The 115,343-nt window shown below is 69.0% G+C and carries 97 protein-coding genes and 1 tRNA gene (2 of these 98 only partly in view); 34 read left to right on the forward strand and 64 right to left on the reverse strand.

From position 1 onward, the window contains the following. The 4 genes in view from ACGFIF_RS29060 to ddaH are tightly spaced (at most 45 nt apart) and all read right to left on the reverse strand, a layout consistent with a single transcriptional unit that may run on beyond the window. Positions 1 to 636: the 5' portion of a methylaspartate mutase gene (locus ACGFIF_RS29060; protein ID WP_393158808.1), read on the reverse strand. It extends 714 nt beyond the left edge of the window; only the first 636 of its 1,350 coding nucleotides appear in the window; its start codon is at positions 634 to 636; its stop codon lies off the left edge, out of view. After that, complete coding sequence (locus tag ACGFIF_RS29065; RefSeq protein ID WP_393158809.1) at positions 633 to 1,097, reverse strand: cobalamin B12-binding domain-containing protein; 465 nt, start codon at positions 1,095 to 1,097, stop codon at positions 633 to 635. The genes ACGFIF_RS29060 and ACGFIF_RS29065 overlap by 4 nt, the downstream gene beginning before the upstream one ends. A 45-nt stretch (positions 1,098 to 1,142) precedes the next feature. Beyond that, the gene (locus tag ACGFIF_RS29070) at positions 1,143 to 1,484 is read right to left on the reverse strand and encodes a hypothetical protein (protein ID WP_393158811.1); all 342 of its coding nucleotides are present in this window, start codon (positions 1,482 to 1,484) and stop codon (positions 1,143 to 1,145) included. Next, positions 1,484 to 2,362: a dimethylargininase gene (gene ddaH, locus ACGFIF_RS29075; RefSeq protein WP_393158812.1), complete on the reverse strand. Its 879-nt coding sequence runs from the start codon at positions 2,360 to 2,362 to the stop codon at positions 1,484 to 1,486. Before ddaH ends, ACGFIF_RS29070 begins: the two co-directional genes overlap by 1 nt. A gap of 139 nt (positions 2,363 to 2,501) precedes the next feature. Here ddaH and ACGFIF_RS29080 point away from each other — a divergent pair, with 139 nt between their 5' ends. Continuing rightward, on the forward strand, positions 2,502 to 3,905 hold the full coding sequence (locus tag ACGFIF_RS29080; protein ID WP_393158814.1) for a hypothetical protein: 1,404 nt from the start codon (positions 2,502 to 2,504) through the stop codon (positions 3,903 to 3,905). Between the two features lie 82 nt (positions 3,906 to 3,987). On the opposite strand, the gene ACGFIF_RS29085 is transcribed toward ACGFIF_RS29080, so the two are convergent. Beyond that, entirely contained in the window at positions 3,988 to 5,265 is a 1,278-nt protein-coding gene (locus ACGFIF_RS29085; RefSeq protein ID WP_393158816.1) for an MFS transporter, read from the reverse strand. Positions 5,266 to 5,496: 231 nt separating this feature from the next. On the opposite strand from ACGFIF_RS29085, the gene ACGFIF_RS29090 reads away from it, so the two are divergent. Continuing rightward, positions 5,497 to 6,741, forward strand: coding sequence for a cytochrome P450 (locus ACGFIF_RS29090; protein ID WP_393158817.1), 1,245 nt, complete (start codon positions 5,497 to 5,499; stop codon positions 6,739 to 6,741). 76 nt (positions 6,742 to 6,817) lie between these two features. On the opposite strand, the gene ACGFIF_RS29095 is transcribed toward ACGFIF_RS29090, so the two are convergent. Genes ACGFIF_RS29095 through ACGFIF_RS29125 form a run of 7 tightly spaced genes read right to left on the reverse strand, consistent with a single transcriptional unit; the run spans position 6,818 to position 16,149 of the window. Continuing rightward, the gene (locus ACGFIF_RS29095) at positions 6,818 to 8,608 is read right to left on the reverse strand and encodes an ABC transporter substrate-binding protein (RefSeq protein ID WP_393158819.1); all 1,791 of its coding nucleotides are present in this window, start codon (positions 8,606 to 8,608) and stop codon (positions 6,818 to 6,820) included. A gap of 24 nt (positions 8,609 to 8,632) precedes the next feature. Continuing rightward, the gene (locus ACGFIF_RS29100) at positions 8,633 to 9,931 is read right to left on the reverse strand and encodes an ATP-grasp domain-containing protein (RefSeq protein ID WP_393158821.1); all 1,299 of its coding nucleotides are present in this window, start codon (positions 9,929 to 9,931) and stop codon (positions 8,633 to 8,635) included. Positions 9,932 to 9,937: 6 nt separating this feature from the next. Beyond that, the gene (locus ACGFIF_RS29105; RefSeq protein WP_393158823.1) at positions 9,938 to 11,086 is read right to left on the reverse strand and encodes an NAD(P)/FAD-dependent oxidoreductase; all 1,149 of its coding nucleotides are present in this window, start codon (positions 11,084 to 11,086) and stop codon (positions 9,938 to 9,940) included. 6 nt (positions 11,087 to 11,092) lie between these two features. After that, the gene (locus ACGFIF_RS29110) at positions 11,093 to 12,751 is read right to left on the reverse strand and encodes a class I tRNA ligase family protein (RefSeq protein WP_393158824.1); all 1,659 of its coding nucleotides are present in this window, start codon (positions 12,749 to 12,751) and stop codon (positions 11,093 to 11,095) included. Next, a complete protein-coding gene (locus tag ACGFIF_RS29115; protein WP_393158826.1) occupies positions 12,748 to 13,215 on the reverse strand; it encodes a cupin domain-containing protein in 468 nt (155 codons plus the stop codon). Before ACGFIF_RS29115 ends, ACGFIF_RS29110 begins: the two co-directional genes overlap by 4 nt. Before the next feature lie 2 nt (positions 13,216 to 13,217). Further along, positions 13,218 to 14,744, reverse strand: coding sequence for a PqqD family protein (locus ACGFIF_RS29120; RefSeq protein WP_393158827.1), 1,527 nt, complete (start codon positions 14,742 to 14,744; stop codon positions 13,218 to 13,220). 37 nt (positions 14,745 to 14,781) lie between these two features. Continuing rightward, on the reverse strand, positions 14,782 to 16,149 hold the full coding sequence (locus ACGFIF_RS29125; protein WP_393158829.1) for a lysine N(6)-hydroxylase/L-ornithine N(5)-oxygenase family protein: 1,368 nt from the start codon (positions 16,147 to 16,149) through the stop codon (positions 14,782 to 14,784). A gap of 136 nt (positions 16,150 to 16,285) precedes the next feature. Between ACGFIF_RS29125 and ACGFIF_RS29130 the strand changes: the two genes are divergently transcribed. After that, positions 16,286 to 17,338, forward strand: coding sequence for a Gfo/Idh/MocA family protein (locus ACGFIF_RS29130; protein ID WP_393158831.1), 1,053 nt, complete (start codon positions 16,286 to 16,288; stop codon positions 17,336 to 17,338). Between the two features lie 63 nt (positions 17,339 to 17,401). Beyond that, positions 17,402 to 17,746, forward strand: coding sequence for a TraR/DksA family transcriptional regulator (locus tag ACGFIF_RS29135; protein WP_393158833.1), 345 nt, complete (start codon positions 17,402 to 17,404; stop codon positions 17,744 to 17,746). Positions 17,747 to 17,871: 125 nt separating this feature from the next. Here the strand turns inward: ACGFIF_RS29135 and ACGFIF_RS29140 are convergent, their stop codons facing one another. After that, complete coding sequence (locus ACGFIF_RS29140) at positions 17,872 to 18,444, reverse strand: RNA polymerase sigma factor (RefSeq protein WP_393158835.1); 573 nt, start codon at positions 18,442 to 18,444, stop codon at positions 17,872 to 17,874. Between the two features lie 21 nt (positions 18,445 to 18,465). Between ACGFIF_RS29140 and ACGFIF_RS29145 the strand changes: the two genes are divergently transcribed. Then, positions 18,466 to 19,833 (forward strand): serine/threonine-protein kinase, encoded by a 1,368-nt coding sequence (locus tag ACGFIF_RS29145; protein WP_393158836.1) that lies wholly within the window; start codon positions 18,466 to 18,468, stop codon positions 19,831 to 19,833. A 42-nt stretch (positions 19,834 to 19,875) separates the two neighbouring features. Here ACGFIF_RS29145 and ACGFIF_RS29150 read toward each other — a convergent pair whose 3' ends face one another. The 22 genes from ACGFIF_RS29150 to ACGFIF_RS29255 form a co-directional block, all read right to left on the reverse strand. Continuing rightward, complete coding sequence (locus tag ACGFIF_RS29150) at positions 19,876 to 21,048, reverse strand: hypothetical protein (RefSeq protein WP_393158838.1); 1,173 nt, start codon at positions 21,046 to 21,048, stop codon at positions 19,876 to 19,878. A gap of 273 nt (positions 21,049 to 21,321) precedes the next feature. Beyond that, positions 21,322 to 21,513: a hypothetical protein gene (locus tag ACGFIF_RS29155; RefSeq protein ID WP_393158839.1), complete on the reverse strand. Its 192-nt coding sequence runs from the start codon at positions 21,511 to 21,513 to the stop codon at positions 21,322 to 21,324. 77 nt (positions 21,514 to 21,590) lie between these two features. Then, positions 21,591 to 24,245: a M36 family metallopeptidase gene (locus ACGFIF_RS29160; RefSeq protein ID WP_393158841.1), complete on the reverse strand. Its 2,655-nt coding sequence runs from the start codon at positions 24,243 to 24,245 to the stop codon at positions 21,591 to 21,593. An 18-nt stretch (positions 24,246 to 24,263) separates the two neighbouring features. Next, positions 24,264 to 29,990, reverse strand: coding sequence for a hypothetical protein (locus tag ACGFIF_RS29165; RefSeq protein WP_393158843.1), 5,727 nt, complete (start codon positions 29,988 to 29,990; stop codon positions 24,264 to 24,266). Positions 29,991 to 30,012: 22 nt separating this feature from the next. Beyond that, on the reverse strand, positions 30,013 to 35,805 hold the full coding sequence (locus ACGFIF_RS29170; RefSeq protein WP_393158845.1) for a hypothetical protein: 5,793 nt from the start codon (positions 35,803 to 35,805) through the stop codon (positions 30,013 to 30,015). After that, positions 35,805 to 39,074: a hypothetical protein gene (locus tag ACGFIF_RS29175; RefSeq protein WP_393158846.1), complete on the reverse strand. Its 3,270-nt coding sequence runs from the start codon at positions 39,072 to 39,074 to the stop codon at positions 35,805 to 35,807. The genes ACGFIF_RS29170 and ACGFIF_RS29175 overlap by 1 nt, the downstream gene beginning before the upstream one ends. Positions 39,075 to 39,083: 9 nt before the next feature. Next, complete coding sequence (locus ACGFIF_RS29180; protein WP_393158848.1) at positions 39,084 to 40,373, reverse strand: hypothetical protein; 1,290 nt, start codon at positions 40,371 to 40,373, stop codon at positions 39,084 to 39,086. After that, positions 40,370 to 42,088 carry a hypothetical protein gene (locus tag ACGFIF_RS29185; protein ID WP_393158849.1) on the reverse strand — a complete coding sequence of 573 codons (1,719 nt, stop codon included), beginning with the start codon at positions 42,086 to 42,088 and terminating at the stop codon, positions 40,370 to 40,372. Before ACGFIF_RS29185 ends, ACGFIF_RS29180 begins: the two co-directional genes overlap by 4 nt. After that, on the reverse strand, positions 42,088 to 42,639 hold the full coding sequence (locus tag ACGFIF_RS29190) for a hypothetical protein (RefSeq protein WP_393158851.1): 552 nt from the start codon (positions 42,637 to 42,639) through the stop codon (positions 42,088 to 42,090). The genes ACGFIF_RS29185 and ACGFIF_RS29190 overlap by 1 nt, the downstream gene beginning before the upstream one ends. Positions 42,640 to 42,649: 10 nt before the next feature. Next, positions 42,650 to 43,405, reverse strand: coding sequence for a hypothetical protein (locus ACGFIF_RS29195; protein WP_393158852.1), 756 nt, complete (start codon positions 43,403 to 43,405; stop codon positions 42,650 to 42,652). Positions 43,406 to 43,415: 10 nt separating this feature from the next. Then, positions 43,416 to 44,948 (reverse strand): hypothetical protein, encoded by a 1,533-nt coding sequence (locus ACGFIF_RS29200; RefSeq protein WP_393158853.1) that lies wholly within the window; start codon positions 44,946 to 44,948, stop codon positions 43,416 to 43,418. Then, complete coding sequence (locus ACGFIF_RS29205) at positions 44,945 to 46,759, reverse strand: baseplate J/gp47 family protein (protein WP_393158855.1); 1,815 nt, start codon at positions 46,757 to 46,759, stop codon at positions 44,945 to 44,947. The genes ACGFIF_RS29200 and ACGFIF_RS29205 overlap by 4 nt, the downstream gene beginning before the upstream one ends. After that, positions 46,756 to 47,250 carry a GPW/gp25 family protein gene (locus ACGFIF_RS29210; protein ID WP_393158856.1) on the reverse strand — a complete coding sequence of 165 codons (495 nt, stop codon included), beginning with the start codon at positions 47,248 to 47,250 and terminating at the stop codon, positions 46,756 to 46,758. Before ACGFIF_RS29210 ends, ACGFIF_RS29205 begins: the two co-directional genes overlap by 4 nt. Beyond that, a complete protein-coding gene (locus tag ACGFIF_RS29215; RefSeq protein ID WP_393158858.1) occupies positions 47,247 to 47,582 on the reverse strand; it encodes a hypothetical protein in 336 nt (111 codons plus the stop codon). The genes ACGFIF_RS29210 and ACGFIF_RS29215 overlap by 4 nt, the downstream gene beginning before the upstream one ends. Before the next feature lie 3 nt (positions 47,583 to 47,585). Continuing rightward, positions 47,586 to 48,209 carry a hypothetical protein gene (locus tag ACGFIF_RS29220; RefSeq protein WP_393158860.1) on the reverse strand — a complete coding sequence of 208 codons (624 nt, stop codon included), beginning with the start codon at positions 48,207 to 48,209 and terminating at the stop codon, positions 47,586 to 47,588. 17 nt (positions 48,210 to 48,226) lie between these two features. Beyond that, on the reverse strand, positions 48,227 to 49,201 hold the full coding sequence (locus tag ACGFIF_RS29225; RefSeq protein WP_393158861.1) for a hypothetical protein: 975 nt from the start codon (positions 49,199 to 49,201) through the stop codon (positions 48,227 to 48,229). Between the two features lie 14 nt (positions 49,202 to 49,215). Further along, positions 49,216 to 49,383, reverse strand: a complete 168-nt coding sequence (locus ACGFIF_RS29230; protein WP_393158863.1) for a hypothetical protein — start codon at positions 49,381 to 49,383, stop codon at positions 49,216 to 49,218. 1,073 nt (positions 49,384 to 50,456) lie between these two features. Beyond that, positions 50,457 to 50,933, reverse strand: a complete 477-nt coding sequence (locus tag ACGFIF_RS29235; RefSeq protein WP_393158865.1) for a hypothetical protein — start codon at positions 50,931 to 50,933, stop codon at positions 50,457 to 50,459. A gap of 1 nt (position 50,934) precedes the next feature. Then, a complete protein-coding gene (locus ACGFIF_RS29240; protein ID WP_393158866.1) occupies positions 50,935 to 51,450 on the reverse strand; it encodes a hypothetical protein in 516 nt (171 codons plus the stop codon). A gap of 10 nt (positions 51,451 to 51,460) precedes the next feature. Continuing rightward, positions 51,461 to 52,912, reverse strand: coding sequence for a phage tail sheath C-terminal domain-containing protein (locus tag ACGFIF_RS29245; RefSeq protein WP_393158868.1), 1,452 nt, complete (start codon positions 52,910 to 52,912; stop codon positions 51,461 to 51,463). After that, positions 52,909 to 53,763, reverse strand: coding sequence for a hypothetical protein (locus tag ACGFIF_RS29250; protein WP_393158870.1), 855 nt, complete (start codon positions 53,761 to 53,763; stop codon positions 52,909 to 52,911). Before ACGFIF_RS29250 ends, ACGFIF_RS29245 begins: the two co-directional genes overlap by 4 nt. Further along, positions 53,760 to 54,359 (reverse strand): hypothetical protein, encoded by a 600-nt coding sequence (locus ACGFIF_RS29255; RefSeq protein ID WP_393158872.1) that lies wholly within the window; start codon positions 54,357 to 54,359, stop codon positions 53,760 to 53,762. The genes ACGFIF_RS29250 and ACGFIF_RS29255 overlap by 4 nt, the downstream gene beginning before the upstream one ends. Before the next feature lie 173 nt (positions 54,360 to 54,532). On the opposite strand from ACGFIF_RS29255, the gene ACGFIF_RS29260 reads away from it, so the two are divergent. Both ACGFIF_RS29260 and ACGFIF_RS29265 read left to right on the forward strand, forming a co-directional pair. Then, positions 54,533 to 54,784 carry a hypothetical protein gene (locus ACGFIF_RS29260; protein ID WP_393158874.1) on the forward strand — a complete coding sequence of 84 codons (252 nt, stop codon included), beginning with the start codon at positions 54,533 to 54,535 and terminating at the stop codon, positions 54,782 to 54,784. A gap of 72 nt (positions 54,785 to 54,856) precedes the next feature. Then, complete coding sequence (locus ACGFIF_RS29265; RefSeq protein ID WP_393158875.1) at positions 54,857 to 55,597, forward strand: BTAD domain-containing putative transcriptional regulator; 741 nt, start codon at positions 54,857 to 54,859, stop codon at positions 55,595 to 55,597. 103 nt (positions 55,598 to 55,700) lie between these two features. On the opposite strand, the gene ACGFIF_RS29270 is transcribed toward ACGFIF_RS29265, so the two are convergent. Continuing rightward, positions 55,701 to 56,417, reverse strand: coding sequence for a hypothetical protein (locus ACGFIF_RS29270; RefSeq protein WP_393158877.1), 717 nt, complete (start codon positions 56,415 to 56,417; stop codon positions 55,701 to 55,703). Positions 56,418 to 56,631: 214 nt separating this feature from the next. Here ACGFIF_RS29270 and ACGFIF_RS29275 point away from each other — a divergent pair, with 214 nt between their 5' ends. Both ACGFIF_RS29275 and ACGFIF_RS29280 read left to right on the forward strand, forming a co-directional pair. Next, positions 56,632 to 56,892 (forward strand): hypothetical protein, encoded by a 261-nt coding sequence (locus ACGFIF_RS29275; RefSeq protein WP_393158879.1) that lies wholly within the window; start codon positions 56,632 to 56,634, stop codon positions 56,890 to 56,892. Positions 56,893 to 57,875: 983 nt separating this feature from the next. Continuing rightward, entirely contained in the window at positions 57,876 to 58,652 is a 777-nt protein-coding gene (locus ACGFIF_RS29280) for a phytanoyl-CoA dioxygenase family protein (RefSeq protein ID WP_393158880.1), read from the forward strand. A gap of 1,398 nt (positions 58,653 to 60,050) precedes the next feature. Here ACGFIF_RS29280 and ACGFIF_RS29285 read toward each other — a convergent pair. Further along, positions 60,051 to 60,323, reverse strand: coding sequence for a GlsB/YeaQ/YmgE family stress response membrane protein (locus ACGFIF_RS29285; protein WP_393158881.1), 273 nt, complete (start codon positions 60,321 to 60,323; stop codon positions 60,051 to 60,053). Positions 60,324 to 60,611: 288 nt separating this feature from the next. Further along, positions 60,612 to 61,280: a hypothetical protein gene (locus tag ACGFIF_RS29290; protein ID WP_393158882.1), complete on the reverse strand. Its 669-nt coding sequence runs from the start codon at positions 61,278 to 61,280 to the stop codon at positions 60,612 to 60,614. Positions 61,281 to 61,464: 184 nt separating this feature from the next. Between ACGFIF_RS29290 and ACGFIF_RS29295 the strand changes: the two genes are divergently transcribed. The 3 genes from ACGFIF_RS29295 (at position 61,465) to ACGFIF_RS29305 (ending at position 65,443) form a co-directional block, all read left to right on the forward strand. Next, a complete protein-coding gene (locus ACGFIF_RS29295; RefSeq protein WP_393158884.1) occupies positions 61,465 to 61,701 on the forward strand; it encodes a hypothetical protein in 237 nt (78 codons plus the stop codon). 753 nt (positions 61,702 to 62,454) lie between these two features. Then, entirely contained in the window at positions 62,455 to 64,764 is a 2,310-nt protein-coding gene (locus ACGFIF_RS29300; protein ID WP_393158886.1) for a PQQ-dependent sugar dehydrogenase, read from the forward strand. A gap of 502 nt (positions 64,765 to 65,266) precedes the next feature. After that, on the forward strand, positions 65,267 to 65,443 hold the full coding sequence (locus ACGFIF_RS29305) for a hypothetical protein (RefSeq protein WP_393158888.1): 177 nt from the start codon (positions 65,267 to 65,269) through the stop codon (positions 65,441 to 65,443). 405 nt (positions 65,444 to 65,848) lie between these two features. On the opposite strand, the gene ACGFIF_RS29310 is transcribed toward ACGFIF_RS29305, so the two are convergent. Continuing rightward, the gene (locus ACGFIF_RS29310; RefSeq protein ID WP_393158889.1) at positions 65,849 to 67,447 is read right to left on the reverse strand and encodes a DHA2 family efflux MFS transporter permease subunit; all 1,599 of its coding nucleotides are present in this window, start codon (positions 67,445 to 67,447) and stop codon (positions 65,849 to 65,851) included. A 141-nt stretch (positions 67,448 to 67,588) separates the two neighbouring features. Beyond that, a complete protein-coding gene (gene leuS / locus ACGFIF_RS29315; protein ID WP_393158891.1) occupies positions 67,589 to 70,519 on the reverse strand; it encodes a leucine--tRNA ligase in 2,931 nt (976 codons plus the stop codon). Positions 70,520 to 71,237: 718 nt separating this feature from the next. Here leuS and ACGFIF_RS29320 point away from each other — a divergent pair. After that, on the forward strand, positions 71,238 to 71,756 hold the full coding sequence (locus ACGFIF_RS29320; protein ID WP_393158893.1) for a hypothetical protein: 519 nt from the start codon (positions 71,238 to 71,240) through the stop codon (positions 71,754 to 71,756). A gap of 222 nt (positions 71,757 to 71,978) precedes the next feature. Continuing rightward, on the forward strand, positions 71,979 to 73,247 hold the full coding sequence (locus ACGFIF_RS29325) for a wax ester/triacylglycerol synthase domain-containing protein (protein WP_393158895.1): 1,269 nt from the start codon (positions 71,979 to 71,981) through the stop codon (positions 73,245 to 73,247). Positions 73,248 to 73,321: 74 nt separating this feature from the next. On the opposite strand, the gene ACGFIF_RS29330 is transcribed toward ACGFIF_RS29325, so the two are convergent. The 5 genes from ACGFIF_RS29330 to ACGFIF_RS29350 all read right to left on the reverse strand — a co-directional run bounded on the left by ACGFIF_RS29330 (position 73,322) and on the right by ACGFIF_RS29350 (position 81,140). Further along, positions 73,322 to 76,063 carry an AAA family ATPase gene (locus tag ACGFIF_RS29330; RefSeq protein WP_393158897.1) on the reverse strand — a complete coding sequence of 914 codons (2,742 nt, stop codon included), beginning with the start codon at positions 76,061 to 76,063 and terminating at the stop codon, positions 73,322 to 73,324. Positions 76,064 to 76,134: 71 nt separating this feature from the next. Beyond that, positions 76,135 to 76,830: an alpha/beta fold hydrolase gene (locus ACGFIF_RS29335; protein ID WP_393158898.1), complete on the reverse strand. Its 696-nt coding sequence runs from the start codon at positions 76,828 to 76,830 to the stop codon at positions 76,135 to 76,137. A gap of 704 nt (positions 76,831 to 77,534) precedes the next feature. Then, the gene (locus ACGFIF_RS29340) at positions 77,535 to 78,137 is read right to left on the reverse strand and encodes a cryptochrome/photolyase family protein (RefSeq protein WP_393158899.1); all 603 of its coding nucleotides are present in this window, start codon (positions 78,135 to 78,137) and stop codon (positions 77,535 to 77,537) included. Positions 78,138 to 78,229: 92 nt separating this feature from the next. Beyond that, on the reverse strand, positions 78,230 to 79,885 hold the full coding sequence (locus ACGFIF_RS29345) for a cytochrome bc complex cytochrome b subunit (protein WP_393158900.1): 1,656 nt from the start codon (positions 79,883 to 79,885) through the stop codon (positions 78,230 to 78,232). A gap of 370 nt (positions 79,886 to 80,255) precedes the next feature. After that, positions 80,256 to 81,140 carry a MerR family transcriptional regulator gene (locus tag ACGFIF_RS29350; protein WP_393158901.1) on the reverse strand — a complete coding sequence of 295 codons (885 nt, stop codon included), beginning with the start codon at positions 81,138 to 81,140 and terminating at the stop codon, positions 80,256 to 80,258. 149 nt (positions 81,141 to 81,289) lie between these two features. Here ACGFIF_RS29350 and ACGFIF_RS29355 point away from each other — a divergent pair, with 149 nt between their 5' ends. The 3 genes from ACGFIF_RS29355 (at position 81,290) to ACGFIF_RS29365 (ending at position 82,383) form a co-directional block, all read left to right on the forward strand. Continuing rightward, positions 81,290 to 81,484: an FAD-binding protein gene (locus ACGFIF_RS29355; protein ID WP_393158902.1), complete on the forward strand. Its 195-nt coding sequence runs from the start codon at positions 81,290 to 81,292 to the stop codon at positions 81,482 to 81,484. Beyond that, positions 81,397 to 81,822 carry an FAD-dependent oxidoreductase gene (locus ACGFIF_RS29360; protein WP_393159017.1) on the forward strand — a complete coding sequence of 142 codons (426 nt, stop codon included), beginning with the start codon at positions 81,397 to 81,399 and terminating at the stop codon, positions 81,820 to 81,822. The genes ACGFIF_RS29355 and ACGFIF_RS29360 overlap by 88 nt, the downstream gene beginning before the upstream one ends. 351 nt (positions 81,823 to 82,173) lie before the next feature. Beyond that, entirely contained in the window at positions 82,174 to 82,383 is a 210-nt protein-coding gene (locus tag ACGFIF_RS29365; protein ID WP_393158904.1) for an FAD-dependent oxidoreductase, read from the forward strand. Here ACGFIF_RS29365 and ACGFIF_RS29370 read toward each other — a convergent pair. The 5 genes from ACGFIF_RS29370 to ACGFIF_RS29390 form a co-directional block, all read right to left on the reverse strand. Next, positions 82,369 to 82,731: an anti-sigma factor gene (locus ACGFIF_RS29370; RefSeq protein WP_393158906.1), complete on the reverse strand. Its 363-nt coding sequence runs from the start codon at positions 82,729 to 82,731 to the stop codon at positions 82,369 to 82,371. The two genes, ACGFIF_RS29365 and ACGFIF_RS29370, sit on opposite strands and share 15 nt — an antisense overlap. Positions 82,732 to 82,770: 39 nt before the next feature. After that, complete coding sequence (locus tag ACGFIF_RS29375; protein WP_393158907.1) at positions 82,771 to 83,436, reverse strand: fasciclin domain-containing protein; 666 nt, start codon at positions 83,434 to 83,436, stop codon at positions 82,771 to 82,773. 52 nt (positions 83,437 to 83,488) lie between these two features. Further along, on the reverse strand, positions 83,489 to 85,558 hold the full coding sequence (locus ACGFIF_RS29380; protein ID WP_393158909.1) for an MMPL family transporter: 2,070 nt from the start codon (positions 85,556 to 85,558) through the stop codon (positions 83,489 to 83,491). Between the two features lie 131 nt (positions 85,559 to 85,689). Further along, positions 85,690 to 86,355, reverse strand: a complete 666-nt coding sequence (locus ACGFIF_RS29385) for a class F sortase (protein ID WP_393158911.1) — start codon at positions 86,353 to 86,355, stop codon at positions 85,690 to 85,692. Further along, positions 86,352 to 87,182 carry a DUF4397 domain-containing protein gene (locus ACGFIF_RS29390; protein WP_393158912.1) on the reverse strand — a complete coding sequence of 277 codons (831 nt, stop codon included), beginning with the start codon at positions 87,180 to 87,182 and terminating at the stop codon, positions 86,352 to 86,354. Before ACGFIF_RS29390 ends, ACGFIF_RS29385 begins: the two co-directional genes overlap by 4 nt. Before the next feature lie 223 nt (positions 87,183 to 87,405). Here ACGFIF_RS29390 and ACGFIF_RS29395 point away from each other — a divergent pair, with 223 nt between their 5' ends. Both ACGFIF_RS29395 and ACGFIF_RS29400 read left to right on the forward strand, forming a co-directional pair. Beyond that, complete coding sequence (locus ACGFIF_RS29395) at positions 87,406 to 88,104, forward strand: hypothetical protein (protein ID WP_393158914.1); 699 nt, start codon at positions 87,406 to 87,408, stop codon at positions 88,102 to 88,104. Positions 88,105 to 88,584: 480 nt separating this feature from the next. Then, on the forward strand, positions 88,585 to 90,015 hold the full coding sequence (locus ACGFIF_RS29400) for an META domain-containing protein (protein ID WP_393158915.1): 1,431 nt from the start codon (positions 88,585 to 88,587) through the stop codon (positions 90,013 to 90,015). 128 nt (positions 90,016 to 90,143) lie between these two features. Here ACGFIF_RS29400 and ACGFIF_RS29405 read toward each other — a convergent pair whose 3' ends face one another. From ACGFIF_RS29405 to nadC, 5 genes are all read right to left on the reverse strand, one after another. Next, a complete protein-coding gene (locus tag ACGFIF_RS29405) occupies positions 90,144 to 90,821 on the reverse strand; it encodes an HAD family hydrolase (protein WP_393158917.1) in 678 nt (225 codons plus the stop codon). A 10-nt stretch (positions 90,822 to 90,831) separates the two neighbouring features. Further along, positions 90,832 to 91,206, reverse strand: coding sequence for an alpha-isopropylmalate synthase regulatory domain-containing protein (locus ACGFIF_RS29410; protein ID WP_393158918.1), 375 nt, complete (start codon positions 91,204 to 91,206; stop codon positions 90,832 to 90,834). Between the two features lie 233 nt (positions 91,207 to 91,439). Beyond that, positions 91,440 to 92,951, reverse strand: a complete 1,512-nt coding sequence (gene nadB, locus ACGFIF_RS29415) for an L-aspartate oxidase (RefSeq protein ID WP_393158920.1) — start codon at positions 92,949 to 92,951, stop codon at positions 91,440 to 91,442. Further along, a complete protein-coding gene (gene nadA, locus ACGFIF_RS29420) occupies positions 92,948 to 93,922 on the reverse strand; it encodes a quinolinate synthase NadA (protein WP_393158922.1) in 975 nt (324 codons plus the stop codon). The genes nadB and nadA overlap by 4 nt, the downstream gene beginning before the upstream one ends. A 79-nt stretch (positions 93,923 to 94,001) precedes the next feature. Continuing rightward, positions 94,002 to 94,874, reverse strand: coding sequence for a carboxylating nicotinate-nucleotide diphosphorylase (gene nadC, locus ACGFIF_RS29425; protein WP_393158923.1), 873 nt, complete (start codon positions 94,872 to 94,874; stop codon positions 94,002 to 94,004). Positions 94,875 to 94,944: 70 nt separating this feature from the next. On the opposite strand from nadC, the gene ACGFIF_RS29430 reads away from it, so the two are divergent. Both ACGFIF_RS29430 and hrpB read left to right on the forward strand, forming a co-directional pair. Beyond that, positions 94,945 to 95,649 (forward strand): NUDIX domain-containing protein, encoded by a 705-nt coding sequence (locus ACGFIF_RS29430; RefSeq protein ID WP_393158925.1) that lies wholly within the window; start codon positions 94,945 to 94,947, stop codon positions 95,647 to 95,649. A gap of 312 nt (positions 95,650 to 95,961) precedes the next feature. Further along, the gene (gene hrpB / locus ACGFIF_RS29435; protein ID WP_393158927.1) at positions 95,962 to 98,514 is read left to right on the forward strand and encodes an ATP-dependent helicase HrpB; all 2,553 of its coding nucleotides are present in this window, start codon (positions 95,962 to 95,964) and stop codon (positions 98,512 to 98,514) included. Positions 98,515 to 98,932: 418 nt separating this feature from the next. Here the strand turns inward: hrpB and ACGFIF_RS29440 are convergent. Next, a tRNA-Leu gene (locus tag ACGFIF_RS29440) sits at positions 98,933 to 99,021 on the reverse strand. A gap of 188 nt (positions 99,022 to 99,209) precedes the next feature. Here ACGFIF_RS29440 and ACGFIF_RS29445 point away from each other — a divergent pair. Both ACGFIF_RS29445 and ACGFIF_RS29450 read left to right on the forward strand, forming a co-directional pair. Continuing rightward, positions 99,210 to 100,013, forward strand: coding sequence for a maleylpyruvate isomerase family mycothiol-dependent enzyme (locus tag ACGFIF_RS29445; protein ID WP_393158928.1), 804 nt, complete (start codon positions 99,210 to 99,212; stop codon positions 100,011 to 100,013). Between the two features lie 11 nt (positions 100,014 to 100,024). Then, positions 100,025 to 100,513: a VOC family protein gene (locus ACGFIF_RS29450; protein WP_393158930.1), complete on the forward strand. Its 489-nt coding sequence runs from the start codon at positions 100,025 to 100,027 to the stop codon at positions 100,511 to 100,513. On the opposite strand, the gene ACGFIF_RS29455 is transcribed toward ACGFIF_RS29450, so the two are convergent. After that, positions 100,500 to 101,168, reverse strand: a complete 669-nt coding sequence (locus ACGFIF_RS29455) for an endonuclease V (RefSeq protein ID WP_393158932.1) — start codon at positions 101,166 to 101,168, stop codon at positions 100,500 to 100,502. The genes ACGFIF_RS29450 and ACGFIF_RS29455 overlap by 14 nt on opposite strands. A 27-nt stretch (positions 101,169 to 101,195) precedes the next feature. Then, positions 101,196 to 101,432, reverse strand: a complete 237-nt coding sequence (locus ACGFIF_RS29460) for a hypothetical protein (protein ID WP_393158934.1) — start codon at positions 101,430 to 101,432, stop codon at positions 101,196 to 101,198. Between the two features lie 56 nt (positions 101,433 to 101,488). Between ACGFIF_RS29460 and ACGFIF_RS29465 the strand changes: the two genes are divergently transcribed. Beyond that, complete coding sequence (locus tag ACGFIF_RS29465; protein WP_393158935.1) at positions 101,489 to 102,820, forward strand: M20/M25/M40 family metallo-hydrolase; 1,332 nt, start codon at positions 101,489 to 101,491, stop codon at positions 102,818 to 102,820. 44 nt (positions 102,821 to 102,864) lie between these two features. Here ACGFIF_RS29465 and ACGFIF_RS29470 read toward each other — a convergent pair whose 3' ends face one another. Both ACGFIF_RS29470 and ACGFIF_RS29475 read right to left on the reverse strand, forming a co-directional pair. After that, a complete protein-coding gene (locus ACGFIF_RS29470) occupies positions 102,865 to 103,134 on the reverse strand; it encodes a DUF1876 domain-containing protein (RefSeq protein WP_393158936.1) in 270 nt (89 codons plus the stop codon). Between the two features lie 57 nt (positions 103,135 to 103,191). Further along, positions 103,192 to 104,052 (reverse strand): LysR family transcriptional regulator, encoded by an 861-nt coding sequence (locus ACGFIF_RS29475; RefSeq protein WP_393158937.1) that lies wholly within the window; start codon positions 104,050 to 104,052, stop codon positions 103,192 to 103,194. A gap of 73 nt (positions 104,053 to 104,125) precedes the next feature. Between ACGFIF_RS29475 and ACGFIF_RS29480 the strand changes: the two genes are divergently transcribed. From ACGFIF_RS29480 to ACGFIF_RS29495, 4 genes are read left to right on the forward strand one after another with little or no spacing between them, the layout of a single operon-like run. Next, positions 104,126 to 105,346, forward strand: coding sequence for an MFS transporter (locus ACGFIF_RS29480; RefSeq protein WP_393158939.1), 1,221 nt, complete (start codon positions 104,126 to 104,128; stop codon positions 105,344 to 105,346). Further along, entirely contained in the window at positions 105,306 to 106,046 is a 741-nt protein-coding gene (locus tag ACGFIF_RS29485) for an N-acetyltransferase (protein ID WP_393158941.1), read from the forward strand. The genes ACGFIF_RS29480 and ACGFIF_RS29485 overlap by 41 nt, the downstream gene beginning before the upstream one ends. 54 nt (positions 106,047 to 106,100) lie before the next feature. Continuing rightward, positions 106,101 to 106,526: an ester cyclase gene (locus tag ACGFIF_RS29490; RefSeq protein ID WP_393158942.1), complete on the forward strand. Its 426-nt coding sequence runs from the start codon at positions 106,101 to 106,103 to the stop codon at positions 106,524 to 106,526. A 10-nt stretch (positions 106,527 to 106,536) separates the two neighbouring features. After that, positions 106,537 to 107,589, forward strand: a complete 1,053-nt coding sequence (locus ACGFIF_RS29495) for a LuxR C-terminal-related transcriptional regulator (RefSeq protein WP_393158944.1) — start codon at positions 106,537 to 106,539, stop codon at positions 107,587 to 107,589. Here the strand turns inward: ACGFIF_RS29495 and ACGFIF_RS29500 are convergent. Then, complete coding sequence (locus ACGFIF_RS29500; RefSeq protein ID WP_393158946.1) at positions 107,564 to 107,749, reverse strand: DUF5703 family protein; 186 nt, start codon at positions 107,747 to 107,749, stop codon at positions 107,564 to 107,566. The two genes, ACGFIF_RS29495 and ACGFIF_RS29500, sit on opposite strands and share 26 nt — an antisense overlap. Positions 107,750 to 107,768: 19 nt before the next feature. Then, positions 107,769 to 108,710: an aldo/keto reductase gene (locus tag ACGFIF_RS29505; RefSeq protein WP_393158947.1), complete on the reverse strand. Its 942-nt coding sequence runs from the start codon at positions 108,708 to 108,710 to the stop codon at positions 107,769 to 107,771. A gap of 51 nt (positions 108,711 to 108,761) precedes the next feature. Here ACGFIF_RS29505 and ACGFIF_RS29510 point away from each other — a divergent pair, with 51 nt between their 5' ends. After that, positions 108,762 to 109,838, forward strand: coding sequence for an LLM class F420-dependent oxidoreductase (locus ACGFIF_RS29510; protein ID WP_393158948.1), 1,077 nt, complete (start codon positions 108,762 to 108,764; stop codon positions 109,836 to 109,838). Continuing rightward, positions 109,839 to 110,666: an undecaprenyl-diphosphate phosphatase gene (locus ACGFIF_RS29515; RefSeq protein ID WP_393158949.1), complete on the forward strand. Its 828-nt coding sequence runs from the start codon at positions 109,839 to 109,841 to the stop codon at positions 110,664 to 110,666. It abuts the gene before it with no gap. Here ACGFIF_RS29515 and corA read toward each other — a convergent pair. After that, entirely contained in the window at positions 110,663 to 111,634 is a 972-nt protein-coding gene (gene corA / locus ACGFIF_RS29520; RefSeq protein ID WP_393158951.1) for a magnesium/cobalt transporter CorA, read from the reverse strand. The genes ACGFIF_RS29515 and corA overlap by 4 nt on opposite strands. A gap of 49 nt (positions 111,635 to 111,683) precedes the next feature. Here corA and ACGFIF_RS29525 point away from each other — a divergent pair, with 49 nt between their 5' ends. The 4 genes from ACGFIF_RS29525 (at position 111,684) to mshC (ending at position 115,058) form a co-directional block, all read left to right on the forward strand. Then, complete coding sequence (locus ACGFIF_RS29525) at positions 111,684 to 112,382, forward strand: histidine phosphatase family protein (RefSeq protein WP_393158953.1); 699 nt, start codon at positions 111,684 to 111,686, stop codon at positions 112,380 to 112,382. A gap of 12 nt (positions 112,383 to 112,394) precedes the next feature. After that, on the forward strand, positions 112,395 to 112,970 hold the full coding sequence (locus ACGFIF_RS29530) for a DUF3090 domain-containing protein (RefSeq protein WP_393158954.1): 576 nt from the start codon (positions 112,395 to 112,397) through the stop codon (positions 112,968 to 112,970). Next, positions 112,967 to 113,752, forward strand: coding sequence for an SCO1664 family protein (locus ACGFIF_RS29535; RefSeq protein WP_393158956.1), 786 nt, complete (start codon positions 112,967 to 112,969; stop codon positions 113,750 to 113,752). Before ACGFIF_RS29530 ends, ACGFIF_RS29535 begins: the two co-directional genes overlap by 4 nt. Positions 113,753 to 113,831: 79 nt before the next feature. After that, entirely contained in the window at positions 113,832 to 115,058 is a 1,227-nt protein-coding gene (gene mshC / locus ACGFIF_RS29540) for a cysteine--1-D-myo-inosityl 2-amino-2-deoxy-alpha-D-glucopyranoside ligase (protein ID WP_393158957.1), read from the forward strand. On the opposite strand, the gene ACGFIF_RS29545 is transcribed toward mshC, so the two are convergent. Further along, on the reverse strand, positions 115,016 to 115,343 hold the 3' end of the coding sequence (locus tag ACGFIF_RS29545; RefSeq protein WP_393158958.1) for a polysaccharide deacetylase family protein. It continues 542 nt past the right edge of the window; the window shows 328 of its 870 coding nt (coding positions 543–870); its start codon lies off the right edge, out of view; it ends in the stop codon at positions 115,016 to 115,018. The genes mshC and ACGFIF_RS29545 overlap by 43 nt on opposite strands.

A 115,343-nucleotide genomic window follows, 5' to 3' on the forward strand; every position in this document is an offset into this window, starting at 1 on the left:
GGCGTAGCTCAGAGAGACACTGCGAATGCCGTGCTGGCGGAAGAACAGGCACTCGAGCACGCTCAGCGCAACGAGAAGACCGGGCGGGCAGAGCTGGCCCATCATGCAGCCGCCGAAGCTTTCGACGTGCGGTTCGACCCCGGCTTTCCTCACCTCTGCCAGGAGATCGCAGCTGCGAGCCCAGTTCGGGATCGAGTCCGCCAGCGGCATCCGGCTGTAGGGCAGGCAGTACGAGACCGGCCCGCCCTCGGTTGCGTGCAGGCCGGCATCGATCAGTGCGCGGACGATCGGCTCGGGGCAGGGCGAACCGTGCCGGATCTGCACCGGAAAGTCGGGACCGGCCACACCGTCCAGCACGGTCCGGGTGGTGGCCACGTCGTGCGCGACGATGGGATAGCCGTTCAGCTCGACCCCGGCCGCGAGCGCCGCGCGGGCGTTCGCGTTGTCACCCATCCGGGTGTAGCTGTCGAGCGTGATCGTGCCGACCGCGGTCGCCGTCGCGTTCCTGGTGGCCACGAGTCCGGTGCGCATCGCGCCGGGATCGCTGACCCCCATCCGCGGTTGCACCACGAGTCGGCCGGCCCGATGAGCGCCCGCAACGAAGTCGCCGAACGAGCCGGTGCCCGGGACGCTCACGAAGCCTCGCCGGTCGTCAGCCGGCCGACGTACGACTGGAAGGCGGTCAGCCCGGTGCCGTCCTCGAAGACCGCGCCGTATCCCGCGGCCATCAGTTGGGCCCGGCTGCGGTCGCAGCCGGGGCCGGCGATCCCCAGCTTTCCGCCGATCACCATCGGCGTGCCGGCCAGCTCTGCCTGGCTCCGGACCTGACGGATCAGCCGCAGCCCGTCGTGAAAGCCGTGACCGTTGACACTGCTGACCACGATCAGGTCGGGCCGCAGTCGTAGGCACTCGGAGACCAGCAGTTCGTCCGGTACGCAGGCGCCGAGGTTGTGCACCCGGTGACCGAGCTCCTCGAGCAGCAGCTGCAGGACGACGAGGTTCCAGGTGTGTGAGTCCGACGACACGCTGGTCACCACAACGGTCAAGTCGCCGGCGCTGACGTCCCTGCCCGCGGCGACGGCGGCGGCGTGATCCATGACAAGCAGAGCGCCGATCCACCGTCCCCTGATACATGCGGCCGATCAACCCGGGGCGATCTCGTCCAGCTGGGAGACGCCGGTGGCGGCTCGTGGTCCGTACCGCTCCCAGCGTTCGTGCAACCGGATCCGGCCGTCGGGCAACAGCTCGGGTGTGCTTTCGCAGTGTCCCGCGATGAGTGAGCCGTCGGCCAGCACCATGGTGTAGCTGAACTCCAGCGTGTCGTCCGGACGGCAGACGCCGGTGAGTGATCCACGCCGGACCCGGCCGCCGCTGAAGTCCGCCCAGAGCAGGTCGCCGTGTTGCCGGTACGACGCGACCGGAACCTCACCGTCGCCCGGATCGTGCCCGGCGGGGGAGAACCTCCTGCCGTCGTAGTCGATCATCAGCCACCTGCCGGACCGTGCAGCTCCAGCGTGCAGCACTTCACCCCACCACCGGCCCGCAGCAGTTCCGAGACGTCGATGCTGATCGGCTCGAAGCCCGCCTCCCGCAACTTCGCGACCAGGTGGATCGCACCTGCCGGCATCAGCACATGGCGGCCGTCGGAGACGGCGTTCAGACCGAACGCACCGGCATCCTCGGCGGAGGCGATGATCGCCGCGGGGAAGAGCTCACGCAGGATCGCCTGGCTGCCCGGTGTGAAAGCGGCCGGGTAGTACATCACGGTCTGCTCGTCCAGCACGGCCAGCGCGGTGTCCAGGTGGTAGTACCGGGCGTCGACCAGGGTCAGGCCGATCACCGGGCGGCCGAAGTACTGCTCGCTCTCGACGTGGGCCCGGCGGTCGGTGCGGAACCCGTTGCCGGCGAGCAGCCAGGATCCGGCGGTCAGGTAGTCGCCCTCGCCCTCGTTGGCCGACGACGCCTGCCGGACGTGCAGACCGCGGCTGCTGAACCAGTCCAGGTAGGCCGCCGACTCCGCGTCCCGCTCGGCGTGCCGGAAGCGGGCCACCAGCGCCCGATCGCCCCAGACGGTCGCGCCGTTCGCGGCGAACACCATGTCCGGCAGCCCGGGCACCGGTGGGATGAGGTCCACGGTGTGGCCGAGCTCGACCAGCTGGTCGTGGATCCGCTGCCACTGTGCCGCCGCGATCGGCTGATCGGCCGGCTTGGCGGGATTCATCCACGGGTTGATGGAGTAGGTGACGTCGAAGTGGGTCGGCGGGCACATCAGGTACCGGCGAGTGGTGCTCCGCCGGGTCCCGGCGTCGTACGGTGCTTCGGCGGTGGCCGTCGAGGTGGCGGCCTCGGAGATGAGTTCCATGCCGACAAGAGCGCGCCGGGGCCGCGATCAGATACCTGCGCGGGGGAGTGTATTTCAGGAGTCCGGTGATGGTCTCTGTCCGAGCAGGAGCGCTCTGACTCCGCCTTGCCCACCGGAGGTCCCGATCATGGTTACCGGCTTGAGCCGAACTGAACTCACTGCGCAGTACCTGGACGAGATCAAACGACGCGGGATCTCCGCAAGCGAACTCGTCAGCACCCAACCCGAGTCCGTCGGGCTGCAGTCCTTGTACGGCGGCCGGTACCTGTCCCGGCCGCTGTTCCTCGGTACCGAGGAATGCGATCGGTTGGCGACCGACATCCTGACCATGCACGCCGCGCTGACCAGCCTGCCCGACAAGCTGTACGGCGGTGATCTGGCCGCGTTCGCCCGGTCCGTCGGGATGACCGACGTACAGGTCTCGGCTGTCCTCCGCAGCCGTGGTACGACGGTGACCAAGCAGAGCCGCGCCGATCTGTACATGGACGAGACCGGCTTCAAGCTGCTCGAGTTCAACATGGGCAGCGCGCTGGGCGGCATCGACCAGTCCGACATGGCCCGCGTGCTGCTGGACCAGCCTGTACTTGCGGAGTTCGCCCGGACGCATCGCCTCGGCTATGTGGACACGATGCGCGAACAGGTCAACAACATGTTCGTCGAGTGCGGGTTCGAGTACGGCTCGCGACCCGTGCTCGCGACTGTCGACTGGCCGAGTAGCTACGAGACTCTCGAGCCGTACATGCGGCACTTCGCGACACGCCTGCAGGACATGGGGATCGATGCCCACGTCGGCCACATCGGGCAGCTCGAGGTGCGCGACGGCGGGGTCTGGCTGGACGGACTGAAGGTCGACATCATCCAGCGGCTGTTCATGCTGGAGGACCTGCTCGAGTACCCGGACGCGTCGGCGCTGATGGATCCGATCCTGGACGCCGCGGCCCGCGGCGAGGTGAAGATCTTCACGCCGCTGGACGCGGAGATGTTCGCCAGCAAAGGTGCTCTGGCGGTGCTGTCCGACGAGGCCAACCGGGAGCACTTCGACCAGCAGACGCTGGCCAGCCTGGACCGGATCCTGCCGTGGACCCGAATGGTGCGCTCCGGTCCGGTGACCATGGAGGACGGCACCCGGGTCGAGTTGCTCGACTATGTGCTCAGCCACCAGGACGACCTGGTCCTCAAGCCGACCTCACGTCACAGCGGGGACGGGGTGCTGCTGGGCTGGCGCGACGACACCGGCGCAGAGCTGTGGGAGGAGCGGGTCCGGGAAGCACTCGACGGCCCGTGGGTCGTCCAGCGCCGGATCCGGCCGGTGCCAGAGCTCTTCCCGATGCCCGACGGCGACCCGGTGCCGTGGATTGTGAACTGGGGCGTCTTCACCATGGTCAACGGCTACGGTGGCGTCTACGTCCGGGCCGCGACGGTCGAGTCCGATCTCGAGGTGATCAGGCTGTACGGCGGGGCTTCGGTCGGCTGCTGCATGCATGTCTTGCCCGCGGACTCGGACGTCGAGCCGGGGACAGCACTTCCGGTCCGGAAGCAGTAAGACGGCTCGGTCCGGGAGGACGGGCTGAGACAGGCCGGTGCAGTGTTCCGCGACGCTGCACCGGCCGTTTCGCGAGGTTTGCTCAGGTCGCCGCTTCGGGGGTGGCGTCGGACGTGGCCTCAGTGGCCGGCTGTTCGCCGGGCCGGCGCATCCCGATCCGGGCGCACACCGCGGACAGGACCGCCACCGCCGCCGCACACAGCCAGAAGGTCTGGCCGACCTTGTCCCACAGCCAGACACCGACCGCCGGACCGATCGCGTTGCCGAGACCGAAGACGCTCAGCATGGCGCCGGAGTACCGGCCGCGCAGGTGCGGCGGCGCGACCATGCCGGGGTACGCGAACGTGGTCGGCGCGCCGATGATCTCCGAGGTGGTCCAGATCAACGTGCCGATGATCAGCAGTACCGGGACCAGTGCGATCGCATAGACGCCGTAGCCGACCGCGACCAGGCCGAAGCCGGCGATGGCGGTCAGCCGCAACGGCCAAGTCTGTACATACTTGGTCGCCGGTACCTCGACGAGCGCGACGACAACGGCGTTCGCCGAGACGACCGCGCTGTACCACCACAGGCTGAGGCCGTCGTCCACGATCGCCAGCGGGAGCACCGCGATGTACTGGCAGTAGACGATCGTCACCAGGAACACGGCGGCCAGGTAGAAGTCGTAACGCCAGTCGGCCAGCACCGCACGATAGCCCTGCTTCGGCTCCGCGGCCTTGGCAGCGTCGGCTGCCTCGTCCGGTGCGGCCTTGCCGGGCAGGAACTTCCAGGCGATCGCGCTGTACAGCACGGCGGCGAACGCCTCGGCCCAGAACAGCAGGTTGTACGAGACCGACACCAGCGCGACGCCGACGATCGGGGTCACCGCGGTGCCCAGGTTGATGGCCAGCCGGTACATCGCCATCGTCATCACGAGCTGCCCCGGCTTGGTCAGCTCGGCCAGCATGGCCTGCGCGGCCGGCCGGTTCAGCTGGCTGACGGTGCTGACCGTGAGGATCGCCAGCAGGATCACCCAGTAGACGTCGATGTACAGGATGGAGACGATCAGCGCGGCCGAGCCGAGCATGCTGATCAACGTCGCCGCCCGGGCACTCAACCGGTCGGTGAGCCAGCCGCCGACGAAGGCGCCCAGCACATGGCCGGCGCCGTACACGCCGAGGGCGAAACCGGCCTGGCCGGCCGTGAACCCGCGGTGCGTCATGAACAGCACCAGGAAGATCTGCAGGAAGGCGCCGAGCCGGTTCACGAAGACACCGAACAGCAGCGCCTTCGACGTGACCGACGTCTGGCGCCAGGTGGCGATCGCGCCGAGCCCTTCGCCTGGCTGCTTGGTCGAGTTCGGTTCGCGTTCTTCGCTCATCAGTTGTTCCACCCCTCGATGCCGGCGCGGGCCATGCCCCGGCGGGTCGGTGCCGGAAGGCATTTGGTCCCGCAGGCTACCGCCCGGACCGGCTCACGCACAGGGGTCGAAGCCAACAAAACAAGGCGTATCAGAGCCGGCCCGGCGCGGCCTCTGATGAGGTGACGGCGACGCGTAGCCGAGCGCACGTGCGCTCCTGTCGACATGCCTGCAGCCAGGAGGATCTGACCTATGACTACCGAAACCACGGAGGCCCTCCAGCGGATCCCGGACGACTTCATGCAGAGGCCGTACGAGATCCTCGAGCCGTACCGTAAGGCCGGCCGGGTGCACCACGTGGTCTTCCCGCACGGCGCCGACGTCTGGCTCGTCACCCGGTACGCCGACGTCCGCGCGCTGCTCCAGGACCCGCGGGTGAGCAAGGACGGCAGGCGGATGAACGAGATGTTCGCCCGCCACACCGGTACCTATGTCGAGGACGAGAAACCCGACGTCGGCTTCGACGACGAGCTGTCCCAGCACATGCTGAACAGCGACCCGCCCCGGCACACCCGGCTGCGTTCGCTGGTGAGCAAGGCGTTCACGCTGCGCCGGATGGAAGCCTTCCGGCCGCGCATCGAGGAGCTCGTCGACGACTACCTGAACAAGATCGAGGGCCGCGACGACGTCGACCTGGTCACCGAGTACGCCCAGCCGCTGCCGATCGTGATCATCTGCGACGTGCTCGGCATCCCGTTCGAGGACCGGGAGCGATTCCAGCAGTGGGCGGTCGAGCTGGTCGGCGCCGGTCACCCGGCCGAGGTCGTCGAGAACGCCTCGAAGAACGTGATCGAGTACGGCCACCGGATCATCGAGATGAAGCGCAAGAACCCGGCCGACGACATGGTCAGCGCGATGATCGAGGGAACCCCGAGCGGCGACCGGCTGACCGACGACGAACTCGTCGCGATGATCTTCCTGTACACCGTGGCCGGTCACATCACCTCCCAGCACACGCTGTCGAACTCCATCCTCAGCCTGCTCACCAATCCCGACGCGATGGCGCGGCTGCGGTCCGACCTGTCGATCATGCCGCAGGCGATCGACGAGCTGATGCGGTACGACGGTGGAGTCGGCGTGGCCACCTTCCGGTTCACCGCGGAGGACATCGAGATCGGCGACACCGTGGTGCCGAAGAACAACATCCTGGCGCTGTCGATCCTGTCGGCGCACCGCGACGACGAGCAGTTCCCGAACGCGAACACGCTCGACCTGGACCGCCGTCCCAACGGTGTTCTCGGGTTCGGCCACGGTCCGCACTTCTGCATCGGCCAGCCGCTGGCCAAGATGCAGACGAACATCGCGCTGACCCGTCTGCTGGAACGCTTCCCGGACCTGCGGATGACTGCCGACGCGAGCTACCTGGAGTGGGAGCCCAGCACGCTGCTGCGCGGTATGCACCACCTGCCGGCCGCGACCGTTCCGCCGAAGTCCTGATCCGGCCCAGGTCCAAGAACACCGCCCCGGCCGACTCGGCCGGGGCGGTGTTCTCGTTGCGGTGTCATTGCCGGGGTCACTCCTCGACGTAGTACCAGTCCTCGGGGTTGATCAGGCCGTACGGGTTGACCGGCTCGACCCCGCGCAGGTTCTTCGCGACCTCGAACATCCGGTTCGGGAAGCCCGGCGACCAGATGGTCGGAACCTGCTCGGCGATGTAGTCCTGGTACTCGTACAGCGCCTCCGGGTCGTCGCTGTGCACCGTCCGGTCGATCAGCTCGTCCGCCCTCGGGTCGCTGTAGTCCCCGAAGTTGCTGCCGCCACCGGTGCGGAACAGCATCTCGCCGGTCAGGTGACCGTAGTACGACCAGCCGCCGTTCCAGGTGTTGATCTCCCACAACCGCTTGCTCTCGACGTTCGGGCTGTGGTCCTCGGCCACCATCACCGAGCCGTACACCGGCTCCAGCTTCAGCTCGATACCGGCCTTGGCCGCGTCCTGCTTGAACATCTCCAGCAGCCGGGTCAGCGCGACCTTGCCCTCGACGTACCGGATCGTGAACGAGAGCCGGTCACCGATGTCGACGCCCTCGCCGGCGCAGCCGGCCACCTCACCCGGCTGGACACAGCCGGCCGGCAGAGTGCTGGTGTCCCAGCCGTGCGCCTCGAGCAGCTGCTGGGCGGCCTCGACGTCGAACGGCATCGGGTCCTTGCGCTGCTTCGGCGACACGTGCGGATTGGCCGGCGACAGCGGTACCGGCCCGTCCATCCGGTAGGCGTTGCCGTGGTAGATCTCCCGGATCGCACGGTCCTGGTCCAGGCACATCTGCAGTGCCTGCCGGACGTAGGCGTGCTTGTAGATCCTCGCCGCCGTCGAGTCGTTGTCGAAGTTGAACGGCATGTAGCGCACCACGAACACGTCCTGCGGCACCAGCCGGTACGTGTCCGCGAGCGGGTCCTCGCCGTCGTCGGTGAGCCCCATCCCGAAGGGCAGATACCCGATCTGGATCCCGTCCGGCGCGTCCGGTCCGGCCTTCAGCCGCTCGTACATCAGCTCGTCGGTGTCGTTCTGCACCTGCCGGAACTCGTCCAGGTGCGGCTTGTTCGGGCCGGAGTAGTGCTCGTTCGGGACGAAGGTGACCACGCCGTCGATGGTGTAGCTCTTCAGCCGCCACGGACCGTTGACGACGCTCCAGACCGGGCTCTCGGCCCAGCCACCGCGGAAGTGGTTCGCCTCGACCGTCCACTCGCCGTTCTGCGAGACCAGGTAGTCGTAGACGGCCGGGATGTCGGCCGGGTCGAACGACGCCCGGGCCGGGCCGTCCTCGGTCCGGTCCCAGGCCTTCGGCATGGGCGTGATCAGGGACAACTGGTTCATCTCCACCCAGGTCTTGGAGTAGACCTCGTTGAAGGTGAATCGGACCTTGTCCTCGGCAACCTTCTCGTACGACGTCAGGTTGTCCGGGAAGTAGCCGGGCACGTAGTAGCCGAGCCGGTCGCCCTTGACCGCCATCATGTTCACCCAGAACATCACGTTGTCGGCGCAGATCGGCTCACCGTTGGACCACTGCCAGGGCTTCAGCGTGACGGTGACACTGAGCCCGTCCTCGCTCCACTCCGGCGGGTAGGCCAGGCTGAGCTCGGGGTTCACCTCCGGCCTGCCGTCGCGGCCGAGCCAGTAGAGCGGGCGGAACATCAGCACCTGGAACTCGTACAGGTTGCGGATGCCGATCCGTTCCCGGGGCGTGAACGGGAAGATGGCAGCGGGCGGGAAGCCGGGGTTGCAGGCCCAGGTGACGGTGCCACCCTTGATCGGCCGGCCGCCCTCGGACGGCTGGTCGGACTGCTGTTCGGTCAGCACAGTGGACATCCAGGTCACCTCTCGTCAGTTGAATCAGGCCGTCAGCCGGGGAGCCGGCGACCGGGGCGGTGGGGTGGGGAAGGAATCGGGCACCGCCAGGCGTACGTCGATCTGCGCGGCGAACTCGAACGCCGTCCGGATCGCCTCGTCGAACGTCGGTCCGCTGGTACAGAGGAAGCCGAGGATGTTGTTGCCGTCCGGTGGGCGCCGGACCACGTCACCCGGCTTCGCGGTGATCTTCAGGAAGAACACCCGGTCGGACTCCGACACCGCGGGCGGCACGGTGATCTGCTCGATCCGGCCCGGTCCGCCGATGAGGCAGGTGCCGGCCAGATGCACACCGGTCGGGCGGTAGTGATGCACGTCGGGCTTCACCCCGGCGGCGACGGCCATCGTCGCGCGGATCGGGCAGTAGCCGGCACTCAGCCTGGCGAAGTAGTCCAGCCCGCCACCACCGGGTCGTACAGCGATCTCCAGCAGGTGCGGCCTGCCTTGGTGGAAGCGGACCTCGGCGTGCATCGCGCTGCGCCGTAAGCCCTGCGCATGCGCCGCCGAGGTGACCACTTCGTGCACGGCGGCCAGTTGATCGGCGTCGAGCGCGGTCGGTGCCCGGTGTGCGTCGTCGTCGAACGTGTTGCCCTCGATCGTGATCCGGTCGACGATCGACCCCAGGTACACCTCGTCGTCCCAGGCGAGCGCCTCGATCTGCATCTCGTGCCCGTCCAGGAAGGACTCGACCAGCAACCCGTACGGCCCGAGGTCGATGCCCTCGGCCTCCATCCGGAACCACGACATCTGGGCCATCCCGTCGAGCGCCTGCGGGAACCTGGTCCGCAGCTCGTCCGGATCGTCGATCCTGAAGACGAAGTTGCTCGCGGCACCCAAAGTCGGCTTGAGGATGATCGGGTAGCCGAACTCGTCGGCGGCCGCGAGCGCGGCGGTGACGTCCGGCACCAACCGGAACCGGGGCACCGGAGCGCCTCCGCGCTGCTGGGCCTCCCGCATCAGGAGCTTGTTCCGGCTGATCCTCGCCGCGTCCAGGCCGACCCCGGGCAGGCCGAGCGCCTCGGCCACCGCGGCGACCGTGAGTACTCCGGACTCGGAGAAGGTGAGGACGCCGTCGAACCGCTCGCCGGCGTGCCAGTCGCGGGCGACCGCGATGATGTCGTCGATGTGTTTGGACCCGGCGACCCGGTAGCGCGGGGCCGGCCAGTAGTCCGGTTCGCCGAGGCCGTTGAGCACGAACAGGGTGCCGCCGAACTCCTCGATCTGGCGGTAGCGGGACTGGTAGTAGCCGGCGTTCTGCACGGCTTCGAGTGCGAGCAGCTTCATCGTCACCTACTCCTCACCGACCGCGGCGAGCTGTCGCGGCCTGTCGACCGAGTCCAGACCGGTCGGGCGGGGCGACGCCCCCACGGCGCGATCTGCGATCGCCCGCGCGATCTGCGGCGCGAACTTGAAGGACATCCCGCCGCAGGCCGCGTACGCCAGGACCGTGCCGGCGCCGTAAGTCGCCAGCAACGGCCCGCCGCGCGTCCGCTCGGCGAGGTAGAAGCCGTCGGTGGCGTCGACCACCGCGGCCGGATCGAAGGCCGGGAGTACCTCGGAGAACACGCCGACGAGGTGTTCGCGCCACTGGTCGGGCGGGACCCGATCGGTCATCTCGGCGACCGGTCGGCAGGCGCTCGCGGCACTCAACCGCAGCGGCGCGTCCGACTGTGGCACCGTCGGCATCAGCCACGCGTCACTGCCGGGGCCGAGACCAAGCACTGCGGGCATTCCGGCCCAGTCCCGGAGCCAGGCCGGTGGCTGGTACGACAGCACGGTCTGCCGGTACAGCGTGAGGTCGGAGGCGATGGCGGCCGGCACTAGCTCGCGGGACCAGGGCCCGGCCGCCATCACCACCCGGTCGGCGGTATGGGACCCGCCATCGGCGAACCGGATCATGACGACCCGGTCGTTCTGAGAGATCTCGACGGCCCGCCGGTGCGGGTGCAGCCGGACCTCGGGTCGACGAACCAGCCAGCGTGCCAGTGCGACCAGGGCGTGGTCGGCCAGGACGACGCCGGCCGTGGCCTCCAGCACGGCACCGGTCCCATCCGGGAACCGGATCCGTGGATACCGGCTCGCCAGATCGTCCGGGGACAACGCCCAAGCCTTCGCGCCGGCCGCGGTGAGGATGGCGAGCTCGGCCGCGGCGTCCCGCACCGGCATCGCGGTGAGCGCCCCGGCCGCGTGGTAGAAGCGTGATCCGATCCGCTCCTCGACGTCCATCCAGCCGGCGTGCGCTGGCGCGGCCGCCTGCGTCAGCGCCGGGTCGCCGCGATGCAGCGCGCGGACCACCCGGAGCCGGTCGTTCGAGGTGGCCGACGGCGACGGGATCGGACCGGCGTCGACCAGATCGACCCGGTCCACGCCGGCCGCGCGGACGCACTCGATCGCCGTCAGCAGTCCGATCACGCCACCGCCGACCACGGTGATTCGCATCTGGGATCACCGGCCTCCGGCGAGCTCACCGTCGGCCGGACCGGCCGCCAGCAGTGGCGGCGCGAACGGCGTGACCTCGGCGACGTCGAAGGCTCCGGCGACCAGCGTCCCGGCCTCCGGCGAATCGTCGAAGGCCCCGGCCTCACGCGCCGCTGCCGTGAGGTCGATGAGGATCGGTGACGCGAGCGCGAGCAGTGCCTTGACCTCGCAGAACAGGTCGCCCCAGATCTCGGGCTGCTCGTCCAGCCCGGTGCCGTCGAGTGCCGCCGCGCGCCGTCGCAACCGGTCGATCTGGATCAGCACGGTGTCCGCCGAACGGTTGAGGTTGAACGTCGGCATCTCGTAGCCGAGGTCGAACCGCTCGAGCATGGTGGCGACCCGGCCCCGTGCGGCGGCCGACACCGGCAGCCGGGTGCTGTCGTCGCCGGCGTTGGCGACCGCCTTGGCGAGTGTCCCGGCCAGTTGGTTCCAGGGGCCGACCAGCCGCTCCTCGGCCATCTTGTCCAGGCCGGCCCGGCTGAAGGTGGACCGCTGGTACTCCGGCGCGGTGAGCGCCAGGTAGAGCCGGGCGACATCGCGTGGCACCTCCTCGAGCAGCTCCTCGGGCGTCAGCACATGTCCCTTGCTGGTCGAGAACTTCGAGCTCTCCAGCTCGTAGAACTCGTTGTTGATGATCGACTCCGGCCAGACGTACTTGTCGCCGTGCGCCATCAGCATGGCGATGTGCGGCAGGCAGAAGTAGTAGGCGTTGTCGAAGCCGAGGAAGTGCACGATCCGCAGGTTCTCCGCGGTCCGCCACAACTCACCCGGCACAGTGTCCCGGCCGAGTTTGTTCGCGGCGTACGACGTGGTGAACATGCCGGCCGGGATCAGCTCGAGCCAGGCGTTGAGAACCTGCCCGGGGGTCTCCGGGAACGGCGCCTGAATGCCCCAGGACAACGGGAAAGTGATCGGCACATCCTGCAGCGGCCGGGCCAGCAGCTCGGCGATCATCTGCCGGACGTGCGGCCGCCGGTGCGCGGCGAGCTTCTCGTGGTACGCCGTCAACTGCTCGCGGTACTCCTCCAGCGGCAGCACCATGATGGTGGCTTCGCGGTAGGTCAGCTTGTCGGTGGGGTCGATCGTCGAATGCGGGTTGATCAGCTGGTCGTAGTTGTTCGGGTGGCAGCAGGTCTCGCACAGTCCGCCGCGGCTGGTCGTCAGACAGACCGGGCAGTCGCCCTCGATCAGGCCCTCGACCATGAACTCGCCGGTCCGCTCCAGGTAGGGCAGCCGGACGGTCTTCAGCCGGAACACGCCGGCGGCGTGCAGGGCGCTGAAGTACTGCAGCACGGTGGCGCGGTAGGTCTGGTCGAACGGACCGAACCCGTCGATCGAGATGCCGATCGCGCTCAGCGCCTCCTGGATCTTCGCCGTCGAGCGCTTGCACAGCTCCTCCGGCGTGATGCCCTCCCGGCCCGCCGACGCGACCACGTAGGTCTGGCTGTCGTCGGTCTCGGAGGTGAAGATGACGTTGCGGCCGCGGGCCCGCTGGTACCGCGCGTACACGTCGCCGGCCAGGTACGGCCCGGCGATGTGGCCGAGGTGCATCCCGCCGTTCGGCGTCGGGTTCGGACCGAGGACGAGGACAGGACGGTCGTCCTCGGACGGCAGCAGTCGGGTCATTCGCTGGCTCCTACTCGCTCGGCGGTCTCGATGGCCTCAGCGGCCTGGGCGTTCTCGGCAACGTTCGCGGCGGCCTTGGCGGCGAGCGCCTCGGTGTCCGAGCCGGCGTACTCGGCGAGGAACCGGTGGGACATCTCCGGGTCCCACCAGATGCTGCAGAAGACGAAGTCCTCGTCGTTGTGGTTGTGCACGCGGTGCAGCTGGCCCGGCGTGAAGTAGGTGACGTCGCCGGCCCGGAACGGCTGCTGGTCGCCGCCGCACTCGACGATGCACTCACCGGAGACCGCGACGAAGATCTCCTGCTCGTGATGGGTGTGCAGCTTGGAGACCGTCCCGGCGCGGCAGACCGCGTAGGAGACCTCGAACGGCGCGTTCAGCACCGGCCACGGCTGCAGTCGCTGGGTGTCCACCCCGTACTCGTGCAGCAGGTTGTCGCGATCAAGCCGGGAGATGTGTACGACCATGATTACCGTCCCGAAATCTGCTCGAAGGTGTTCGGACCGTCCTGGGTGTGCCGGGTCTCGATGACGGCCTTGTGGGGGTCGCCTGCCAAGATCAGGTCGATCACCGGCGTACCGCCGCTGCCGGGCGTCTGCACCGACCGGCTGTACAGCACTCGCAACTGGCTCGGCTCGAGCCCGCTGATCCGCTCCAGCTCGGCGACCAGCCCCGGATCTCCGGGCTCACCGCCCAGCAGGCGGTGGATCTCGCCGAGGCGAGCGGCCAGGCCCGGGTGCTCGCGGTCCACGAACTGCTCGAGCCCGGCGCCCTGTCCGGCGAAGGGGGAGTAGGTCATGCAGACCAGCTGCTCCTCGGTGAGCCCGAAGGTCTCCAGCGCGTACTCCTGGACGGCGAGCCGCATCCGTTTCAGCGCGTCCGGGCTGTCGTACCGGGCGCGCATCATCTCCACCAGCCCGTCCGGGATGTCCTTCTTGCGCATCAGGCCGAGCGCGAACTCGACGTATTCGGCCAGGCCGTCGTCGTACGAGCGCCGGAACAGGTGCTCGGCCTTCAGCCCGCGCAGGTGGGCCATCAGCGCCGGGTTCGCGCAGTCGGACTCGGTGAAGCTGAAGGCGAGGTCGTCGAACTGGAAGCCGAGGAAGCCGGTCAGCAGGTCGAAGTGGTCGCCGGCGGCGTATGCGGTCTCGCCGTAGATGGTGAAGAACCGCAGCCGTTCCGGTACGTCGGTGCTGACCCGGCGAGCGGCGATCGCGTCGATCGCCTCCGGACCGTGGATGTCGGCGAAGTACGACTGGGCGATGCCGTCGAGCTGCCCCAGCACCCGGCCGAACCCGCTCTGGCCGGCGCGCGGCCGGGCGGCGGGCGCGGTCCGGAGCTGACGGGCCAGCCGGCCGACCCAGAAGGTGTACTGGCGCTGTTCCTGCGGCGAGTCACCGGTGATCAGCACGTCGGCGCCGTCGCCGTACGCCGCCGCCAGCCCGAAGGCGTTGAAGACGCTGAGGTTGCAGGAGTTGCAGAACGTCGGCCGTCCGTCGGCGAAGGTGCGGTGGCCGGTCATCAGGATGTCGAGCCGGTTGCGCCGGACCACGTGCTCGCGTTGCGGGGAGTCGACGTCGAACTCGCTGATGTCGTCGCCGTCCACCAGCAGCAGCTCGCAGTCCGGGTCGTCGGTGAGCCGCAGCGCGCGGTACTCGCGGTCGATGTTCTCCATCACGGCGCGGGGCATGCCCGCATGCCGGTTGGTCGCCACCCGCATCCGGAACGTGCGGCCGTGCACCTTGTACAGGATCAGCTGCATCGCCCGGACGAAGGCCAGCATGTACGCGCTGTCCTTGCCACCGCCGAACGCCACCAGGACGAGGTTCTTTTCCAGCTCCGGCCGGTTCGGCAACTCAGCCTCGAGCCTGCCGCTGCAGCGCAACGCTTCGGCCATGATGTCCGGCGGCATCGCGGCTCGCAGACCTGCGAACGCCTGGTCTCGAGCCCGCGCCACGTCGTCGGTCGGGGCACGATCCAGTTCGAGTGTTGTCATCCGGCTCTCCTCGAGGGCTGGGTGGTTCTCCCACGCGTTAGAGCCCGGACGGCGCCTCCGCTGATACAGCCGCGGCGGGGACCCGCTCGCGGTGCGCGATGATGTCGCGGCAGATCTCCTCAGCCCGCTGAGCCAGCACACTCAGCAGTGAGTCGGAGATGCCGTGTGTCTCCTCGTTGACGCCTTGGAGGTAACAGGCCGCGGTGCTGTCGGTGCCGAGCTCCAGGCGGTACTGCCGGGAGACGTCGATCCGGTCCAGCTCGAGGCTGCGCGCCAGCTCGCGGACCAGGCTCGGCATCCGGGTGTCGAAGCCGGTGCCAAGGAAGACCAGGTCGCGACGCAGTTCGGTGACGGCCCCGGTCCGGCGGTCGGTGAGCTCCAGCACCACCTCGTCGCCGGCTTCGCGGGCGGAGGTGATGTCGACCATCGTGACGAGTCGCCGATCGGTGCGCTCGTTGAACCGGTCCAGGTACAGGTCGGCGTACAGGTGCTCGAGCATCGGGGGAGTGACGACGGAGTAGTTGGTCCGGTACATCTCCCGGAGAATCTGCTCGCGCGCCGCGGGCGGGGCGTCGTAGAACTCGTCGACGAACGACGGGTAGTACAACTCGTTGGTGAACTTGCTGGACTGGTCCGAGCTCAGCCCGATGGACCGCATCAACCAGGTGATGTCGCTGTCGGGCAGGTCGTCGCGCAGGGCACGGAAGATCTCCGCTGCGCTCTGCGAACTGCCGACCAGGGCGACCCGATAGGGCAGCTCCCCGGACAGCTCGGCCACCCGCTGCCGGTACTCGGTGCTGTGGACGATCCGGTTCCGGGGTACGTCGGCGAGCGCCGGCGGGATATTGGGCTCGCGGCTGCCGCCGTACACCAGGTACCGGCTGGTGATCGCAGTACCGTCGGCCAGCGTGGTGACCCAGCCCGTGACAGCACCCGCGTCGTCTCGTCGCGGCCGCACCGCCACGCACTCGCGACCGAGCTCGATCCGCACCCGGGTGAGCGACTCCGCCACCCAGCGCAGGTACTCCGCGAACTCGACCCGGTACGGCGTGAACGTGCTCATGTTGACGAACTCGTCCAGCCGGCCGGTCTCGTACAAATGGTTGAGGAACGAGAACCTGCTGCGCGGATCCCGCTGGGTGACCAGGTCCTTCAGGAACGACACCTGGCTGGTGGCCCAGGGCATCAACATGCCCGGCTGCCACTCGATCGTCTGGTTCCGATCGATCACCAGCGCGTTCTCCGCCAGCTCCGGCGCCAACTCCTCCAGCGCCACCGCAAGCCCCAGATTCGACGGCCCGGCGCCGATCCCGAGCAGTTCGACTTCCACGTCGGACCTGGACATCTGTTCGAGCATCTGAGCCGCCTTCGTCTCGGTCGCCGTCACCTCTCCTTCGAGAGCCACCGACCACTCGCCGTTGATACACACCGAGCGATGTCCGACGAGGCCGATGAAGCGACTCGCGGCGGGTGGTAAGCGTTTGCCGATCTGGCATAGGGTGAGTGGCAGTCGAAGCGACGCCGAGTCGGGAGGATTACGGGTGACTTCCACGCAAGCTGTCAGGTTCGCCGCGATCGGGCTTGATCACGCGCACATCTTCGGTCAGATCGCGGGTCTGGTCGGGGCCGGTGCGGAGTTCGTCGGGATGGCGACCGACGATCCGTTGGCCGCGATCGCGACCCGGGTCCGGGAGCGGTACCCGGAGGTTCCGATGGCCGAGAGTCCGGACGAGCTGATCGGACGGGACGGGATCGACTTGATCGTGACCGCCGCCGTACCGGATCGGCGGGGGCCTCTCGCCGTCGCGGCGTTGCGGGCCGGCAAGGACGTCGTGACCGACAAGCCCGGCTGTGTCAGTTTCGATCAGCTGGAGGAGATCGAGAAGGCGGTCGGCCAGAGCGGGCGGTTCTGGTCGGTGACGTTCTCCGAGCGGTTCGAGGTGCCCAGCGTGATCAAGGCCGGTGAGCTGGCCCGCGCGGGCGACATCGGGACGGTGGTGCAGACTCTCGGGATCGGACCGCACCGCATCGGGGACCGCGGTCACCTCGGCGGTGGGGCCGGCCGCCCGGACTGGTTCTACGACAAGAACCGGTACGGCGGCATCCTCACCGACCTCGCCTCCCACCAGATCGACCAGTTTCTCTGGTTCACCGGCGCGCGGACCGCTGAGGTGGTGGCCAGCACGGTGGGGAACTTCGCGAACCCCGATGAGCCGGGATTGCAGGACTTCGGTGAGATCCTGCTGCGCAGTGACAATGCCCAGGGCTACATCCGGGTCGATTGGTACACACCGGCGGGGCTGCCGACGTGGGGTGACGGCCGCCTGATGATCCTCGGCACCGACGGCTACATCGAGCTGCGCAAGTACGTCGACATCGCGGGCCGCGACGGCGGCGACCACCTGTTCCTGGTCAATCAGGAAGGTACGCAGTACATCGACTGCTCCCAGGTCGAGACCACCTACTACCCCGACCTGCTGCGCGACGTACGCGAACGAACCACCTCGGCCGCACCGCAGGAGCACACCTTCGAAACCATGCGCCTGGCCCTGACAGCCCAGCAGCGAGCGACGGTCCGCGGAGCGGCGCAATGATCTAGCGGGGCGACCGGCCCGCTGGGTTGCCTTCATGGCGGCAGGCGGTGTCAGGATTGACGGATGGATGAGGCTCGCAAGCTGCTCGAGGCGGAACGACAGCAGGCGCTCCGGCGGCTTTCGGGTCTGACCAGCGATTTCGATGAGGTGGTAGCGGCCTCGCGGGACGCCAACGCTGACGACGAGCACGATCCTGAGGGTGCGACGATCGCGTTCGAGAGGTCGCAGGTCGCAGCGCTTGTGCTGCAGGTCCAGCGTCAATTGGCCGAGGTCGAGGCGGCAATCGAGCGGTTGGCGGCCGGCACTTACGGGGTCTGTGAGCAGTGCGGACAACCGATCGCCACTGCCCGGCTGGAGGCGAGACCGACCGCACGCACCTGCATCGGATGTGCCTCTGCAACACGCTGAGCCGGCGCCTGCTACCTTAAGAACTCAATGCCTGGTGGCGCTGTCATCGTCACGCACGGCCTCGGGCGTCGGTGCCGCCATGCGCAAGAATTCCAGTGCCCCTGGGCGACTGTCTGCGGGAGAGGTCAGTCGTGGCGGGGGAGCAGTTGAGCCTTGAGTGCGACGCGGGCCCGGCTGATCCGGGATTTGACCGTGCCGACCGGGATGCCGACCTGGTCGGCGATCTCGTCGTAGCTGAGCTCGTAGATGTCGCGCAGCATCACCGACGTGACCGTCTCGGGCAGGTCGGCCTCCAGTTGCTCCAGCGCGTCGAGCAGGTCCAGCCGGGTGCCGGCCACGACGCTGGTGGTGCGCGGATCGGGACGGTCGTACCTGGCCGGGCGATCGTCGTCGTGCCAGGCCGCGGCGTTCTCGACGGCGCGGCGCTTCAACCGTCGGTAGGTCTCGCGAGCGGCGTTCGACGCGACCACGTGGACCCAGGTGGTGAACCGGCTCCGGCCGGAGAAGGTGCCGACCTTCGTGGCGATCGCCAGCAGCGCGTCCTGGCAGGCGTCCTCGGCGTCGGCGCGGTACGGCAGGACGCGCTGGCAGATTCGCATCACCTGCGGTTGCACCTGCCGGATCAGCTCGTCCAGCAAGGCGGGGTCCTGTGCAGCGCGCCGGGCCAGTTCGTCCAGCGCGTCCGCGTCGTTGACCATGCTGTTGAGCATAATGACGGCATGGTTCAGCCCTCGCATTTTGGCCGCTACGCCGTGATCCGGAGGCTGGGCAGCGGTGGGTTCGCCGCCGTCTGGCTGGTCCGGGACGAGGAGCTGGACGCCGAGGTCGCGGTCAAGGTGCTGGCGGAGCATTGGGTCGACGATCTCGACGTACGCCGGCGGTTCGTCGAGGAGGGGCGCTTCCTGCGGAAAGTCGAGTCGCCGTACGTCATCGGCGTACATGACATCGGCACCACCGACGACGATCGGCCGTTCCTGGTGCTCACCTACGCGGACCGCGGAACGCTGGCCGACAGGATCAAGGCAGGCCGGCTTCCGCTGACCGACACAGTGGACGTGATCGAGAACGTCAGCGCCGGCCTGCAGGAGCTGCACGACCGGGGCGTCCTGCACCGTGACGTCAAGCCGGAGAACGTGCTCTTCCGCAGTACGCCGACCGGAGAGCGGGCCATGCTCGGCGATCTGGGCCTGGGCAAGTCGCTCGACGCGGTGTCGCGGGTGACGATGCCGGGCGGCACCCCGGCCTATGTCGCGCCCGAGCAGGTGCGCGGTGACGTACTCGACCCGCGAGCCGATCTGTATGCGCTGGCCGCGGTCACCTACGCCGCGCTGGCCGGCCAGCCGCCGTACGGTGCGACCACCCTGGCGGCGGTCCTGGCCGTCGACGGGCCACCGGCCTCGTTGCGTACGGTCCGCGACGATGTTCCCGCCGAGGTGGATGCGGTCATCCTGCGCGGGCTGCACCAGGATCGAGAGCACCGCTGGCCGGATGTTCGATCGTTCGCCGAAGCACTCCGGACGGCCGCAATGGCGAGCGTCCCCGCGACTGCCGGTCGGTCTTCGGCCAGGCCCTGGGTGGCGGCGACGATCGCAGCCGCGCTGCTCGGTGGTGCCGGTGGCTACCTGGGCTGGCAGTACGGCGTCGACCGCCAGTGGGTACGGGTCGAGGACAAGCAGCAGGTCCTGTCGGTCGAGCTTCCTCGCAGCTGGACGCGTACCCGGGCCGGCGACGGCTGGCAACCGCAGGGGTCGACCGGCTCGCTGCCCGGTCTGCTGGTGAGCGGCAACAACAGCGACTGGGGCAAGGCCGATGCGAAGGTGTCGGGTGTCTTCGCGGGAGTGCTGCCGCCGGGCGACCTACCCGCGGCCACCAGCCTCCCCGGTCCGTCGGGCTGCACGGTGTCACCCGAGCAGATCAACAATGACTCCACGGCAACGGCCAAGTACGCCGACTGCCCGGCCGGCATGACGACGTACGAGCGAGTGAAGCAGTTCCAGGGACAGCTGGTCCGGATCCAGGTACGGGCCGAGGACGACGCGCAGGCCAAGAAGGTGCTGGACTCAGTGGACTACAAGCCAAGAAAATAAGGCGATGCGGCCCCTCGTCGGAGGAGCCGCACCGCCTTGGCGTCAGTGGCCGAGCTGGTACGGCCGGTTGTTCTCGTCGCCGGTGCCCTTCTTCAAGGGGGCAGCCAGCTCACAGGTGCCGGTCTTCGGCGCGCACCGGGCGATGGCTGTCTTACCGTCCTGCTCGGCGAGCACCAGCACATGGTCGGGGTCCTCCATCACCGTGGAGATGATCGCCACCGCCGAACCGCCCGACCACTCGCGGACAGCTTTGCCGGTCTTCAGGTCCAGCGCGGCGAACAGTCCGTCGCCGTAGCCGTCCCGATAGGCCGGCCCACCGAGCGCGAAGTCGCTCCCGCTGAGCAGCTCGTCGACTGCGTAGGTGCAGGTTTGCCAGCGCTTCTTGGCCGATGCCAGCTCGACCAGTGCGGTGCAACTGCCGTCGTCGGCCTGCGAAACGATCGACGCCGCGAACTGCAGGTCCGACGACACTGCGGACGGCGACGGAGCGGCACTGATCGGCCGCGGCGCGGCGTCGCCGGCAGTCCACCGGTAGAGGGTCTGCTTCGAGCTCTTGGACAACGCGCTGAAGTAGACCTCGCTGCCCTGGACCGCGTGCACGATCGGTCCGTGCTCGCCGGTGCGCTGCAGCGACATCTTCTCGCCGCTGGCGTTGTCGCGCCAGGTCAGCGTGAAGCGAGGAAGCTCGGCGCCGTCCGCAGTGGTCGGCTGGACGGCGTAGGCGCTGGTCGAGTGATCAGCCGCGGAGAGAACCGATGAGACGTCGTTGACGGTTTCACCGCGGGAGCCCCCGCTCCAGCTGGTGAGCACGGCCTTGCCGTCGTCCTTCGGGCTGTGCAGAACGAGTGCGCCCCCGGTACCTGCCTGCGCAACATCCCAGACCGGGCCGTCCGAGGCCGGCAGGGTGAACTCGATCTCTCCGCGGCGCACGCTCCTGCCGTCGACGTACGCCGTGGCCGGTTCCGCGCCCTGCTTGAGTTTCGTGAGGTCGAGCGTCTGCTTGACCGGTCCACTCGGCTGGGCCGGGGAAGTCCCGGGCGGCTTGCTCGGGGTCGTGGACGGTGCCGGCGCCGGCCTGCTGTCGATCGGGGTGACGCTGCCGCCGGACGCCGTCGCGAGCGTCGGTGTCTGCTGCGCGGCCACCAGCGTGCCCGCCACCACAGCAGCGACCGAAACACCCGTCACCAGGCCCGCCAGCTTGATGCTCCGCTTCATGATGCCCTCCGCAATGAGTCCTCAGTGTGTCGTACGGAAGGCTTTGATGGTCAGCCGACACGATCGGTTCACGACGTCCGCCCGCTCTCGACACCGCGCAGCAGCTGGTCGCGATCGGCGCGCTGCAAGGGAGATCGCGATCCGCCGGGTGATCAGACGCGAGCAATGGGCGAGAAAGATCACGAACCGGCAGGTCGGTGGGCTTCAGCACGTTCCGCCGGCGGACGAGGGTATGTCGCGCACTACTGGCCTGCTCGAAGGTGGGGTGTGGGGTTACTTGCCGTCGAGGCCGCAGTCGTTCGGGCCTGGGAGCTCGAGGCAGGCCAGGCGTTGCTCGATGCGGCGTTCGTTGCGCTCGTCGGACAGGGTGTCGATGAACGTCCAGCCGCTCAGGAACAGCGACGCCAGCGCGACGATCATCGCTGTGCGCGAGCTGGTGGTGGTGGACAGGTCGGAGAAGGCCATGAGATTCCCCTCGATATCTGGTCGGCCGGCGGCCGGCGGTGTTCCAGCGCGCCGCTGTAGATGCTTCGGGCAAGTACTTAGAGCTGCACCGTGAGGGTCCAGCTGTTGAGTTTTCCGACGTCGCGGCCGGCCTTGTCCACGACCGTGAGGGTCCAGTCGCCCTGGGCGTCCAACCCCACGAAGGCGGCGAGTGGATCGCCGGCATCGCTGCGGTAGGTGGTGATCAGGTGATCCACTTCCGCGCCGCCCCGGCGATGGACCGCGACCCGTTTCCCGGTCGGGCCGCGCAGCGCGACGCCCAGGTCGCCGACTTGCGCGTGCGTGATGTCGACGGCGAGCGTCACCGCCGCGACGGTTCCGGCCTCGCGCACCGTGACCTTGTTCTCGAGAGCGGGGCCTTCGGCAGGGATCGGCGTGCCGAGCAGGGCTTGCAGTTGTACCGACGGCCGCTCTGGGCCGATCCCGGCCGCCAGCGCCCAGGTATCCAGTCGCCCGACGTCTGCCGGCGCGTGGTCTGCCACCCGCAACGACCAGCTTCCACCGGTCGCGGTCCCCACGAGGGCGTTGAGCGAAGCGACCGACTCGGAGTCGTACGACCGCCGCAGGTTGTCTGCCCCGCCGCCGGTCCGGTTGTGCAACACCGCGGTCCGGCCGTCCGGTGCTACCAGGCTCACCACCAGGTCACCCCGGAACGGGTGAGTGATGACGACGTCGACTGCGAGCGATTGCACCGCTCCGGCAGCAGGGAGCGAGAGTGTGGACACGACGCCTTCCGCATCGGCATCCGGGATGGTCAGGCCGGGCGCCGCCTCGGCTCGCACGACCGAGGTCGACGGGGCAGGCGGCGGCTCGAAGTCGGCGACGATGCCGCTCAGTTGCGGTCCATTGGTCCGCGCACCGGGACCCATCCCAAAGCGGGCGAACACCTCCCAGGCGGACTGGACAAAGCTTGCTGTGGCCCCGTCGTCGTCCCCGCGCGCGACGGAGAACTGCCGGGCCGCGAGCAGGATCGCGTCGCGTGCGGCGAGCAGGCTCGGGTTGGCGGCCGTGAGCTTGAGGCCGTCGACAACGATCTGCAGCGTCTCGGTGCGGCCCAGCCGTCGGGCCAGCGACATCAGTACGGCGCACCACAGCTCGCCGATGTCGTGCACCCGGGTGTACTGCGGCGAGCCGAGCTCGGCGTAGGTGCCGGGGTAGTCCTCGGTGTAGGCGTGGCGGCGGATCCCGGTGGCGCGATCGACCACCCAGTCGCCGACGACGTTCTTGCCGAGCAGGGAGCACGCGACGAAGTCGCTCCAGCCCTCACCCATCCCGCCCGACTGGTCCGCGTCCAGCGAGGTGTCGTCCAGCGGGCCTCCGACGAGCCGGTTCGACAGCCCGTGGGTGTACTCGTGATAGACCACGTCCGCGTCCAGTGCTGTGTGCCGCTGGGTGGAGTTGACCAGTCCCATGTTCATCGTCGGCGCGGATCCGTCGGCCGGCGTGGCCATGTTCGCCGTACCCCAGACCACCCCCGGGTGCACCTGGGCGAGTACGGCGTCCCCGGCCCGGCCGCCGCGTCCGAGCGCGCTGCGCTGGAAGTTGCCGTCGGGTTCCCGGAACCCCAGCAGATACAGCGCGTCGTGCATCGCGGCGCAGTACGAGAACACGTTCAGGACAAGCTGTTCCGGCGCGTTCTCCTGAGCGGGTGATGCGAACACCACGCCGCCCGCGCTCGGTGCTCCTTTCACTGTGCGGCCCGTGCTGACGTCGATCGCGCGTACCGAGGCCCCCGCTGTGGTCTCGTCGAGCAGCCAGGGATCCGGGAACCCGGCGGGCAGCCCGGGAGGCACAGGTACGCCGTACGTCTCCAATGGCAGCGGGAAGTCGACATCCTGGCGTCCTTCGCCGGAACGCAGCACCACCTGGGCGTGCCCTCCCAGCCCGTGCGTGAGCCGTCGGCACAGCAGGATCCGTGCGTCCGCGGCGTCGATCAGGAACCGGTACTCCGGGGCGCCGGGCACCTGGACCCGTAGATGCCACGAGAGTCGCAGCCCTCCGTCCAGCGGGAACCACATCAGCGCGACCGTCACAGGCCGGGCGAATCCGGTCGCTTCGAAGACCGTTGCCCGGTCGGGACGGTCGACCGGCGAGGTGATCAGCCGCGCAGTCATCGACCTGACGTCCGGAACCGGCTCGGCGACGGACTGGCCGTAGGGATCGGCCTCCACGTCGTCGTCGCCGGCTGCCAGATGCGCCGCCGCCTCATCGAGGGCCTGCGACGCCGGGATCGACGGCTCGATGGCGAGATCCTCGGCAATCGTGTAGGACCGGCCCGCCACTTCCAGCAGCTGGCCGCTCGGGTCGAAGCGGACTGTCTCGCTCGCGTCGTACACGGCGATGCCCTTGTACTGCTGTCTCAGGTGTACGGCGACACCGTCAGCCGAGGTGGTCTGGTAACCAGGATCGGCGAGGTACTCGGGCGCCTGCTCCGGAGCGAGGCCGAGCGCGGGTCCGACGTTCTGCACGTGGGCCAGGGCCCGGCGGACGAAGTCGCCGTCCGCGGCCGGTGCGTCCCGGGACACCACCACCGCGGGATTGCCGGTGCTCGCGTCGAAGCTGACGATCTGGACGTCGTGCCCGCCCGGCCGGGCGGACGCTGCCTCGGCCGCTGCGTGCAGCTCCGCGCGTCGCTCCGGAGCGACGGTGGTGTCGCTGCTCGTCTCGGTGCGGAGATCGACTTCTCTGGCCATGACAGCTGTCCTTACCTTCTAGGGGATGACGTCGAACAGGCGCAGCGCGACGCCGGGCCGTCGGCCGGCGAAAGCGCGGATGGTCTCCAGGTCGGCGAAGTCGCCCGGGACGTCGAGCAACCGGCCGGGGCGGTTGTCGTCGGCGACGCAGAGCAGGAGTTCGGTTGGGGTGACGCCGTCCGGGGCCCACTCGAACTCTTCGATGTGGCTGCTGCCGGCCGGCACCGGCGGCGCTGCGTTGACGACCTCGTCCGCTTTGATCGGTGTGACGGCGAGGTTGAGACGGAACAGCCGCAGCCGGGTGTTGATGGAGTCGACCGTGCCGGCGTTGCGCACCCGCAAGTAGAGCTTGTTCGGGACACCCGCCTTCAACACGTCCTTGCCGAGCGCGGACCGGACGGCGAACAGTGCGGGTTGATCCGGTGCCGCGACCGCCGCGGGCGTGGCCACGAGCTCGGCCAGGTGCGCCCCGCCGAGGACCGGATGCCGCCGCCCACCGCCCTCGGGCGATGCCGCCACCCGCAGGTCGATATTCGGTACGTCGGCCTTCGCCGGAACCCCGGTCAGTTCGCAGGCCAGCGAGATCGCCCGCCGGATGTCGGCATGCCGTGCGTGGGCGAGGTCGGGGATGTCAGCCGGGTCGGCGTCGAACCGGACGACGGCTCGCGGCGTGACCTCGACATGCAGCACCGGCCCGCCCGTCAGGTCCAACGGCCCCGGAGCGGCTTGCAGGTTGCTACCGGTCACCTCGGTGAATCCGATCGCCGCCAGCCCTGGTCCGCTGATCGTCATCGAGGTCGAGTCCGGGCAGCTCAGCGCGACCCCGGCGACCAGCCGCACGGTCACCACTCCGTCGACCCCAGCGAGCCTGAAATCGTCGATGATCGCGCGGGCCACGTAGTCGCACCGGACGAACACCGTGCCGGCGAACCGGGACGGCGAGAGATCGACCGGTACGACGACGTTGCCGCCGGCAAGCACCACCGTGATCGTCAGCGCGGTCGCCCCGGCGAGCGCGAAGCCATCCGTGAGCAGCGAGGTCTGCAACTGCGGCGCGCCCGGTCCGCCGACCGGGAAGCCGAGTGCCGCGGCCGCGGTTCCGGTGGCCCGCAGTGTCGCCCCGCCGGTCCCTTCGAGCACGAACCCGACCACCGGATCCCAGGCCGTGATCGGCAGGCCGGCCTGGATGATCCGCCGCTGCAACATCCGGACCACCTCGATCGGCTGGACGGCGACCGCCGTACGGGCCTCGTCCGCGGCCGGGAGGAGCGCGAGATCGGCCACCAGCGGTGTCTCGAGCCGGACAACCAGAGCCGGCCCGGCACCTACAGCAGCAAGGTCATGGTCGTCAGCCGTCGCGAGTTTCGCGATCCGGATCCGTCCGGGCACGTTGAGGACCCCGATTTCGAAGCCGAGTTTTCCGCCCGCGGACGAGCCCTCCGACGCGGCGGCGACGTCCTGGACCCTGATGTCGCCCGGTCCGGTCGCTCGCACGACCAGCGTGCGGTCGTCGTCCAGTCGCCGTACGAGGACCTCGCGGAAGGCGGCCCGTCGTTCGGTGGCCAGCAAGGCGGGGACGAGGGTCGGCCCGCCGGTGAGCGGATCGCCGGTCGCGGTGGTGAGCACGAGCAGGCCGACCGAGTTGACCCCGTCGAGGGCCGGCCAGGCGACGGGGAAGGTGACGATTCCGGTGTCGCCGCCCGGGATCGTCCGCGGGACCTGACCGTCGCCGCCAACCGACCACGCACCGACAGGCCCGACGAGCGGGGGCGGCGCGGCCAGCCGGGTCCAGATGTCGGCCGGGAGTGATGGGATCCCGTCGTCGAGCGGAGCCCACAACAGCACGACCCGGGCCTGCTCCGCGACCGGTCCGCCGGGAGGCGGCACGGAGACCGGCCCCACGTTGCTCACCTGCACCATCACGTCGGCGGCCGACCCGGCCACGATGTCGTCGTGCGGGATCTGGAGGTCGAACGTCACGCCGTCGATGTCGGCGTCCGTGCCCAAGCCCGCGGCACGGCGTCGTACCACCTTGATGTCGGGTGAACCGATCGGGACGGGACCGGCGGCTGCGGTCCCGAACGAGGGCGCGGCCCGGGCGGGCCGGAAGCCGTCGTCCAGCTCGGTGGTGCGGACGAGCAGGCGTACGTCGTCCGGCGGGTCAGCGTCGATCCGCCGTTCGTACGCACCGCGCGTCCACAGACCCGCGCGGAGCACGCGCTGTTCGGGATGGCTGACCAGGTCGACGACCTGTGCGTTCGGCAGGCCTTCATTGAGAGGTGCCCACGTGTCGCCGGAATCGGTACTGCGGAAGACGCCGGCATCGGTGGCGGCGAACAGCACTGTCGGATCGGCCGGATCGAGCTCGAGCGCGTGGACACCGAGCGGGACGCCGCCGCTCACGATGCCTTGCGCCACACCACCGACGACCTGGTGCCCCACCGGCTGCCAGGTCGTGCCGCCGTCGACCGTGCGGAACACGAACGTCGGGTCTCCGGGCACGGTGGCTTCACCGGACTGTCCCATCCAGGCGTTCAGCGGCTCAGTCGGATGTACGGCGATCGCCTCGGTCTCGCGGTCGCCGAGCCGCATCAGCGGGATCGTGCGATCCAGCCAGGTCGCGCCGCCGTCCCGGGTGACGAAGACACTGCCGTCCTGTCCGCCGGCCCACGCCGGGGACGGCATCGCGGGACCACCGACGGCTGCCGGTTGCGGCGGGCCGAACGTCAGCTCGCTGACCCAGCCCTCGGCCGGCATCACCACCAGATCCGCCCGCACCCGGACTGCCGGTGTGGCGGCGAGGTGGCGGCTGATCAGGCTGTGCAACTCCTCGACGGTGACCGCCCGCAGGTCGGCCACATCGGCAGCAGTGAACCGGAGTGGCGGTGTAGCCGTCGTACCGTCGGAGATCACCAGTTCCAACGGCGGCCCGGTCGGGGTGAAGTCGACGCCGGCGAAGTTGCGCACGTTGGTCTTCAGGTGCGCGGTCGTGCGGCTGAAGAGGCCGAGCCGGATCAGGGGAGCTCCTGCGGCCGGCAGTGACAGCCGGGCCGCAGCGGTTCCAGTGAGCACGACGCGGGTGCCGGCTTCGGACAGCAGGGTGACCCACGCGTTGGACGGTACGGCGTGCACGTGGACCGGGTCGCCGGCCAGCACACCGGCGAGACCCGCCGCGAGTTCGCCGGCGGTGATGTTCGCCGGGTCGGGGAAGGTCGGCGGCTCGATCCGCAACGACCGTACGGCGCCGGCGTTGACCGTCACCTCCAACGTGCGGACCGGTCCGGAGAAATCGCAGTTGGACCGCGAGTCGAGGTTCACCAGGTTCAGCAGGACCGACGCCGGCCGGGCCGCGTCACCGTGGTAGTCGCCACGGTTCACCGCGAGCCGGGACAACCCGTCCGGCAACGGATCCAGGGCATCGCCGCCGAGCCGGATCAGCGTCGCGGCGCCGGCGTCGTGGGTGACCAGTTGCACCGCGGACGGCGTACGCCACATGGTCGGGAACGCCTCGACCTGGTGTACCGGCAGGGTGGCGACCGTACGGACCACGTCGGCGACCGTGACGCTCGCCAGGTTGATGCCGTCGGCGGCCCGGAACTTCACCGAGTGCGCCACCCCGTCGAGCAGCAGCCGCAGCTCGTCACCCTCGGCCAGCTGGTACGGCGCCGGCAGCCGGCTGGCGATGACGAACCGGTCGTGGTCGGTCACGTCGACATGTTCGTACCGGCCGCCGCGTCCGGGCAGCAAGCCCAGCTTCCGGGCGCCGGGTGTGTCCACGACTTCGACCACCACGCGGGGTTCCGGTGGCAGTGGCGGGTAGAACCGCAGCGGCTTCGGCATCCGAGTCCGCGGGCCGCCCGCGGCGGGTGGCATCCGGACCCGCACGACGAACGACCGGCCGACCATCTCGAGCCCGAATCGCTCACCAGAGCCGGGTTTCAGACCGTAGAGCCGGCCCTTCCGCGCGTGCAGCAGCCGGCCGGTGTCCAGCGGATCGCGAGCTGTCTCCGGGACGAAGACCGAGTCGTCGTCCAGCCCGTCCGTCAGCATCCGCTGGGTCGCGGTCTCGGGCACATCGCGCGCCTCGTCGGCGAAGATGGCGTCGCGCAGCGCCGGGAACTGCAGGGCTACGAGCCCGCCGTAGAAGCTGACGGCCAGCCGGTACGGGTCGTCCGGATCGAAGGTGCAGAAGGCTCCGTCGGCGCCCAGGATCGGGCGCCAGGTCTGGCCGCCCGAGCGCAGGTACGTGCCGTGGTCCTGCAGGCCAGTGGCGAGGACGTCGCGCACGAGCGGGCTCTGTGCGAGGTCGTACGGCTGGGCACCCTGGATACCGGCGTCGCGTCGTTCCCAGCCGACGGTGCCGGGCGCCACGGGGCGAGAGTAGTCGACCTGGACGGCTGCCGGGTCCGTCCAGTTCGGGGTCGCCCGGGCGATACCGCCGTCGTTGGCCACCCACAACTGCGGCGGCGTCCCGGCGATGGTCACGCCGTGCTGGTCGGCGTGATGACCGCGCAGCCCTTCGCTATGCAGCTGCCACGCCATGATCCGGCGCCACCGCACCCCGTCCGGCGCGGCGTTGGCGTTCGTACTGACGTGCAGGTACACCTGGCCGGTGACCACGCGCTCGGGATGTCCCGGCTCGACCGCCAGGACCATGCTGTAGACGGCCTGACCCTCGTCGTGGAAGTCGGCGTGATCCGCGAGCCGGGTCCAGACCATCGACCGGCCCAGGGCCGCATTGAGGTTCGTCGTCCGGAAGATGCCGACGTGCCGATCGTCCTCGTCCCCGAACCGTACGTAGGCGGTGGCCGCCGTGGCGATCGCGATCTTGCCGCCGGCCGGCCACGCCGCCCGAGGCGGCCGGGCCGCGACGACGACGCTGAGCGAGTCGGCCGAGGCGAGCTCGGCCCTGACCGCGGCCTCCGCCGCGGCGGGAGCATTCAGCCGCAGTACCGCGCCCTCGCCGGCCGTGCTGGTGCCACGGACCAGCAGCAGCCGGCGGTTGGCAGTGAATGCGACGTCGCTGAAGTAGGTGCCCGCGGCGTACACCGGGTCCCAGTCCACCCCGCCGTTGAGGGTGCGGAATGCACCGTCGACTCCCACCGCCCAAGCATGCTCTGGAGCTCCGGGATCGACCGCGATCGCCTCGAATCCACCGCGGTGCGGAGGCTTCGCCGCACCGCCGCCGAAGTTGTCCCAGGTGTCGCCGCCGTTGGTGGAGACGAAGACGCCGAAGCCGCGCAGGGTGTTCGGCCCGGCCGGTGACGCTTCGCCGGTGGCTGCGTAGATGCGGGTCGGATCGCTGGGCGCGACGGCCATCGCCCCGACGACCAGACAGCGGCGGTCGTGCCAGTCGGGCAATGGTTCCCAGCGCCGGCCGGCGTCGCGGGTGCGCCAGACGCCGCCGCCGGCCGAAGCGGCGAACCACACTTGGGGATCTGGGTTGGCGGGATCGCCGCAGACGATCGCGCGCATCCGGCCGGCCACGTTTCGCGGTCCGATCGGAACCCAGTTGTGGCGGGCCCTGGCTTCCTGGCCGACGCTTGCGGTCGGCCGTCGTACGGCGCGTGGGCCTGCGGCGGGTGCGGCGCCGTGACCGGGCGTCCCCAGCCAGGCGGCCGGCCATTCGGCGATCAGGTCCGGATCGGAGGCGGGTGCACCCGGTGCCATCGTGGCGCGGGCGAGCAGTTCGTCCGGGCCGTCGTCGTCTTCCTCGGGTGGCTCCGGCTCGAAGACGTCGGTCATACCGGCCACCTCCCGTCGCGGATCATGTCGGCCCCAGGTCGAGCAGGTACCGGATGCCTTCGGTCAGTTCGGCGTTGGTCGGTCGCCGGACCGAGCCATCGGGGAAGCGGACCAGCGGAGTCGACGCCAGCGGGAGGGGTGACGCGGCGTCGGCCTGCGCATCCGTGGCGACCCGGATCCACGCGCGCCACAAGGGGATCCAGCCCATCGCGGCGACCAGGTCGGCTCCGACCGGCTGGGCGCCGACGTACCCGATGGGTGGTGTCCGCAGCAGCGGGTCGGGTGCCGCCGCCGGCGGCCCGTCGGGAGGAGCGCCGCCACCGACCAGTGTTTGCCACTCGGCCAGTCGTCGCTCATCCAGGTTCCACCGGCGGAAGACCTGCACCACCTCGCCGACAGCAGGAACGGGCAACGCCGGCAGTACGCCGTCCGCGACGGCGACCGGACCGAAGGCCGGGGCAGCGGCGACTGCCAGCAGCGTTGCGAGATCGGCGGCCGCACCGAGGCCACTGCCTTCGAGGTCGCCGAGCGATGCCACCGGTACGACGGGGAACGCGTCGGGACCGGACGCCATCAGTCCCGCCGGAGTGGACAAATCGGCCCGCGGTGCATGCCGGAGGACGACCCCGGTTTCCTGCGTCTTGCCGACCGGGACGAACCTCGCCCTGGCGACGGCGGCGTCGGCGATCGGCCCGGGATCGCCGGGGTCGGCGAGAGTGCCCGGCCAGGGCAGCGACGGGTCCGGCGGCTTGCTGGTCAGTACGGCGGCCTGAACGCCGGGCATCTCCGCCGGTAGCAGTTGCGCAAGCGACGCAGCAGTCGTCCCGGCGGGGATCCGGACTGGTGTCGGGACACCGCCGGTGCGGAAGGTGACCAGGTCGTCGGCGTACTGAACCTCCAGAGTCCCGGGCCCTGGCCACCAGATCGTGATCAGGTCGCGCATGCCGCTCGGGTAGTCGTGCCCGGAGAGGTCCGCGGGGAGAGCGGTGTCCGGGTCCGACCAGAGCGTGGAGTCGTCGAAAACCCTGGCCAGGGCAGTGGGTTCGGGCGGCAGCAGACCGGCGGCGGCAACCGACGACAGCAAGGGGAAATGCCGGTCGGAGCGCAGGAACCAGGACTGCCACCCGCCGCCGTTCGACAGCGCGATGGACACGATGATGCCGACCAGCAGCCACATGATCGCGGTGAACAGACTCCAGACCAGCCAGAACGGCCAGCCGGTGTTGATCCCGAGCGCCTTCATCACGGCCGACACGATGAGCGTGAGTCCACCGGTCGCGGCCGGGATGGTCTGGATCGCGAACACGGTCGAATCGCCGGGGCGGCGCGAACCGGCGGCGAGCGAGCGGATCAGCGCGTAGATGTCGAGCGAGACCAGCGGGGCGAACATGCCCAGCCACTGGGTGAGTGAGCTCTGCTCGGTGTTGCCGGAGGTTGCCAGTGCACCGGTGACGATGCCGGCCCGGGCCAGGAACATGATCAGCGCGGTGACGAAGACCTCGGTGTGTTCGTCGACCGCGGACCACAGGATCATCGAGTAGACGAACGGTGCGACCGAGCCGATGCCCATCGACAGCGTGAGCAGCTCGAAGACGGACCGCGGTGTGAGGTCGCCCGGTGCGAAGAACAGACCCGCGTTCGGCAGCGTTCTGGCCGCGAGCATCGAGATCGAGGGCGCCAGCAGGATCGGTGTCAGCAGACCCCACCAGGCCGGCGCCGGCCAGGACGACGTACGGAGATCGTCGAGCACGAGGTTGTAGGCGTTGCGCATCCGTACGGCGGTGAGCCAGTCACCGGTGTCCAGACCGTCCTCGAACAGCGGGAATCCCAGCGCACGCTGCGCAGGCAGGCCGTAGACATCGGAGAGCGCGCGCAGATAACCGTCCCAGACCGCCGTCGGCACACTCGTTGCCGTAGGTAACCAATCGATCAGTGGGGCAGGCACTGCCTCACCACCCAGGAAGCGCCGCCGCAGATAGCGTTCCGCCGCCGCGGCTCCGCCCGACTGCGAGTGGCGGTGCCAATCCGCGTTGGTGTCGCGCGCCAGCAGGTCTGCGAGTTGCGGCCCGACCATCACGCCGGCCGCCGCGGCAGCGAGCATGCCGCTGCCGAACCCGCGGACCGCGGCTGCCGCGGCGGCGTCCGCTCCGGCAATCGTGAGTCCTGCCCTGGCCATCGCAAGGGGGAACTCCGAGGCCGGTACGGCGACCCGGCTGCGCTGTGGATCCGGTGTCCCGCGCCGCATCAGGTCGGACACCCACGTGCCGCCGGGTGCGAGGACAGAGGTGAAGCCGGGCAACTCGAAACCCAGCGCGCCGAGCAGTGCGTACTGGCCGATCCCCGCGCCGGGCAGCGTCCTCGGGACCGTTGCGGCTGGTCCTCCAGCCATCGCGGCCCGGGCTGCCGTCGCCATTGCCAGCACCCGGCGTTCGACCGGATGTGGGCGAACCGGAACGGTATACCCACCGAATGCGGGGGAGATCCGGGCAGACTGCACCTTCCGGCCGAGCTGGTCGGCCAGGTCACCAAGCCGTTGGTGCGCGAGCAACGCCGTGGTCAGCGGGACGAGTAGACCGGTCCCACCGGGCGGATTCAGTGAGGCTGCGCCACTAGCCGCCGACGCTGCCGCCAGTCCTTTCGCGGGTACGGCGGTCACCCGGCGCATCGCGGCCCGCGGCTCGCCGGTCACGAGGGTCACCGGGTTCTGAGACGGGACCGCCGGAAACGGATCGCTTGCGTGGTGTACGAGCGCCAGCAACACGAACCGCTGGCCGTCGGCAACGTCGACGGTGGGCAGCAGATCGCTGGTCAGGTTGAAGGTCGCGACTCCCGGCCGGCCGGGCTTGATGCCGTCGACCGTACGGATTCCCACTGTCTTCCAGCCGGCCGCGTCGATCGGCGTACCGTTCACGACGGCGCCTTCGAACCCCGGTGGCAGCGCGGCCGGCGGGGTCGCGTCGTCGGCGCCCGCCGGTCCGATCAGTAGGGCGACCCGGACGCCGTCCACGGGCGGATTGCCTGGACTGACCCCGCGATTGCGAACCGTCACATGTACCCGCGTCGTGGCCACCGCGGCCGGGACGCTGGCCAGGACCTCGCGTTTGCCGTCGAGGTTTCGCAACTCCACCAGCGTCGGCGTGGTGACCGCCTCGATGACGTACTTGCCGTTCTGGTCCGGGGCGTCCACGGCGATGTCCGGGCTGGCGTCGATGGTGCTGGTCCGCTTGTGGTCGCCGGGAAGAGCCACGCCGACCCGGGCCGGGCGGCCACGGTCCACCGGCGTGGCACGCAGTACCAGACTGATGGCCGGCTGGGGCGCACCGGAGAGGTCGAGCTCGAACACGCCGCGGCCGTGGACGGTGGCGCGCAGGAGCGCGGGAGCAGCGGGGACGGTCGGGTCCGACACCAGGTCGAGGTCGAGTACGGCGGCATCCGGCAGGTTGGCCGAGAGCACCTGCCAGGCGCCCAGGCCGGCGTTCCAGGTCCAGACCCCGAGGTCGGCGCCAACCCAGCGGCGGTTTCCGGTGGGGTCGGCGGGGTCCAGCACGATCGCGTTGTGCTGTACGTCGATCAGGCCCGCACCGGCCGCCGCCCACGGCCAGCCCGCCGGCGGGACCGGGGGAACCCGGGTGTCCAGCGACCAGACCCGGTCGGGGGCCGCCGGCGGCACCGCAGCCGGGCCGCCGACCGTGACGTAGATGCCTTGCCCGGCCGGGATGGACGGATCGATCGCGATGCTGGTGATCGGTCTGAACTCGCCGGTCCGCGGAATGTCCAGCGCGGCCCAGCCACCCGCGCCCTTGTCGTACCGGGCGACGTGACCGTCGGTCCAGCCGGCATAGAGCCGGGTGGGTGATGCGAACGCGAGCGAGCGGACCCGGACTCCCGCCGGTGTCACCGGAGTCCGGGGTGGCAGGCGCTTCCAGTTCCCGCCGAACGTCTCGCTGACGTACGGCACCTCGCCGCCGAACGCCACCACCCTCGAGTCACCGGGGACGGCGCTCGGCGGCGAGCCGACCAGCGGTGGGTAGAACAGCTGGTCCGTGGGATTCGGGTTGACCAGAGTGGTGTCGTACCGGGCGCCGTCGATGTCGCTGCGACGGACGGTCTCCTCGGTGTAGATGCTCAGCAACTGGCGGCGGGTGCCCGGACCGGCGGGTGCCCAGTCGACCACGGTGTCGCCGCCATCGCCGTACAACTGGTGGTCCCAGACCTCCGAGCCGAGGTAGCGCAGGCCGCCGTTGTCCTGCGCGCCGCAGAACGCGTACGAGTCCTCGCCGGGCAGATGCCCGAGTCCTATCAGGCTCAGGGTGCCGAGGCCGGCATTGCAGGAGCGGAACAATCGGTTGCCGGTCCCTCGGGCGTTCGTGGTCGCGAAGACTCCGCCGTCGCAGCCGATCCACAGGTCGCTCGAGGAGCCTGGCCGGTGCACCAGCGCATGGACGTCGGCATGGGAGGACGCACCGATGTAGATGTCCTTGCAGCTGAAGCCCGCGCCCGCCGGCGAGACTTCGAGGCGGTACACGGTGGCGGAGAACTCGCCCTCGGTGTTCTTCCCGGAGCCGCCGATGTAGACGACGTTCGGGTCGGTGGGGTCGACCGAGATCGCCTGGTCGTAGTTGCCCTGCCCCGGCTCAGATCCGCCGAACACGTCCTTGGGCGCACCCGAGATCGTGGACCACGCCGGCGCCACGGCCGAGGGGTCGATCCGGTGCACGCCGTGCAGTACGCCGCCCTTCGGGTTCTTCGGATTGACAAAGGTCACCGGGGTCGCGGACAACGCGTAGACGACGACGGGGTCGCTGCCCGAGGCCGCGAGCGAGCTGCGGCTCGACCCCGCCGGCAGCGGAGGGAGCGCGGCCCAGCCCGCGACCGGACGCCACTCGAAGGTGGCGCCGTTCTGGACCACGACGTAGAACCGCACCTGGCCGGCCACCCGGCCGACGGTCACGCTGGTGATCCGGTTGCCGGCACCGATCACCGGCAACGCCTCCTCGACCCACGGCGCCGGCGTGGCCGAACTCGCGAGAGTACGGCGGAACACGCCGGCGTTGGTCGCGACCACAACGTGCTCGCGGTCGGTGGGATCCACGGCGAGGGCGTAGACCGTCCGGCCCGCGAGCGGCGGCGCCGCCGGCTCCTGGAACCAGGTCCGCCCACCGTCGTCGGATCGCAGCATGCCGACGCCGAAGAAGTCGGGGGAGGTGCCGGTCCCGAAGGACGCGTGACCCTCGCCGGTTCCGACGTACAACCGGTCGTGGGCCGCGTCGCCCCCGTCCACCATGGCGATCGCGCCGGTGGCGAGCGTGTCGACCTGCTGGCCTGCCGGGGCGACCGGACCGCCCGGTATCGCGACTTCGATGGCATCGAGCTCGTCGCTCATGGGTTCCCACGAGCGGCCCGAGTCTCCGGTTCGCCACACGCCGCCGTTCGCGGTGGCGAGGTAGACCCGTTGGCCGTCCTGCGAGACCGCGAGGTCCTGGATCCGGCCGCTCACCACGGGTTTCGGCGCCGCCTGGCCAAGTACTGCACCGAGTGGTCCGATCGGCACCCAGTTCGGCCCGCCGGCTACGGCGATCAGACCCTCCGCCGGCTCACCAGGACTGGCCGTCCGCGCCTCGCGCTTCAGCTCGCGGTACGCCCGCAACTGCTCCAGCCGGGACTCGATGCCGGCTCCTGGCTGCGCCAGATCGTCGGCTGCGGCGAACCCCTCGGGTGCGTCGGGTCCGCCCGCCAGCCGCTCCTGGACGAAGTACTCCCACCGGAGCTGCGAGCCGCGCTTGCCGGAGCGGCCCCCCGGTTTCGAGCCGGCCATCAGAAGCCCACCTCGATCCCGATGTCGACACCGATCGAGAGCGGCGACTCCTGGACGTGGTCCGGCAGTGCGGCCTGCAGCCGCTGGAGGGCATCGCCAGTACGGTCGAACCCCTCGTCCAGTTGGGCCGCGAGCACATCCAACGCAGCCAGGACCGGTTCGAGCAGCGCCCGTACATCCAGTCCAGACGCCAGCGCCAGTACGTCGTGATGGATGGTCACGACATCGGCGAAAACCACCGTGGGACGGACGTTCTCGAGTACATCGAGAGCCGCCTGCTGTGCGGCTGCGACGGCATCCCGGACCGGTGCCAGCGGGTCGAAAGCGCGCAGCCGAGCGATCACCTGGTCTGCCTCGGTCAGCACTCCGCCGAGGAGCTGTTCCGGACTGAGCGCCTGCACCTCGCCGGAGATTTGGGTGTACAGGGCAACCAACTCGTCGACGATCGGCTGCAGGTCGAACGCCTCGATCACCCCGCGGACCGTGTCGACCACATCGAGGGCCGGCTGCAGGAACACGTCGAGCAGCGCGATCAACTGGTCCCGTCCTGCCGACACCAGGTCGGCGATCGCGGGCAGGATCCGGGCCGGGCCGGCCAGGTCGTACAACTCCAGTACCAGCTCCGACAGCGGCGCCGAGCCGTCCACACCGAGCGCACTGAGGATGTCCCGCAGCTTGGCCGGAATCGTCATCACCGGCAACAACGCCACCGTGACCCCGGCTGCGGCGGCTGTCACCTCACTACGGCCGGAGGCTGCCAGCGTCTCGGCCACCACCGCGTCCACTTCCAGCGCGGCCAGGTAGCGGCGACGGTTCTCGGCAACTGGACCGAGCACGACGGCCGGAGACACCCCGGCGAGCAGCGGCTCCAAAGCCACCCGCAGTTGGGATCCCGGCGGGTGGACCTGCAGTGCACCACTGATCGCCCGGTGCTGTGCCCCGGTCGCAGTAGTCAGCGGAACCGGATTGAGCCCCGCGACACCATCCCGGACCGACGCCACCTGATCGGCGACCTGACGCAACCGCGCCCGCACCACCGCCGCGCCGTCCTCGCGACCCGCGATCCACGCGAGCATGTCCGCCACGGCCGGCTCGGTCAGGTCGAGCCCACCGGCCTGACCCAGCTTGACGAGGATCGATCCGAACGCGCCGCCGGGCGGTCCGGCCGGCAGATCACGCAGCCGTGCCGCCACTGCTTCATCCAGTACGGCGGCCAGCGCCATCGGATCGATGCGCCCGAGCCACTCCGCTGCACCGTCGCGGAACGACGTCACCGCAGCGGTCACGTCGTCCAGATGCAGTGCATCGAGTGCGGTCTGGCGGACCTCGTCCAGCGGCGCCTGAATCGGGTCGAGCGCCTGCGACGGATCCAACTCGGCCAGGGCGTTCAGGACCGGGTCGAACAGATCGGCCAGCGGATCAAGGACCGCCGCCTCCAGGTCGATCCCGTCGAGCAGACCCCGGACCTCGTCGAGCGCCTCGGTCGCCGGAGCCAGCAACGCGACCGGATCCACCTCGGCGACGGCGGCGCGCAACTTCTCCAGCGGCCCGGCTTCCAGTTCGAGCAGCGCCGCCTCCGGGTCGAGGGAGGCGAGGAAATCGACGACCTTCTGGTACACCTCCTCGATCGCATCGAGAGCCTCGGCGTGCAACGACTCCTGGATCGCGGCCAGCTCCGCGCGCAGCGTGTCCTCGACCTCCTGCAGATCGAGCTCCTTGATCGGCTTGGCGAGATCGACGATCTCCTGCTGTACCTCGGTGGGCAGCAACCCGAACGGGACCGCGTCGATCACCTGCGCGCCGGTGTCGATCACGTCGTTCGCGGTATCGAAGTACGGCGTCAGCTGCGCCGCGCCGAGGGCGGCCGAGATCGCACCGAGCTCGGTCCGCAGGTTCTCCGCCAGGTCGGCCAGCTTCAGCTCGTCGAGGGCTCCGCTGACCCGACCCAGGGCGGTGCGCACTTCCTCGGCGGCGTCACCGACCGCGTCGGCAACAACCTCCAGCCCGGCCTCGATGTTGCCGCAGACCTCGAGCAGGACGTCCTCCGCCGTACCGACCGCGGCTTCGATCGCGTCGAGCGTGTCGATCACCGGCTGCATCGCCCGCTGCACGGCCTCGGCGACCGAACTCAGGTCCACCTCGTCGACCAGTTGCCGGACGGTACGGATCGCGGACGAGATCGTTGCGGCCACCGACTCGACGGCCAGCCGCACATCGTCGAGCGGACCCACCACGAGGTCCGTCACGTCGGTCACCGGTTGCAGCAGCGTCGCCGGGTCCCAGCTCCGGACCGCCGTCACCATCCCGCCGACCAGATCCAGCGCCTGGTCGACGACATCGCGGGTGGCGTCCGCCGGGACGGGCAACTCGAGGTCCAGCACCGGCGCGGCCAGCGCCCGTACGTCGGTCGCCATCGTGCCGACCGCCTCGAGGTTCGCGCCCGCCATGGCCAGCCGGGCCAGCTCCAGACCGGCAACGCCACCGGCGAGATCGAGGCCGATCAGAGCTGCCTCGCCGAGCCCCATCCCTGCGGTCCAGCGCCGCTCGACATCGAGCACGGCGTCGAGGAAGGCGACCACTCGTCGCCCCAACACCTCGACGGCGTCGGGATCGTCCGGGTCGGCGGATCGCAGTGCCGCCACCAGCCCCGTGTCGGCAGCCAGCGCGCCGAGCCGATCCGCCGCGGCCTTGGCAGCCTGTACGTCGAGTCGCCCGGCCAGCAACTCGGTTCGCGCCACCAGGCGATCGCTGACCGCGGCGGTCGCGGTGAGCCCAGCCAGCACCCGCACCAGCTCCACCAGGCCGCCGACCGTACCGCTGGTGTCGACCAGGCTTTGCTGCAACTGCAGCTCGGGGACCAGTCCGAACAGCGCGGCGAGCGGACCCTGCTCGACGGACGAGATCACCGATCCGGTGCGTGCGAGCAACGAATCCAGGCCGGTCTCGGCGACCATGTCCAGGGCCGGTTCGAGGACGCTGCCGGTCTGGCCGATCGAGGTGATCAGGCTGAGCAGTCCGTCGATCTCGGCCGGCACCTCGGCGCCGGGGACGCCGGCTGCCAGTCGAGCGGTCAGCGTGACAGACGCAGTACCCGTTGCGGTCAGGACGGCCGCCAGATCAGGAGGTGCCGCGCTCGCGACCAGGGTGAGGATGCCGGACGCGTCGAAGCGGACCTCGCCGAGATCGGCGCCCGTGAACGATCCGGACAGGGCTGTGAACACCGCGTCGAGGTCGATGGCGGCCGTCGCCTGGAGGTCTGCGTCGAGCATGTCCGCCGCCTATCCGCGCCGTACCCGGATGGTGAGCCGCATCAGGCCGCCGGGCGTCGGGAAGTCCTCGGCGCCGGTGATCGCGGCCTGCGAGGAGGAGACCGGCCGGCCATTGCGGTCCATCAGGTAGTCGCAGACGACGTCGACGAGGACGACGCCACCGAGTTCCCTGAGTGAGTTGATGGACTGCTGGGCCGAGACCGAGATGGTCAGCTGGTTCGCTGCGATGGCGACGGTGTGGGCGGGATGCAGGACGGGCAGCGCGTCGGTACCGGGGAGGACGAGCACCTGGACCGCGACGCTGGAGAAGCGCTTGAAGAACTCGGTTTCCAGGTCACTGGACCAGTCGATCACCAGCCGTTCGAGCAGCGCTGGAACGTCGCCGATCCCGAGCTGCGCGACCGGATCCCAGTTGATCCCCTTCAACGTCGTCACCTCGAACGGCTGCCCACCTCCTGGCGGCCCTTGATCCCCCTTCGGCCCTTGCGCCCCCTGATCACCTTTGGGCCCCTGGTCTCCTTGATCACCCTTGGGCCCTTGGCCGCCTGGGTTGCCCTTCGGCCCCTGATCACCCGGATCACCTTTCGGCCCCTGGACACCCGGATCGCCTTTCGGGCCCTGGTCGCCCTTCGGGCCCGCGTCGCCGGCCGGCCCCGCGTCTCCTTTGGTGCCGGTGTTTCCCTTGTCTCCCTTGGGTCCTTGCTCCCCGGGCGGACCTTGCGGGCCGGGGTCGCCCGGTGGGCCTTGCGTTCCTTCGACGTCGCCGAGATCGATGGGCGCACCGTCGTACAGCCAGAGTCCGTCGTCGTCCTGCTTCCAGGTCCCGGAGTGCGCATGCGACTGAGCCGGCACGAAGCGCGCCGGATCCTGCACCGTCGCGAGCTCCGGATCCCGCCGTACCGTCCCGACAACGAGCGTGTCCGGATCCGCCGCATCGGCCGGCGCGACCACCTCGCTCAACACGTCCACGATCGTCGCGATCGGCCCGAGCCGCGTCGCCTCGTCCTCCCGGATCACCCCGCGGACCCCGACGACGACCTCGTCCGTGCCGTCCGGCAAGGACAACGTGACCTGCTCGTCGCGTCGTACCGCCAGCCCGCTCCGCGTGAACCCCACCCCAGGAGTCAGTACGACGTCGCCACCCTCCACCAGCAGCCGGTAACCCAGCGCGATCCGATCGCGTCCGACCACCCGGCGCAGGTCCGTGATCGCCGCATCTGCCACGGTCTGCAGGTGGTTCAGGTGCGCCGGTGTGACCCGGAGGCCGTCCACGAAACGCGTTCCCGGAGCCTCGGTCACAGCGACACCTCCTGCTCTCGATAGGTGACCAGCACGGTGTCGAGAGTCAGCGATCCGGCGGCGGCGCAGGTCGCGCGCAGCAGCACCGGCGGCGTGGCCGGGATCGGCGTCCGCATGATCAGGCGGGCCTGCAGATCCGTCTGCCCGGGATCGACGTCCAGGAAGTCAGGCGTATCGACCACCTGCAATGTCGTCGCCGCGATCAAGTGGTCGCGGTCGGGCAGTCCAACCACTCGTACGGCGGCGCGCAGCGGACCGATCGCCGGGATGTCGGTCAACCCACCCGTCGCCCCACCGGACAGCCGCCGACGCAACGGACCACCCGGGGCGAGCACATCCGACGGTGACCCGGCGGTGAGCGAGCACTCGACTTCGCCGTACCCGGGCTGAAGCTCCAGCCACGCGGCGACGAAGCGCTCCTCCGACGGTTGCGGCGGTGGTGCCGGCGGCTCCGGCGGCAGGGGTACGGCGACCGCGGCCGCGAACGGCAGCGTGTACCAGCGGGCCACGACATCGCTGACCTGGACCGGGCTGAGCGTGCCGCCCTCGATCGGTTCACCCGGCCTGCCGTCGACTGTTGCCGCCAGCAACTGACCGGTGACCTGGCCGCCGCTCGTGTTGTCGGGCGCCCGCAGGTTGAGCCGGGCGCCGCTGACGGTGCCGAACCTCGACACCAGCGTCCGCGGGAGGCCGATCAACAGACTCCGGCCGACGGCGAGGACGATCCGCGCGGCATCACTGATCTCGGGGCCGGTGGCCGGCTGGATCCGCTCGGGTCCGAAGGTGCCACGGACCGCGAGCGACACCTCGTGCACGGCCTGGGCGTTCGGCGGCGTCACCTCCACCTCGACCACACCTTCTTCGGCGAGGTCGAAGGACCGGGCCAGCCCCTGTGGCGGAAAGTCCTGCGAGTAGACCCGCAGCACGTTGATCTGCGGGGTCAGCCGCAACGCTCCCGGCGCGGCGGCCCGCAGGGCAACGCGGATGACGACCGGCGCGGCCGGGTCGGTCGCCGCGGCCACCGCTCGCGCGAACGCTTCCCGTACGGCGTCGGTGCGGTCGACCACGTACCGCACGCCGGCGGCCAGTCCCGGCTCGCTCGGTTCGTCGATCTCCGCGGGCGAGCTGCCCTGCCGCTCGAACCACACCGTCCGCCCGTCGATCAGAACCTCCAGCGACGGCGGCACCGCCGGGAGCACCACCCCCGCCATCTCGAGCAGCCGGTCCGCGAGATCCTCGGTCCCGTCGCCGCCGTTGGTCGACTGCAGCAGCAGCCGCTCGGTCGCGGCCTCGGCGAACTCCGGGGCGGAGGCAAGGAATCGCCACTCCGTCCCGGTCCAGCGGTAGACGTCGTCGACACCGAGCACCGACGTGAACTCCTCGTCGCCGAGCAGTCCGCCGAGGGTGACCAGTCGGCCGAAGTCGACCGTCGCGGCAGACGTGGCGTCCGAGGTCAGCGGCGTACTCGAGCGGATGTCCGCGATCGTCGACAGTTTCGCGTTGTCGACCGGTTCGGCGATCACCTCGAACAGCGCGGACTCGATCCGGGCGTCGGCCGGCAGCGGCAGGTCGAGCTCGACCAGCGACCCGGCGACGGTCGACTGCCCCGGGATGAGGATCGTGTAGCTGCCCGGGTAGTGGTGCGTCGACACTTCGAGGACGCCTTCGACCGAGTTGAACGCGTTCCCGAAGCCCGACTGGGTGGAGATGGCCATCACGGTGTACCGAACGACGTCAGCATCTTCAGCGTCTCGATCGATGCCTGGACGTCCCGCCCGGGAACGGTGTCCTCGATCGTCACGTCACCGGACAGGAACAGGTCCTTCAGTGCCTGCACGTCGGTGGAACTCAGCGGGCCTTCCGAGGCCCGGACCACCAGGCGCTGGGCCTGCGGCTTGCCCCGGACCAGCCGGTCGTACGCGTTGCCGATGGATGTCGCTCGCAGACCCTCGTGGACGCCGCGGACGATCCCGACCGGCAGGGTGTTGGGCCGGGCGAGGGTGAGGTCGACGACCGTGTCGAGCGGGACCGGCGTCCCGGGCTTCACCGACTGGGAGACGATCCGGTAGAGGATGATCGGCTCGCCGATGACGACGTCGTTCAGGATGTCGGGGTCGATCTCGTGGACCGCGATCGGGATGCCGTCGCGCACCACGTTCGACTCGATCTGGCGCGCGCCGACGTCGATGAAGACCACGTCCTGGTTCGACCGCAGCTTCGACGTCGTGGCCCGGGGCGTGACCGGTGACAGCGGGCTCTCGCTCATCTCGTGACTCCTATTGATCGGCCGCGGTCTCGCGGAACGTGGTGGTGCCGACCCGCAGGCCGAGCTTGCCGAGCGCCTGCTGTGCCTCGGACAACGTCAGGCCGGCCAGGCTCGGCATGGTGACCACGGGCTCGCGACGCAGTGCCGAGGAGACGACCATCCGGACCCGGCCGGTGCCGCTCGGAACCACTGCGCCGGCTGCCGGCAACTGCGCCAGTACCGGCGCGTCGACGTACTCCGCGGGGACGGCGACCCGGGAGATCTCGCGTCCGGTGGTGTCGAGCACCAGGTCGGCATCGATGCCGAGGGCCCGGAGTTTGTCCAGCGCACCGCGCATACCGAGGCCGAACAGATCCGGGGTTTCGACGCCGTCGGTGGTCAGTGTCACCGCGAGTGGTTCGGTGTGCGGGATCGTCACCTCGCGGATCTCCGCGGTGAAGCCCGGTGCCTGGATGTGCACCCGCCAGGTGCCGTTGGTCAACCCACCCAGCAGATGGGCCGTGCGTGTCCCGAACGGTGGCAAAGCCCGTACCGAGTGGCCTTCGCCGAGCGGTTCCGCGAGTACGTCGGCTGTCGGCAACGGCTCGGTGGTGGCGGTGGTCCCGGTCCCGACGGTCCTGGTGACCGCGACGTCGAGCGTCTCACCGCCCAGTGCGATCACGGCGTCGTACAGCGCGGTCAGGCCGGTGACGATCGCGTTCCAGCCCTGTGCGGTGACAGGTTCGCCGGCCGTGACACTGGCCAGGCTCGGGGTGGTGAGCGTCATCGTCGTTCTCCTAGGGCTCGGGCTGTTCGGTTCCGTCGGGCCACAACTGGGTGCCGGCGAGGACGACTCCCAGGGCGTCGTCCGCGCCGGCGCGGACCACCCCTTCGCCCAGCGACCAGCGCGGGTCGGCGTACTCGATCCGTACGTCGACCCCGGCCGCCCGGTGCCGGTCCAGCAGGCGGGTCAGCGGTTGGCGGAGGAGGGTCCCGGTCTCGTCGTCGGCCGCCGCGAAACGCTGTGGCAGCAGGACTCTGACCGCGAACGGCTCGCGTTCCTCCCACGCGAAGCCGAGCAGCATCGACGGCTGGACCTCGGCGGTGGTCGCGGCCGCGAAGACCGAGGCGTCGAACCGTCCCGCCACCGTCCGCGGTACGGCCGCCGCGCCGACCGCGCCACCCGAGCGGGCGACCCGGACGAGCGCGGTCCAGCGGCTCTCGCCGCGGGGGAGTTGCAGCGGCCCGACGGCGGCTGCGCCGTGCGGCAGCGGCGGCGACTCGTCGAACGCCTCGGCCACCGGTGCGGCGACCGCGAACTTGGCTGCCGGGCCAGGCGATCCGGCGCTCGCCGTGCCGGTCGGGACACTGCCGTCATCGGCTGTGTAGACGAAGTCCTCGCCCGGCAGCGCGTTGCCGTCGTCGGCGAACACCCCGCCGGTGAAGGTCCAGCTCGAGCCGGTCACGTCAGTCTCGTCGAGCGTGACCCGGCCGCTGGAACTGAAGGCCAGCTCCACCCCGTCCGGCACGTCGCCCTCGTACACGAGCCCGCGACCGGTGCCCAGATGCACGATCATCGGCCGGACCGTGCGGTTGCCCAGCCCGAGCACCCGGATCGTCACGTCCACGTCCTCCAGGCCGCCGCGCAGGATCCGCGTTCGCTGGCCGTGTGATTTCGGTGTGGGCTCGATGTCCGCTCGGCGTACCGGATTCTCTTCCAGCGCGAGCACGTCGGGCAACGGTGACAGATCGGGCGGCGCCAGTCGGAGGTGCTCGACGACCTGGGCCAGGTGCCACCAGCCGTCGGCCACGTGCCGCACGGCCTTGACCTCGAGCCCGAGGTAGGCGGCGGTCGCGAGCAGCAGCGCGGCCGGCGTGGTGTTGCCGATCCGATGCGCCGCGATCGAGCCGAGCACCGCGGTCCGTCCCAGTGCCACCCTGGTCCGGTAGTGCGAGGCAACCGCGAGTGCGGTGGCGAGATCGTCCTCGCTGAGCTCGGCCAGCACTGTCGCGGGTACGCCGAGCAGTCCCGCGAGGACCTCGAGATCCGGCGGCCCTGCTGCGGCCGTGGTCCGCAGTTTGAGCGCACGGCTGTCCAGAGGTACGAGCGCTTCCCCGCCGAGTCGATGCAGACTCGCCAGGGCCAAGAGGTCGCGGATGGTCGGCGCCTCACTGACCCGGCGAGACGCGCGGACGGTCTGTACCTGCTGCGTCAGTACGTCGAGATCGGCAACCAACCCGGTGACCACGGCGCCGAACCGCTTGCCCGGATCCGTCGCCGCGAGGTGCAGCGGGAATCGGTCGAGTACGGTCGCGGCGCGGGTGCTCATGACACCACCTGCGTCTCGGTCACGATGACACTGCGCACCCACACCTGCTGGGCCGGGCCGAGTGGCACCGTCACGTTCGAGGCCGTCACCCGGACGCCCTCATCGATCAGCTCGACCCGGTAGGACAGTTCCTCGACGGCGTAGTCGGCGGTCGGGTCGAGCATGCCGAGCAGCGCGGCCGGCGTCAGTACAGGCGGCGTCAGCGCAAGGGCCTCCACCAGCCGACGTTCGATGTCCGCCCGGGCTGCGCCGAGCGCGGCCTCCGCCTCGGCCGATGCAGCGAGCCCGCGGCGTTCGACCACCACGGTCAGGTCGACCACGACCCGTTCGCCGCGCAACGTGACACCGAGGTTGCCGCGTTCCAGCTGGGCGCGTGCACCGGGGACCGGCGGGCGCACGTTGTAGCGCTTGAGCGGCTCGCCGGCCGGCCGGTCCTTGGGCCCGATGTCGATCACCGCATCGAGTACGCCGCTGACCGCCATCACCGCGGACACCAGCCGGTTGTAGATCACCGGCTCACCGACCCCGAGGGCGTCGACCGCCGCGATCAGTGTGGCCGCGGTGTCATCCTCCAACCGGCGCCGCTGTTCGTCGGTCAGCCCGGTGTCGCCCGGTGTCACCGTGAGCCGCGCCTCGAGTGGCATGAACACTCCGTCGAGGAGGACACCCGAGGTCGGGCCGTCGCCACCGCCGCCGGTGTTCTCAGCCAGTGTCGGTGCCGCCGGCGCCGGGACGAGCAAGTTGTCGTCGACCCGCACACCGGCAGGCCGTGCTTCGTCCAGTGCTGCCCTGGCCAGCACGGCCGCGGCCTCCGTCAGTTTGGTGGCGATGGTGACCTTGACGACGCCGGGGAAGGCGAGGTGGTCCTCCTCGACGAGCACGTCCTGCTCGCGGATACCTTCGACAGTCATCAGCGCCCCGACCAAGGCGTCGCGAGTGCCGCGACCGGAACGGGCCAGCGAGTACTGGATCCGGGCCCGCAGATCCGCATCGGTCTCGGCGCCTCCGCGGAACGCCATCGGCTCGGGGTTGAGGACCTCCTCGATCCCGAAGATTGGCCGGTGCAGCACGGTCAGCGTCCGCGCCGCCGCGACTCCGGTCGGCCCCGCGGCCAGCGCACGGACCGGCGCTTGTGCGCTGACGGTGCCGCGCCGCAGCGTGACGGTTGCCGTGGTCTCGACCGTGACGGCGATCGGGGCATCGGCCGACGTCGAGATGAGCGTGCCGGCCACGACGGTCACATCGGCCGGAGCGGGCGTCGAGCGAGCCAGCACCACCTCGCCCGCGGCGTGCGTGACGCCGCGGCGCTCGACGCCGACCAGCGCCGCCAGTTGGTCGAGGTCGCGTCCGCCCGCGGTGGCGACGAACGACCCGGAGTACACGCCGTCCAGCTGATGCGAGATCACCGCCAGCTCGAGTGCGAACGACTCGGCCAGGGTCCTGGTGATACTGCCGGGGTTGCGGTCGGTCAGCACCGGCGGCGGTCCGCCGGTGCGCCGGTCGAAGCCGACCCAGACATCGGTGCCGAGATCCGGAATCGTTGCCCCAGGCAATGCTTCACCAGGGACCAGGTGCTGCCACTGCAGCTCGCCGTCGCGGAAGGCGAAGTCCCGCTCGGACACGAATGTGGTGAAGAGGCCGCCCGCCAGGCCGGTCACCCGCAGGGTCTCCGGCAGCACCCGTTCGTGCTCGGGGATCTGGAACGGCAACTCGGTCTCGATGTAGTGGAAGCGCAACCGGCTGGTGCCACCGGTCAGGTTGGCGATCAGGTCCGCGGCGAAGACGCCGTACGGCTCGGCGGCGAAGCTCACGTGGCCGCCCCCAGGTCGAACGGGACGACCAGGTTGAGCGGGTCGTCGACGTCGATCAGCCGCACGGTGAGCTCGACCCGGACGATGTCGCGGCGTGCCTCGCTACGGACGTCGCAGCGCTCGATCCTGGCGATCCGTGGTTCGCGGCGCAGGGCTTGCAGGATGTAGAGCTTGACCAGGTTGCGGGTGCGTTCGGTGTTGGGCTCACCCATTAATTCGTGGTGCCGGCTGCCGTACTCCGGGTGGCCGAGCGGCGCCAGCTCGCCCTCGCGGGTCATCAGCCGGTTCACCAGTAGCTGGACGGCTTGATCGACGTTCTCGGCGACGTCGAGGTCAACCACGGTGCGGCCGTGACCGGGGCGGTTCTCGGTGGCGAGGTCGGCGTCCGCGAACGATCCCGCCGTACCGGCCCAGAACAGTCCGAGGTCGCGGCCGAGCCGCCGCCAGAGCAGCTCGATCTCGGCAGCGGTCCGCCGCGGGGCCGTGGTCATGGCGCGTTCCCGTCGGTGACGAACGGGGCGGCCGGCGGGCCGAGCACCGTGAGTACGCCGGGACCGGTCGGGATGCGGTCTCCGACTCGGACCAAGGCCTGGCCGTCGACGGTCACACCGGTCGACGCGCCGGGCTGGCCGATCGGCAAGATGTAGGGCACACCGCTGACGGAGTTCACCAGCGTGCACAGCGAACCGGTGACGGCCAGTGGCATCCCGCCGGCGGTGGCCGTCACCTGCAGTACGGCGGTGATGACGCCGCTGTCCGGTGGCCCGGCCGCACCGGGGGAGAGCATCACCGAGCACCCGACGGTCACGGGCGGGCCGGACATCGGTCAGCCCGCCGAGAAGCTGGTCGTGCCGGCGATGGTCGTGGTGCCACCCTTGAGCGTCGCGGACCCGGAGCCCTCGACGGTGACACTCGACCCCTTCAGCGTCGCGGTCGACGAGGCCTCCAGCGTGAGCGAGCCGTTGGCCTTGATGGTCACGTCGGCAGCGGCCTCCAAGGTGATCCCGCCGTCGGTCTCGACCGTGACTTTCGTGGACCCCATCGCGATCTCCAGCGAGTCGTCGGTGACGGTCAGCGTGCTGCCGTTGTGCAGCCGCAACGCCAGTCGCCGGGTGCCGCCGGAGTCGGGCACCTCGTAGACCACTTCCTCGGGAGCCGCGTCCGGCGGTGGCGTGCCGGCGGCGTGCAGGGTTCCGAGCAGTACGGCGCCGTTCACGTCGCCATCGATGAAGCCGAGCACCACCAGGTCGCCTTGCCTGGGCACTGCCGACAACCCTGGTCGCGCGACGGCGACCGGGACGTCCTGGAGTACGAGTCCGGAGCCGTGCAGGCGGACGTCGCACTCGAGGTGGTGCTCGCCGGATCCGCCGTCGTTGGTGCGGGCCGCATCGACGACGCCGAGCGCGACACCGCGGTGGGCGGCCAGCTCGCGCCGGGCCACGTCGGTCATCAAGGAGACAAGACCTGTCACGAATCCCCCTCGAGCAACAAGTCACAGAGGTAGCCGGTGGCCGGGTCGACCGCGTGCCGGACGCGCAACACCCGGTAGGACTCGCCGCGGGCCTGGATCGTCGTGCCGGCACGCAGGTCCGGCCGGCCGGTCACCCGCATCCGCGCGCGTCGGGTCGCCCGCGAGGCGTCCGCAGCGAACGCGTCGGTGCCGGCGTTCGCCGCCTCGCGCGTCCGGAGCGCCGGGTCCACGACCTCGACGTCACTCCCGCTGTCCGGCGCGGCCTCCAACAAGTACCAGTACTGCGCTCCCGCCGGACTGACCCGGGTGAGAGCGGTGCGCGCCTGCCGCGGCCCGGCCCGGAAGCTCAACAACTCAGCACCTTCCCGAAGCTCGCCCGATCCCAGCCCACCAACACCCGCGAGCCCACCGCCGACTGCGCCGACCCCGCCGGCTCCGGCTGCCCCGGTGAAGGAGACCTTGCCGTCGGGGGTGCTGGTGATCTGGTGGCCGGTGCGGCGGGCCAGGTCGTGGAGGGCGGACCAGATGCTTCGGTGTGGATCGACGTGGAGGGCGGGAAGCGAGAGCGTGGCAGCCACGTCCCCGGCATCCACCTCGCCGTCGCCCAGCAGATCCCGCACCACCTGTCCGAGCGTGGTCTGCCGCCACGACCGCCCGGAATGCGTCAACGACAACCGCCGGCTCGCCGAGAACGCCGTCAGCACCGACCCGCCCGCAATCGCGTCGACCCCGTTGACCTCGGCCCGCAAGACGTCCTCCGGATCCCCCTGACCGTTGCTGAGGGCAACACTCAGTACATCGCCGGGTGCCGCGCCGGCAAGCTTCGACCCGGCCCACAGGACGAGCTCCACCCGGTCATGCGCCTCATCGACCGACAGATCCACCCGCAACCGGCGTACCGCCGCCTCGGCCAGCCCCAACGCACCACCAGGCGGAGCGGCCGCACCACCGCTCAACCCCAAACTCGCCACCGGCCGCCCGATACTCACGGCGCCCCCGCATCCAGCCCGTACCGCTCCGCCTCACGCAAAACCAGCGCCTCCAGCGCCTCCTCCACCACATCCTCGAGATCACCCAGCAGATCCGTCGGCGCGAGCGCAGCGGGAGACCAGTAGTGGATCGCGCGATCCGGCCCGGAGAACTCAGGCTCCACGCCGGGGCGGCGTGTGCCCGCCGGAGCGGCGCCAGATCGGGTGCCGCCAAGTGGATTGGCGCCAGCGGGAGTAGCGCTCAATCGGGTGGCGTCGAGGGAAGTGGCGCCCAGTCGGGTGCCGCCGAGTCGGGGGTCGTCGGAGGGAGTGGAGTCAACTGAAGTGGCGTCGAAGGGACTGGGATTGACTGAGGGGGCGTCGAAGGCGGCAGCGTTGGGTGGGGTGCCCCCAGGCTGGCCGACGCTGGGCGGAGAGGGGTGGAGGGCGTCGGTTGCGCCCTCGGGCGGGGTCGTGGCGGCTCTGCGCACCGGCATGCGCCTGGCGCCTGGGAAGGTCGTTGCCGCGTCGTCCGATTGCACGTCCTCCCAGCGCCGCAACAGCTCGCCAAGTCCGCGCTGGCCGCCGCGGCCCAGGTCCGATCGGTCTCCGGCGACCCCGGTGTCTGGCCGAGTCGGGGCGTCCGAGCCCTGAGCGAGCTGCCCCACAGGTACGGGCTGCAGGTCGATGGGGTCGACGGCCGGGCGACTGGACGTTGCCGGTGCACGATCGACACCCGGCGCACCCTCGACGGCACCCGAACCTGGTGCGGATGACGTCATGTCAGGTACGTCGTCCGGGAGCCGGGACCCCTGTCGTGCCAGAGGACTACCCGGCCCTGGCCCGTTGGAGATTACAGTCGGCGTCACCGCCGAGTCAGCCGGGGCCGGGGCGTCCCGGATCACGCGGCTCTGCGGATCGGACCAAAGCCGTTGCCTCAGGCCACCATCAGGTCTCGCCTCCCGCCCCGACGCTGCTCCGGCGCTCGAGACCCGCGAGTCAGGCTTCCGCGAGATCCTTGGACCGACCTCGGGCGGAGATGCGGGATCGAGCGCTCGGACAAGGACCGTAAGGTCGACGTCGCCGACTGCCAGGTCCCGCCACGGGTGGCGCAACGCCATGAGTGATGGGGGTTCGCACAGATCGGATCCGGCGAGACCACGCGCTCGCAACCGGCCGCGGACCGCGCGCAGGCCGTCGCCCGCGGCGGATGTTCGGCGGGCGCGGCGTACGGCGACGGTCAGGCCGGAAGGAGTGATCATGATGCCGGGTGCTCTCCGCGTCCGAGCATTTCCAGGTACAGGAGCACCTGGCCGACGGTTAGTTCGGCGCAGCGGTCCGGGGTCCAGCCGAACTCTCGGGCCAGCACGAAGCAGGCCCGCGCCAGCGGTGCGTGTACGGCGTCCTCCAGTTCGTCGCCGTGCAGGCTCAGCCCGCTGACCCGGTTCACCTCACCGAGCACGAACTCCACCAATCCGGCCGGCAGACGATGCACCTGCTCCAACGTCAACCGCGGTTCCACCAACGCCTGGTGCACCATCAGCGCGCTCGCCAGGTCGCCGTCGTCCGCCGCGGCCCGGTTGAGTCGAGCGATATCCGCGAGTACCAAAGGCCGCACTACCACCTCGGCCGGCGCGGCTCCCGCCGTACTCCCGGAGACGAGGTGCGCGGGCAGCGTCACCCGGTGGGTGAGCGCGGATCCCGCGAGCAGCTCCTCGGCGGTGAGGGTCGGCACGTCAGGCCCCTTCGCCGGCGGCGTCCGCGACCCCGATCCACAACGCGCGGAACGTCACGCCTTCGAGGACGAAGTCGTCCTCCGGGACGGTCAGCGACCAGCCGTCCAGCTTGACCTGGTGGACCGTCACGGTCGCCGACTGCCCGGGCCGCGCCGGATTCTCCAGCACCAGGCTGAGATTGAACGTCGGGCTGACGAACGCACCCGCCGGACGCGTGCCGGCTCCAGCTTCGCCCAGCATCAGCTGCAGCAGTGCGCCGTTGATGTACGCGCGGCCCATCGTTCCGGTGACGTTGACGTTGCCCGGGCGGAGCTCGGTGGCGTAGCGCTGACCGATCTCGTGGAACGGCCGCATCGCGGACGTGACCTGGACGGTGACATCGGTGGCCCGGCCGACAGGCGTCAGGGCGAAGGTCTCGGCCACCGTGTTGGCGGCCTGGCCTTCCGGGGTGGCGGCGTCGTCGACGGCGATCGTGATCGCGCCGTCCATGCCGGTGTAGACATTGGTGTTGGGCACGGCGGATCCCTCACTCCAGGTTCATGGTGACGCGGATGTAGTCGATCGAGAACGTGGGCAGCAGAGTCATCACGACCGAGCAGAGACCCGCCCGCTCCTGCGCCCGCGTGGCCGAGACCTGTAGCTGGTAGCCGACGAGCATCTCGTCGAGCACCATCTGGGACAGGAACCCGTCGAGCGTGGCCTGCAGTGCCTTGCGGACCCGGTTGTTGTTCAGCCTGCCGATGTACGGGTCGGCACCGAGCCGCACGCCGGCCTTCGCGTAGTCGACGATCCGGCGGATGCTGATCTGCGTGAACGGCGGTTGCGCACTCGTGATCCCCTTGACCACCTGCGCCCCGAACTTCTGCCGCACCAGCAGCACCCGGTTCTGCAACAAGCTCTGGGTCAGTGCGGTGGAGTAGCGCACGTCCGGCACGACCGGCAGCACCTTGTTGGTGAGGCTGACCTGCGGCGCCAGCGTGGACAGCTTTCCCGCCACGACAGCGGCCAGGTACGGCGGCGGCAGCGCCACGTTCGCACCGGTTTGCGCGTCCGTCGCGACGAGCCCCGGTGCCACGAGCACGATCCGGTCGTCGCTGGTGGCCGCCGCGTCCGCCTCCACGCCGCTGGCGGAGGTCGCGGTACCGGAGGCTCGGGCGCCGAGGATCGCGATCCGTTCCCGGCCTTCGGCCTCGGTACGGTCGAGATGGCCGAGGACCGTCGTACCCACGATGTTCGCGCCGAGTCCGGCGACCAGCAGGATGTTGACCGGCTGGGATTCCAGGACAGTCAGCCCACGCAGTACGTCGACGGCGCTGACATTCGCGCCATCGGTGCCACCGGTCAAGGAGGTGGTGGGCAGCGCGGTGAAACCCGACGGGGCGTTCTGCACCGCGCCGGCCCGGACCAGCTTCGACGTTCCCAGCTTGCCGTGGATGTCGCCGACGGTCGCGCCTTCGTAGACCTCGCGGAGCTGGCCGTACACCACGGTCATCCGCCAGGTCACCGGCGACGTCGTACTGTCGGCCACCACCTCGACGTCGATGTCCTGACCCCAGGTGCCCGAGCTGCCGGCGATCTCGGCGCCGGTCTCGCCCGCGATGCCCTGGGCGGTCAGGGTGAAGGCCGGCTGGTCCACTCCGGAGGCACGGATGTTGAGGGTGGCCGCCGTACGGTCGCCGTTGGCGATCCGGATGGCGAAGACGTTGCGGGCACCGCCGGCGTACGCCTGCTCGAGCGCCCGGGTGAGTGTGAGGGGGGTGTCCGTCACTCGGGGCGACGCGAAGGCGTCCGGTTGACCGAAGATGTCGGCGGCCTCGGTGAACGATCCGATCGGTACGACGGTGTCGACCGGACCACGTCCGGCAGTGCCGACGATGCCGATGTTTCCGGTGGAGATGCCGCCGACCGCGATCAGTCCTTCGGCCCGTACCTCGATGTACGTGCCGGGGATGACCATCTCGGCGATGGACTCGCTCATGTCGTGGCTCCTCGCGTGACGGTGAACGGCTCAATGGGCAAGGGGATGTCCGGGGGACTGGACAGGGTGCTGGTGACGGCGACCCGGCTGATCACGCCGCCGCCGGAGGTGAGCACCGGCTCCTCCAGTTCGGCGTCCAGCTGGAACGTGGTGACCTGGGCTCGCGTGGCGGTCTCGTCGGGCAACTCGGCAGGACGGACCGGGCTCCAGGACAACGGCGTGGTGCGCATCCCGGGGTCGCTCGCGGCGAGCGCAGTGGCGACTGCGCGCGAGGTGTCCGCGACCGCCGCCGCGGTGCCGGCAACGACCTCGACGACGAGGGTGCCCTGCACGCGGGTGCTGACGACGTCCCACTGGCCGACGTGGTAGGTCACATCGAGGTCGCCGGTGGTGGCCAGCGGTACGCCGAACAACAGGGTCCCCTCCGGTGGATCGACCTGGACCTGGCGTCCGACCGGCGTACCGGCGACGACCGTGAACAGCGCGCCGTCGTCGGCGATCACGTCGCCCGGACCGAACGGTGGATCGGGCGTGCCGTCGGCGCGGACCAGCGGGCCGTGGGGGAGTGTGAGCGTCCGGCGATCGGCCGAGAGCAGGTCGAGGGTCTCGCCGCCGCCCAGATCGAGAACCGGGTCGGCGAGGTCGACGGTCGCTGCCAACCGCAGCGCGCCGGTGCGAGTCCCGCGAGGTACCCGGCCGACTCCGACCAAGGTCTGCGTCACGGCATCCAGGGACAGTACGGCGCACGGCAGATCGACGGTCGCGACCGGTGCGACGTCGTCCACCCGGACACCGTTCAGCGCGCTTGCCAGATGTGCGGCGAGCGGGTCGAGGACTCGATGCAGTGTCACGCCGGCATCCCGAGGGCATCTCGCAGTCCGCCGAGCAGCGCCGGAACACCGGCCACCGCGTCCCGCGCCGTACCCAGCGCGGGCCGGATCGGTTCGCTCGGATCGGCCAGCGCCGGTACGCCGCCCAGCAGCGCCGGCAGATCGAGACCGTCGAGCAGCTTCCCGGCCAGATCCGCGAGGCCGGCGAGGTCGTCCAGCGGGAGCTCCGGAACCAGAGGCGGCGGCTCGGGCGGCTCGACGTACTGGCGTACCACGATGCGGTAGCGCAGGGCGTCGACCCACTCGTCGGTCTCGATCACGTCGAAGCTGACGATGACGACGTCCTCGAGTTCGCTGGACTCCACGATGTCGGCGACGAACGGCACCGGGTCACCGCTGCGGAACTGCTCCTGCAACGCCTCCAGGAATCCGGACCGCGTCTCCGCGCCGGACAGGCTGCCCGTGATGGTGACGGCAAGACTCTCGACACCGAGGTCCTGGTGCAGATCACCGAGCAGGCCCGGTACGCCGAGCCGGACCTGACGCCGCGCCTGATGCAGCTCGACGCGCTCGATGCACGGCAACTCCCAGTCGCCGATCATCGGTCGCACAATCATTCGTCCATGCGATCAGGTCGGGGGTCGCCCAGACGTCGCGACGGCGTCACCCCGGCGTTACGGCGCTCTGCCCGTGGGGTGAGCGCTGCCGCGCCCACCAGGTGTGTCGCGAGGGGCTGTGTGGCGATGCGCCGAACACGCTGTCGTGACGCCGGACCTGCTGCGCTACCTGCATGGCCACCGGCTGGGCTGGCGTTGTGATCCGCTGCGAGCAGATCGAAGGATCGGCAGCAGACGACGATGCGCTGTTGCTGCGCGTGCAGGTCTCGATCGGTGACCGCACTCCCGAGATCCTCGGGCCGCTGGTCGCGCGCCGCTCTGAGGCCGGTCAACTCGTCGCGGAGGTTCTCGACCGGATCTTCGAAACGCTTGTACGAGGCGAGGCCGGCGACAGAGGAGATGCCGCGACGTCTTCAGATTCCTGACCCTGGGGCCGATGATCGTCTTGTGCCCCGGACCTCACCAGCCGGGGACGCGGTACAGGGGGGTGGTCGGTGATGGTCGTCGTACGGTTGCTTGATCGTTTCGTCGTGACGTCGGGTGGTGTCGCGATGCACGTCCCGGCGAGCGCCCATCGGCTGGTCGCCTTGCTCGCGTTGCGCGGCTCGCCGGTGGAACGCTCGTACGTCTCGCAATGCCTGTGGATGGACAAGACCGAAGCGCGGGCCTACGCCAATCTGCGGTCCGTCATCTGGCGGCTGCGCCGGAGTAGTCCGCAGCTGGTCAGCCTTTCGGCGTCGCACCTGTCGCTCCGTCGCGACGTCGAGGTCGACATCGACGCGTTGCGTGGATTGGCCCGAGCCCTCGTCGACGAGACGTCTGCCGTCGAGCTGTCCGCGGTTGATGCGGAGAGCTTGTCGGGGGAGCTGTTGCCAGGGTGGTGCGACGACTTCGTGGAGCTCGAACGCGAACGGTTGCGGCAGATGCGGCTGCACGCGCTGGAGTCCCTGTCGCACCGCTTGCTGCGCGCCGGACGGCACGCGCTGGCACTCGACGCGGCTCTCGCCGCGGTCGCTGCCGATCCGCTGCGCGAGACCGCCCACCGCGCGGTCATCGCGGTCCATCTTGCGGAGGGCAACCTCGGCGAGGCGCTCCGGCAGTTCTCGTCGTTGGCCGACCTACTGGCTCGGGAGCTGGGGATCGCGCCGTCCCGTCGGACGGCGGAACTCCTCGATGTCCGATCGGATTGGGCGACCGGCCCAGCGCCGCGGCAGGCCGCGCGCTTGCTGACGATCTGAGGTCCTAGCGCGACAGCTTGACCTCCAGGGCATCTGAGACACCTCTCGCCTGGAAGGCCGGACCCGGGACCTGCTCGTTCTCGCTCATGTGCGCGCGTCCAGGTCAGATCGTTGACTTGGCGATCAGATGAGCGAGGACCCGCTGGGTCTTGCTGACCTGGCTGTCGTCCACCGGCAGTTGCTGCTGGTTCACGAAGGCAGTCAGCGCGGCCTGAGCGGCAACGGCCTTCTTCGGCTTGGCGACGATTGACAGCTCCAGGAAGTCGAGCCCGGCGTCGACCTGCCAGCGTTCGGCCCGCACCTCTGACGTCAGGCCGTCGACGGTGAACTTCTCGTACCGGGTAGCGGCGATCGGCGGCAGCATGCTGACGGCCGCGAGGTTGACCCGGCCCTCGCCGCACTTACCGAGGAAGTCGAGCTGTTCCTTGCTGAACAGTTCGGGGACCAGCCCGGCGTCGGCCTGCGCGGCCGACAGCCGCGAGTCCGTCCATTGCACGGTCATCGCCGTGGCGAGCGACCGCTTCTCGCCCGCCCAATCCGCCTCGATCTTCAGCTCCTCGTCGCCGGCCTCCCGATTCTCGAAGTACTCCGGATCGAGCTGGGACCAGCGACTGGGCCGGAGCTTGATCGTCGAGTCGCCGCTCGTCGCGGTCTTGCCGCGCACCCGCAGAACGACCCCGATGTCGAGCAATGCCGTCGACGCCGCGGCGTCGGTGACGTCCTCGCAGAACACCACCGTCCAGGCGTCGCCGCCCGTCAGCCCCAGTTGGTCGACCGCCTCCTCGATGCGCGCGCCGGCCAGCGTGATCTTGATTTCCACCGATTCTGGACGCACCTCGACACCCCCCAATGAGTACGCCGGCCGGACCCGCCCCCAGGTCCACCGGCCGCACGTCAAATTTCCACACTCCTCTCCGTCCCAACCACCGTCAAGGTTGCAAGTGTTTGACATCTGCAGGCCTTGCGACGGGGGTGGTGGAAAGCGGATCCTGCAAGAACATGGGGAGCGGTTCCGCCGTAGGGGAGAGTCACCGATGCCGGATCCAGGTCAGCCCGTCCGTCGCCGTTTCTGGTTCGAGCTCGTGCTCGCCATCGTCACCGGCGTCCTGTTCGTCGTCACCCTCTTCTGGCACGAATGGCTGGAAGCCTTCGGCTTCGACCCGGACCAAGGTTCCGGCACCGCCGAGTGGCTCATCGTCGGCGCGCTCCTCCTGGCCTGCGCCATCACCAGCGTGATCTCAACCCTCGAATGGCGCCGCACCCCCGCAGCCCCACCCGAAGGTGTGACCGACTGACAGGATTCGACCTTCTGCCTTTGATTCTCGCTCCAACAGGTGAATTGGTCTCCGCGCTTTTTCAACCTTGCGCGTATTCACAACGAGTGGGACGCCGAATTTGACGCTGCGCGTCTTGAGGGGAATCGACCGACAGCCGCGGGGAGGCCGCTGTCCGCGCTCGAAGCATTCCCAGCAGGACTCCGGATGACCTGGAGCCCGCCGTGGCCCTTGCTGTAGTACCTGGCGCGGGAGGGCAGATGAGCAACGAACTGTCCGAGGCGGGACACGCACCTTGACCACACGCCTGGACATCGACACGGATCCCATCGGTCGTACCCCATAACCGCTGATCACCATCGGCCCCGGCTGCGCTCAACGACCTTGCGGACAGCACGTAGTTGTCAGACGGTGGGCTTGGTGCTGCGACGCCGGGAGGGGATCGGGACTGCCTTCGACGTGGTACTCGACGCGCTCGTTGACTGTCCCGGTCCCAGAGGCTCCGGCCGGGATGCCTTGACCCGGCCTGCAGGTGATACATCGGCAGAAGTACAGACCGTTACGCGAGTCCCGTGGCCGGCTCGCGATGCTCCCGCGGGACCTAGCAGGCGGGCCGGCGAATTCTGAGTTGGGTGCCAATCCGGGTGAGTTGGATGTTTATCGGTATACGACTGGCGTCAGGATTGGATCGTGACCGCAATCATCCACCTCGTGCACGGCCTGGCGAGCCGCATGCCGGCAGACTGCCACGAGCTCCGCCCGTACCTGCACGAGGTTCATGCGGAACCTCAGGACCCCATCGCCTTGCCCCGTTTCCGGCGATGGTCGCGTGCCCTGAGGATCTGAGCACCTCAGCGAACACTGACAGCCACCATCCGCGGGTTGCCTCGAGTGGTGGCTGTTGCGCTGACCACCAGCCGATCTGGTGATCCGTCCGACTCCCTGGTCGCTGTGATGCCAGATCCGAGAAGCCGTTCCAACAACATGAAGAAGAGGACAGAGTGATGCTCGATCCCGTCGTCGACAAAGGTCAGCTGACCGAGACTGACCGCTTCATCTTCGAGTCGTGGGGCTACTTCATGATTCCCAACGTCTTGACGAAGGACGAGGCCGCCGAGGCTTACGATGTTTCGCGGCGTCTGCACCAGAACCGCGACCGCGAGTTCGGGCAGATCGGCCGGACCTACGAGAGTGAGCCGGTTCTCGAGCGGCTCATAGATCATCCTGACGTCCTTCCGAAGGTGCAGGGTCTGCTCGGCGACCGATTCGTACTGCAGGCCGGCTGGAACACCATGCAGCCGGCGCACGCGGGGAACGGCCGTTGGCACCAGGACGGATCGTCCGCCTTCGACTTCAAGGACCTGGGATACCCGGTTCCCTTGCTTCAGCTCCGCGTGTCGTATCTGCTCACCGATCAGACTGTGCCCGGCATGGGCAACATGGAGCTGATTCCCGGCAGCCACCGCTCGCGGGTCGGTCTACCCGATGCAATCCGTGAGAGCAACGACGACATCGCGATCGGCCATGTCGTGTGCGCCGAGGCCGGGGCTGCTCTGGTGTTCCACAACGGCGTCTGGCATCGAACCTTCCGCCACGATGGCGACTACGACCGCTATACAACGCACTACGTCTACAGCCCACCGTGGGTCCGCATGGCCGACCGTTTCAGCAACGACCCCGAGTTCCTTGAGCGCACCACGCCCCTGAGGCGCGCATTGATGGGGGACTTCGCAAGGCCGGATGCGCCGTTCGGCGCCAACTACGATCCGCTGCCGATCTGACGCACGGACTCGCGTCGCCGCGACACCGGCCTTTTGTTTGAACTCGGAGGCCGGTGCCTCGGCGGCGCTTGCAGCGGTAGACGATGATCACGAGTCGACACCAGCTGCGGTCGGGCTGGCTCAGCGGATCGAGGTGACGGAGGCGGCGATGGCTCGACTGCGGAAGGCGCTCGAGCTGGCTGGGATCCAACGGCACTGATCGAGCAGTACGACGGCCGCGGCGGCCGAGAAGCGAGCGGCGGACGCCGAGCTCACCGGCCTGGAGGTACCTGAGCGGGTCACGACCACATTCGGCAGATGGTCGTCGAACTAGGCGACATGATGACCGCCCCTCGGCGCGGCATCTGGCACCTCCTCCTGTACCAGGCAGGCACGAACGACATGTGCGTCCTCGCAATCTCTCACGACAATGCCCTCCGCACCTCCGCCAACCGCAGCGGACCCTCTGACCTCACCTGGCTGTCCCACTCAACCGGCGACAGCCGCTCGGAGCTCTGATTGGTCCGCTCCGCGGTCTCCCGATTGGTCCTTCAGACAAGACCGATCGTCGTCGAGGATCGAGGAACCGACAAACGAGACCAGGCCGTGATGAGCGCTGCGGGCCGCCACAACGGATGTGATCGGCGACGCGATGACTACGCGCTGGCGCGGAGTCGCCGCGCGATTCGCGGGTGCGACATCAGGGCCGGCGAGGCTGCCGCGGGCGGCGCGGACTGCGAAGGTTGAGGACGACGCTGTTGGATCAAATGACGCTCATGACTCGTTGATGGCCGTCTGAGGATCGCCACTGATCTCTTCCGCGCCAAGCAAAGATCGCGTTGGGTGCGCGCGATGACTAGTGGTGCGGTAGCCACCTTGGTGCGACCTGCGTGCGGGGCCGTCGGGGCGCGAGGCCTACGGGTTGATCTGCTTCGTCGGGACGTGGCCGGTGGGGCGATCTGGGGTTGCTGGCCGGGCCTGCGCTTTCGGATGACTTCTCGAAATGAACGAGCGTGACAAGAAGTGCGGCTATGGCGACGTAGACCCCGAGGATCAGTCCGAGAATTGTGCCGATGTCGTTGTGCACGATTCGCCTCCGAGGGGTGCGGCAGCCAGGGTGCGACGCGACGGGCACGAGTCGCGCCGGCGCATGGATCGCCGAGTGCCGGGGTCGTTACGGTCTGACCCAGATGTTTTCCTTCGGTACCCGCACCGGGCAGTTTGTATGTGCTGAATCGGGACCGATCCGCCCCGGCACGGCACGCCCGCAAGGAGTCAGGGTGCGAGACCACCGGGCCGAGACAGATCGCAATCGGGGCAACAAAATGAGGCCACCGCCGTCGCTTCGGATGCCAGGATCATCTCGTCGGATCGGCTGCCGATCTCGAAGATCCGGCGGGTGGCGGGGAGACCGTCTGCTTAGTGGTGCGCCGAGGTGTTTCGGCCGGTCACCGCGGAGGCGATGACTACCAGTACGGCCGCGATCGCGATTGCTACGATCCAGCGCACCCAGTCGATACCCGGGCTGCCGTTACCGCCGAACGCGGTGTAAACGAACCATCCGAGGATCACGCCGCCGATGCCGCACACGACGGTGAGCCAGATCGGGATGTTGTCCTTGTCGCCCGGAGCGACAAACTTGCCGAGCAGGCCGATGATTATGCCCGCGACGATGACTCCGATGATCTCCATGTGTCCATTCCTTTGCTGAGCGCCCACCCACCTTGCCGCTGACGACGGTGGCTGGTCTGGTGGCCCGTCTGGGCGGCCGCGGCAGTCTGCCTGCCGCGACGACCCGGTGCCCAAACCCCAAACCACCAGTCGTGAGCTTGCGGGCACCTTTAGCGCCACGGTGGACCTGGTCGCGCTCGTAGCAGTGTTCATCCAAGGCCGCCGGTGAAGGGGGTCTCGCGAGTAGTAGCTCGAACCTGAGACGACCGGCAAGTGCCAGGCTTTGGGCCGGGCATCTAGGGTGCGATCTCAGACGTAATCTCGGGATGTCTCGAAGTCGGTAGCAAGGTGCGCGTCGGGTACGGTCCGGAGTTCCTGCGGAGGATCCTGTTCCAGAGCCGTACTGAGGCGAGCGTGTTGGCGGAGTTGCGCGTGTGCGTCGGGTGCCGGTGGCGATCCGAGTACCTCGAGACTTCGAACTCGGTAGAGCTCGCGGTAGGCCGCTACGTCGCGGAAGATCTGGGAGCTCTCGCCTGGCCTGTCCACTAACTCGACGATGGTTCGCTGCCAGGGTTCACGTCCTGATTCGACGTCCTTCGCAAGCCAGTCCGCGCGTTGTGCGATCTGGGGTTCGATGCGGGCGTGGAGGACTGCGGCTAGGTCGTTGGCATTGTTGAGGGAGGACTGGGTGACGGCTTGGCGGATGGTGGTGGGGACGTCTACCTCGGTGTTCGGCTCGGCGTAGGGCGGTGATGAGGGCGGGGGAGGCTTGGAGGGCTGCTTGGTCGACGATGTCCAGTCGAGTTGATTGCGCATGATTTCGTGGGCGGAGCGTTCGATGCCGTCCTGTTCGAGGACTGTCTCGAGGACGCCTTGCATGGTTTGGGGGAACTGCGGTTCGTGTTGCTCTGCGGTGGTCGTGTGGGTGGCGACGTACGTGTGGTTGCTGTGGCGGCCGCGGGTCATGCCGACGTACATGCGGGCGCGGGTGAGTTTGTCGGTGACGAGTAGGTGGGCGGTGGTGGCGTAGCCGAGTTCGACGGACTCGCGGACGTAGGCGCTGGGGAGGGTGACGGTTTGGAGGTCGTCGTTCTGGACGGTGAGGGAGCCGTCGTCCCAGCGTGGATGACGGTCCAGCGGTTGCCGTTTGGACGAAGCCGCGGTGGCCGATGCGCAGACGGCGACTGTTGAGACGTGTGGCGATGTGGTCGCCGACGCCGACGTGGTTGCCGTCGATGATCACGAGTCGGCATCAGTTGCGATCAGGTTGGCGCAGAGGGTCGCGACGGCGGTAGCCGAGAAACGGTCCGCGGAGGACGAGCTGAGCGTGGTGAAGGTACCGGAGCGTGTGTCAGCCGCAGACATCCGGAAGATGGTCCACGAGCTCGGCGACATGTAATCCCGGATGAGTTCGGTCGATCGATCCTGTGGAGGGGATCGAGGCAGTGCCAGGCAGTAGCTGAGCGGAGGGGAGATCAATGATGGAGCTCGAGTTCGAACTCGGCGAACGGACCTACCGGATCAGAGCCAGTGATCCCACCGCGCAGGCCCCGTGCGGAGACGCTGGCAGCGCTTGCAGTGCCAGCGTTCGACGAGCCGGCCCGGCTGGTCGGGATCGTGGACCAGCCACACAGTCTCCAGGCCTTCGCGGTGCAACTGGAGCTCGTGCGCATCGGCGGGCCGGTTCCCACACGTTGGGCAGGCCGGTGACTTCGGTGCCATCGGCATCGGCAACGGCTGAGAAATGAGACACTCACTGATCGGTGTGTCGCCGGCCGGCAGGACCACCGAGGGAGTGCCGAGATAACGATCGTTTGCACGACGACTAGTGCGGGCCGGAACTCTCGACCGCCTGGCCGGCCGCCTCGGCGAACCCGACCACGACCCCCACGGCGACCCCATCCCCCGCTCGGCACGATCGACGTCGTCCACGACGGCGCGTCCGTCGCTCTGGACCTGACGACCGCTTACGCGATCCGCGTCGTACAGACGGATTCCTGACACGAGCCGTTAGCTCACCGCCAGCGTGTGAGCACGCAGCGAATACGGTTGCCCGAAGCTCTTACCCAGCAGGTGTTGAGCGCGCAGAATGCGAAGCACAGGGCGTGCGGTGGGGTCCGCGAGCCGGGGGTAACAAGGGGTGGGGGCATCCATGGTGCGTCTGGGATTTGCGACGCGTAGGCGCGGGCTGGTCAGCGCGGTCGCGGCGATGTTGCTGGGCGCCGCGTTGCTCACGCAGGTCGGGCCCGGTCCGGCAGAGGCTTCGACGTTGCCGACCGGATTCCGCGACAGCGTCGTACTGAGCGGGTTGACCAACCCGACGGTGCTGCAGTTCGCACCCGACGGGCGGATCTTCGTCGGCCAGAAGAACGGCGTGATCAAGGTCTTCCAGAGCCTGACGGACACGAACCCGGTGACGGTGGCCGACCTCAGGACACAGGTTAACGACTACTGGGACCGCGGCCTCCTCGGCTTCGCGATCCCGCCCAACTTCCCGGCAAACCCCTTTGTTTACGTGCTTTACGCGTACGAAGCGCCAATCGGCGGTACGGCGCCGACCTGGAACGACGCCTGTCCGACACCACCCGGCCCGACCACCGACGGATGCCTGGTGTCGGCGCGCCTGTCGCGACTCCAGATCAGCGGAAACGTCATGACGGGCAGCGAACAGGTCCTCATCAACGACTGGTGCCAGCAGTACCCGAGCCACTCCGTCGGCACGCTCCTGTTCGGACGCGACGGCTACCTGTACGCCAGCGCCGGCGACGGTGCCAGCTTCAACAACGTCGACTACGGGCAGTACGGCGCGACGTACGCCGGCGATCAGGCCAACCCGTGTGGCGATCCGCCAGGTGCGGTTGGTACTGCGCTGAGCCCGCCCGGAGCGCAAGGTGGAGCGCTGCGGAGTCAGAGCGTACGGCGTCCCACCGGGCCGGCGACGCTCGACGGTGCGATCCTGCGCCTCGACCCGGCGACCGGTGCCGGCGTACCCGGAAACCCGTTCTTCTCGTCGACCGACCCGAACGCGCGGCGCATCGTGTCCTACGGAGTACGCAATCCGTTCCGGATGACTCAACGCCCGGGCACTGACGAACTGTGGGTCGGCGATGTCGGCTGGAGCGCTTGGGAAGAGATCAACCGGGTGGTGTCACCGACCACGGCCACCAACTTCGGCTGGCCGTGCTACGAAGGCTCAGGTGCTCAGAGCGGGTACCAGGGTGCCGGCCTCACCTCATGCCAATCGCTCTACTCGACGCCTGGCTCGGTCGTTGCGCCGTACTACGCCTATAACCACAACGCCTGCGTGGTGAACTACACCGGCTGCCGCACCGGTGGTTCGTCGATCACGGGCATCGCGTTCTACCAAAGCGGGTCGTATCCGGCGCAGTACAACGGCGCACTCTTCTTCGCCGACCACTCGCGCAACGAGATCTGGGCGATGCTGCCTGGTACGAACGGACTGCCTGATCCGGCCAGACTGCAGTCGTTCGTGGGTGTCGACGCGGCCGGCGGCGCGGCCGGGCATCCGGTCGACCTGAAGATCGGCCCCGGTGGCGACCTGTTCTACGTCGACATGGAGAACGGTTCGGTCCACCGGATCACCTTCACCGCCGCCAACCAGGCGCCGAATGCTGCCTTCACCGCAAACCCGGCCAGTGGCGCGGTCCCACTGACGGTCAACTTCGACGGCACCAGCTCATCCGACCCGGAAGGCCGCCCGCTCACGTACTCGTGGGATCTCAACGGCGACGGGACCTTCGGGGACGCGACCGGTACGACGACGTCGTACACGTATTCGTCTTCGGGTGTCTATCATCCAGCGCTTCGGGTGACGGATGACCAAGGCGCGAGCGACACCACGTCGGTGACCGTCACGGCTGGCAATACCGCGCCGACCGTTGTGATCGATTCACCCGCGGCGTCGCTCACCTGGAAGGTCGGCGACACGATCCCGTTCACCGGCCACGCAACCGACGTACAGGACGGAACGCTTCCGGCGTCTTCGTTGAGCTGGGCCGTGAGCATGAATCACTGCATCACACCGACCGACTGCCACGCGCATCCCCTGCAGACGATGAACGGCGTCGCCAGTGGTTCGTTCGCCGCGCCCGACCATGCATACCCGTGCTGGATCGAACTGACGTTGACCGCAAGGGACTCATCCGGTCTGACGTCGACAACCAGTCTGCGGTTGAACCCGCGAACCGTCGTACTCACCTTCAAGACCACGCCTGGCGGCCTCAACCTCACCAACATGGTCGTCAACGAGGCGCCCCGCTCGACCCCGTTCTCCGTCACGGTCGTCGTCGGCTCCGCCAACTCCGTCAGCGCCCCCTCCCCGCAACCGTTCAACAAGTCCACCTATTTGTTCACCTCGTGGTCCGACGGCGGCCCGCAAAGTCACACGATCACTGCCCCCGCCGTCAACACCACCTACACCGCCACCTACCGAAAACGCTGATTCGCGTGGGGGGCTTGTCGCGGCGTACACAAGGAGTTGGTCGCCGGAATCGATCAGGATTCGAGCTCGGGTTGTGGCATTGTCACCAAGGTGGAGGAGGTGATGCCGAGTGAGTGATCCGTCGGCCGGCCGTACCGGGTACAGCTGTCGCGCAGGCCTGGCGTCGACGAACTTCTCCACGACGGGAATGTGCACCGACGGAGGCGTCCCGGTGTGACGGCTTCGCAGTACGCCGTCATGCCAGTAGAGCTCGATCGATGTGTCGGTCGTTTGCGAGCAGAGCATGACGACGGTCCGCTCGGCCCAGTTGCGTGCGTCGTCGAAGCTGAGGACGGACGTCGGGTGGTCGGTCAGTTGCTTGACCCAGGCGGCGGTCGGGTGCTTCTGCTCGCCGTGTTGGTGATAGGTGACCAGGAACGCGAACAGGTCGTTGCCGACGCCCCAGTAAACGGGCTCGATGCTCGTGACCGGGTCGGGCCAGACTCCGGAGATAGTGACGCGCGTGGACCTCGAACCCGCGCGGGCGACTGAGCCGGACTGCCGGGTCTGGGCGATCGCCGCGAGTATGTCGGTCCTGCCCGCGTTCTCCACCGCACCGAGCCCGCTGTACGGCCTGTACGACAAGACCACTTGTCGTCGATCACCATCACCGTCGTGTACGCGGCCGGGATCGTGGTGAGCCTCCTCCAGGACCGGATCTGTCGTTGGAAGCAGGCCGCGGAGGTTGATCCGCCTCACGTGATCAGTACGCGGCCGCGAGCTCCCGTGATCGCGCTCGGAGCCTCTCGCTCATCCCGGTCACGTGCGCCGCGGGGGCGGTTGGTGCGGCGGTAGCCGCAGGCGTCGGCGGTAGCCGGCAAGGATACGTACCGGGCGGCAGCCCGGGGGGTGGGTGGGAGCACGCGTAGCAGGCGCGCTGAGGAGCGCAGCGACGAGGGAAGCGACTGCGAGAGCGCGCGTGGGGTCGCTCCACGCAGTTGGTGTCCGAGGAGGAACACGCACTTGACCACACGCGTTCTGGTCAACGCTTGAGCGTCGCGGACTGACCGCGTCACCGCTGCGGGGTTCGATCCGGTCGCCGCGGTCAGTCGACCACCGCGGGCGGCGCGCCCTCGTCGACGGGGCGTGCCTTCTCGCGTTTGCGGGGGAGCATGAGGGCCGGCACCAAGGTGAGGGCTACCAGCAACCAGGCGACCCAGAAGGTGTGTGCGAACGCCTCGGCGGCGTCGACCAGCCCGCTCGCGATCGCGGCGGGGTCGATATGGAGCGGGGCGAGGCTCTCGGGCTGAGTGTTGGACAGGATGGCCGCTTGGGTCTCGCGGAGGCCTTCGCCCAGCCCGGGGACGTTTTGCGTACCAGGAATGATCGGCGAGTCGTTGAGCTGATTGGTGAGGATGACCGACATCGTCGCGACGCCGCAGGACGAGGCGATCTGCTGGGTGATGTTGAGCAGGGTGGAGCCGCGCGCGACCTGAGGGCGGGAGAGCGTCTTCAGCGCCGAGGTGAACAGCGGCATCATCGTGGCGCCCATCCCGAAGCCCATCACGATCAGCATGCCGATGATCAGGGGGTACGGCGTCGTCGCCGTGAGCTGGGTCAGGCCGAACATGCCAATGACGATCAGGATGAGCCCGACGGGCACGATCCGGCCCACCGGCACCTTGTCCACGAGTCTCCCGGCGATCGGCATGGTCACCATGGCGCCGAGTCCCTGCGGCGCCACCAGGAGACCTGCCTGCAGCGTGGACTCGCCGCGGATCTGCTGGAAGTAGGTGGGCACCAGGAGCAGCCCACCGAAGAACGCCGCGGCGAACAGGAACATCGTGACGATCGAAACGGTGAGGTTGCGGTTGCGGAACAGCCGGAGGTCGAGCAGGGGGTGCTCCGGCCGGAAGGAGTGCCAGACGAACGCCGCCATCAGCAGCACCCCGGCCAGCATCGAGACCCACACCCGTGGGGCAGTGAAATCACCGTTCTCGGCGGGGAGCGAGGACACGCCGAAGAGGAACAACGCGAGCCCGGGGGACATCAGTGCCACGCCGACGATGTCCAACGACTCCGACCGCTCTGGGGTGTCTTTGGCCAGCACGAACCAGGCGTAGACCAGGGCGATCGCGCCAAGCGGTACGTTGATGAGGAAGATCCAGTGCCAGCTCGCCACCTCGATCAGCCAGCCGCCCAGGATCGGTCCCAGGATCGGGCCCAGCAGCATCGGCACCCCGAGGATGGCCATCAGCCGTCCCATCCGGTGTGGCCCCGCGGCCCGGGTCATGATGGTCATGCCCAGCGGCATCAGCATGCCGCCACCCAGTCCCTGCAGGACGCGGAAGCCGATGAGCATGTTGATGGTCGACGCGGTGGCACACAGGGCGGATCCGGCGGTGAAGAGGAAGATCGCGGTCATGTAGAGCCGCTTGGTGCCGAACCGATCAGCCGCCCATCCGGTCAGCGGAATGACGGTCGCGAGCGCGAGGGTGTACGCAGTGACCGTCCAGGCGACGTGGGAGTAGGTGACCGGGTTGTCGGGCGTGCCGAACTCGAGCTGGAAGGTCGGCAAGGCGACGTTGACCACGGTGATGTCGAGGATCGACATGATCGCGCCCAGCACGACGACACCGGCGATCTTCAGTACGGCGGCATCGATGTGGTCAGGGTGTTCGGAGTGGGTCGCTGGCTGGCTCATTTTCCTCCCTCTGAGCACGAATCACATCCCCCGAGACTACGCGCGAATCCTGCGCGGGCACGAGCGCATCCTCCATCAGCCGGTTTGTCGAGCCGGGCCGGCCTTCGGCTTGCCACACCAGCCATCTCGGGTCGGCCGTGGTCATCCGGTGACGATGTTGACGAGCCGCCCGGGCACCACGATCACCCGCTGGACCTGGACGCCTGCCAGCACGCGGACCACCAGAGCGTCGGCCAGGACCAACGCCTCGGTGCCCGCCTTGTCGGCATCGGCGGGCACCACGGTCGTCGCCCGCACCCTGCCGTTCACCTGCACCGCGATCTCGACCATCTCGGTCGCGAGCAGCGTCGGGTCGGCGACCGGGAAGGTCTCCCACGCCAGCGACTCTGCATGCCCCAGCCGCGACCAGAGCTCCTCGGCGACGTGCGGTGCCAGAGGGGCCAGCATCAGCAGCAGTGGCTCGACGACCTCCCGGGGTGCTCCTCCGGTCGCGCCCCAGCGCGCGGTCAGGTGGTTGTTCAGCTCGGTGATGCGGGCGATCGCGGTGTTGAAGCGCAGCGTCTCCATGCCCTCGCGCACCGCCGCGATGGTCCGGTGGAGCTGCCGCCGCGTCTCATCGTCGGCCGCGTCCGAAGAGACCCGTGGCGAACCGGTCTCCTCGTCGACGACGTTGCGCCAGACCCGCTGCAGTAGCCGGTAGACACCGATGACCGCCTTGTTGTCCCACGGCCGGGACTGCTCCAGCGGACCGGTGAACATCTCGTACAGTCGCAGCGTGTCCGCGCCGTACTCGGCGTACATCTCATCCGGGGCGACGGAGTTCTTCAGGCTCTTGCCCATCTTGCCGAACTCGCGGGTGACCGGCCGGCCCTCGTAGCTATAGCCGCCGTCGACCTCGGTGACTTGCGCCGCCGGCACGTAGAAGCCGCGCTCGTCGGTGTACGCGGCGGCCTGGATGTAGCCCTGGTTGAACAGCCGGGCGAACGGCTCGGACGCCGACACGTGCCCCAAGTCGTACAGGACCTTCTGCCAGAAGCGTGCGTACAGCAGGTGCAGCACGGCGTGCTCGACGCCGCCGACGTACAGATCGGCGCCGCCGGTCGGATTGTCGGCGTTCGGCCCCATCCAGTACCGCTCGACCTCGGGGTCGACGAAGCGGTCGTGGTTGGCCGGGTCCAGGTAGCGGATCTCGTACCAGCAGGAACCGGCCCACTGCGGCATCGTGTTGGTCTCGCGGTGGTACTTCTTCGGCCCGTCGCCCAGGTCCAGCTCGACCTCGACCCAGTCCGCCAGCCGGGACAGCGGCGGCTCCGGCTCTGAGTCGGCCGCGTCCGGGCCGTCGTTCGTACGCGGCGAGAAGTCCGTCATCTCAGGCAGCTCGACCGGCAGCATCGACTCTGGTAGCGGTACCGGCAGCCCGTGCTCGTCGTACACGATCGGGAACGGCTCGCCCCAGTACCGCTGTCGGCTGAACAGCCAGTCCCGCAGCTTGTACGTGATCGCTGCCTCGCCGCGGCCCTGCGCCTGCAGCCAGGCAGTAATCCGGGCCTTCGCCTCCTCCTTACCCAGTCCATTCAGCGAGATGTCAGCGTTCGCGGAGGCGACCAGGACGCCGTCACCGGCGTACGCCTGCGGCCACTCGGCCGGCGGGATGTGCGGGCCGATCCGGTGCCGCACGTCCCACTCGGCCGGCGGCTCGATCACCTTGACGACGCGCAGGTGGAACTTCTGCGCGAACTCCAGGTCGCGCTGGTCGTGCGCGGGCACCGCCATGATGGCGCCGCTGCCGTACCCCATCAGTACGTAGTCGGCGACGAAGATCGGCACCTGCTCCCCGCTGACCGGGTTCAGCGCGGTTGACCCGGTGAAGACACCGGTCTTGTCCCGGCCCTCGGTCTGCCGCTCCAGGTCTGAGCGCTGCGAGGCTGCGTTGCGGTACTCCGCGACGGCCTCAGCCGGGGTCGGGGCGCCAGCGGTCCACTCCGGACGTACGTCGTCCGGCCACCGGTCGGCCGTGACCTTATCCACTAGCGGGTGCTCAGGGGCCAGAACCAAGTAGGTGGCGCCGAACAGTGTGTCCGGCCGGGTGGTGAAGACCTCGACGTCGCCACCGGGCGAGCCGAAGCGGACCCGCGCGCCGCTGGACCGGCCGATCCAGTTGCGCTGCATCTGGGCCACGGACTCCGGCCAGTCGACGGAGTCCAGGTCGTCGATCAGCCGGTCCGCGAATGCGGTGATCCGCAGCATCCACTGAGTCAGCGGCCGCCGGTAGACCTGGAAGTTTCCGCGCTCGCTACGGCCGTCGGGAGTGACCTCCTCGTTGGCCAGCACGGTGCCCAGGCCGGGGCACCAGTTGACGACCGCATCCGACCGGTACGCCAGCCGGTGTGCGTCCACCACCTGCCGGCGCTCGACCGTGGACAGCTCCGGCCACGGCCGGCCGAACGGGTTGGTGCCCTGGGCAGGCTCCCGGATCCGGGCGTCCAAGTCGGTCCAGAGCTCGGCGACCGGCCGGGCCTTTCTCGCGGCCGGGTCGTACCAGGCGTCGAAGATCTGCAGGAAGATCCATTGGGTCCAGCGGTAGAAGTCGACGTCCGTGGTGGCGACACTGCGGCGCAGGTCGTGGCCCAGGCCGAGCCGGCGCAGTTGCCGCCGGTAGGTCTGGATGTTGGCCTCGGTGGTGGCTCGGGGGTGCTGCCCGGTCTCTATCGCGTACTGCTCGGCGGGCAGGCCGAAAGCGTCGAAGCCCATCGTGTGCAGCACGTTGGCCCCGGACATCCGCAGGTAACGGGCGTAGGCGTCGGTACCGATGTAGCCCAGCGGGTGGCCGACGTGCAGCCCCTCGCCGCTCGGGTACGGGAACATGTCCAGCACGTAGCGGCGCGGCCGGCCGGCGACCTCGTCGAAGCCATCGGACAGCGGGCCGGTCGGGTTGGAGGCATGGAAGGTGCCCTCCCGCTCCCACCGCTCCTGCCAGGCGGTCTCGATCCGCCTGGCCAGCGCCGCGGTGTAGCGGTACGAAGGGATACCGGCCGCCGGTGTCTCTGTGGTCCCGTCGACTGCTTCGCTCATCGTCGTCGCTCCTTGGTCAGGTCCGGATACGAAAGAAGCCCCCGTAGTCCACGAGGGCTCGCCGCACTGACTGAAATCTGTCAGCGCGGCCCGGTAAGGAGGAGGCGGATGCTCACGCATCGATGGTAACGCGGACAACCGCGTACGAACCGCCTCGGCAACGGCCACCCGACCTTGAGTGGGTCGAGGGTGAGCAGGTCAGTACGCATGCCTCTGGAGGTGCAGTGCTCGGCATCGGTCCGCAGTTCCTACTGCTCGCGCTGCTGATCGCGTCGATGGTCGGCGTACTTGGCACCGACCCAGCCGCGATCGAGGCCGGGCTGTTGTGAGCCCGCTACCGTTGCTCGAGGCAACCGGCTTCGTGATGAGCAGTACCGCGACGGCCTCGCGTGTCCCGGAAAGGTCTGACTCGACCGTCGAGACATCGAGGTGGACCGACCGATCGCGGGCCCATCGAATGACAACCCGGAGCTGGAGTTCGTCCACCCGGTACGTCGGCCGTCGGGGATGCCAGTCCTTGTCCCGGGTAGGCGGGTCGATCTCGGGGAGTGCCTCACATCCCTAGGTACGTCCATGATCACTCTTCGCTGGCGCAAAATCACGTCCGGTGGCGGCCGGGCCCCTCTGTTGCTGAGCGGCGCGCGAGAAGCGGGGATGCGATCGGCCGGCGATCATCCAACGGGCCGCGCTCAGACAATCCGTGGCGCACACTGGCCATATGCGGTACGTCGAGCTGCGTCGGCACACCGACAACGACGGCGATCGCCTCACACCCCGCGGAGTAGCGGATGCTGAGGCCATCAGCGGTCGCCTGCATCCGCCGTACGCGGCGTTCGTGTCCACCGGTGCGGCGCGCTGCACCCAGATGCTGGAGATCCTGCGCAGCTCGGCCGATCAGGACGAAATGCCGATCACGGAGGCGCCCGGGTTGCGATCCTCGGTGGAGGATCGGTGGCGGGCGGCGGCCAAGGCAGCGGGGAAGGGTGCGGATGTCGAGGCCATGCGGGCGATCGACCCGGATCTCGTCGAGCGGGAGTCGTGGCTCCTGGGGTGGGTGTTGCGACAGGTAGTGGACGGACTGCCGGAGGGCGGACGGGCCCTCGTCGTGGGGCACAGCCCGACCAACGAGGCCGCCGTACTCGGACTCGCCGGCCAGGTGATCCCGTCGCTGGGCAAAGGGGAAGGCGTGTTGCTGATCGAGGATGGCGGCGACTACCGAGTCGAGCCACTGACCTGAGCCGACGCCGATCGCGTCCGACTTCGCGTTCTCCAGCAACGGTGCGGCGGCCTTGCTGTACCAGCGCAGCGCAGCGAAGTCCGTGAGATCCGCTCCTGGCGTCTTGGATGCCGTGGGAGGGTGGTAGCCATCGAGTGACTTTGACCCGCCGTGTGGGCTGACCGTCGGGTGGCTCCGTCATTCTGGAGTCGGACGCTCGCGGCCGGTGTGCGAGGAGGATCGATGAGGAACGTCGTACGGTCGGCGGACGCGTTCTTCCTGCATGTCGAGACCGCGGGAGCGCCGCAGCATGTCGGCGGTCTGGTGGTGTTCGAGCCGACGGGCGACGGGCAGCCGTCGGTGGATCAGGTGTGTGAGGTGGTACGGAACGAACTCGTGAGACTGCCGCGGTTCCGCCAGCGACTTGCGCGATCGTCGTACTGGCGACGTCCCCGTTGGGTCGAGGCCGACGACATTGACTGGTCGTCGCACGTCATAGAACGCCGTACGTCGGACGGCCTGCCCGAGCTGTGGGGCCTTGTTGCCGCCGCCGCCGAGACGCCGATGGCCCGTGACCGCCCGATGTGGCGGATCATGCTGGTCCCCGAGAGCGGGGAGGGTTCGGCTCAGCCGCTACCCGACCGCGCCGGTCGGGCCGCCATGGTCCTGCTCGTGCACCATGCGATTGCCGACGGCAACGGAATCGTGAGTCAGGCACTGAACCTGCTCCGCCCTAGGATCGAGCTTCCGCGACCGTCCGGCGCGGCGCCGGGCCGCGTTCGGTTGGCCGCGGCAACGATCACCGGTCTTGCGCGGTTGGCTACCGATGGCGGATCGGGACGACCGGCTCTTGCGTCGTCGCCGAGGCGTGCGTTCGCCACTGCCGATCTCGACCTCGGCACGGTACGGCTCATAGCAACTGCCCGCCACGTCCGTGTCACTGACGTGGTGCTCGCCCTCGTCGGTGAGGCCGTGGCCGGCACCTACCGTGACGTCACCGTCCGGATCGGCGGCCGGTTGCGGGTCGCGGTTCCGCTGACGGTACGCCGGGCCGGGATCGTCGCTGAGACCAATGCGACTGCTGGGGTGATGGTCGACGTACCGGTGGACGGCCGGCCGATCGAGGACCTGATCGCGGAGGTCGGTCGCCGTACCGCTCGGGTCCGTACGCTGAGCCGGGCGGCGGCGTCGCGGTTCGTGCTGGCGACGGGTCTGCGAGCGCTGCCGGAGCCGGCGGCCGCGTGGTTCGCGAGAACTGTCTACGGGAGGCGCTTCTTCCACGCGATCGTGTCGAACATGCAGGGCTCGCGGCAGCCGTTGTCGATGGCCGGGGTTGGCATTGCCCGGGTGTATCCAATCCTCCCGCTGGCTCCTGGAGCACCGCTGGCGGTAGGTGCGCTGAGCTGGGCAGGCACGCTCGGAATCGGCATCACCACTGATCCGGCATCCTTGGATGCCGCCGTCCTCGCCGCCCGGATCGAGTCGACCTTCAGCCTGCTGACCTCGTCGTAGGCCGACGCGGTGAGTCACAGGCAAGTCGCCACCGTTGGCGTACCACTACAGCCAACTCGGGATCGGCGGAGCATCTAGTCGAGTGGGTGGGGCAGGCGGTCGAGGGCGTCGCGGAGGGCGGCTCGGGTGGTGATGCCGAGTTTGGGGAAGATCTGGTAGAGGTGGGTGGAGACGGTGCGCGGGGAGAGGACCAGGCGCTCCGCGATCTGCTTGTTGGTGAGGCCGGCGGCCGCCAGCTCCGCGATCTGGCGTTGCTGAGTGGTCAGCGTGGCGTCGACGGGGGAGTCGTGCGGGATGCCGGTGGCGCGGAGTTCGTTCTCGGTGCGGGTGGTCCACGGGCGCGCGTTCAGGCGCTGGAAGGTTGCCGAGGCGGCAGCGAGGTGATGCCGGGCTCGGCTGGTGTTCTTGGTACGGCGTAGATGTGCGCCGTAGGTCAACTGGATTCGGGCGAGATCGAAGGGCCAGCGGTCGTTGGTGGGGGAGGCGATGGCCGCTTCCAGACGATCGTCGTCGACGTCGGTCTCGGTGATGGCTGCCGTGGTGAGGACGACGAGACGGAGGCGATCCGATTGCGACTCGAGTCCGATCGTCTGGGCGGCTTTGACGTGGGCGACTGCCTCGGCGTGGCGACCGGTGAGCATCGCCGCCTCGACGAGATCGAGGAAGACCCAAAGCGCGTGCGGGCAGTACGGCGCGATGACGCCGGCCGGACTGATCAGTGAGGCCTGGGTGAACGCGGCCTCGAAGTCGCTCCGGCCAAGGGCGTCCAGCGTCTGGATGTGGGCGGCGTACAGCTGTGGTGTGCGTGCCCGCCGCGGCCCGGCCCAGACGTTCATCTGCTGGGCGATCGTGCCCGGTGTGAGGGGGTCGCCGCGGGCTGCGGCGAGGAGGCCGGTGATGAGCAGTCCGGGCCAACTGAGCAGCCTGTAGCCGTGCTTGTCGCAGAGTTGGAGTCCTTCGTGGACAAGTTGCTGCGCTTGGTCCCATTGGCCGGTGTGGAACGAGTCCTGGCCAAGGAGGAACAGGGCTTCGATCGCCGAGGTGATTGCGCCGCCTTCGCGGCCGTGTTGGACGGCGCGGTAGAGAGCGTCGCGGCAGTCGGCGAGGCGGTCCAGGTACGCCGCAGCGATGCCGGTCCGGATGATGCGAGCAGGACTGACCTGTTCAGTCAGTCCCGCGATCGATGCATCGAGTTGCGCGAGTGCCCGCTGGGATGCCCGTGCGGGGTCGCTGAAGGTCTTGCTGAGAATGCCGAGTAGCTCGGGGACGCGTGGCTTGAGCCGGGCGATCGCGGCTTCGTACGGCGGCCACAGCGTCGGCCGCCCGCCGAAGAAGCAGATCATCAGCAAGGTGTAGAGGGCCTCGATCAGGACCTTGTTGTGTGCATCGCCGGGGTCGTCGAGATCGTTGATCGCGTCGACCAGGAGCCGGTGTGCGGTGTCGATGTCGCCGTCACTGTGCAGCAGTTGATAGGCGCCGGCGACCGCCAGGGACAGTGGTCCACCCGCTCCTTGGTGGGACTGGCGAGCCGCGTCCAGGAGTCGCGGTGCGTCGCGAAGATCGCCCGTGACGATCGAGCCGAGGTATGCGGCTTCGGCGAGGCGTCCGCTGCGGGCACCGCCGGTTGGGCTAAGTTCGGCAGCACGCAGTAGTTGCGTGACGGCGCCGACAGAGTCGCCGCGCCGGAGGTTGGCGTGTGCGACACCTTGCAGAAGCGCCGCAACCTCCTCGTCGGGTTCCGTCGTGGCTTCGGCGAGGTGCCAGATTCGTCGTTCAGGTTGGTCTGCGAGATGTTGCGCCAGTACGCCGTGTGCCGCGCGGCGCTGACTGCTCGTGGAGAGGTCGACGACCGCCGACCGCATCAGCGGGTGCCGGAAGACGAGGCGTTCTGCGCTGTTGTCGACCCGGATCACGCTCGCCCGCTCGGCGGGCGCAAGTCCGTCTCCATCGGCGACCCGCCGGATCAGGCGGAGATCGCCCGTACCGTCGAGTGCGGCCAGCAACAGAACCCTGTACGTCGAGTCCGGCAGTCCCTTGATCCGGGAGGTGAAGGCTGCCTGCAGCCGCCGTCCGAGTGGCAGCACCGCCGGTACCGAACCTGCAACGCCCGCGAGGTGGTCGCCCAGGGCGACCGGCAACTCCAGCAGCGCCAGCGGGTTGCCTTGTGCGTCGGCGAGCAACCTGCGGCGCACCCGTGGAGCCAGGGCGGGGTAGCGGGCCAAGAGAAGCTCGGCGGCCGCATCGTCGGGAAGCGGCTGAATCTGCTCGACGGCGAGGTCACTGTGATCGAAGAAGCTCGCCTCACCCGTACGCGCGGCACCGAGAAGTGCCGAGCCCTTGCCCACGAGTCGGCGCGCCACCATACCGAGCACAAGGCCGCTCGCGCGGTCGAGCCACGGTACGTCGTCGACGACCAGCAACACCGGCCGCTCTGCGGTGAGTTGCACCAGGAGGGCAAGCACGGCCCCGGCAACCATGAGTGGAGCCGGCGGTGGGCCGTCTGCGAGTCCCAGCGCAACGTTCAACGTTCCGGCATGGCGTGGGCTCAGACTGTCGATCTCGGCCAGACATGTTTGCAGGAGCTGATGCAGCGACGCGTAGGTGATATCGGCTTCGAACTGTGCGCCGGCCGCCCGCAGAACCCGTACGTCGTCCGCCAGAGCCTGACCGACCGCCGCTTCGGCAAGCGCGCTCTTGCCCACGCCGGCATCACCTGACAGCAGCAGCGCACCGCCGTGCTGGCCAATGCCGGCGACGAATCTGCTCAGCTGGTCGAGCTCAGCCGTTCGGCCGACAAGTTCACCCCACGCCTCCACCCAACCCCCTCACAAGCAGTACGGCGGCCCCGAGTCCGAGCATAGGCTCGCAGGACCGCCGCACGTACCAGCTACCTGGACACTCCTTCGGCGGCCTGGACGATGATGGCGGCCACCGCGGCCGGCTGCGAAACGTAGACCGAGTGGCTGCCGGCGACCTCTGTGACGGTCGAGCCGGCGCGCTCAGACATCGCGCGCTGCGCCGGCGGCGGGATCATCCGGTCGTCGGTCGCGACCAGGTACCACGACGGCTTCACCCGCCACGCCGGCTCCGACACCGTTCCGCCGAGGGCGTCGACACCCCACGGAGTCTGCGAGTCGGCCATGAACGCCGCCTGCTGCGGCGGCAGGTCACCGGCGAACGACGCCGCGAACTGCTCCCGATCGAGGAACAGGAACCCGTTCTTCGGCGGCAAGATCGGCGGCACCGGCGCACCCGGTGGCGGGTCGGCGATCAGCGTGTTGACCGACTCACCCTTGTCCGGCGCGAAGGCCGCGATGTAGACGACCGCCGCGACGTTCGGGTGGTTGCCGGCTTCGGTCACCACCACTCCGCCGTACGAGTGCCCGACCAGGATCGCCGGTTCCTCGAGCTCGTCGAGGACCGCCTCGGTCGCGGCCACGTCATCGGCCAGCGAGATGGTCGGGTTCTGTACGACGGCCACCCGGTAACCGTCCTGGGTCAGTTGGTCGTAAACGCCCTGCCACCCCGACCCGTCCACGAAGCCACCGTGCACCAGCACGACATTCTTCACCGCTGCAGTCATCCTGCGCCTCCTTCACCCGCGACCGCGGGCCTCGTTCCGATATCGCCTCGAACCTAGGCCGCGCAACCCCCACCCGGCTTGCGTCAGATGACGTATCTCCCCATGCCGCTGACCCGGTGCCGAGCGGCTCGGAGTCAATCGCAGGCTCAACGCCAGGACGTTCCGGACGACGCCGGCGCCACTGGTGTACTCGCTGACCGGCAACCTGAACGCGGCGGGCTGGGGACTTGCCCAGCTGGCCGAGCAGATGGGCGACGGCCTGCGCAGGTCGCTGGACGAGTAGGACGTGTACGACAACAACCGCGACCCGGGCGAGAGCGTCGACCAGGCGCAGGCCCATCTGCAGCACGCAGCTCATCTGGCGCGCACTGGGCCAGGCGTTCGAGCAGGCACAGGCCGCGATCAACCAGCAGGGCTACAACGACCGGCGGGAGCAGCAGCGATGAGCGAGGTCATCGACCGCGCGGCGTACCGGAACCTGTGGGCCGACGCTGACCGAGCCCCGGTGTCCGAGCACCCGCACCGCGACCAGCGGTGCGAGCGGGTGCGCATCGCGAGCGCTGAGAGCTGGACAGCGGAGAAACGGCTGTCCGAAGCCGAGATCCGGGCCAAGGGTGGAGGTGCTGACCCGATGACACAGCTGCCGACCTGGACCGAGATCGCCAGCAACGCGCGCGACTCGCTCAACCAGGCCAGGAACGGGCTCAGTGAGGACTTCGGGCTAGTACCGCGGGGGCAAGAAGCGGGCCCAGGGCCGATGGTTCGATCAGTGGCCCTCTGCCGAGCCCGCTCCGGGACATCCGCCCTCGGCTCTCGGAGGCGCGGACCCGGTCGACCAGTTCGGCGGCGCGGTGCCGCATGGCCGACATCACCAGATGTGCCTGCTGCCGGTGAAAGTGGCGCCGCGCGAAGACCCGTCGAGACTCGACCATGAGCACGTGGTCGTCGGTGTCGTCGACGAAATGCGGTCGCAACTGGTCTCCGAACAGCCAGCGGGTCGTCCGTGGGCGTCCGTCGTCGCCGATCCCGAGGGGCGTCGGATGGGATTCGACGACGCTCCCCGCTCCTTCGCCGGACAGGATCCGCATGACCACCGTTCGACGAGGTGACCGCCTCGTGACCTGATCAGTCGAGCGGCTTGTCCGTCGGCTCCTCGCGACCAGGGCTGTCGAGTCGCACCCAGCAGAGAACTCCGTCATCGTGGCCCGGGGACGAGCGCCAGCCCGTGCGATGGCCCTCGCCGCCGACGGCCAGTGAGTCGGTCGTAGCCGGAAACGGGTGAATGCACTCGACCTCACCGATTGCATTACGGATTTGACGATCACGAACCTTCGTCCAGTACCTCCGTCCGATACCACTTGGCGGATTCAGTCAGCGGCGAATGTCTCGGGTCGATCGATCACCGGCTCCGGGAGGACGCCGGCTCGTCGATCAGCTCGTCGGTGCCGGCACGGTCGAGTTCCAGTGGCGTCTCGTGCCGTCGCGCCTGCTCGATCTCGTCCGCGGTCGGCTTCTGTACGGCGTCGGCGAAGTAGAACCGCGAGAGAGCGGCCCGAAGCCGGTCCCGGCGGCGACGGGGCCGGGCCACGCCGTTCTCGTCGGTGTCCGGCGGAACCTCGACCGGAACCACGCGCTCCCGGGCTGTGAGCTCGTAGGCCTCGTAGATCGAGATCGGCGCGTGCCTCTCGGAGTACCCACCGGCGGGAGAGCGGACGATGACGCCGGTCTCCAGACCGTGCAGGAGCCGCTCCTTGTCGGCCCGCTGCAGCGAGATCGCGATCCGCCGAGTCACCCAGAACGCCAGCACCGGACCGAGGATCACCAGGAAGCGGCAGATCCAGGTGATGGTGTTGATCGAGGTGTGGAAGTGGGTGGCGATCAGGTCGTTGCCGCTGTTCAGCCAGAGCACGCCGTAGAAGGTGATCATCGCGGCGCCGATGCCGGTGCGGGTCGGAACGTTGCGCGGCCGGTCCAGCAGATGGTGCTCCCGCTTGTCGCCGGTGATCCGGGCCTCGATGAACGGATACAAGGCAACGAACCCGATGAACAGCGGAGGCACCAGCAAGGCCGGCAGGAGGATGTTCCAGCTGATCGTCACGGTGCCGATCTCGGACTCGATTCCGGGCATCAGCCGGACCGCACCGTCGAGCCAGCCCATGTACCAGTCCGGCTGCGATCCGGCCGTCACCTCCGCCGGGTTGTACGGGCCGTACAGCCAGACCGGGTTGATCTGCATCACGGCGCCCATCAGGGCGGTGATGCCGAACATGACGAAGAAGAAGCCGCCGGCTTTGGTCATGTACACCGGCATCAGCGGGTAGCCGACGACGTTGTTGTTGGTCCGGCCGGGGCCCGGGTACTGCGTGTGCTTGTGGTACACGACGAGGAACAGGTGCACCGTGATCAGCGCGAGCAGGATGCCCGGGATCAGGAGTACGTGGACCGTGTAGAAGCGGGAGACGAAGTCGTCGCCGGGGAACTCGCCGCCGAAGATGAAGAAGCTCAGATACGTACCGACCACGGGTGCCGCGAGCACGAGACCTTGAGTGATCCGCAGGCCGGTGCCGGAGAGCAGGTCGTCCGGCAGCCCGTAGCCGATGAAGCCCTCGACCACACCGAGGAACAACATGACGATGCCGATCACCCAGTTCAGCTCACGCGGCTTGCGGAAGGCGCCGGTGAAGAAGACGCGGAGCAGGTGGATGCTCATCGCGGCGGTGAACAAGATCGCTGCCCAGTGGTGGATCTGCCGCATCAGCAGGCCGCCGCGGACGTCGAAGGAGATGGCGAGCGTCGATTCGTAGGCCTCCGACATCGTGAGTCCCTTGAGCAGGCTGTACGAGCCCTGGTACTCGACCTCGGCCATCGACGGCTTGAACCAGAAGGTCAGGACGATGCCGGTGAGGATCAGGATGATGAAGCTGTACAGCGCGATCTCGCCGAGCATGAAGGACCAGTGGTCCGGGAAGACCTTGCGCAGGTTCTTGCGGCCGATCTTGCCGATCCCGAGGCGGTCGTCCGCCCACGCCACCGGCCTGGGGAGTTCGGCTGCCACGTGCTCACCTCCGGAGATGGTCCGGTCCGCAAACTTATGCACAATTGATGCACGGCAGGCTCGCCGTGTAAAGTCGGCCGTGTCATGAGGCCCGGTCGGCGATCGTTTCAGGCGGCAACGGTTCGGCGACAGACCGCGCGCTGCGCTGCGCTGCGGGTTGCGGTGCGCAGTGGAGTGCGCGCTACCTGATCACGACCGGGTTGGTGTTCGCGGCGGTGTGGACCTATCAGATAGCTCAGACCCCATGACGACCGGTCTCAGCTGGAGCCGGCCCGAGGCCTGGTACTACGCGACAGCGGGTGGCTCCCTGCTGCTCGCCGGGATCGTTGCTTACCTGCTGGGCGTGGACGAGGAACCGGAGACGATTGATTCACCCGCTGCGTCGCACGGACCGGTGGGACTTCGTCAGCCTGTCGACGGCTGAGGTCAGATCGTCGAGGGGCTCGGCCGAGGCCGGCCAGCCGGGACCGGCGAGCAGGACGGGACAGCCGGCGGCCTCGATGCGGTTGCGCAGGCGCAGCTGGCCCGGGCGGCGGACGAGAGCCCAGAGGGCGACCACGCGCGGCTTGGACCGGGCAACTGACTGCGTCACCGCTTGGTCGGTGCTGCCCGGACCCAGCAGGATGACCGGCCTGCCTTGCTCGAGCAGTACCGCTCTCAGCATCGTCAACGGCAGTGTGTGGCGCTCCTCAGGGCACTGGACGAGGAGCACCGGGCGTCCGGGACCTGGCCTCAGCACGCGGCGGTCGAGATAGCGTTCGACCGCTGCCTGGACGGCGTCGGCCAGCAGAAGCTCGATGTCCGTGCAGTCGCCGACCTGGCCGAAACGCTCATCGAGGATTCGGAAGGCCGGCGAGACCAGCTCCGTCCACGTCGCGGCAGCACCGTGCGTCATCAGGTGATCGTCGAGCACACCCGCCAGTTCGGCGACGGCGACCGACTCCGCCAGCTCGACGATCCGCCGGTCCTGGTCGTCGGCGGTGGCCGGCGTACTGACCTGGAGGCTCAGTTGCGCCGCGTCGCCCGCGGCGATTCCTGTGGCGATCAGGCGCTGCATCCTGCGCAGCCGGTCGACGTCCCACGGCGTGTACCTGCGATGGAGTCCGGACGTCCTGGCGGAGGGTCCGACACCGTAGCGAGCGTCCCAGGTGCGCAGCGTCACCGCGGGGACGCCCAGCAGCTCTGCCACCTTCCCCACGGGCAGGACGGTCGCCACCCGCTCGACCTCGTCGACCGGCGCATCCGATGCACGCATGGACCAACGATGACACGAACGCATGATCCGCAGCACCACCAGTCGTGGCGAATCGCGTCCGCACGCCTTCCCCCGGTTCACCTTCGCTCGTCGAACTACTCTGCAGTGACCCGATGGGCGCGGCCGGACAGGCGGAACCGGAGGTAATGATGGACGATGCCGATGTGGTCGTGGTCGGGGCAGGACTGGCCGGGTTGGCCGCGGCGAACAGACTCACCGATGCCGGCCCCCTCGTTCTTGTCCTGGAAGCGATCGGATCGGGGGCAGGGTCCGGACCGACGTGCTGGACGGGTTTCGCCTGGACCGCGGGTTCCAGGTGCTGCTGCCGGCCTATCCCGAGCTGAGCCGCGCGGTCGATCTCGACAGCCTTGACCTGCGTTACTTCTCCCGAGGAGTGGTAGCTCAGGGCAAGGAATCTCGCTGGGATCTCGAGTTGTCGTGGCGCAGACCCGAGGCGGTGACGCGGTTGGCCAGGTTCGCCGTCAGTCGCCCGTCCGATGCGGCTGCCGTCGCCGTGTTCTCGCTTCGCGACGCCCTCCTTCCGCCCGGTGGGGTTCGTACCGCGCCCGACCGTGAGACGCGACGCGAGTTCGACCGCTGGCGACTCTCGGACCAGACAGTCGACGAGATCCTCCGGCCGTTCGTAGCCGGCGTCGTACGACGAGCCGGGTCGTCCGGGTGAACGCGCGACAGTCTGGTTGGACGGCGAGGCCGCACCGATCGCTGCCCGCGCCGTACTCGTCGCAACCGACGGGTCCACGGCGGCCGACCTGATCGCAGGGGTGAAGCCTCTGCTGTGGTCGCAGGTGTGCACGTGGTACTTCGCGGCGCCCGAACCGCCGATTCGCCGTCCTGTGCTGCTGCTCGACGGCTCGACCGGCTCGTTGCTGAGAACGGCGGTGATGAGCGAGGTCTCTCCGTCTTACGCGCCACCCGGCCGAGCTCTCGTCGCCGCATCCGTCCCAGGAGATCCGGCGCCCGCCGACCAGGTGCGGACATCGCTGGCGGATCTCTACCGCACGTCTACCACAGGATGGAACTGCTCGCGGAGTACCGGATCACCAAGGCGTTGCCGCGGATGACGCCCGTGCATCCGCTGACGAGATCGGTGCGGACCGAGCGCGGTGTCTACGTCTGCGGCGATCACCGCGACACCAGCTCGATCCAGGGCGCGCTGGTCTCCGGGCGCCGTGCGGCGGCGGCGACCGCGGAGGAGCTGGGCGTCTCGTCAGCCCGAGACTGACGTGCCGCGCTCAATTCGGCAGGGTGCCGCGAAGGACGCTGTCGTGCGAGTGCTCGGGTTGCCGTCGCGGGGCTCGAGGGAGACGTCGACGATCTGGTAGTCCTGGCTGGTGAGCTCGGCGGGGACCTGGAAGGTGCCACCGGTGCAGGGATCGAGGACGCCGAGAGAGACCATCCGCTTGCCGTCGGCGTTGATCAGCCAGACCTCGTAGAAACCGCGCCTGAAACCTCCGCCCGCGGGCCTCCGGCTGTCGGCGCAAGTACCCACGCCGGAGCTCGGGGGAATTCGGACGACCACTGCGGGGTCAACCCCTTTCGTCGCGTAGGACGAGGAGTACGTCGCGGTCACCCGGCCCGGAAGCTGCGTGACCGCGACGACGGCGGGTGTTCAGATGTCGAGTGGGCGCAGTACCAGCCAGATCCCGTGCGCGATCTGCCGGTTGCCCTTGTTGATGTCCAGGGCCCACCGGTTGACCAGCGGGTCGGCGTCGTCGCGGTCGGCGTCAACGAGTTTGATCAGACGCCGGCGCTTGCTGAGCACATCGACGGTGATGGTCGCGCCGGACAGGGCGGTCGTGAGCTTGACACCGTCGGATCGCAGCGCGGTCTTGCTGTCGATCGTGACGCCAGGAACCACGTGGTAGAGCAGGACTGACTCGATGGTGTCGACGCCGAGCAACCCGGCCAGACCGCTGAACAGTTCTGCTTCGGTGCGGTACTTCGTGCCGGTCAGATCCTTCGCGAGCAGCTGGAACGCGCGGTCGCTGGGCAGGAAGGCCGTGAGCCGGACCGTTCCGTCGGCCAGGACCTTGACCGGACTGTTCGGCTTCGCAGCGAGAACGGCTCCGACCGCCTGCGTGAGGACGTCGTAGTCGTACCAGTTGTGATCGAAGGTGTCGCCGTCGGCCGCGAGAACGCTGGCCAGGCTCTTCGTACCCACCGGGCGGGTGGCGCCGGCCGGCGCTGCGGAAGCGATGACACTTGTCGCGAGCATTCCCACCGCGACCGCTCCAGCGGTCAGGTAGCGGGTCAGGCGTCGTGTGGTGTTTCGCATCGGACAACCTTTCGGACGAGGAGCGGCGGCCTCGTCGCCGCCGCTGTAGCAGTTACTTCTCGATGACTACCGCGGCTGGATGCGTTGATTTTCGAGGGATCTCGGGCGAATTCAGGTGCGGAGCCGCGGGCCACCAGAACCGATCACCCAGGAGGAAGGCCAACGCCGGTACGACAACTGTCCGCACGAGGAGAGTGTCGAGGAGTACTCCGACGCAGACGATGACTCCGACCTGGGTCAAGGTGATCAGCGGCAGGACCCCGAGTACGGCGAAAACCGCGGCGAGCAACAATCCCGCGCTGGTGATGACCCCACCCGTGACCCGGAGCGCGGTCTGCATGCCCGCACGAGTGCCGGACTCGAAGGCCTCCTCGCGAGCACGGGTGCTGAGAAAGATGTTGTAGTCCACCCCGAGCGCGACCAGGAACAGGAACGACAGCAGGATGACCGAGCCGTCGAGCGCCGGAGAGCCGAGAACGTGGTCGAACAACAACCAGCTTGCTCCGAGGCTGGCGAAGAACGAGGCGACCACAGTTGCCAGGAGCAGGAGCGGAGCCAGAATCGATCTGAGGACCGCAACGAGTACGAGGCCGACGAGGAGCAGGATCAACGGCATGATCAGGAGCCGGTCACGTTGATCCGCCTGCTGGACGTCCACGCTCTCGGCGGGTCCGCCGCCGACCAGGACTCGTTCGTCGACCTGGTCGAGTCGGTCGCGGAGCTCGCGCACAGTGGCCGACGACTCCTCGCTGCCCGGCTGGGCCGTCAGGATCACGTCGTACTGGGCGAGCCGGCTGTCGCGACTTCCCGGCCGTACGTCGGCAACGCCGGGGACATCGGTCACCGCGGTCGCGGTGTCGTCCGCCTTCTTCGCGGGCCCGATGACCACCACCGGCTCGGTGGCCCCGGCGGGGAACGCCTGCGCCAGAACCTTGGCACCACGGACCGCCTCGGGCTCCACCCGGAACTGCTCGTTCTGTGCCAGGCCGGTCCGCACGCCGAACGTCCCCAGGGCGAGCCCTGCCAGGAGCAGAGTCGACAACAGCAGGACGGCGCCGGGCCGGCGAGCCACCCCGCGGCCGAGCCGTCCCCACAGCTTGCCTTCGGTCGCGGGATCTCCCGTGCGCGGGATGAAGGGCCAGAACACGCGGCGGCCGAAGAGGACAAGCGCCGACGGCAGGATGACCAGCCCCGACACCATCGCGAACGAGATTCCGATGATGCAGGCTATTCCGATGCCCTGCAATGTCTCGGTGCTCGCCAGCACGAGTAGCGCGAGCGCGCCGATCACCGTACCGCCGCTGGCCAGGATCGGCTCGGACACGCGACGTGCAGCGATTCTCATCGCCTCGAGCGGCTTCTCGGAGGTCCGAAGCTGCTCGCGATACCTGGCGATCAGCAGGAGCGCGTAGTCGGTCGCGGCACCGAAGACCAGCACGCTCACGATCCCGGCGACCGGCCCACCGCCGGGGATTCCGAGCCTGGACAGAACCTGCTCCGACACGCCTCGTGTGACCTGCTCGGTCAAGCCCACAACCGTCAGCGGTATCAGCACCAGACCAGGGCTTCGGTAGGTCAGGAGAAGCAGTACGGCGACGACGCCGGCCGTCACGAGGATCAGGCGAGCGTCGGCACCATCGAACACCCGAGTCAGGTCCGTGGTGAAGGCAGCAGGTCCGGTGACATCCACCGACAGGCCGTCCGGCAGCCCGGTCAGCTCAGCGCGGATGTCGTCGACCTTCTGGGCGATGACTTCGTCATCGGCCGCCGGAAGCGTCAAGACCGCGAGCGCTACCCGGCCGTCCGGCGACAGCTGCAGCGGACCGCGAGAGCCGAGGCTGCCGGCTTTCTCCTGCGCCGACGTACGGTCGGTCGAACTGAGGACTGCCTGATCTGACCGACTGAAGACGAGGAGCGCCGACGTGGCGTCCGCTTCCGGAAGTTGTGCACGGAGTTGCTCGACCTCGGCGGACTCCGCGGAGGTGGCGAGCCCTGTACCGGAGCGCGGCGGTGCCTGATCCGCAGTAGGTACCAGCAACGCTGCGGTCGCGAAGACGATCCCCGCGACGACGACGAGGAAGGCGGCCAGACGAGACCTCAGATACCAAGGCGATTCGGACACCGTGAAGCTCCAGCGCAGAGTGAGAAGGGTTCGGTCATCGAGCATTCGGCGAATCTCGGCAGTAGACGTAGGAACGGTTCGGGTGAGGCGGTGCCGGGAGCCTGGGCCGGCATCAATCGAGCAATCGGCTATCAGACCGGGACGGCCGTCACGATCAGGTTGTCTCGGTAGCCTCCGTTGTCCCGGTCGTACGGCCCACCGCAGGTCACGATCTTCAGGACCCGAGGCCCTTCCCGGGCGAACAGCCGGTCGACTGACAACTTCTTCTTGGCGATGTCCTCGACGTCCTGCACCCGATACCGGGCCGCCGAACCATCGTTCAAGCGCACGGTGATCAGGTCGCCCTCGTCGATGCGGCGAAGTCGTACCAGCGGGCCGACGCCGTACTGCCTGCTGTCCAGATGACCGCCAAGTACGACGGTGCCCTGATCGTCTGCCGGTCCCGGACCGAAGCGGTACCACCCGATGACGGCCGGATCAGGCGGCAACTCCATCTGACCGTCGGAGGCCACGCCTACCGGCCGCACCGAGATGTCCAGCGAAGCGGTCTCGATGGTCAGGCGCGACGGTGCCGGCGACGATGGCTCAGCGGTCGGCAGGGTGGCTGACCGAGTACGAACACCCTTGCCGGGAGCAGGAGCAGGAGCAGGTGTTGTCGAGGCTGTACTGCTCGAAGGTGAACTGGTCGGCACGGCCTGCGGAACTGCGGTGGTCGGGTCCGACTCACTGCAGCCCGACAGCAGAACGAAGGCCAGTGCGGCCACCACGAGGGTGACCGCACGACCATGGATCGTCACGACCGGGAACGCGCCCGGACCGCCGCCGTACCGGCCCCGACGAGGGCCAGGCCGGCAAGGCCGAGCCCGCCCGCGAGCCACAGCGGGGTGCCGGTCGACGCTGCCTGGCCGCCGGTGCCGCCCGGAACGCCGGACGGGCTGCCGTGCAGGCCGGAGATCGTCTGTACGGCGAGCTTGAGGTTCTTGTCGCTCGCGCTGCCCCAGGCGTAGACGATCGTGTTGGTGCCTTCCTTGAGGTTCACGTCGGCCGGACCGATCGCGACGGTCGAGGTACCGGCGAGCACCACGTCGGCCTTCACCGTGCCGGCAGGCAGGTCGGCCTTGGCCTCTTTCGGGTTCACCAGGTTCTCGAACACCGGCTCGCCGCCGGCTCGCACGTCGACCGCGGGTGCGGCCGCGTCATGGCGCACGGTGATCCGGGCCTTGCCGGCGTCGAGCTTCGACGTGTCGTTCACGTACGGCGTCAGCGTGGGCTTCCCCGCGGCGTTCAGATGTGCGACGACGGTGATGTTCGCCCCGCCGGGAACGTTGACGTCGTTGGCCTGGATGACCGCGGCGCCGTTGGCCCCCGCTCCGGCAGCGGTCACCTTGAGGTCGTAGCTGCCCTCTGGCAGGCTGACCGGGTCGGTGAGTGTGCCGGGCTTGAAGTTGGTCAGCAGCGCCTTGCCGTTGGCATAGACGTCAACGGTCGCGCCTGGTACTCCGTGCAGTACTGAAACGCGAGCATCGGCTGTCGGCTTGGCCTGCGCGGACGTCACCGCGGCGGCCGGTACCCCGGCGGCGAGCAGACCGGTCGCCGCCAGGGCGACGAATCGACGGACAGACATACAAGTTCCTCCTCGGGAATCGAGCTTCCTTGCCCTGTTCTTCCGCCGCGGATCCGGATTTGGATGCAGAACTTCTGCAAAACTTTCGCAAAGGCCTGCTCGATCAGGAGGCCGTGGGGAGCGGCCAGCCGGTGCCGTCGTAAGAAGGGTCGAGGCTGTCTGCGATGCCAGGCGAGTTCGTACTCGGCACTGCGGGCCTCACTCGTGGGACAGTTGCCCAACGATGACGATCTTCACGTTTCACCTCGCGGAGCTCCGTCCGACGACGACGGTGGGGGCACTGTGGAAGGCGCCGACTGTGCCTTCCACGCCCGGGTTGCGGTACGCCGAGTGCCTGGCGCTGATGCGCCTCGGGGCACCGACCGTCTCGCCGGCCCGGATGCAGCTGCGTCGGATGGCGATGTTCGCGCGGTGGGAGGACGAGGCGGCGGTCGAGACGTTCCTGGCGGATCACCCCTTGGGCAGGGAGTTGGCTGCAGGCTGGCACGTGCGCATGCAGTTCCTGCGTCGCTGGTCGCGGCTTGCGGCGCTGCCCGACCTGCCGGCGAGGGCGGGCGAGTGCGACCCTGCCGAACCCGTTGTGGCGGTCACGCTGGCCCGGATGCGCCTCCTGGAGGTGCCGAGATTCCTCAAGTGGGGCAAGCCCGTGGAACGGCTGGTTCGTGACCATCCGGGGACCACGCTGGCGCTGGCCGCGATGCGCCCGCCGCGGACGATCTCTACATTCTCTGTCTGGCGGTCCGTGCGGCAGATGGAAGAGATGGTGCACGGCCACAGCAGCGTCCCGGAGCCCGACCGTCATGCTGCCGCAATGACCGAACGCCGGCGTAGGGATTTCCACCACGAGTTCGCCACCCTGCGGTTCCGGCCGCTGTCGGAGCACGGCTCGTGGCAGGGGCAGAGCGGGATCGTTCCCCGGTAGAGGCGCTGCTGCTCGTCGCCTCCAGGTCGGGGGCAGAGGATGTCGTCCGTGAGGTTCTCGAACGGCATGGTCAGGATCCACCCCGTCGAGAAACCCCGGCTTGCGATTGAGTGACGGACGGAGCCGACGATCGCTGTGCCTTCGCCCGCGCGATAGCAGTACATCCCGACCACGCCTCGCAGAGCCGGTCGCACCCCCGAGAGCAGACGCGGATGATCGGGCGGCGCCGGCGTGAGCCTTTCGGTGACGGCCACCTTGGCCTTTTGGCAGTTTCATTCGTGTCCGATGACAGCTCACCGACTCGGCCGCAGGCGATCGGTTCACCGCACCAGCCGTGATACAGAACCGCGTCACTCATTTTGCCCGCCGTTTCTGCTGGGCCGACCGATCTAGCGGGGCCCAGCATCACGGTATGTGCTCGGTGCCATCGACACCACTGAGACCGATTGCAGCAAGCTGCAGCGGGCTCATACTTGGGGAATGTCGGAGTTGGACCTGCCTGGGTTCGATCGCGCGCAGTTGCACGCGGTCGACGTGCTGCGAGGGGGCGGGGCTGTCGTCGTGACCAATCCCAGTCCGATGACGTATGGCGTGGTGGCCCGTGATGCCCGTGCGGTGAATCTCCTGAGGGGTCGCACCGTCGACCAGCCGGTCGGAATCTCGGTCCACTCGGCGGCCGCGCACGATCAGCTGTTCCGGTACCTCGACCTCCGGACCGACACCCTCGCCACGGTCGACTTCGCGCTCGCCGAGCGAATCTCCGTACTGGCGCCGATCCGGTCGGACCCGACGATGCCCGAGTGGCTGGCGCCGGCCATCAAGGACGGCTGGGTGCTGTTCTTCGACGGATCCTGGGGTCCACTGGTGCTGCTGTGGGAGAGCTTTCCCTTCCTGTACGGAAGTAGCGCCAACCGAACCAGCGAAGCTCCGGCCGCCTCCGCCACCGAAGCCCGTGCGCAGTTTCCGACCGACACTGTGATCATCGACGCCGACCACCTCCGTACGCCGGCCGCGGCATACGGAGCCAGCACGGTGATCCGCGTCGACCCGGACGGTCGGCTGACCCTGCATCGATCGGGCATCCAGGACCAAGTGGCGGGTGGACCCGACGTACTCCTGGACCGACTGCGCGAGTTCAGATCCGCGATCGCGGTTCTGGACGGATCGACCAGTACGCCGCTGGGCAAGGCGTACCTGTCCACCGCAGTCACTGAGGATGGCGAACCCAAGCAGCTGGTGCCGAAGACGCGTATCCGGCTCGAGTTCGCGCGAGTGCCCAACAAGAACCAGGACGGCCCGCGGGTGTACGACGTCGTGCGAGCGCACGTCGGTTGCAACAGCATGGGCACAGCCGCCGCAGCCGGCGAACTGCTGGCCGACGGGAGCCTGTGGATCGACGGAATCGGCGGCACCCAGGTCGGCTGCCAACCGCCGCTTCGGGACCAGGAGGAATGGTTGAAGACGTTCCTGACGAGCCAACCCAGCTGGCAGGTGAATGGCGACGAGCTCACCCTCACCTCAGGCGGCACGACGATCACGCTGCTGGACCGGAAGATTGCCGAACCCGAGTTCCCGCTCGACGGGATCAGGTGGGAGGTCGTCACCACCATCACCAACGCCGATCTGCGCCAGTACCACCATCACGCCGAGCAGGCGTGGATCAGCTTCGACGGCGGGCGCCTGACCGGCTGGAGCGGATGCAATGAACTCTCCGGCGCGGTCACCCGCAACAACACAGAACTGAACTTCAGCGAGGTCGCCATCACAGACCGCGCCTGCACTGCCGAAACCGCCGCGATGCAGGCCGCAATCCTGGCCACCCTCGGTCCTGCGGTCACCTACACCATCGACTACAACCAGCTGACTCTTCTGACCCCGTCCGGCATCGGCATCGACTTGACAGCGGGGTAGAGCGGCTGCCCGTTAGCTCTTGCTGGCGAAGGATTTGGTTGAGGCGTGGTGCGCAAGCGTTGTCATCATCGCCTGGGCCGCAGACATGACAATCGGGGGTTACCGGAGACTGCCACCGTGATGGATCCTCAGGCCTGAGGGACCAGTGATGCGACGAGTGCCTGGGTGAGGTCGTCAAGGGATGCGACGACAGTGCTTGCCAGGGCGAGGGCGTCTGGCTGGGGTGGGTAGGTCGGATTGGGGATGGCGATGACGCGGACTCCTGCTGCGGATGCGGAGCGGAGGCCGTTGCTGGAGTCTTCGATCGCGACGACTCGGGACGCGTCGGCTGCCAGCCGTCGTACGACGTCGTTGTAGACCGCTGGTGAGGGTTTGCCTGCCGTGACTTCCTCGGTGGAGACCGTGACCTGGAAGCGGCTGGCCAGGTCGGCGGAGTCGAGCACGGTCGCGATCAGCTGCCGGGGTGACGATGACGCCAGGCCCAACGGCCAGTGGTTCGCGAGCCGCTCCACGGCCTCGATGGCTCCGGGTAAGAGCGGCAGGTTCTTGCGGTAGCGGGCGACCATGGCGTCGATGACCATAGCGGCCACGTCCTCTGGCCGGCCGGGTACGCCGATGACATCGATCAGGTATGCGGACCATTCCGGCGTACTCATGCCCTGCAGAGCCCGGGTCGCGTCCGTAGGCCAGGCTCGACCGGCGTCTGCGACGACAGCTCGCCGTATCTCGTCCCAGAGCGGCTCGGAGTCGACCAGGACGCCGTCCAGGTCGAAGACCACGGCTTGTACTTCGTTGGCTGTGGCCACCTTGCTGGACTCAGCCTCGTGCCGGCAGCTGTGCGTTGTACTGGTTGATGGCCGCGACGAGGGCAAGCCCGGCGGCCGCGACGACATCGGTGGACGACGCCCGGACCGTAACCCTACGGCGCGGCAGCTCCACTTCGAGCTCGACTTCTCCGACAGCCTCGCTGCCCGGGCCGACTGAGTAGGCCCGGAACGCGACTACCCGCGCCTCCACGCCCGTCGCCTGCGAGATCGAATGGCGCACCGCGTCGATGAGCCCGGTGCCAGAACCCTCGGCGTGAACCTGTTCCCCAGCGTGGGACAGCTTCACGTTGGCGCTCGGTCCGTCCTGCGTGCCCCCGGAGTACGTGATGGCGTCGAGCTGCCAGGCGTTGGACGGCTCCGTCATACGATCCCCCCTTTGATGTCCAGCAAAGCCGGGGCCGGTACCTTCCTCGAAAGGTCATTGCGCCCGGCGCCCTCAGGCGGAGCCTAACCGTTTCGACCTCCGTGCGGGACCGCAAAGAAGCGCTGGACCCGGTCAAGCTGGCGAGACCTGCGGTATTACACCTCTCGCCGGCGCAGGTCGTTGGCTCGCCTATGCCCGGGGCACCGGCCTTGATCTCGCGGGCCGGTGCCCCGTCACTGCATGGCTGCGTGGAGAAGTTGCCGGGTGGTCGGGCGGCCATCTTTGTCGAGGCGTACCACGATGTGCTCGTCCCAGCGCTCGTCGGAGTGGGGATGGTCGGAGCGCCAATGGCAGCCGCGGCTGTCCTGTCGTGCTGTCGCTGCCACGATGACAGATCGCGCCACCGTCGCGAGCGGTCCGGTGCCTACGGTCTCGAGCTCGTCAGCGGCAGCGTTCAGGCCTGCGCCGTCGCGACGGATACCGGCGTACCTGGTCAGGATCGCGCGAATCCGCTCCGGTTCGCGATCCTCGCCCAGCGCGAGCTCGTGTGAACGACCGTGGTGCGTTGCGGGGAGATCGAGGGTCAGTGCCGTTGCCACACGCCGCCCGAAGACCAGTCCCTCCAGCAGGCTGTTGGAGGCGAGCCTATTGGCCCCGTGTACTCCGGTTGCGGCGACCTCGCCGACGGCGTACAGGCCTGGTACATCGGTTGCGCCGTCGCGGTCGGTTCGAACGCCGCCGCACAGGAAGTGTTCGGCCGGTGCGACCGGGATCTGCTCGGACAGCAGGTCGACCCCGATGCGTGCGCAGGAGGCCAGTACAGTCGGGAATCGCTGTCGGAGTACGTCGGGCGCGACGCATGTCGCGTCCAGCCAGACGTGGTCGGACCCGTCGCGGCGCATCGTCGCCTCGATCGCTTGTGCGACGACGTCCCGTGGGGCCAGATCGGCTCGCGGGTGCCGTCCGGCCATGATCCTACGGCCATGGACGTCGCGCAGTACGGCGCCTTCACCGCGGACGGCCTCGGTGACCAGGGGCAACTGACCGTTCGTCTCACCGGTGTAGAGCGCGGTCGGGTGGAACTGGACGAACTCCATGTCCACCAGCGACGCGCCGGCCCGCAGCGCCAGGGCGACGCCGTCACCGCGCACTGTCGGCGGATTGGTGCTCGCCAGGTAGGCGTTGCCGATACCGCCGGTGGCCAGTACGACGGCACGCGCCTCGATTCGCCTGAGCTGAGTCCCCTTCTCGACGAGCACGCCTACGATGCTTCCGGAGTCCGACTGGAGCAGGCCGACGGTTCGTCCGGTCATCGTCTGAACGCTGGTTCGATGCAGGGCGCTGCGGAGCGCGCGATGAACCTCCGCGCCGGTGGCGTCACCGCCGGCGTGCACGACCCGGGGACGACTGTGGCCGCCCTCCAGGGTTCTCGACAGCGATCCGTCGTCGTCACGGTCGAAGCGAGCCCCTTGAGCGATGAGTTCGGCAAGTCGCTGCGGTCCTTCCTCGACCAGCGCCCGAACGTTGCGGGGATCGCAGAAGCCCGCGCCCGCGACATCGGTGTCGCGCCAGTGGTCGAGCGGATCGTCCTCGCCGTACGCGGCCGAGACGCCGCCCTGTGCCCAGGGCGTGCTGCCGTCGCCGGCGCTGAGCAGGAGCACATCGCGGGTCGCGGCGAGACCGAGCGCGGTTGACAGGCCCGCCACGCCGGCGCCGATGACGATCACGTCGACGGTGCGCGTCATCGAGCACCTGCAGGTTTGCCGATGGCAACCATCCGCTCGACCGAGCGCCGGGCTCGGTCGACGATCTCGGGCGGTAGCTGGATCTCGTCGCGTCCCTCCCGCAGACACCGCACCAGCAGGTCCGGGGTGATCATCTTCATGAATCGGCACGAGGCCTTCGGGTTCACCGGCAGAAAAGTCGTCTGCTGGTTGACCTTGCGCAGCTGATGGAGCATGCCGATCTCCGTCGCGACCAGAGCGGTCTTCGCGGTCAGGTCGCGAGCGGCGTCCAGCATGCCGGCGGTGGAGAGGATGTGGGTCCGATGGGCCGGCAGATCACCCACGCCGGCGAGCCAGATCGCGGACGACGCGCAGCCGCACTCGGGATGGACGAGGACCTCGGCCGTGGGATCGGCCGCGACCTGGGCGCGCAGGTCGGCCGCGCTGATGCCGGCATGCACATGACACTCGCCCATCCACACCTCGATGTTGTCCCGGCCGGTCTGCCGCCGGACATGCGCTCCGAGGAACTGGTCGGGCAGGAACAGGATCGGCTGGTCCGCCGGAATCGAGTTCACCACCTCCACCGCGTTGGAGGAGGTGCAGCAGACATCGGCCTCGGCCTTCACCGCCGCGCTGGTGTTGACATAGGCAACAACAGCGGCGCCGGGGTGCTCGGCCTTCCAGGCCCGCAACTGGTCGGCGTCGATGGTGTCCGCCAGCGAACAGCCGGCCCGGGCGGTGGGGATCAGCACGGTCTTGTCCGGGCTGAGAAGCTTGGCGGTCTCCGCCATGAAGTGCACGCCGCAGAAGACGATCGTGGACGCGTCGGTACTGGCCGCGATGCGCGACAACGCTAGGGAGTCGCCGACGTGGTCGGCGACGTCCTGGATCGCCGGTTCCTGGTAGTTGTGGGCGAGTACGACCGCGTCCCGCTCCTGGGCGAGGCGGCGTACCTCTTCCTGCCAGCTGATTGCTGTCCCAACGGTCACAACAAGTCCTTCTCTCGGGAGATTTTCGCTTGATAGGCGATAACTGGGGGTGACGACGCCGCCGGCGCCGTGCGGGCGCTCAGTTGAGTTCGTGGTCGCGAGTGACCAGCAGGCTGATGTCGAGTGCGGCAGGGGAGTGGGTGAGGGCGCCGACCGAGACGGCATCGACACCGGAGGCGGCGACGTCGGCGACGGTGTCCAAGGTGATCGTGCCGGAGGCCTCGAGTTGGGATGTCGACCCGGAGGTGTTGCGCCGCTCGACTACCACGGCCATCTCCTCGGCGGACATGTTGTCCAGCAGGATCCACTCGACCTGGCAGTCCAGCGCTTCGCAGGCTTCCTCCGCAGTGGTGACTTCGACCTCGATCGCCATACCTCTGCCTTCCGCCGTCATGCCGTCTCGGACCCGGCGAACGGCCGCCAGGACGCCGCCGGCCGCGGCAAGATGGTTCTCCTTGAGCAACACCATGGCGGCCAGGTCGAGCCTGTGGTTCGTTCCACCGCCGCAACTCACGGCGTACTTGTCCATGGCCCGGAGACCGGGCGCGGTCTTGCGGGTGTCGAGCAGCCGGACCGGGCGCGCTCCGATCGCAGCTACGAAGGCCGACGTCAGGGTTGCGATGCCCGACATCCGCTGGACGAAGTTCAGCGCCACCCGTTCGCCGGTGATGATCGAGTGCGCCGCACCGCTGATCCAGGCCAGCGGCTGTCCCGGGAGAACCGGATCGCCATCGGCAACAGCCGGCCGCACCGTGACGGTGGGATCGATGGCGGCGTACACGCCTTGTAGGACCGGCAGACCGGCCACGCGACCCGCCTGCTTGGCGACCACCGTCGCCTCGACCTGTAGTTCAGCCGGGACGCTCCATCGCGTGGTGACGTCATCCACCGCCTGGTCCTCGGCCAATGCGGCCGTCACCGCGGTCCGGACCGTCTCCGTCGTCAGTTGCATAGCGGTCTCCGACCTTTCGTGAGGTTTTCGCTTCAGAGGCGATAACTAGCTGCACGCTACCATCGGCGTCGTGCCCGCAGCCAAGAAAGGTGATCCGGTTAACTTCCCCAGCTACCCGCACGAGGTGCTGTCGGTGGTCCTGTCGGTCCGGGACGGCAGGTTGTGCGTCCTGCTGTGGAAGCGCGCACGGAACCCGTACCGCGGTCGCTGGGCGCTGCCCGGCGGCGGGGTCGAGCCCACGCAGCGGCTCCGGGAGGCCATCACCGGGCACCTCGCGACGAAGGTCGACGTCCGCGACGTCGCACACCTGGAACAGTTGGCCACCCACAGTGCGATCGATCGTGATCCGCGGGCCCGCGTGCTGGCAACGGGCTATCTCGGCCTGGTTCCGTCCGACGTACGGCCGGAGCTTCCGTCCGACACGCTCTGGCACCCGGTTGACGACCTGCCGCGGACCGCGTTCGACCATCACTACTTCATCGATGCCGCGGTCGGGCGGCTGCGCGCGAAACTGTCGTACACGAACATCGGGTTCGCGCTGGCTCCCTTGGAGTTCACCATTGCCGAGCTGCGTGATCTGTTCCGCGCCGCACTGGGCTATGACCTCGGCGCCACCAATCTCACCCGCGTCCTGACGCGGCGGCACGTGATCGACCCGACCGAGCGGCGAGCCAGCCCCGGCCAGAGCGGCGGCCGTCCAGCGACCGTCTACACGTTCGTGGCCCGCGAGCTGACCGTCACGGACCCGTTCGCAGTACTCCGCCCACCACGCTGACCAGCTGCGGTCACTCGTCGGCGATTGGATGCGACGAGCGAGTCGCCCAGCGGCGTTCGCCAGTACAGGACCTCTCGGCCCGACCGCCGGCGCAGTACAACTTCTGCGCCGAGCCGTTGTCCCGGTCGCGGCCGAGGTCGCGCAGTACCGACCCCCAGCCGTGCCATGCGAGCTGGTCGGTCCGCGCCGCGATGTCCGCGCGGAGCAGTCGTTCCCGCCTGGTCCAGTCGGTGTCCAGAGAATGGGTTGTTCATGGGGCTGTGGACCGGGTTGTCGAGGGGTTCTGCGGTGGTGGTCGGCTAGCGTCGGGGCGTGTTGCTGCCTGAATTGTCGGTGCCGGGGGCGGATCTGCCTGTCCGGGCCGTTCTGCCTGCCACGGTCGATGCGGTGCGTTCGCGCGGTACTGCGGTGTTGGTTGCGCCGCCTGGATCGGGGAAGACCTCGCTGTTGCCGCTTGCGCTGGGCGACGCGCTCGGGGGCACGATCATCGTCGCCGAGCCGCGAAGGATGGCAACCCGCGCGGCTGCGACCCGGCTGGCGATGCTGGTCGGCGAACCGCTCGGGCAGCGGATCGGCTACGCGATGCGCGGTGAACGCAGCGGCGGCAAAGGACTCCGTGTCGAGGTGGTGACGACAGGGCTCCTTGTACGGCGTCTGCAGCAGAACCCGGAGCTGCCGGGGGTCGCCGCGATTGTGATCGACGAGTGCCACGAGCGGCACCTTGATGCCGATCTACTGCTCGCGCTCTGCATCGACATCCGGGCGAATCTTCGGGAAGACCTGGCGATCGTGGCGACCTCGGCCACGGCCGACACCATCAGACTGAGTCGTGCGTTGGGCTCGGACGTTCCGGCGCCGGTGATCACCGCGTCTGCGGCGCTGTTCGATGTGGGGATCGAGTGGGCCCCACCGCCGGTCCCCGTGCCGCTGCTTCCCGGTGGGCGGGTCGATCCGCGCCTGCTGGATCACATCGCGGTCGTCGTCCAGCGTGCGCTGACCGAGAACGACGGCGACATCCTCGTGTTCGTCCCGGGGGAGGCCGAGATCAACGGTGTGACTCGCCGGTTGGCCGGTCAGAATGTGCTGCCGTTGTTCGGTCGCCAATCAAGGGCTGAACAGGACCGCGCGTTGGCTTCGGCCGCCACTCGTCGGATCGTGGTCACGACGTCGGTCGCGGAGAGTTCGCTGACTGTGCCCGGGGTCAGGGTTGTGGTCGACTCGGGTCTTGCCCGGGAGCCGCGGACCGATCAATCCCGTGGCCTCGGTGCGTTGGTCACCTGCCGGGTTTCGAGATCGTCGGCCGACCAGCGGGCGGGTCGTGCCGGGCGGGAGGCGCCCGGCCGGGTCTATCGGTGCTGGTCTGCCACCGACCACTCGCATCTCGACGATCATGCGGCGCCGGAGATCGCGATCGCCGATCTGGCAGGCTTCGCCCTCGACCTCGCGGCGTGGGGTGCGCCTGCTGGTGACGGTCTGACCTTGCTCGAGGCGCCGCCAGTGGTGGCGATGACCGCGGCCACCGAATTGCTGCGCCGCCTCGATGCCCTTGACGACGGCGGCCGGATCACCGAGCGGGGACGGCGGATGGCGGCGATCGGGGCGCATCCTCGGTTGGCTCGTGCATTGCTGGACGGAACGCCGCGGGTCGGCGCCGACCGGGCCCGCGAGGTCGTCGCGATGCTCTCGGACGACTCCGGCCGTGACTTCGGCGATGATTTACCGGCTCGCTGGCGAGCCCTCCGCCGCGGCGAGGACCACGGAGCCACGGCCCGCTGGCGAGAAGAAGCAAAGCGCCTCGGCCAAGGCATGACGACCGGCGACCCGTTGGATGGAGATGGAGTGCGGCCTGCGGTTGGTGCGCCGGCTGGTCGGGGGACGCGCGGAGTACCGGATGATCTTGCGGTGGGGGTCGTGGTGGGGCTGGCGTATCCCGATCGGATTGCGCGGGTCCGGGGGGTCGACTCGGCGACGTACCAGATGTCTGGTGGTACGGGTGCTGCTCTGGATCCGCAATCGCCGTTGCGGACCACGACCTGGCTGGCGATCGCGGTTGCTGACCGGGCACCCGGTCGCGCCGACGCCAGGATCCGTTCCGCGGCGCCGATCGATGAGCAGACCGCACGAGACATCGCAGGCGACCTCGTCTCGACCACCGACCAGATCCGCTGGGACGACGGCCGGATCGTGACGCGGCGCGTCGAGGCACTTGGCGCGATCGTGCTCAACGACGTCCCGCTGGCAAAGCCCGACCGGCTGCTCGTCCAAGCGGCTGTCCGCGACGGTATCCGGCGCAGCGGCCTGTCCGTACTGCGCTGGTCGGAGGCCGCACTCGCCTTGCGAGAGCGGCTCGCGTTCTGCCACGCCCACCTCGGAGCCCCTTGGCCTGCGGTCGACGACGAGGCACTCCTGGCCGATCTCGACGAATGGCTGGATACCGAGCTCGCCTCGGTGCGAGGCTCGCGCGATCTTGCCCACATCGACGTGGCTTCGGCGCTCCGGCGCCTCCTGCCATGGCCCGCAGCAACCCGGTTCGGCGAACTCGCACCGGAACGGCTCCGGGTCCCATCGGGCTCCGAGGTGCGACTCGCGTACGACGGCGTCGAGCCACCGGTCCTCGCAGTGAAGCTGCAGGAAGTATTCGGCTGGACGGCCACTCCTTCCGTCGCCGAGGGTCGGGTCCCAGTCGTTCTGCACCTACTGTCGCCGGCACGGCGCCCGGTCGCGATCACGAGCGACCTCGCCTCTTTCTGGAAGCAGGGCTATCCCCAGGTCCGAGCCGACCTGCGAGCCCGCTACCCCCGCCATCCGTGGCCGGAAGATCCACTCACTGCCATCCCGACCAAGCGACTAAAACCTCGCCAGTGACCGACCTGCCCTGGCAGCGTGAATGTACTGTCCGCGCCGCTCCGGGACTCGCCAAAAGGCAGCGCGATGCCGCAACTGAGCCGACGGCCAAGAACTCCGAGATGCCAGCTCCCGGACACCGATGCGATGATGCGGGCGGGCGCTTGGTCGGTTGCGTGCCGAGAGCGAGCTCGGGTGCGTGGACGAGAACGTGTCCTAGGGGTACACGCACCTTGACCGCACGAGCCCCCTGACTCATCCCAGTCACGCTCGCCGAGCGTCGGTCGGGGCGGCGCCAGCCGCAGGGGTCGGCGGTAGCCGACGAGATGCGTACCGGGCGGCAGCCCGGGGGTGGGTGGGAGCACGCGTAGCAGTCGCGCTGAGGAGCGGAGCGACGAAGGTAGCGGCCGCGGGAGCGAGCGTGGGCTCTTCAAGAAGATGGTGTCCGAGGGGGGACTTGAACCCCCACGCCCCGTAAAGGGCACTAGCACCTCAAGCTAGCGCGTCTGCCTATTCCGCCACCCGGACGAGTGGTCTGGTCGCCGTAGCGACGCTGACCGGAGAACAGTAGCAAAGACCATGGGTGGAATTCACATCGGGACCCGGGGCGCGGCCGGCGGGGTGAGGTGGTGGGGGGCGGACGGGGTTCGACGGGCTGACTTGGGGGGCCGGCGGGCGTAGTTTGAAATTCAAGTGGTGGCTGGGAGGAGGCCGGGATGAACGGGTGGAACGCGATGTCGTTCGAGGGTAAGGACACCATCCTGGGGGTGGTCCGGCGGGAGGCGGGGGAGTTCTTCGAGCTGGTGGACAGTGACGAGGTGTGGGAGGCGCCGACCGGGGCCGGGCACTGGCAGGTGCGGGACGTGGTGGCGCATATCGCAGACACGACCGAGGCGTACTTCGTTGCATTCGACGCGGCCCGGTCGCACACCGAGGTGCCGGCCGCGTACGGGCTGCCGGGGATGGCTGAGCGGGTGGACAAGCAGGCCCTGGCGCTGCGTGACGTGCCGAGAACCGAGCTGGTGGAGCGGCTGCGGGGCGACTTCGACAAGATGATGGAGATCTTCGACGCGCTGGGTCCGGAGGACTGGACCGGGCTGAACGTGCCGCACTTCTACATGGGCCCGTTGCCGTCGTTCTTCTTCCCGGCCTTCCAGTTGATGGACTACGGCGTCCACTCCTGGGACGTCCGGCAGGGGACCGGCCGGGCGCACGGGCTGACCGGTGAGGCGGCCGATCTGCTCGTCCCGTTCATGTTCGTGCTGTGGCAGTACACGACCAAGGTGAAGGAGCCCTGCGATCTCGGGATCCGGATCACCAGCGGCCCGAACGCCGGCGACACGCGGGTGCGGGTCGGTCCGGACGGGATGAGCTACGAGCCGGGCGATCCCGGCGACACTGTGATCGAGTTCGATCCCGGCAGCTTCGTGCTGACCGCGTTCGGGCGCAGCAACTCCGGCACGATCCGCGGCGAACGCGCCGTCGCGGACCGCTACCTGAACCTGTTCTTCCGTATCTGAGGGGACCCCGCATGACCGATATCGACCTGACCGCGATCGAAGCCGAGCGGGACCGGATCAGAACGACGTACCTCAAGGATGGCACGCCGTCCTCCGCGCGAGGGCTGCACCATGTCGCGGTGCTGTGCGCGGACGTCGAGCGGACCGTCAGGTTCTACCAGGGCGTGCTCGAGTTCCCACTCACCGAGATCGTCGGGAACCGCGACTACGAGGGCTCGAACCACTTCTTCTTCGACATCGGCAACGGCAACCTGCTGGCCTTCTTCGACTTCCCCGGCCTCGATCTCGGTCCGTACGCCGAGGTGCTCGGCGGACTGCATCACCTGGCGATCTCGGTCGAGCCGGAGAAGTGGGCGCGGCTGAGGAAGAACCTGGACGAGGCCGGTGTGGAGTACCTGGAGGAGAGCGGTACGTCGATCTACTTCCGCGACCCCGACGGCACCAGGGTGGAGCTGATCGCGGACCCGCTGGGGGAGATGTACGGACTCAAGGTCCTCTGAGCAGCCGCGCGGCCCGGCGGGCCCGCCGCAACGGCTCGGGGGTACGACGTCCGGCGAGGGACCGGGATACGACGACGACCGCTGTGGTCAGGTCGGTCCGCCAACCGGGGTGCACGACCAGCGGCCGCGTGCCGCGCCGGGTGCGCAGCCACGTCGCGACCTGGTCGGGGCCGATGAACAGCGGCGACATCGCGCCCGGCACGTCGGCCGGCCAGTCGCCGGCGGCGGTCAGCGGGCGGTGAGTCACGCCAACCGTCGGCAGACCCAGTACGGCGCCGAGGTGCAAGGCCAGCCCGCCACGGCGCGGATGATCACGCCCGGTCCCGTCCAGCAGGAGTACGTCGGGGTGCGGTGCGAGGCGCCGTACGACATCCTCCAGCAGCGGACCGAGACGGAGAGCCAGCAGACCGGGGGCGTACGACGCCGAGGCGTGACCGGGAACGAGGCACCGGCCGACGACCCGGCCTTGATCCATGACGACTGCGGCGCCCCAAGCCCGATCGCCCGCTGACCCGGTGCCGGACAGCCCGCGGGGAAAGCAGACCCACGCTCCACCGACCAGGCAGTTGTCTGCCGGGATCCACGGTGGGGGTGTCGCCTGAGCGAGTGCGTGCTGGGCCGAGACCAGCTCAGACTCAGTGGCCGGCCACGTCACGGCAGCTTCCCCGGACGGGAGCAGGCATCAGCCCGGTGCCGACCCGTCCGCCGAGCCGGCGGGGTGCTCGACCAGCGCGATCACTCGAGCCGAGATGAACCGGGCGGTGCGCACCGGGGTGCCCGACCGGGTGACCTCGACGACCTCGGTCAGGTTCCGGGTGGTGTTGATCTCGACCCGGCGACCGGCCTTGGTCGCGGTGATCTCGTACGTCGACACGCCACTGCCGGTATCGACGACGATCTCCACCCGGTCGCCCTTCACACTTTCCTGATACCCGGCTGCTCCGATGTCATTCGGCCGTGGGGCAGGATGGGGTCATGACTACTCCGACGCCTGGCGACCGTCCGTCGTACACCCCCGACGCTGAGGTGGTGGAGCTCTGCAGTGAGCTGATCCGGATCGACACCACGAACTACGGCAACGGCAAGAGCAACGGTGAGCGGGTGGCCGCGGAGTACGTCGCGGCCAAGCTGGACGAGGTCGGGATCGAGTCCACCATCTACGAGTCGGAGCCGGGCCGGGCGACCCTGGTCGCGCACTGGGAGGGCGAGGACCAGTCGGCCGACCCGCTGCTGGTGCACGGCCACCTGGATGTCGTACCGGCCGATCCGAAGGACTGGAAGGTGGACCCGTTCGCCGGGGAGATCTTCGACGGGTGCGTGTGGGGCCGCGGCGCGGTCGACATGAAGGACTTCGACGCGATGGTGCTGTCGGTGGTCCGGGCTCGGCAGCGGGCCGGGGTGAAGCCGCGCCGGCCGGTCCGGCTGGCGTTCACCGCGGACGAAGAGGCGGGCGGTGTGTACGGCGCCCAGTGGCTGGTCAACAACCACCCGGACACCGTTGCCGACTGCACCGAGGGGATCGGCGAGGTCGGCGGGTTCTCGGTCACGGTGAAGGACGACCTGCGGCTGTACCTGATCGAGACCGCCGAGAAGGGTATGAGCTGGATGCGGCTCAAGGCCCGGGGTACGGCGGGACACGGGTCGATGATCAACAACGACAACGCGGTCACCAACCTGGTCGAGGCGGTGACCCGGATCGGCGGGCACGAGTGGCCGCTGCGGCTCACCCCGACGGTCCGGGAGTTCCTGAAGACGCTGGAGGACGTGCTCGAGGTCGAGCTGGATCCGGAGGACATGACCGCGACGCTGTCGAAGCTGGGCAGCTTCAGCCGGATGTTCGGCGCCACGATCCGGAACACGGCCAACCCGACGATGCTGAACGCCGGCTACAAGGTGAACGTGATCCCGGGGGACGCCGAGGCGCATATCGACGGCCGGTTCCTGCCCGGGTACGAGGACGAGTTCTTCGCCACCATCGACGAGTTGATCGGCGACAAGGTACGGCGTGAGGCCGTGGTCGAGGACATCGCGCTGGAGACCGAGTTCAGCGGCGGTCTTGTCGAGGCGATGAAGGCGTGCCTGGCGGCCGAGGACCCGCAGAGCCGGACCGCGCCGCTGCTCATGTCGGGTGGTACGGACGCCAAGTCGTGGAGCAAACTCGGGATTCGCTGCTTCGGGTTCGTGCCGCTGCAGCTGCCGCCGGATCTGGACTTCATGGGCATGTTCCACGGCATCGACGAGCGGGTCCCGACGAGCGCGCTGGAGTTCGGCTCGCGGGTCCTGGACCGCTTCTTCGACGAGGCCTGACCAGACGAGGCCTGATCAGACGGGGCCTGATCAGACGGGGCGGATCAGCTGCGGAGGCGGGACGGCCGGTGGGTGATCTCCTCGATGTCCTGAGCCGCGGCGAGGACCAGTCGGTGAGCCAGCTCTGAGAGGGCTCGCGCGGCGGCGAGTTCGTCGCCGATCTGCGGCACCTCGACGTCGTTCGGGTGCCGGTACGCCGTACCGCGGCCGGCCAACTGTTCTCCCTCGGTCCGCAGCCGGGCCTCCGCATGCGTGGTCCGCTCGTCCTCGAGCTCGTCGATCGTGATGTCGACTGTCCACTGGCGCACCGTCATCACACTCACCCCATCTGGTTGCACCTCTACGTCGAGCGTCGTACCGGAAGCCCCGACTCACAAGAGGTTGAGGGTGGTGCGGAGGTTGGGGAGGTACTGGATGAGTGGTTTGGGTGGAGTTGGGGTGGTGACGAGGGAGAGCGTGAGGCGGTAGCGGAAGGGGGCGGGGGTGAGGCGTTCGCCGGGTCGGAGCTCGGTGGCGAGGGCGCTGCGGGGGACGAGGGCGAGTTGGGTACGGCGGCGTGCCATGGCGACCGTGGTGCTGAGCGTCACGCCGCGGCGGGGGACACCGCCCAGGGCGACCAGGCGGGCGTGGATCTCCTCGGCGCCGCGGTCGTAGGTGGAGAACGCGATCGGGCGGTCCTTCAACGGCTGTTTGCCGCGGCCGGGTGGGGTCGCGCCGGGTGGGACGAACAGGACGAGTTCGTCGCGGCCGACCCGGCGGGTGACGGTGCCGCGGGGCAGTGTCATCTGGTCGGCGATGGCGATGAACGCGGCGTCCATCGAGCCCTCCGCGATCCGTTCGACCAGGAAGTGGCCGTGGTCGACCTGCTGCTGGATGTCGAGATCGGGCAGGTCCGCGTCGAGGACCGGGAACAGGATCGGCGCCAGGCTGGAGAACGTGCCGATCACGAGCCGCGGACCGGCGGCGGCCTCGCGGGTGGCGGCGTACACCTCCTCGAGGTGGCCGAGGATGTGGTCGGCGCGGCGGCCGAGCTCGGCGCCGGCCGGGGTGGGGCGGGCGCCGCGGGTGTCGCGTTCGAAGAGTTTCGTGCCGCACATGCGCTCGAGCCGGGCCAGTCGCTGTGACGCCGACGGTTGGGAGATGCGCAGTTCACGGGCCGCGGTGCCGACCGCTCCCGTCCGGGCGATCGCCTGCACCAGCCGCAGGTCATCGACCGATGGTAATGAGGCCATAGGGCCAGCCTATGGCAACCACCAAGCATCGGCCGGCTACCCGGACTGTTCGACAACTCCAAGAATCAAAGGCATGAGAGCTCGGAGCGAAGCCCTCGCACTGCTGGTAGGCGGCGGTGTGGCGGACCTGGCGCTCCGGTTCACGCAGGTCGCGTTGCCGCTGGTGATCCTCCACGAGACGGGCTCTGTCGCTGCTACCGGGCTGGTCGGCGGTGCGTCCGGCGTACCGGTGCTGCTGTCACCGTGGTGGGCGCGCAAGGCCCGGCAGTGGGTGGACTCGGGTCCACGTCTCGCAGTGGTTGCTGCGCTTCAAGCGCTGGCCCTGGCGACTGTGCCGGCCGCAGCCGCGCTAGGACTCCTCACACCCGGGTTGCTGGTCGTCAGCGGACTACTGCTCGGGTGCGGCGAGGCTCTGTCCACACCGGGCCGGTCTGCGCTGCTGGCCGACACCGTAGACCGGTGGGGTGAGGGCAAGGCCGTCGTACTGCTCACGTGGCAGGACGGACTCCGCAGGATCGGCATGTTGGTTGGACCGGCCATGGGAGCCTTTGCGGTCTCGACTGGGCTCACGAACGGGCTGCTGTGGGTGGAGGCGGTCGCTGTCGTGGCTGCAGGGCTCCTGGCTTGCAGTGTGCAGGCAGAGCGCGCTCCTGAAGGCACGGCGACGCCCTCGATCCGTGCCAGCCTCAGAAGCCGTCCCGACGTGCTTTACGGCTGGATAGTGCGTGGCACGGGCTGCGTGACCTGGTTCGCGTTCACGCTCGGTTTGTCGGTGATCGGTGCGCAGCGCGGTGAGCCCGGGATCTACCTTGCTGCCGGCATGACTGGGTACGGCGTGGGGTCCGTCATCGGAACGGCGATCTCGCTGGCCGTCGTACGTCGTGTGCCACCAGTACCCCTGGCCGCGATGGCCTGGGCCTTCATGGGCTTGTGCTGGACCGCCATGGGGTTGTGGTCGCACCCGGCGTTCATTGCCCTGATGGGCGCACTTGCGGGCACGACCGTCGTACTCGGGATCGCCGCGATCTCTGTCCTGATCACGCGATCGTCAGCCAGCGCCGAGCGGCGAGCGCTGCTGTCCGGGCAGACCGTGGTCGTCAACGCGGGGAGTTCGGCCGGGCTGCTGGCCGGTGGACCGATCATCGCGGCGGCCGGAGCCGAGAACGCTCTGGTCGGAGCCGGGCTGCTCACGACGTTCGTAGCGCTGGTAATCCTGGTGAAAGCGAGAGCGTCGCAGTGCGACACTGCGGACCATGTCCGAGATCGTGATCACCACACTGGCCGAGCGGCCTGAGGTCACCGGCTGGCTGGGTGACTTCTGGAACGTCTGGCCGCAGTTCATGTTGCAGGACCTGGTCGCCGACGCGCTGATCGGCCAGGTGGCGCCGGAGTTCGCGGACCAGTGCCTGATCGCGACCGAGGACGACGAACTGGTCGCCCACTCGCGCAGCATCCCGTTCGCGTTTCCGCTCGAGGACCGGACCGAGCTGCCGTCGCGCGGTTGGGACCAGGTGCTGCAGTGGGGTTTCGAGGACCTCCGCCACGAGCGGGAGACGAACGTGTCCAGCGCGCTGGAGATCGTCGTCAAGCCGACGCACCTCGGCCGCGGACTGTCCTACCGGATGCTGGCGGCGATGCGCGACGCCGTGAAGGCGAAGGGCCACACCACCCTCTACGCCCCGGTCCGGCCGAACGGGAAGACCGACGCCCGGATGCCGATGAACCAGTACGTCGAACAGGTCCGCGCGGATGGACTGCCGATCGACCCGTGGTTGCGCGTCCACGTGAAGGCCGGCGGCAAGATCGTGAAGGTCGCCTCGACCTCGATGCTGATCGCGGGCTCCCTGGCGGAGTGGCGCTCCTGGACCGGCCTCCCGTTCGACCGCACCGGCGAGGTCATCGTCCCCAAGGCCCTGGTCCCCGTCCTCGCCGACGTCGAGCACGACCGCGCGATCTACGCCGAGCCCAACGTCTGGATCCAGCACGACCTCTGAAACCCCAACTAGTTGGGGTGCCCACGGCGATCAGACCTCCGGACCATCGGGGGTATGAGTACGACGGAGAGCAACAAGACGGTTGTCCGCGATCTGATCGACGGATTGTTCACCAAAGGGGACCTCGGGGCGGTCGACACCTACCTCGCCGAGGACTTCATCAACCACGACCCGCCGTTCGGCGTCACGCCGGATCGGGACGGGATGCGGATGGCCGGGGCGATGATGCGGGAGGCGTTCCCGGACTGGCACAGCGAGGTGCACGAGTTGGTTGCCGAGGGCGACATCGTGGTCGAGCGGTTCACGGCCAGCGGGACCCAGCGCGGTGAAGTGATGGGGGTCGCGCCGACCGGCCGGACCGTCAGCCTGCCCGGCATCAACATCTTCCGGCTGCGTGACGGACTGGTGGTGGAACGCTGGGGCAGGCTCGACGAGCTGGGGTTCCTCCGGCAGCTAGGCGTCGTACGGGAACAGCCGTAGCATCGCGATCATGGGGGCGGCGGATCGCCTGGAAGTGCTGATCCAGCGGTGCTACGCGGGGCTGGACGCCGATCAACTGCGGTCCGAGACGCTGACCCGGTTGAAGAAGCTGATGACGGTCGACGCGGCGTTCGTCGCGACGGTGGATCCGGCCACCATCCTGTTCACCTCCGCGAGTGCGGACGATCCGCTCGGTGACGTGACCGAGCAGTTCCTTCACAACGAGTTCGCCGAGGACGACGTGAACAAGTTCGCCGCCCTGGCCGCCGCACCCGACCCGGTGAACTCGCTCGGCCACGCGACGAAGGGGGAGTGGCCGAGCAGCACCCGGTACGTCGAGGTGATGCGGCCACTCGGGCTCGGCGACGAACTCCGGGCCGCGCTGATCTCGAACGGCGGCTGCTGGGGTGTCATCTGCCTGCACCGGGAAGACGCCGCGACCGGCTTCTCGGAGCAGGAGCTTCAGCTGGTACGACGGCTTGGACCGCATCTCGCGGAAGGGCTGCGACGGGGTCTGCTCGGCGGCTCGATCAGCGATGGCGACGTCGGTCCGGGGGTAGTGGTTCTCGATTCGAAGCACACCGTGGTGTCGGTCAGCGCGGAGGCCGAGCACTGGATGACCGAGCTGGAGCCGGAACGGAGGACGGAGTTGCCGGTGGCGGTGCGGGCTGCGGCGGTGCGGCAGCATCACGCGCACGAACTGCCGGGAGCGCCGGTGCTGAAGGTCCGGACCGGGAGGGGGCGATGGCTGGCGCTGCATGCGTCAACGCTGAGGGGACCGGGGGACGACGCCGGCGAGCGTCAGATCGCGGTGGTGATCGAGCCGGCGACGGCGGCGCAGCTCGGGTCGTTCCTGCTCGACCTGCACGGACTGACCCCAGCTCAGCAGCGCGTCACCGAGCTCCTGCTGAAGGGCTACTCGACCCGGCAGATCGTCGACCGGTTGTGTCTGTCCCCGCACACGGTGCAGGAACACGTCCGGGCCGCCTACGACAAGGTGGGCGTCGGCAGTCGCCGTGAACTGGTGACGGCCTTGCTCACAGGGTCCGCATCACCCGGATGATCCGGCGCCGGAGCCAGACCCTGCGCGACCCGTCCGGGTAGCGTCGAAGCCGGGCCAGTTCCCAGCCGCCGTACTCGGCGTGCTCGGTCAGCAACCGGCGGACGGCGCCGCGCGACTCCGTCCTGGACACCTCGAACTGTTGCAGTTCGTATTCGGCCATCCGCACCTCCAGTACTGCTTTACGACACATCCTCCAGCGCTGCGACGATCGCGGGTGGGAGCGTGAGCTCCTCCACACCCAGGACCGACTTGAGCTGCATCGCCGTCCGGGCCCCGACGATCGCCGCCGACACCCCCGGCCGGTCCCGCACCCAGGTGAGCGCCACCTCGAGCGGTGTCCAGCCGAGCCCGTCGGCGGCTCGTGCGACTGCCTCCACGATGCCCGAACCGCGGCCGTCGAGGTAGGGGTCGACGAATCTGGACAGATGCTGAGATGCCGCCCGGGAGTCCGCCGGAATACCGGTGCGGTACTTCCCAGTCAACACACCGCGGCCAAGCGGCGACCAGGCCAGCACCCCGATCCCGAGCCCGCCGGCCGCCCGGATCGCGTCCGCCTCGGCGTCCCGGGCGAGCAGCGAATACTCCACCTGGTTCGACACCGGGACCGCGCGACCGGGCCACGCCTGCTGCCAGGTGACAGCCCGGGCCGACTTCCAGCCCGCGTAGTTCGAGACCCCGACGTACCGCACCTTGCCCGAGTTGACCGCGTGGTCGAGCGCCGACAGCGTCTCCTCCAGCGGTACGTCGTCCGACCAGGTGTGCAGCTGCCACAGGTCGATGTAGTCGACGTTCAGCCGGCGCAGCGAGCCCTCCAGGTCGCGCAGCAGGGCGCCGCGGGAGGTGTCGGTGATCCGCTCGCCCCGGCGGACGCTGAAGCCGGCCTTGGTCGCGATCACCAGATCGTCGCGCTCCACCACGTCACCGAGCAGCGAGCCGATCAGTCGCTCGCTGTCACCGTCGCCGTACGCCGCTGCCGTGTCGATCAGTGTCCCGCCGGCCGCCACGAACGCGGCGAGCTGCTCGCGCGCCTCGTGCTCGTCGGTGTCACGCCCCCAGGACATGGTGCCGAGGCCGAGACGGCTCACCGCCAGTCCACTGTGACCGAGATAGCGCTGCTGCATGAGCCGAGCCTATTGGCCGCCACCGACAACGGCTCGTTAGGCTCGCCTGTCATGCGACTCGGACTCAACATCGGCTTCGTCTTCGGTGGCGACGACCATCTGGATCATCTGAGGCTGGTGAAGGAGGCCGAACGGCTCGGCTTCTCGGTCACCTGGGCCGCGGAGGCGTACGGCTCGGACGCCGCCACGCTGCTGACCTGGATCGCCGCCCAGACCTCCACCATCGACGTCGGTGCCGCGGTGTTCCAGATCCCGGCCCGGACTCCGGCGATGACCGCGATGACCGCGGCGACCCTGGACCGGCTGTCCAACGGCCGGTTCCGGCTCGGCCTCGGCGTGTCCGGGCCCCAGGTGTCCGAGGGGTGGCATGGTGTCCGGTTCGACAAGCCGCTGGCCCGCACCCGGGAGTACGTGGCCATCGTGAACGCGGCGATGCGGCGTGAGACGGTGGTGTTCGAAGGTGAACACTTCACGCTGCCGCTGCCCGACGGCCCGGGCAAGCCGCTGAAGCTGTCCATCCACCCGCTCCGCGACCATGTCCCGGTGTACCTTGCCGCGGTCGGCCCGAAGAACCTAGAGCTGGCCGGCGAGATCGCCGACGGCTGGCTCGGCATCCTGAACGACCCCGCCTATCTGGGAGAGCAGTTGAAACACATCGCGACGGGCCTGCGAAGAAATTCGATACAGCCTCGTCAGAGCCGTCAGGAAGGACTCGGAGACTTCGACGTCGTCGCGTCCGTGCCGGTCATGACCGGTGATGACCTGCAGGCCGCGGCCGACCCGATCCGCGGGTACGCCGCTCTCTACATCGGCGGCATGGGCAGCCGGGAGAAGAACTTCTACAACGCGCTGGCCGTCCGGATGGGGTACGCCGAGGAGGCCAAGCGGATCCAGGACCTGTATCTGGGCAAGCAGCACCGCGACGCGATGGCCGCCGTACCGCACGGGTTCATCGACTCGATCTCGCTGCTCGGTGGCAAGGAGCGGATGGCCGAGAAGCTCACCGCGTACGCCGAGGCCGGGGCGACCACGGTCGCGCTGACCCCGTTCGCGTCAACGGTCGAGCAGCGGATCTCCGACCTGCGCACCGTGGCCGAGGCGCTCGAGCTCGCCGGGGTCGGTGACTGAGTGTCCATCTGGGAAGCCATCATCCTCGGCATCGTCGAGGGTCTGACCGAGTTCCTGCCGGTGTCCAGCACCGGGCACCTCACCATCGCCTCGAAGATGCTCGGCCAGCAGATCGACGACCCGGCCATCACCGCGTTCACCGCGGTGATCCAGTTCGGCGCGATCGCGGCCGTGGTGCTGTTCATGTGGAAGGACATCCGGACATACGCCGTCGCCTGGTTCAAGGGGCTGCGGCACCCGGAGTACCGGGGTGAGTTCGATCACCGGATGGGCTGGTTCGTCATTGTCGGCTCGCTGCCGATCTGCATCGTCGGGTACCTCGGCCGCGACATCATCTCGGGTCCGTTGCGCAGCATGTGGTGGGTCGCGGCGTCGCTGATCGGCTGGTCGTTCGTGATGGTCGCGGCGGAGCGGCTGGGGAGCAAGAGCCGGCCGCTGACCCGGATCACCCTGACCGATGCTGTGGTGATGGGCATCATGCAGTGCCTCGCGCTGATCCCCGGGGTGTCGCGGTCGGGCGCGACCATCTCGGCCGGCCTGTTCTGCGGTCTGGACCGGGTCGCGGCGACCAAGATGGCGTTCCTGCTCGGGATCCCCGCCCTGGTCGGTGCCGCGATCTTCGAGCTCCCGCACGCGCTCGACGGTGACGTCGGCCTGGTGCCGGTGCTGGTCGGCACCGTGGTCAGCTTCATCGTGGCCTACGCGTCGGTCGCCTGGCTGCTGAAGTTCGTGGCCAAGCACACCATCGAGGTCTTCGCCTTCTACCGCATCCTGGTCGGCATCGTCATCGTCATCCTGCTCGCGACAAGCACCATTACCGCGACCTAAAGCCAGCCGACCTTGCGGAAGAAGCGGTACATGGTGATGCAGGTGACTGCCATCACCAGGAGGATGGCGTAGTACCCGTAGTGCCAGCGCAGTTCGGGCATGTTGTCGAAGTTCATTCCGTAGATGCCGGCCACCATGGTCGGGACCGCGGCGATGGCGACCCAGGCCGAGATCCGGCGCATGTCGTCGTTCTGCTGTACCGAGACGCGGGCCAGGTGTGCGTTGAGCGCCGAGCTGAGCAGCACGTCGAGGCTCTCGGTCTGGTCCGAGACGCGGTTGACGTGGTCGGCGACGTCGCGGAAGAACGGCGAGGCCTTCGCGCTGATCCCGGGTACGCCGTGCGCGAACTGCTCCATCGGTTCGCGCAGCGGTGCGATCGCGCGGCGCATCTCGAGCACCTCGCGCTTGAGCTTGTAGATCCGCTCGGCGTCGCTGGTGCGCTCGGGGGAGAACACCGACGACTCGACCTCGTCGACGTCGATCTCGACCTGCTCGGCGACGTCCTCGTACCCGTCGACCACCGAGTCGCAGATCGCCCACAGGACGGCGGCCGGCCCGTGACCGAGCATCGAGGCGCGCTCCTCCAGTTCCTGCCGGGCGGTGGCCAGTTCACCGCCCTCGCCGTGCCGGACGGTGACGACGTACCGGGGACCGACGAAGACGCTCAGCTGGCCGGTCTCCACGGCGTCGCCCTCGTCGACGTACCAGAGGGTGCGCAGTACGACGACGATGTCGTCGCCGAACCGTTCGACCTTGGGCCGCTGGTGGGCCTTGAGCGCGTCCTCGACCGCGAGCTCGTGCAGGCCGAACAGCCCCTGGACCCGGCGCATCTCGGCGTCCGACGGTTCGTGCAGGCCGACCCAGCCGAAGCAGCGGCCGTCGTCGTCGATGGCCTGGGCAACCGTCTCCGGGTCCCTGGGCAGGTCCTGCCGCTCGCCCTCGGCGTACACGCCGCAGTCCACGATCACAGCTCCATCATGGCAGCAGGACTTGCGCCGACCGGATAACGTGCATCGCATGCCCACGGTGATTCTGGTCCGCCACGGTCGCAGCGCCGCGAACACGTCCGGCACGCTGGCCGGCCGCACCCCGGGGGTGAAGCTGGACGAGACCGGCGTGCAACAGGCCGAGGCCGTCGCGCAACGGCTGGCCGAGCTGCCGCTGGCCGCGATCATCACGTCGCCACTCGAGCGCTGCAAGCAGACCGCGGCGGTGATCGCGAAACACCACGAGGCGTTGCGTCCGGCAACGGATCGGCGACTGACCGAGTGTGGGTACGGCGACTGGACCGGGCAGAAGATCGCCACGCTGGCCAAGGACCCGCTCTGGGCGGTTGTTCAGCAGCACCCGTCGGCGGTGACGTTCCCGAACGGGGAGTCGATGCGGGCGATGCAGCAGCGGGCGGTGGATGCCGTACGGGCCCACGACGCGGCGCTGGCGAAGAGCCACGGCGACGGGGCGCTATGGGTGGCGGTGTCACACGGCGACGTGATCAAGGCGATCGTCGCGGACGCACTCGCACAGCACCTGGACACGTTCCAGCGGATCGTGGTCGACACCGCGTCGACCACGATCATCACCTACACCGCGACCCGCCCGTTCCTGGTCCGCCTGAACGACTCGGGAAGCGAGCTGGCGAGCCTGATCCCGAAGCCCCAGCCGAAGACCAGGAGGACCAAGAAGCAGTCCTCGGACGCGGTCGTCGGCGGACGGTAATAGGGTCTAGTCATGGCGCGAGTTGTGCATTCCTACGACGACCCGGATCGGTTCGTCGCCGGCACCGTGGGGGAACCCGGTGCGAGGACATTCTTCCTGCAGGCGCGGGCCGGTGCCCGGCTGACGTCGGTGGCCTGTGAGAAGGAACAGGTGATGGCGCTCGCGGAGCGGCTGGACGTGATGCTGGACGAGGTGGCCCGGCGGTTCGACCGGGATCCGGTGACGCCGGCCGGCGTCGACGACACCGATCCGCTGGAGCAGCCGATCGAGGAGGAGTTCCGGGCCGGCACCATGACGCTGGCCTGGGAGGCCGACGCCGAGCGGGTCGTGATCGAGGTGTTCGCGGTCGTCACCGGCGAGCAGGCCGAGCTCGAGGAGACCGACCCGGTCACGGCCGCGATGGAGTCCGAGGACGCCGAGGTGTTCATCGTCCGGATCAGCGAGGAGCAGGCCCGCGCGTTCGCTCGCCGGGCCGTCGCGCTGGTCGCGTCCGGACGCCCGAGCTGCCCGTTCTGCGGCCGGCCGATCGACGCGGAAGGACACATCTGCCCGCGCGCCAACGGCTACCGCAGGCACCTGCCGGAATGAACGACCTGCTCGCCCAGGGGGAGCTGTCCCTGCACGGCCGGCTGGTGGCCGCGTCGAACGGCACCTTCCAGGGCTCGGTGAACCGCGACGGCGAGTCCGCGACGGTGGTCTACAAACCGGTCCAGGGGGAGCGGCCGCTGTGGGACTTCCCCGACGGCACGCTGGCCCAGCGCGAGTACGCGGCGTACGTCGTGTCCGAAGCGCTCGGGTGGTCGCTGGTGCCGCCGACGTTGCTGCGGGACGGGCCGCTCGGCGAGGGCATGGTGCAGCTGTGGATCGACGAGGCCGAGCTCGGGCCGGGCGACACCGAGTTGGTCGACATCGTTCCGCAAGGGCGGGTTCCGGACGGGTGGATCGGCGTGCTCGATGCACTCGACGGCCGGCACAACCCGGTGACGCTGGTGCATGCGGACAACCTCGCGTTGCGGCGGATGGCCGTATTCGATGCCGTGGTCAACAATGCCGACCGCAAGGGCGGCCACGTGCTGAATCCGGGCGACGGCCGGGTGTTCGGCGTCGACCACGGTGTCACCTTCAACGCGGACGACAAGCTGCGGACGGTCCTGTGGGGCTGGGCCGGCGAACAGATCCCGGCTGACCTGCTGGACGACGTACGCAAACTCGCCGACCAGCTCGCCGGCGGCCTCGGCCAGCAACTGTGTGAGCTGATCACCGCGGTCGAGCTGACAGCGACCCGCGAGCGGTGTTCGACACTGCTGAAGACCGGGACGTATCCGTTCCCCAGTGACGACTGGCCGGCCATTCCCTGGCCCGCGTTCTAGCCGTCGTCAAGCTGTCTCGGGAAGCGGGATGCGTGCCGTGTCGCACCGTCGAAATCCGGGCTGACATAAGCTCCAGGGCATGCAGGCGTGGACGAAACCAGACATCCCGGTCGTGCCGGGTCCGGCCCGGCGACTGCGCCTTTACGACACCGCCTCGGGCGGTCCGGTGGAGGTTCCGCCGGCCGACGGCGGTGCGGCGCGGATGTATGTGTGCGGCATCACGCCGTACGACGCGACGCATATGGGCCATGCGGCGACGTACGTCACGTTCGACCTGATCAACCGGCTCTGGCGAGACGCCGGGTACGACGTCCACTACACGCAGAACATCACCGATGTCGACGACCCGCTGCTGGAGCGGGCGACCGAAACCGGCGTCGACTGGACCGAGCTGGCCGAGCAGGAGATCCAGCTGTTCCGCGACGACATGACCGCGCTCCGGGTGATCCCGCCGCAGAACTACGTCGGCGTGGTCGAGTCGATCGACCTGGTGGCGAAGGCGGTCGAGGACCTGCAGCGGGCCGGCGCGGTCTACTCGGTGGACGGTGACCTGTACTTCGCGGTGAAGGCAGACCCGGCTTTCGGGAGCGTGTCCGGGTACGACCGGGAGACGATGCGCGCCTTGTTCGCCGAGCGCGGTGGTGACCCGGACCGACCGGGCAAGCAGGACCCGCTGGACAGCCTGCTCTGGCGGCACGAACGGCCGGACGAACCCGCCTGGGACTCGCCGATCGGTCGCGGCCGGCCGGGCTGGCACGTCGAGTGCTCGGCGATCGCGCTGGAGCACCTCGGGATGACGTTCGACGTCCAGGGCGGTGGGTCGGACCTGATCTTCCCGCACCACGAGATGTCGGCCAGCGGCGCGCAGGTGGCGACCGGGGAGTACCCGTTCGCCCGGGCCTACGTTCACCAGGCCATGGTCGGCCTGGACGGCGAGAAGATGTCGAAGTCCAAGGGCAACCTGGTGCTGGTGTCGAAGGAACGCCTGGCCGGCTCCGACCCGATGGCGATCCGGCTGGCGCTCCTCGCTCATCACTACCGCACGGACTGGTTCTGGACGTCGTCCGAGCTGCTCGACGCGCAAGAGCGCCTCGACGTATGGCGTGGCGCCGTCAGCCGCGGTTCGGGTCCCGACGGTGCGGCCGCGGTCGACGCCGTACGGGCTGCGCTGACCAACGACCTGGACACCGTCGCCGCGCTGTCCGCGATCGACACCTGGGCCGAAACGAACGGCGACGACACCAAGGCCCCGGCGCTGGTTGCTCAGGCCGTGGACGCGTTGCTCGGGGTCAAGCTGGCGGTGTAGTGGGCGGCGATCTCGTCGCTCGTGGTCAGCCAGACGTCGGGCTGTGACGCGAGGAACTCGAGGGCCTGGTCGAGGTACTTGGCGCGGAACGCCTGACCGATGACGAAGGGGTGCAGGGCCAGCGGCATGACCCGGCCGCCGCCGTGCTCGGCTTCGCCGCTGAGTACGTCGTACTGGTCCTTGATCATCTGGACGAACTCCGGGCCGGTGATGCCGCGCGGGAAGATCAGCAGGTCGTTGAGCTCGACCGTGTACGGGACGCTGAGCACGCCGGGGACGTTGAGC

The organism is Kribbella sp. NPDC049174 (assembly GCF_043197365.1).
Classification (GTDB): Bacteria; Actinomycetota; Actinomycetes; order Propionibacteriales; family Kribbellaceae; genus Kribbella.

What these genes read in the sequence shown, in the direction of transcription:
- leuS (WP_393158891.1), bottom strand. Translation starts at nt 70,519, where the DNA reads ATGAGCGAAGCAGTCGACGGGACCACAGAGACACCGGCGGCCGGTATC.
- ACGFIF_RS29155 (WP_393158839.1), bottom strand. Translation starts at nt 21,513, where the DNA reads ATGGCCTTCTCCGACCTGTCCACCACCACCAGCTCGCGCACAGCGATG.
- ACGFIF_RS29245 (WP_393158868.1), bottom strand. Translation starts at nt 52,912, where the DNA reads ATGAGCGAGTCCATCGCCGAGATGGTCATCCCCGGCACGTACATCGAG.
- ACGFIF_RS29170 (WP_393158845.1), bottom strand. Translation starts at nt 35,805, where the DNA reads ATGGCCGGCTCGAAACCGGGGGGCCGCTCCGGCAAGCGCGGCTCGCAG.
- ACGFIF_RS29535 (WP_393158956.1), top strand. Translation starts at nt 112,967, where the DNA reads ATGAACGACCTGCTCGCCCAGGGGGAGCTGTCCCTGCACGGCCGGCTG.
- ACGFIF_RS29400 (WP_393158915.1), top strand. Translation starts at nt 88,585, where the DNA reads ATGTCGGAGTTGGACCTGCCTGGGTTCGATCGCGCGCAGTTGCACGCG.
- ACGFIF_RS29140 (WP_393158835.1), bottom strand. Translation starts at nt 18,444, where the DNA reads ATGGTCAACGACGCGGACGCGCTGGACGAACTGGCCCGGCGCGCTGCA.
- ACGFIF_RS29280 (WP_393158880.1), top strand. Translation starts at nt 57,876, where the DNA reads ATGCTCGATCCCGTCGTCGACAAAGGTCAGCTGACCGAGACTGACCGC.
- ACGFIF_RS29190 (WP_393158851.1), bottom strand. Translation starts at nt 42,639, where the DNA reads ATGAGCGAGAGCCCGCTGTCACCGGTCACGCCCCGGGCCACGACGTCG.
- ACGFIF_RS29100 (WP_393158821.1), bottom strand. Translation starts at nt 9,931, where the DNA reads ATGAAGCTGCTCGCACTCGAAGCCGTGCAGAACGCCGGCTACTACCAG.
- ACGFIF_RS29085 (WP_393158816.1), bottom strand. Translation starts at nt 5,265, where the DNA reads ATGAGCGAAGAACGCGAACCGAACTCGACCAAGCAGCCAGGCGAAGGG.
- ACGFIF_RS29135 (WP_393158833.1), top strand. Translation starts at nt 17,402, where the DNA reads ATGGATGAGGCTCGCAAGCTGCTCGAGGCGGAACGACAGCAGGCGCTC.
- ACGFIF_RS29275 (WP_393158879.1), top strand. Translation starts at nt 56,632, where the DNA reads ATGCCGGATCCAGGTCAGCCCGTCCGTCGCCGTTTCTGGTTCGAGCTC.
- ACGFIF_RS29160 (WP_393158841.1), bottom strand. Translation starts at nt 24,245, where the DNA reads ATGGCCAGAGAAGTCGATCTCCGCACCGAGACGAGCAGCGACACCACC.
- ACGFIF_RS29395 (WP_393158914.1), top strand. Translation starts at nt 87,406, where the DNA reads ATGACGATCTTCACGTTTCACCTCGCGGAGCTCCGTCCGACGACGACG.
- ACGFIF_RS29120 (WP_393158827.1), bottom strand. Translation starts at nt 14,744, where the DNA reads ATGACAACACTCGAACTGGATCGTGCCCCGACCGACGACGTGGCGCGG.
- ACGFIF_RS29390 (WP_393158912.1), bottom strand. Translation starts at nt 87,182, where the DNA reads ATGTCTGTCCGTCGATTCGTCGCCCTGGCGGCGACCGGTCTGCTCGCC.
- ACGFIF_RS29510 (WP_393158948.1), top strand. Translation starts at nt 108,762, where the DNA reads ATGCGACTCGGACTCAACATCGGCTTCGTCTTCGGTGGCGACGACCAT.
- ACGFIF_RS29070 (WP_393158811.1), bottom strand. Translation starts at nt 1,484, where the DNA reads ATGATCGACTACGACGGCAGGAGGTTCTCCCCCGCCGGGCACGATCCG.
- ACGFIF_RS29500 (WP_393158946.1), bottom strand. Translation starts at nt 107,749, where the DNA reads ATGGCCGAATACGAACTGCAACAGTTCGAGGTGTCCAGGACGGAGTCG.
- ACGFIF_RS29525 (WP_393158953.1), top strand. Translation starts at nt 111,684, where the DNA reads ATGCCCACGGTGATTCTGGTCCGCCACGGTCGCAGCGCCGCGAACACG.
- ACGFIF_RS29210 (WP_393158856.1), bottom strand. Translation starts at nt 47,250, where the DNA reads ATGACCACGGCCCCGCGGCGGACCGCTGCCGAGATCGAGCTGCTCTGG.
- ACGFIF_RS29310 (WP_393158889.1), bottom strand. Translation starts at nt 67,447, where the DNA reads ATGAGCCAGCCAGCGACCCACTCCGAACACCCTGACCACATCGATGCC.
- ACGFIF_RS29285 (WP_393158881.1), bottom strand. Translation starts at nt 60,323, where the DNA reads ATGGAGATCATCGGAGTCATCGTCGCGGGCATAATCATCGGCCTGCTC.
- ACGFIF_RS29350 (WP_393158901.1), bottom strand. Translation starts at nt 81,140, where the DNA reads ATGCGTGCATCGGATGCGCCGGTCGACGAGGTCGAGCGGGTGGCGACC.
- ACGFIF_RS29260 (WP_393158874.1), top strand. Translation starts at nt 54,533, where the DNA reads ATGGCCACCGGCTGGGCTGGCGTTGTGATCCGCTGCGAGCAGATCGAA.
- ACGFIF_RS29175 (WP_393158846.1), bottom strand. Translation starts at nt 39,074, where the DNA reads ATGCTCGACGCAGACCTCCAGGCGACGGCCGCCATCGACCTCGACGCG.
- ACGFIF_RS29480 (WP_393158939.1), top strand. Translation starts at nt 104,126, where the DNA reads ATGAGAGCTCGGAGCGAAGCCCTCGCACTGCTGGTAGGCGGCGGTGTG.
- ACGFIF_RS29445 (WP_393158928.1), top strand. Translation starts at nt 99,210, where the DNA reads ATGAACGGGTGGAACGCGATGTCGTTCGAGGGTAAGGACACCATCCTG.
- ACGFIF_RS29485 (WP_393158941.1), top strand. Translation starts at nt 105,306, where the DNA reads ATGTCCGAGATCGTGATCACCACACTGGCCGAGCGGCCTGAGGTCACC.
- ACGFIF_RS29320 (WP_393158893.1), top strand. Translation starts at nt 71,238, where the DNA reads ATGCGGTACGTCGAGCTGCGTCGGCACACCGACAACGACGGCGATCGC.
- ACGFIF_RS29185 (WP_393158849.1), bottom strand. Translation starts at nt 42,088, where the DNA reads ATGGCCATCTCCACCCAGTCGGGCTTCGGGAACGCGTTCAACTCGGTC.
- ACGFIF_RS29505 (WP_393158947.1), bottom strand. Translation starts at nt 108,710, where the DNA reads ATGCAGCAGCGCTATCTCGGTCACAGTGGACTGGCGGTGAGCCGTCTC.
- ACGFIF_RS29410 (WP_393158918.1), bottom strand. Translation starts at nt 91,206, where the DNA reads ATGACGGAGCCGTCCAACGCCTGGCAGCTCGACGCCATCACGTACTCC.
- ACGFIF_RS29115 (WP_393158826.1), bottom strand. Translation starts at nt 13,215, where the DNA reads ATGGTCGTACACATCTCCCGGCTTGATCGCGACAACCTGCTGCACGAG.
- mshC (WP_393158957.1), top strand. Translation starts at nt 113,832, where the DNA reads ATGCAGGCGTGGACGAAACCAGACATCCCGGTCGTGCCGGGTCCGGCC.
- ACGFIF_RS29375 (WP_393158907.1), bottom strand. Translation starts at nt 83,436, where the DNA reads ATGCGAAACACCACACGACGCCTGACCCGCTACCTGACCGCTGGAGCG.
- ACGFIF_RS29200 (WP_393158853.1), bottom strand. Translation starts at nt 44,948, where the DNA reads ATGAGCACCCGCGCCGCGACCGTACTCGACCGATTCCCGCTGCACCTC.
- ACGFIF_RS29450 (WP_393158930.1), top strand. Translation starts at nt 100,025, where the DNA reads ATGACCGATATCGACCTGACCGCGATCGAAGCCGAGCGGGACCGGATC.
- ACGFIF_RS29465 (WP_393158935.1), top strand. Translation starts at nt 101,489, where the DNA reads ATGACTACTCCGACGCCTGGCGACCGTCCGTCGTACACCCCCGACGCT.
- ACGFIF_RS29490 (WP_393158942.1), top strand. Translation starts at nt 106,101, where the DNA reads ATGAGTACGACGGAGAGCAACAAGACGGTTGTCCGCGATCTGATCGAC.
- ACGFIF_RS29110 (WP_393158824.1), bottom strand. Translation starts at nt 12,751, where the DNA reads ATGACCCGACTGCTGCCGTCCGAGGACGACCGTCCTGTCCTCGTCCTC.
- ACGFIF_RS29530 (WP_393158954.1), top strand. Translation starts at nt 112,395, where the DNA reads ATGGCGCGAGTTGTGCATTCCTACGACGACCCGGATCGGTTCGTCGCC.
- ACGFIF_RS29090 (WP_393158817.1), top strand. Translation starts at nt 5,497, where the DNA reads ATGACTACCGAAACCACGGAGGCCCTCCAGCGGATCCCGGACGACTTC.
- ACGFIF_RS29335 (WP_393158898.1), bottom strand. Translation starts at nt 76,830, where the DNA reads ATGACTGCAGCGGTGAAGAATGTCGTGCTGGTGCACGGTGGCTTCGTG.
- nadC (WP_393158923.1), bottom strand. Translation starts at nt 94,874, where the DNA reads ATGCAACTGACGACGGAGACGGTCCGGACCGCGGTGACGGCCGCATTG.
- ACGFIF_RS29495 (WP_393158944.1), top strand. Translation starts at nt 106,537, where the DNA reads ATGGGGGCGGCGGATCGCCTGGAAGTGCTGATCCAGCGGTGCTACGCG.
- ACGFIF_RS29340 (WP_393158899.1), bottom strand. Translation starts at nt 78,137, where the DNA reads ATGCAATCGGTGAGGTCGAGTGCATTCACCCGTTTCCGGCTACGACCG.
- ACGFIF_RS29095 (WP_393158819.1), bottom strand. Translation starts at nt 8,608, where the DNA reads ATGTCCACTGTGCTGACCGAACAGCAGTCCGACCAGCCGTCCGAGGGC.
- ACGFIF_RS29195 (WP_393158852.1), bottom strand. Translation starts at nt 43,405, where the DNA reads ATGACGCTCACCACCCCGAGCCTGGCCAGTGTCACGGCCGGCGAACCT.
- ACGFIF_RS29365 (WP_393158904.1), top strand. Translation starts at nt 82,174, where the DNA reads ATGGAACTGCTCGCGGAGTACCGGATCACCAAGGCGTTGCCGCGGATG.
- ddaH (WP_393158812.1), bottom strand. Translation starts at nt 2,362, where the DNA reads ATGGAACTCATCTCCGAGGCCGCCACCTCGACGGCCACCGCCGAAGCA.
- ACGFIF_RS29220 (WP_393158860.1), bottom strand. Translation starts at nt 48,209, where the DNA reads ATGACCGACGTGGCCCGGCGCGAGCTGGCCGCCCACCGCGGTGTCGCG.
- ACGFIF_RS29325 (WP_393158895.1), top strand. Translation starts at nt 71,979, where the DNA reads ATGAGGAACGTCGTACGGTCGGCGGACGCGTTCTTCCTGCATGTCGAG.
- ACGFIF_RS29470 (WP_393158936.1), bottom strand. Translation starts at nt 103,134, where the DNA reads ATGACGGTGCGCCAGTGGACAGTCGACATCACGATCGACGAGCTCGAG.
- ACGFIF_RS29165 (WP_393158843.1), bottom strand. Translation starts at nt 29,990, where the DNA reads ATGACCGACGTCTTCGAGCCGGAGCCACCCGAGGAAGACGACGACGGC.
- ACGFIF_RS29355 (WP_393158902.1), top strand. Translation starts at nt 81,290, where the DNA reads ATGGACGATGCCGATGTGGTCGTGGTCGGGGCAGGACTGGCCGGGTTG.
- nadB (WP_393158920.1), bottom strand. Translation starts at nt 92,951, where the DNA reads ATGACGCGCACCGTCGACGTGATCGTCATCGGCGCCGGCGTGGCGGGC.
- ACGFIF_RS29290 (WP_393158882.1), bottom strand. Translation starts at nt 61,280, where the DNA reads ATGTACGTCGGCATGACCCGCGGCCGCCACAGCAACCACACGTACGTC.
- ACGFIF_RS29215 (WP_393158858.1), bottom strand. Translation starts at nt 47,582, where the DNA reads ATGTCCGGCCCGCCCGTGACCGTCGGGTGCTCGGTGATGCTCTCCCCC.
- ACGFIF_RS29150 (WP_393158838.1), bottom strand. Translation starts at nt 21,048, where the DNA reads ATGAAGCGGAGCATCAAGCTGGCGGGCCTGGTGACGGGTGTTTCGGTC.
- ACGFIF_RS29065 (WP_393158809.1), bottom strand. Translation starts at nt 1,097, where the DNA reads ATGGATCACGCCGCCGCCGTCGCCGCGGGCAGGGACGTCAGCGCCGGC.
- ACGFIF_RS29145 (WP_393158836.1), top strand. Translation starts at nt 18,466, where the DNA reads ATGGTTCAGCCCTCGCATTTTGGCCGCTACGCCGTGATCCGGAGGCTG.
- ACGFIF_RS29265 (WP_393158875.1), top strand. Translation starts at nt 54,857, where the DNA reads ATGGTCGTCGTACGGTTGCTTGATCGTTTCGTCGTGACGTCGGGTGGT.
- ACGFIF_RS29300 (WP_393158886.1), top strand. Translation starts at nt 62,455, where the DNA reads ATGGTGCGTCTGGGATTTGCGACGCGTAGGCGCGGGCTGGTCAGCGCG.
- ACGFIF_RS29475 (WP_393158937.1), bottom strand. Translation starts at nt 104,052, where the DNA reads ATGGCCTCATTACCATCGGTCGATGACCTGCGGCTGGTGCAGGCGATC.
- ACGFIF_RS29255 (WP_393158872.1), bottom strand. Translation starts at nt 54,359, where the DNA reads ATGATTGTGCGACCGATGATCGGCGACTGGGAGTTGCCGTGCATCGAG.
- ACGFIF_RS29105 (WP_393158823.1), bottom strand. Translation starts at nt 11,086, where the DNA reads ATGCGAATCACCGTGGTCGGCGGTGGCGTGATCGGACTGCTGACGGCG.